The sequence below is a fragment of the Bacillus cereus group sp. MYBK220-1 genome (genome assembly GCF_051916445.1).
Taxonomy (GTDB): domain Bacteria; phylum Bacillota; class Bacilli; order Bacillales; family Bacillaceae_G; genus Bacillus_A; species Bacillus_A cereus.
This window is the reverse complement of record NZ_JBQAGQ010000001.1, coordinates 692,058-807,400: the sequence shown is the minus strand read 5'-3', so window position 1 is coordinate 807,400 and position 115,343 is coordinate 692,058. Positions and strand designations below refer to the sequence as shown.

The window sequence follows — 115,343 nt, the reverse complement described above, 5'->3', positions numbered from 1 at the left end:
ATCGAATCGCTCATGACCTTCATCATATAATTAAATTCCCCGCTAATTCGGTATAAATCAGTTACTTCAGGAGCGGCATTACAATATTGAATAAAATCAGTACATTGGCTCGTTTTAAACATGATGAATGCTTGAATGTTTTTATTAATTTTTGCAGGCTCAAATTTAGTTCGATAAGCCGCTATAACTCCTTGATCTTCAAGCTTGTTAATACGTTCTTTTACAGCAGGCTGCGTCATGGATATAATTCGTCCTATTTCTGAAACAGAAATTCTCGCATTTTCATACAACAAGTTCATAATTTTATGATCGATTTCATCCAGTTTTACGGCTTTTTGCATTGTGTAGCCTCCTTATTTTTGTTTTATAAAGTAAATTACGAATTATAACTATAATATCATAAGCGAATGGACTAAATTACCTATAAATCTATATTTAAAATGATTGGTGTTTACATGAAAATATAAGTATAGGTTTTTATCAAACGGAAATTTAGGAAGGATGGAAAAAATGAAGAATCTTGATGGGAAAGTAGCGTTAGTAACAGGAGCGAGTCGCGGAATTGGCCGTGCGATTGCGATGAGATTGGCGAAAGATGGAGCATTAGTTGCGATTCACTACGGCCGAAATAAAACAGCTGCAGATGAAACAATTAGTGAGATTGAATCTAATGGAGGAAAAGCGTTCTTAATTGAAGCTGAACTCAATTCAATTGATGGTGTCAAAAAGCTAGTAAAACAGTTAAAGAATGAATTACAAATAAAAGTTGGTACATCAGAGATTGATATTTTAGTAAACAATGCAGGGATAGGTACACAAGGAACGATTGAAAATACGACAGAAGAAGTTTTTGATGAAATTATGTCTGTAAATATTAAAGCACCGTTCTTCTTAATTCAGCAAACATTGCCGTTACTACGAGCAGAGGGGCGTATTATTAACATTTCATCAGCTGAAGTACGACTTGGTTTTACAGGCTCAATTGCATACGGCTTAAGCAAAGGTGCATTAAATACGATGACACTTCCTCTAGCTAAACATCTCGGAGAAAGAGGTATAACAGTGAATACAATTATGCCTGGATATACGAAGACAGATATTAATGCAAAATTGCTAGATGATCCGGAAATACGAAGTTTTGCTACGAATTCATCTGTGTTCGGGCGAATAGGGCAAGTTGAAGATATTGCAGATGCAGTAGCATTCCTTGCTTCTTCTGATAGCCGCTGGGTAACTGGGCAGATTTTAGATGTTTCTGGAGGGTTTTGTTTATAGGGGTACTACTCCATACCCATTAAGCTAATCAAGTAAATTACTAGATATGAAACGATCCTCGTTTCATATCTGGTGATGTATAGAAAGGTAGGGATGCTAAAGAAGCCTATTCAAACGTGATTTTTTCGCTAGGCAACTTGAATAAGGGGGCTATTTTTTATTGTTACTGTAATCTAAAATAATCAAATTTTATTTTACAGTAACAATAAAATAAATTATTGACCGCGTGGTACAAAAAAGGGTATTCTATTCATGTTATCTTTAAAATAGGAGGGGGATACGATTGAATAAACGCGGCAGACCTCGAGAGTTTGATTATTCCTCAATTGTAGATGTTGCAATGAAAACATTTTGGTTAAGAGGATATGAAGGATGTTCTACACAAGATTTATGCAGTGATACAGGACTTGGAAAAGGAAGTTTATACAATACTTTCGGTAGTAAACATGAACTGTATGAACAAGTATTAGAACGCTACCATGAAATTGGGATTAGGGAACAAAAGAAATTGTTACATACTCCAATTCCAGTTAAAGAACGATTAAGTAATTTTTTTGAATGGGCATTGAAAGAAGACTTTGAGAATATGGATCAAAAAGGATGTTTATTGATTAATGCCAGTATAGAACGTGCTAAAAACGATTTAATGGTACAAGAAATTTTCTCGAAGCATGTTGAACTTCTTAAACAAGCTATTGAAACAGTGATGGAGGAAGGATTGCAAACAGGTGAAATTTCAAAGAAGCAATCAGCTGAGGAATTAGCTAGTCTGCTTTTAAGCAGTTATTACGGATTCCGTGTTCTTAATGTATCGATGCAAAATCGGATGTTGTCTGAACAAGTTATCAAAGGAACAGTAGAGTCTATTTGTGGCGCTTAGTGCGCTCTTTTTTCGCACTATTTTTGTACCGATCATTACAATAATGAATAAGGAGTGTTTTTATGTCATCGATTATTTATTTATTAGCTTTAGCAATCTTTTGTATGACTACATCAGAATTTATGGTTGCAGGTATGATGAATGAACTTGCTCTTGCATTCCAGGTTCCTGTATCATCTATTGGGTATTTAATTTCAGCTTATGCAGGAGCAATGGTAATAGGAGGCCCCATTTTAACTGCAATCCTCTTACGAATGCGCAGCAAACAAGCATTATTGTTTTTAATGTTCATATTTTTAATTGGTCAATCGCTCGGAGCTATTGCTTGGAACTATGATATTATGATGATTTCACGTATTATAACTGGTATTGCTTCAGCTTCAGCTTTTGGAGTTGCGATTTCCTTTTCTGCGACATTGGTTCACTCTGATTCAAGGGGAAAAGCTGCATCAATTGTACTTGCAGGTTTAATGTTCGCAACTGTATTAGGTTTACCTATAACGACCGTTATTTCGCAATATTTTGGCTGGCGTATTAGTTTTGGGGCTGTTTCTGTTCTTGTGCTAGTATCAGGGATTATGATTCAACGGTTGTTACCATCATCTTCAAATAAAGAGCAATTAAATTGGAAAGATGAACTTCTGCGATTTAAGAATATTCATCTTTGGGCAGCGTACGTAACAAGTATGTTCATTATTGGTGGTACGTTTGCAGCATTTAGTTATTTCACTCCTATCTTTACAAATGTTACAGGGTTTTCAAGTGCAAGTATTCCATATTTACTTGCTCTCTATGGTAGTGCGACGGTAATTGGGAATATAATAATTGGCAAGTTCGCTGATAAATTTACAATGAAAATACTTATGGGTGGATTAATTATATTAATCATAGCGTTGTCTTTATTTGCTTTAAGTGCAGAGAATAAATACATTGCAGTTATTTCTACGATTTTTATTGGTTTAACTGGTGTAGCATTGAATCCAGCTATGGTTGCGAGGGTGATGAAAACAGCTAGTAATGGAATAATGATAAATACCGTTCATAGTTCTTTTATTACGCTAGGTATTGTTATTGGTTCGTCACTAGGTGGTCTTGGGATCAGTAAAGGATATGGTTTTGTATCTCCTCTATGGATTGGAGCTTGTTTAGCTATCCTTGGGGTAATTTCATTATTCCCATATTTACATAAAGGAAAGGCAGATTAAGATGTTTAAAATTTCTTTATTTGAGGTACCGCCATATCACCATCAAGCTAATACTTTCATATATCCCTAAATTAAAAAATTCTTTTTCTACAGATAGCTATTCTGAGAAACCGCTCATTTTTTCGTTTTGGGGGCATTTCTTTTTCTTAAGTTAATGGACATGTATGGTGACCTCTATTAGTCGATAGTGAATGAACAATTTCGGGGGGGCAGTTCAACTTTATTCAAAATAAGATTCTTTTGCAGTAAAATCAATGTTAGTGGAACTTTTTTAATCAAACTTTTTTTAAAATTAACATAAATACTTGCAATGTTTAAATTAGTACTATATAGTTCTAATTATGACAAAGGTAAAATTAATGAATCAAAAACGTGTGATTGAAGTAGCTGCAACATTATTTTTAGAAAAAGGATTTGCTTATACAAGTATGGATGAATTAGTACGTGTAAGCAAAGTTTCAAAGTCTAATGTGTATTATCACTTTTCTAATAAGGAAGTATTATTAGAAGGGGTCGTTGATTATTGGATTGAAATGTATCAATCTGCAATTGATGACGTACTTTCTCAGAACCAATTTTTAGTTGAAGATCGTATCCAACTGTTTTTAAAGCAATTATCACAAGGAGTTCAGTCGAGAGAGTATAAGGGGAGCTGTCCATTTATTACTCTTTATATTCAAAGTCCTACACAGGCCACGCAAATAAAAGAAAAAATAGGTCTTTTTTTTACAGGATTACAAAAGAAAGTTTCTCTATTACTTAAACAAGGGGTAGAGAATGGAGAATTCAGAAATACGATTCATATTGATGAGGTTGCATCACTTTTTATTACAAATCTTGAAGGAGCGTTATTTATTTCAGAAACATTGAAGGATGCAACTGTAATTACGAAAACAGCAGATCATTTTTTAAAATTGCTTCGATAAAAGAAGCATTTTTTTTTACATCGAATTAGTACTGAGTAGTACTAAAAGGGGGATTTTATATGAGAACAGTATTTTTAACAGGTGGAACAGGCTTTATTGGAAAGCAATTAGTGAAAGAATTAGCCAAAGAGGATGTTAAAATTCTTCTTTTAGTGAGGTCGAAAAGTAAAGCAATACGCCTTTTTCAAGAAAGAGGCATCTTAAAAAAGGAAGTTATGCATTTTATTGAAGGTGATTTGACGAAAATAGATTTAGGTCTAAGTGCTGAAGATAAGGAGAGGGTATTGAAAACGGATGTGATTATTCACGCAGGAGGCCCCATGGATATTCAAGCGACAAGTAAAGAGGCAGCTTCCGTATTTTTAAATGGCGCCAAACATATTAGTGAATTAGCTAAAAGCATTCATCAATTGAAGGGCTTGCAACAATTTATTCATGTTGTAGGTTATATGAGTCCCTTTGATGATAAAAATAGCAAGATTGCAATTGATGTGTTTCAAGAAGGAAACAATTATTTGAAAATAAAAAATCCATATGAGAGAACAAAATTTTTAGCAGATCTCTATATCCGTCAGCAGGCATCAGCAGTAGGTTATCCGCTTTCTGTAATTAATCCGCCAACTGTAGTCGGTAGTAGTAAAACAGGGAGTACAGAGCAGATAGCAGGATTAGGTTTGCTTGTGATGAGTATGCGAAGAGGGCTCATGCCAGTGATTCCTGGAGGTAAGGGATATAGGTTACCACTTATTTCAAACGATGAGCTTGCGAAGTTTATTGTGCAGGTTTTCAGATTGGAGCAACCGACTATTCAAACATATACACTTGTTGAAGACAAACAGTACGATCAGAACATTACTGAATTATTAAGTATCATGTCGGAAAGTATGAATATGAGGGCACCCAAAATTTCTGTCCCAATGCCATTTATGCAAGCAATTATGAATAGTGGAGTAAGTAAAATAACAAAAATTCCTTCTGATGGACTGAATTTTATTACAAAACAAAAATTTTCAAATGTTTCAGCGAAAAAAATTATGGGAGGAGATTGGTTTAAGAAGACGAGTGTAATGAAGTTTTTCCCTGCCGTAGTAGCTGATCTGGATTATCGAATGATGTATCAAAATGGCCAGCATAATCATGTATTTAAACGAACATTATGCGATAACAATACCCTTTACCAATTACAAGGAGAGGGTAAACCGTTTATTTTATTACATGGTTTATTGAGTGATGGAGAGGATTTATTTCCTTTAGCACAAGAGCTTCATGAAAAAACTGGTCAACCTGTATGGATCTTGGATCTTCCAGGTTTGGGACGTTCTCCTTTTAAACGAGAGAAAAATCTTCTAGGTATCTATTTGAATGTAGTGAAAAAGTTATTGGAGAAAGCTACGAATGGTGCACATCTAATTGGCCATTCATTCGGTGCGTTTATTCTTCTGGAAGCATTGGCACAAGAGTACATAGATAAGAAGTATGCAATCACTTTACTTCAGCCACCTGTTGCTAAAAAAAATGCTAAATCGCTAAATGTTCCTCAATTTATGAACAAATGGACATTAAAATTAGCAACTACTAATTTGATAGGGCGTTATTTATTAAGTAATGGTTTGTTTGAAAGTACGGAGAGCATCCCTGAACATTATATTGAAAAAATAAGTAACAGTTTTACTTCTCCTAGAATTTTAAATACTACGGTTCAGCTTAACAGTTTACTACTGAAAAACGATCAAGGTGATTTCAATGAAGTAACAAAGTATAATCTTCACATTATTTGGGGGAATTATGACAGAGCCTATTCTGCTCCATCGCATCTTGGTAAGGTTGATTTTGTTCCATATGGCCATCATTTTCCTCTTAGCCATCCGAGTGAAACGGCAACATTAGTAATAAAAAATAGTAATACTAGCAGATGAGAGTGTGGGATAAATAAAAAGTGTGTAGTAAGATCGTTGTGTCTTTGAAATAAAATCGTACTGTTTGGGGTCCCGCCCCATCGCTATCAACTTAAGAATTAATTGTTCCCCAAAACGAAAAAAAGAAACATAGAAGCGAAAAAAACCTGTTTTTCTTTTTGATAAATATATTTATTGGAAAATACTTTGAACTTTCGGGTACAGATGCTCCTTCTATCCTATTATAGAAGCTATTTTGAACGTAAGTAATTTGTAAGGAATAGGTAAGAAAAAAGAGATTTTCATTGTGTAGGATAAAAATATAAGGCGGTGTGAAAGGCGGAACAGATATGACTTATATATGAAAAAACAAACCAGTAATAAGAGTGTTTCAAAGAAAAGAAGTAATTTCTGGGGTTAACATACATGTGGAAGAAAAGGGATTTACCGTTTGTTAAGACAGAATAGCCTTTGTAAAAATAATAATTATGAATATAATTACGAATTTAATTCTGACTTTTTTGTCATTGTTGGAGATGATAGCTGTGTGATTAATACGAAACAGCAAGCAACTAACTTTACAATTTAAATAAAGGAGAGGATGCTTTATGAAAACATGCAGTAAAATTACATGTGCAAGTCTATCACTTTTAATAGCTGGAAGTTCCCTGTTATACATAACACCAGCCTCAATTGTAAAAGCAGAACCCACGCAAAATGTATCTAGTTCGTTACAAACAAGTAATCAAAGCGATCGTACTTCCGTTAAGAAAGCAATACGGGATTCACTCCAACTTGGATACCCTGGAATACTCGCTCAAATTTCTAAGGGTGGCAAAAATTGGAGCTATGCCGCCGGGATAGCGGATCTGAGAACCAAGAAGCCGATGAAAACAGATTTTCGCTTTCGCATTGGCAGTACGACGAAGACATTCATTGCAACAGTTCTACTTCAATTGGCTGGAGAGAACCGCTTGAATCTAGATGACTCCATCGAAAAATGGTTGCCTGGCGTCATTCAAGGAAACGGATATGATGCTAACCAGATTACGATTCGGCAGATATTGAATCATACAAGTGGGATTGCTGAATACTTAAAGTCAAAAGACTATGATATTATGGATACAAAAAAATTGTATACGGCTGAAGAATTAGTAAAGATGGGAATTTCTCTTCCACCAGACTTTGCTCCAGGTAAGGGCTGGTCTTATTCAAACACAGGATACGTAATACTGGGTATCCTTATTGAAAAAGTAACTGGAAACAGCTATGCGGAAGAGGTTGAAAATCGGATTGTTGAACCGCTCGAATTGTCGAATACATTCCTACCTGGTAATTCAACTGTTATTCCAGGTACCAATCATGCCCGTGGATATGAAAGATATGACGGAGAAAGTGAGCTAAAAGACGTTACTTATTCATACCCAGGTAGCTCGGATGGAGATATGATTTCTACTGCTGACGATTTAAACAAATTCTTCTCTTACTTACTCAGTGGCAAATTAATGAAGGAACAGCAACTAAAACAAATGCTTACTACAGTTCCTACAGGAATTGCTGAAATCGGCAGATATGGTCTTGGAATCTATGAAACTAAACTTCCAAACGGTGTCTCGATATGGGGACACGCAGGTGCCTCTCCAGGGTTTTCTACTTTTGCTGGAGGCACACTTGGAGGCAAGCATACATTGGCCATCAATTTGAATGGCCATAAAACTAGTTATAGTCCTTCTGATCCTTTTAAAAATATTTTACTTGCTGAATTTAGCAAGTAGGTAAAAAGGAAAAACAGATAAACCTTCCCATAGTTTTTATAGTTAGAAATATATATTTCTGGTTCGAAAAACTTATTCTAAAAAATTTTTGGGGATTTTGGAATTACGGGGGCAAGCCAATGTTATTAAGCTAATAAAACAAAATAGTCCCTAAAATAAAAAATACGCTATTCTTTCTGTAGAATCAGAGAAAAGGATGGCGTATTTTTAAACTTGGGGTTAAAGAAAGTTCTTAACTTGATGGACATGTGGCGGTACCCCATCACCATCAAGTTAAAATTTTATAATGCTCTAAAACGAAAAATTTGAGTCTTTTATAGCAATGAAGTTCATTTTATCGTTTTGGGGCAACCTGATCTGGTGGTACGCCTTATAGATATTTTTACGTTTTTAATTTTTGTATTGACCTTAAAGTTACTTTAAGGTTTATGCTAAAGACAATTACATAAAAAAGCTTTTTTTATGTCTATATATAATTAATCATAAGGTGAGGAAAGTCATATGGGTATATACAATAGGAGAAATTTGGCTTTAGTTTTAGCATTATTTAATGTATTTATTGTATTTTTAGGAATTGGTCTTGTAGTTCCTGTAATGCCATCTTATATGAGGGTATTACATTTAGGCACTGACACTATGGGATATTTAATTGCTATGTTTGCATTTTTTCAACTATTAACATCTCCTATTTCCGGAATATGGGTAGATATATTTGGTCGAAAAAAAATGATTATAGCAGGGTTAATTCTATTTTCCTTTTCTGAATTTTTATTTGGAGTTGGAAATCAAATATGGGTATTATTTCTTTCTAGAGCACTAGGAGGCGTTAGTGCTGCATGTATGATGCCGGCAGTCACTGCTTTTATAGCTGATACAACATCATTAGAAAACAGAGCAAAAGCATTAGGGTATTTATCGGCAGCTATTAGTACAGGATTCATTATTGGACCTGGTATTGGTGGTTTTATATCTGATTTTGGCATACGTGCACCGTTCTTTTTTGCAGCAGTAATTTCTGGTATCGCTGCGTGTTTTTCAGTATTCATTTTGAAAGAACCTGTATCTAAAGAACAACGAATTAAAATGCAAGATAACAAAATACAAGTTAGTTTTTTAAAAGAAATGAAACAATCTTTTCACCCTTTATATTTTATCCCACTATTACTTGTTTTTATTTTAGGATGTGGTTTATCAGCTTATGAACATATGTTTAGCTTTGTTGTTGATAAAAAGTTTGGTTTTACACCTAAAGATATATCAATAATTATTTCAGTAAGTGCCATATTAGGAGTAATAGCACAAATCATGTTTTTTGAAAAATTAGTAAAAAAATTTGGTGAAAAAGGAATCATTAAATATAGCTTATTCATAGCCGCTATAATTATAGTTGTATCTACATTTGTCGGTAATTATTGGATGGTCGCGATTTTAACGTTTATCATCTTTTTGGCATTTGATTTACTTCGACCAGCAATTACAACATTACTTTCTAAAATAGCTGGAGAAAATCAAGGATTTATCGGAGGGATGAATTCTACTTATACAAGTCTCGGGAATATAATAGGGCCAGCAACGGGAGGCATTTTACTTAATGTAAATGTAAATCTACCATATATCTTTGCAGGATTAATTCTTGCTATTGGATTTGGCATAACTGTATACTGGTCCAAATATATAACAAAAAACAACAGAGATACATTTCCAATGCAATCCTAATCTTATTGACAGGTTTCTATTTAAACCCAAACCAGAAAGCTTACGTTTTTATTTAATAAATCCCTTAAGTTGATGGGCATGGGGTACCGCAAACGAGAAGCGAATTTTGCACGCTAAGCAAAAAAACAATAAGCTGTACACATGGACAGCTTATTTACATTATTCTCGTTATTGGAAGTTATTTTTAACTTTTCCTGATCCGAAAGAGTCAATCTTTGTTTTGTTCTTCTAATAGTTGAATAACCGTATCTAATTTTTGTTCAACTGAATCTTGCTTTTTGCGATTGTTAGTATGCCGAATTATACGTATAATTCCCCCGAACACTGCACCGATGATTACTAAAATAATAGCAACTCCCATGTAATAAATAGAGTTTTCTAAAGGCATTATTTAGAATCTCCTTTTTCCCTATTTTACCCTTTAAAAGGATTGATATATTGTTTGATTTTGGTTAATATAATACCCTGATTTTTATAAATTAATATATGTATTATCTTATAAAAAAACTCAGCAGGATTTATTCTGATGAGTTTTTTTGTTTATATAATTTATCAATAATTATTCTTTTTTCTCCGGCTGATAGGAAAGAATAACGACACCTGAACTGGTCGTTCTTGTTTCGATCAGTTTTAAAGCCTTTGTATCGTTTCCGGTTTTAAAGAGATGCTTTCCGCTTCCCACGATAACAGGATTGACCATAAAATGATATTCATCAATGAGGTCGTGTTGCATCAATGTCTGTATAAGCTCACCACTACCATAAATTAAAAGGTTCTGACCGGGCTGTTCCTTCAGTTTCGATATTTCTTCTACAATATTCCCCTTGATAAGGTTTGCATTCCATTCGGTTTCTTCCAAAGTTGTTGAAGCAACAAATTTAGGCATGCTGTTCATCTTATCAGCAAAACCTTCTTCATCAGTCATAGAAGGCCAGGCAGCTGCAAAACCTTGATAGGTTACTCGCCCTAGTAGAAGAGCTTCACTTTCAAACAGTAAATCGGATTGAAACTTTGCTACTTCTTCATTGAAATATGGAGCAGTCCAAGCTGGTTCCTCCATGACACCATCTAGTGAGAGGTACATCGATACAATTATTTGTCCCATTTTGTTCTCCTTTAGTTTTAAATTGAGATTTTTACATATTGGTAACACAATTATTAATTCTTCAGTTAGCGAAATTCTCCTTTTTTAATAATTTCGATAAAATGTATTTATGTATGTTTCGGAATAACTCAATATATATTAATAACTTCGAAATATTGTATGACAGATAATTTTTACGCATTATTGATTAGCATTGCTTATTGTGCAAACGAATCAGGATAGTGTGGCGACCGACCAACTAAATAGTTGCTTATCCTCAATTATTAGAAGGAAAGTTCTATCATTTCACGAATTGATTAGACATAGACGAGTGCTATAATTTTCTATATATACATAAAGAGGTGACTACGCATGAATCAAAGACCGTCAGAAGAAGAATACGCTGGGAGCTCCGGCGAATATATCCGTTTGGTGCCAGACGGTAACATCATCGACATTCTGCTCGCTCAGGAAAAGCAAATGACCGAGCTCCTGGCATCGTTGACCGAAAGCCAGGCCGCATATCGGTATGCGGAAGGAAAATGGACGCTGAAAGAAGTCGTGGGCCACATTGCAGACGCGGAACGCGTCATGACCTACCGCCTGCTCCGGTTTGCAAGAGGGGACCGGACGCCTCTGACCGGTTTCGATCAGGAATTGTTCATACCTCCTTTCGGAAGCTGGACAACCGCGCAATTGGCCGAAGACTACCGGGCCGTACGGCAATCAACGATCACATTGCTGCGCGGGCTACCGGCGGAGGCATGGCCCCGCAAGGGCACAGCCAACAACCTAAGCATTACGGTGCGCGCCCTCGCGTACGGCATCGCAGGACACGAAATTCATCATATGGGGGTCATCCGAAATCGGTATTTGAGTTAATCGCCGGCTGAGGCCATTGGAATGGAACTAACACCTCACATACAATCTTAGATACCGTTCTTATTGGGGCCCGTCCCACAACCATCAACTTAAGGATTTAAACTATTTTTGTAATTAAAAGCACGTTACTATTCTCTTATGTTAATGAGAATAGTAACGTGCTTTTTATGAATATGCACCAAAAACAGGAGTTATATCGATTTTTCTCATTTTGGGGTATTTGATTTTCTTAGATTGAGGGTGATGGGGCACTACTCTATAATGGTCAAATTAAAATTTAAAACAGTTATAGAGACTCCATTTCTCGGAAATATTGTAACTATTAAGTTGTAAAAAGAACCGTAGTTTTTCATTTTTGAAAAGGCAATGGTCCTTTTTAGTTGTAGCAAAGTTATGATGCGAGGAAGCTTTTTAATTAATCAAAAAAACTCGATTAATAAGTTGCATAATGAACTCACTAGCGTATATACTATCAATATCAAAAAAAGTTGATGAAGGGAAGTGAACTACAGTGACACAAGATTTTCAGTTATATGAGAAAAAATTCAAAGCGTTGGCGGATCAAAAGCGTTTAGAAATTATGTATGAACTTTGCCAGCGGGGCCAGACGTGTGTATGTGATTTAACAGAAGTTTTTGAAATGACGCAATCTAAGTTGTCCTATCATTTAAAGATTTTATTAGATGCGGGTTTAATTGTAAAAGAAACAAAAGGTACGTGGAGTTATTATGATTTAAATGATGCGGAAGTGAATAATTTATTATCAGAAGAATTGTGCTGTATCTTTAGAAAAACAGGGAAAGGTAGTTGCTGTTAAAATTTTGAACTATTAATCAAAAAAAATTGATTAATGATATATAAAGAGGAGGAATAAGGATGAGATATGTTCACGTTGGTATAAACGTTACGAATTTAGAGAAGTCTATTGAATTTTATGAAAAGGTATTTGGTGTATCACCAGTTAAAGTGAAAACAGATTATGCACAATTTTTATTAGAGACGCCAGGACTTAATTTCACGCTGAACGTGCGAGATGAAGTGAAGGGAAATCAGGTAAATCATTTTGGTTTCCAAGTGGATACAGCTGAAGAAATTACATTGCATAAAGAACGATTAGAAAAAGAAGGTTTCTTCGCGCGTGATGAGATGGATACGACTTGTTGCTATGCAGTACAAGATAAGTTTTGGGTAACGGATCCCGATGGTAATGAGTGGGAGTTCTTTTATACAAAAGCAGATAGTAATGTTCATAAAATAGAAGACCCATCTTGTTGTACGACTTCTATCGTAGTAGAAAAAAATTCTTGTTGTTAATAGGAGATGGAAAATAAAATGAAACGTTTATCCTTTCTAGACCGCTATTTAACACTATGGATTTTTCTAGCGATGGCTGTTGGGATTGGTTTAGGGTTTGTGTTCCCTAGTGTAGTAGACGGATTGAATACATTACAGGTTGGAACGACGTCTATTCCACTTGCTGTTGGTTTAATTGTAATGATGTATCCACCATTAGCGAAAGTTCGCTATGAGGAAATGGGACGAGTATTTAAAGATGTAAAAGTGTTAGTTCTATCTTTAGTACAAAACTGGATTATTGGCCCGGTACTTATGTTTGTGTTAGCAATTATTTTTCTTCCTGATAAACCAGAATACATGGTGGGTCTCATTATGATTGGATTAGCACGTTGCATTGCAATGGTCATTGTTTGGAACGATCTTGCTGATGGTGATAAAGAGTATGCGGCAGGTTTAGTGGCTTTTAATTCGGTATTTCAAATGTTATTCTTCTCGGTTTATGCATACGTGTTTGTAACGGTAATTCCAGAATGGTTAGGAATTGAAGGGGCTATTGTCGATATTACAATGATAGAAGTAGCAAAATCAGTATGTATCTATTTAGGAATTCCTTTTATAGCAGGTATGTTGACGCGCTTTGTACTCGTTAAGTTAAAAGGAAGACAGTGGTACGAAAAGGTGTTTATACCTAAAATTAGTCCACTTACATTACTTGCATTACTATTTACAATCATCATTATGTTCTCCTTAAAAGGGGAGATGATTGTTAGCATGCCACTAGATGTGGTAAGAATAGCGATGCCGTTATTAATCTATTTTATTGTAATGTTTTTTGTATCTTTCTTTATGGGAAGAAAAATTGGTGCCAACTACCCGATAACAACAACGTTAGCATTTACAGCTGGTAGTAATAACTTTGAGTTAGCAATTGCTGTAGCAGTTGGTGTGTTTGGTATTCATTCGGGCGCAGCATTCGCAGCTGTTATCGGACCGTTAGTGGAAGTGCCTGTAATGATTGCACTTGTAAACGTTGCTTTTTGGTTTAAACGTAAATATTTTAATGACCAACCAGTATAATTTAAAAACAAAGGCGGAAAACAACATGGAAAATAAAAAGACAATCTATTTCTTATGTACAGGAAATTCATGCAGAAGCCAAATGGCAGAAGCATGGGGCAAACAATATTTAGGAGATAAGTGGAATGTATATTCTGCAGGAATCGAAGCACACGGAGTGAATCCAAACGCAATTAAAGCAATGAACGAAGTAAATATCGACATAACAAATCAAACATCAGATATAATTGATGCAAACATTTTAAATAGTGCTGATTTAGTCGTTACGCTTTGTAGTCATGCGGATGCTGTATGCCCATCTACTCCGCCGCATGTGAATCGTGTTCACTGGGGATTTGATGATCCAGCAGGAAAAGAATGGTCTGAATTTCAACGTGTTCGCGATGAAATTGGTGAACGTATAAAGCGATTTTCTGAAACAGGGGAATAAATAAAGGAAAGAGTCAATCTTCTATTGTGTTGGAGATTGGCTCTTTTTTATTATGTATTTCATTTACTTATCGCATCGCTTTAAAACTACTCTTAGTAAAAATACAGAATATTATGTAAAAATGGTAAAGTTAGAATAGAACAGTTTAAAAAAGGGGGTGTAACGTATGATCTGTGAACTAAGCAAGGATGATTTTTATAGGTGTAATCGTTTAGTGAATGAACAAGGTCAATTAGAGGTACGTGCTGTAATTGCAGGAGTGAATCCTGGTCGTATATTTGTAGATAACGTGACTTCTCCTAATTCGGGACTCATTTGGTTAGGTAATAATGATGGCTTCTTCTTTATTGGAGATGCTGAAAATGAAGAGTTTAATAAAGAAGTGAATCGTTTTATTAATCATGTAATAGTACCTGAGGCGAGGAAAGTAGGACTAGATTGCTTTGAAGGAATCGGGAATCATTCGAAGTGGAATAAAACAATCGAAAGAATATTTCAGCATCGTAAATTAAAGAGTTGGAATCAAAGAGTGTATATGCTAGGAAAAGAGGATTATGAAAATCATCATGAGCCTAAATTTGAACAGAGATATACTGTACTGAAAATGAGTAAAGCTCTCTATGAAAATAATAATAATACATTTAAGAACATTGATTTTTTACAATCAAAAATTTTAGAGTTTTGGTCTTCACCGGATTCTTTTTTCAATGAGGGGATTGGCTATTGCATTGTTTATGATGATTTAATTGTGAGTGTTTGTTTTTCAGGGTTCGTCTTTGAAAATATACACTGTATAGATATTGAAACGATAGAAGGTCACCAAGGGAGAAAATTAGCTCAAAAGATAGCGCATAGTTTTGTGAAAGATTGTTTGGAGAATGATATTATTCCATATTGGGACTGTATGGAATTGAACAAGCCTTCTGTTGCAGTTGTAGAAAATGTAGGGTTTACAAATGTATTTAACTATGTGGGATATTATTTTTTATTTGAATAATCTAGGTATACTTTACAATTTACACTTTGAGATTGTCCAATCATTATATATATCTACAATTTAAAAAAGAAAGCATATGAGGTGTGCGAAAATGAAAATACAAATAGTATTGTTTGATGGTTTCGGAGAACTTGTCTCTTTCGCACCGTTTGAGGTACTGAAAAGAGCGATAGAAGAAGGGGCTCAATTTATAGTTGAATTCGTTTCGAGTGAACAAAAGCAGGAAGTTACTACCTCGTTTGGAGTTACAGTTAAACTACATGATTTTTTACGAATGGAGAATCGTCCAGATTTGTTAATTGTACCTGGTGGTGGCTGGAATCATAAAGCAGAGCATGGGGCACGAAAGCAAGCAGAGCTTGGAACTTTGACTAAAATGATTAGCGAGATGCACAATGCAGGAACAATCGTTGCTGGTGTGTGTACAGGGGGGATGCTATTAGCTGCCTCTGGTATATTGAACGGTCGAAAGGCAACGATGCACTATTTGGCACAGGATGAAATGAGTGAATACGGGGCAGAGCTTCTTCATTACCGAATTGTAGATCAAGGCGATATTATCACTGCAAGAGGGGTCACTTCAGGAGTTGATTTGGGACTTTGGATCACGGAAAGATTCGCAAGTCCTAAAATTGCGGCTGCTGTTGAATACAGAATGGAATATGAGAGGCGAGGTGTTGTTTGGAAGTAATTTGACTTCTTTTTTATCCCGCATTAACGGACAGTAAGACTCCCACCACAAAATTCAGCGAATGGGAGGGAGGGCTGCCCGGAAAAAAACAATGGATATGTACTAATAATCAGTGGGGATGACAAAACTCCTACTGATGAAAGTTTCATTTTATAATTTTTCATCTTATTAAAAGTTGATTTGTTAGAAAGGACAATCATTTATTGATATAATGAATGGATGCGTGGCAGGAAATAGATAGAAAGATACTGCTAGTAATTTATACTTAAAATGTAGGGAGATTGAACAGAGTTATGGGGACAGAAAAAGAAATTAGTTCCGCTAAATTAATATGGAAGATGACGCGCCCGCATACGTTAACGGCGACGTTTTCTCCTGTAATTTTAGGAACAGTGGCATCACTTTATGTTGCCAAAATTGATTGGCTGTTATTTATTGCGATGATGGCTGCATGTTTAGCATTGCAAATAGCAACGAACTTATTTAATGAGTACTATGATTTTAAACGTGGATTAGACACTGCTGAATCCGTTGGCATCGGTGGCGGAATTGTCCGTCATGGATTGAAGCCAAAAAATGTGTTAACAGTTGCGCTTTTATTATATGTCGTAGCAGCAATTATTGGAGTTTATATTTGTATGAATAGCAGCTGGTGGTTAGTCGTCATCGGTTTAATTGGAATGGCGGTTGGCTATTTATATACAGGCGGTCCATTACCAATTGCGTACACCCCGTTTGGAGAATTAGTTTCTGGATTGTTAATGGGAACATGTTTTGTACTCATTGCTTTCTTTATTCAAACGAATACTGTAACGATTGAAAGTGTATTAATTTCCATTCCAATTGGAATTTTAGTAGGTGCAATCAATATGTCGAATAACATCCGAGATATCGAAGAAGATATTAAAGGTGGAAGAAAGACATTAGTAATCCTCCTTGGGAGAGAAAAAGCTGTGGTAACACTAGCGATAGCCTTTTTCATTGCGTATTTATGGATTGCCGTAATTGTATTAATGGGTTATATAAGCCCTTGGGCATTAGTTATGTTCCTAGGTTTGAGAAAGCCAATTTCTGCGATTCAAAGTTTCCAAAAAGGGGCAAAGGATCCTGGATATATGCGCATCGCAATGAAATCAACAGCGATGACAAATACGATTTTCGGCTTCTTGTTGTCAGCAGGATTATTAATTAGTTACTTGTTTTAAATGAAAAATATTGTTAAGTAACTTAACCCCAGTTTCTCAATTTTATTATAGAGAGATTGGGGTTTTTATTTTGACGTTGTTTCATGTTAAAAACAGTTTCATTTGAAATGCAAATACCAATAAATTGCAACTTCATCATTTTCAATATCCAAACCTTTATAAACAAGAAAATCAAACCCACCAATTACAAATCCGCATTTTTCATAGAACTTACATGCTGCGACATTATTATTTTGCGTTTCAAGCATGATACCTGGCATATTGCCTTTTTTTGCCCACTGCTTTGCTTGATGAACTAATCTTTTACCAACTCCGAGTGTACGATATTTTTTATCTACCGTTATATCTTCTATGTAAGCATAGCGGTTCCAATTCTTTTTTAATACCATTAATCCAATGATTTGGTTATGTAACAGAGCTATGTAAATGACTTGATTAGGTTTATTTATATATTCATTGTAAGCCAGTTCTTCATTATCATCTTGATTTTGTAAATAACTTTTTTCATAACTCGGAACGTCTTCTACTGTATATTTTATACGTCTATTTCCTTTGGAAAGAGAAAGAATTAACCGAGCATTCACTATAAAACTGTCATCAATCTCCGGGAGATTATCTAAATCATTTGTTTCTAACTCTCTAATTACAAGGTTCATCGGGGCACCTCCACATAATAATATTTCTTCTAGTTCTTCATTTGGTTCAAATAAATTCCAATTACAAAATTATAATAGAATTTCAATAGTACGGCTATCTTTGTATTTTATCTTTATATCAGTATGCTGTTATCTTGATATGAAAATATTGTTTAGAAAGAGTAGTATTTTTTATTTTGGATGTATATCCAGTTTTCAAATTTAACTATGTTAGAAAAATAAATATTCTTCTAAAGAGTAGATGCAATACGCTATTCTTTAACTAATTTCGACATTATCTGCATTTTATCTTCACCTTCCTCTATTAATCTATTTATTGTAAATATCAACTGAAGTTAATGTTTAGCTGCATAAATAATGAAGATGAAAATGAGTAGGGAAAGGATCGAAACATAATGAAAGAATCACAAAATAAGAAAAAAACAAGTGTAGTAACGAAGGCAATACTATCTCTAGGAGTTGTTTTAGCAACGACCTTATTCACGTTCTTTTTAATAGGAAAATGGAACGCTATCCCAGCGAAAGGGGTAGCGAATGAAAGTAGTAACCCAGTTAATACACAACAACAAGAAAAGAAAAAAGAAACACCACCGGCAAAACAGAAAAAACCTGATGGAAAACCAGTAGGAAAGGTTGTTTATTTAACATTTGATGACGGCCCTAGCGAATTAACTGGAAAATTTTTAGATGTACTAAAAGAGCAACATGTTTCTTCGACATTTTTTATGCAAGGTAGCAATTTACAGAATACTGGTTTTCAGGAAAATGTAAAACGAGCAGTAAAAGAAGGACATTATATTGGTGCACATAGTATGACACATAATAGTGATAAGCTATACAAAAAAGGACAATTTGTAACGGAGATGAAAGAAACGTTAGCTCTTATTCATAATATTACAGGTACAACTCCTAAACTAGTCCGTCCCCCATATGGATCTGCACCAGGATTAAGGGGGCAGGACATTCGTAACAAAATTGTAGAAGCAGGAATAAAAGTTTGGGATTGGACGATAGATTCAAATGATTGGAAATTAAAAGGTAACCCACAGCAAATTATAGAAAATGTAAAGCGTACAACAACAGAAGATGTGGAAGTAGTTCTAATGCATGAAAAACTACAGACATTACAAGCGCTTCCGGAAATTATTAAATTTTATAAGGAAAAAGGATATGAATTCGGGGTATACAATGAAGCGGATCATTTTCAACTAAACTTCCAGAAAGATCAACGTCTATAGTATAAACATAATTATTTTAAAAAGGTGTTTTCCATTACTAAATCAATAACTAAGCCAAAAGTCGATTTCTTATTTTATAAAGAAATCGGCTCTTTCGTTTATGTATTACGTTACAAGAGTTTTCTTATTTTCTCCGGAATGTCCTTTTTTGAAATCTATGCAACAGAGTCTTTATAGTAAGAGTATTTTGTCGGGGAATAATCAAAAAAACGTATATTACAATATAAAAAATTCATCTTAATACTAAAGGATACATGACAACGATTCCTATAAATTCTTCTCAATAATTGAAAATAAAATCAATCCAGATTATTATATTGTTATTGTAATTATAAATGTAATTACATTTTATTGAAGGAGGATACAAAGATGAAAAACTCAAAAGGCTCTATTGAATCAGAGATAAGCAAAGCAATTACTCACTGGGAAAAGGACTACCTAGGACGCGGGTCTATATCCGTTAAGACAGATATATTACGGGATATGATTATCGTAAATTTACAAGGTATTTTAACGCCAGCTGAATATACGGTTTGCGAAACAAAAGACGGTATGCTAACGATAAAGAAAAATCGTTCGGAGCTAGTTGAATCTGGAATTGAAGATTTGAAAGAGATTATACTAGAATTAACTGGAGAAAAAGTGAAAAGTTTTCATACGGATATAAGCTCCCGTACTGGTGAACGAGTAATGATTTTTAAATTGTTTCATAATCTTGAGGAAAAATTTTAAAAATTAAAACCATCGTAGGGTTAGTGGGAGATAATTAAGAAACCTAAAAGTTTTGCGCTTTATTTAAATTTATTAACATGATAATAATTAATAACTTGAAATTATTTACGTATACTGAATTTTAATTGGAATAACGCTCAAAAAAACTGATAAATAAATTGACAAACTGCTTAATATAGTTTATCTTATAATTGTTTTAAAAAATTAATAGATGCTTATTTTAACTGTTTGCTATAATTAAGGCTTTAGCATTTTTTTAATATGTAATATTGACTAAATGAAAAAGTTTCTTAATTGAAAGATAGCGCATAACATAAATTGATATATTGATTGCATAATCTAGGAGATCAGAGATATACTGTTATTTTTAATAGGAGTAATACATACATTACTATCCTCTATAAAATGGGAGCTCTTCAAAAAACTTTATTGAAGTTAGTTGAAGTGAAACCGACAATCTCCATAATTCAATGATGATATAAAATCATTGAATTATGGAAGTTGTCGGTTTTTTTTATGGGAAAAAACGATGTACTAAAAGAGTGAATGAAAATTGAAATTAAAAAAACTATCGTAATGAAAAGGAATTTTTATAGGCTATTTTCGCTTAGAAGGGAGTATTTAACATGTTAATTTCGCTGAGTTCATCAACACTGTTAACTTTATTTTTTATGGCGCTTAGTGCTTCTTGGCTAAGTGGATTATTGTTTTTAAATGCAAGGATACCTTTACGTTTTGTTCATATCCATATTGGTATTGCTGCTTTACCTTCATTGGTTTCTTTACTCGCACTTGTTAATAACAATGGAGATAGAGTTGTGGGGCCTTGGCATCTAGATACTTTAGCTTGGTTAATGGCTTTCTTTGTTCTTACAATTGGTTTAATCATTCAGCGTTTCTCTGTACGTTATTTAATGGGGGATCACTCATATCGAAAATACTTTGCACTTTTTACATGTACTACAGGTGTATCTTCGGTTGCATGGTTAAGTGATGATCTTCGCTTAATGCTCATTTGTTGGGGAGCAACGCTTATAGGATTGGTTCTACTTATAGGGCTAAATAAAGGGTGGAAAGTAGTTAGTGAAGCAACTAAAATCTCTGGCTACCTATTTACAATAAGTTGGATTGCCTTACTATCAGCTATCATTTGGCTTTTTCAAGTAACAGGACAGTGGCAGTTAACATCAGTTTTAACGAATGAAAATGTAGCTCAATTTGGAACATTGGAGAAAACAGGAATTAACTTATTGATTATAGTAGCTGTGATGATTCCAGCAGCACAATGGCCTTTTCACAGATGGTTAATTGAATCAGCTGTTGCTCCAACTCCTGTTTCTGCTATTATGCATGCGGGTTTAGTAAATGCTGGAGGTATCATATTAACTAGATTTTCGCCACTTTTTCATGATGATATTGCACAAATCATTTTACTAATTTTCTCTAGTATTTCTGTCTTAATCGGAACAGGAATTAGTTTAGTTCAAGTTGATTATAAACGTCAGCTAGTAGGTTCAACTATTGCACAAATGGGATTTATGCTTATTCAATGTGCATTAGGCGCCTATTTAGCAGCTATTATTCATTTAATTTTACATGGTTTGTTTAAAGCTACACTATTTTTACAAGCTGGTTCTTCCGTGCAACGTTTTGGGGTAGTGAATCAGTCTAATGAAAAGATGTCTAATTTATGGATGATAGTTGGGCGTGTTTTAGGATTATTTATAGCAATTACTTTCTGGTTTATGACTTCTGGAGAGGGGTATCAACTAGTTAGTGCGTTAATCTTAGGCTGGTCACTATACTTTTCATGGAAACAGCTTGTTGTTTTTGGAGAGGGAAGAATGGGACGAATTGCTGGCGTAATTGTTTTGATTGGATTTTCTCTCATTTACTTTACCGTTCATAATTCTCTTTATAAATGGTTGCATACTGATATTTATCAAAGTGTTCAACCTTCAGCTCCAGCCGTTATCTTTGTTATATGTATTTTACTATTTAGTAGTGTTATTAGTACTTTCGTTACTCGTCATCAATCTTCTACTTTATTCGCTGTACTTTATCTTTGGTTAGTTCGAATAGGTGAGGCGAGACGAAAGTCAGTAGAAAGTCACCCAAGCTATCTGAAACATTATGTATCAAAGGGAGGTAATTCGTGATGAGCATATCGTCAATATTAAAGAAAGATACAAACATTGATATGCAAGAAAATAATATAAATGATTTAGTTGCATCTGCTAGCCGAGTTATTGCGCCACTTTGGCCTATCTCTACGTTTGCAGCTCACCACCCTTGGATGGGACTTGAAAAGCAATCATTTGAACAAGTCGCAAATTGGTTAAAAGAAGCTCGTAATGTGGATATTTATCCTAGTGCCTCCATGATTCATTCGGCAAAAGCGAAAGGTGAGATTGAGGAATCATTTTTACAAATGAGTTTGTCTCGTTGGCTGGATTCACAATCTTTTCATATTCCGCGAGAGAAAGCAGAGCGATTTTGCCAAGCGGCTTTAAAGTTAGAAAAATTACCTTCTAGTCTATTATCATCGCCAGAAGTAAATAAATTGGCAGAAGAAATGAATTATATAAATACAGCAAGTATGCAAGCCTCTGTTATGCAGCCAATAAGTTCGCTTATAGAGAGTCAAAATAGTGAAAACCTATCTGATGTTCTTAATTATCATATCATTAAATGGTGTAAATTATATCTTGATGAATCCGGATCAAATTGGACGATGCCAAATCGAGAGAAAGGTTTTTATCGTGCATGGCAACACCTTATTACATTTGATCCAGCGCTCAGTAAAAATGAGCGTAAAGTTTTAAAAGATTGGCCACAAGATGCCGAAGTAGCTTTAGCGAGAGCATTATGTGAACTAGGAATTTCTGAATCTAACATACAATCTTACCTTGAAGGGCACTTACTTTCTTTGCCTGGGTGGGCAGGAATGATACGATGGCGCTCACAACAATCAATTCAGGAACAGGAACTTCTCATAGAATATTTAGCAGTTCGAATTTCTATGGAGCTGGCTATTGTAAAACCTTATTTACCTTTAAAAAATCAAAAGGTTGAGAAAAAAGTTTCGATCGTCCCACTTATAGCTTCTTGGATCTATTGGGGGAATATTTCAACACGGGAATGGTTACAAATGCCTGCTGCTGAACAAAGTGAATTATTAGCATTCGCTTATCGTTTTGATGAAAATATTCGCAGGAAACTTTGGCTGGAAGCTTGGGAACAAACGCATGCAGAGCAATTAAGGGAGAAGATTGCTTCTACACAACGTGCAACCAATGATAAAAAGCGTGTATTAGCTCAATTAGCATTCTGTATTGATGTACGTTCAGAACCGTTTCGTCGCCACCTTGAAAAATTAGGTCCGTTTGAAACATTTGGAATAGCTGGTTTCTTTGGGTTACCAATTGCAACTAGTGAACTAGGTAGTAATAACAACCATCCTTCTTTGCCAGTTATACTCAAACCGAAACATCAAATAAAAGAGCTCACAAATGAAAATGAACTTAAATCTTATGAGCAGCGTAAGAGGGTAGGCAGTTCGGTACGTTATACTTTTAAAACGATGAAACAGAACGTAATGACAAGTATGGCGCTACCTGAGTTAAGTGGTCCTTTACTTGGTCTACAGATGGTGACAAGAAGCTTTGTCCCAAGAGGAGTTGGTGGTTTCATTCGTAAACTTCGTAAAACTATGTTACAAAAACCTGATACAACATTCTCGCTTAATCATGTTCATAACACAAAGGGTGAGATACCTATCGGTTTTACAAAAGAAGAAAAAGTGAACTATGTGCGTCAAGCTTTAAAAATGGTGGGACTGACAGAAAAATTTGCTCCTTTAGTTGTAATGTGCGGACATAGTAGTCAAAGTACGAACAACCCTTATGCTGCAGCACTTGAGTGTGGTGCTTGTGGCGGAGCAGCAGGAGGATTCAATGCAAGAGTTTTTGCTACTTTATGTAATCTTCCAGAAGTGAGAGAGGCGTTGTTTGCTGAAGGTATTAAAATTCCTGAGGATACCATTTTTGCAGCAGCTGAACATAAAACAACAGTGGACGAATTGGAATGGATTTACGTCCCAGAACTTTCGGAAACTGCGCAAGAAGCATTTGATTGTATCGAATCGATTATGCCAAATGTGAGCCAACATGCAAATAGAGAGCGTTTAACGCAATTACCAAATTTTAAAACGAAAATAAAAAATGCGAGTAAAGAGGCACATCGATTTGCAGAAGATTGGAGTGAAATACGTCCAGAATGGGGATTAGCTCGTAATGCATCTTTTATTATCGGGCAACGAGAATTAACTCAGGATTGTGACTTAGAAGGTAGGGCTTTCCTTCATAATTATGATTGGAAACAGGATGAAAGTGGCGATATATTAGCTAACATTATTGCAGGACCAGGAACAGTAGCTCAGTGGATAAATCTACAATATTACGCTTCAACTGTAGCTCCTCATTATTATGGTAGTGGAAACAAAACAACCCAAACTGTAACCGCGGGTCTAGGTGTTATGCAGGGAAATGCAAGTGATTTGTTGCCAGGCTTACCTTGGCAATCCGTTATGCAGTCAGATAGTGAGACGTATCATTCACCACTTCGTTTACTAATTGTAATTCAAGCGCCTAGTCAATATATAGAACGTTTGTTAAATAATGATTTCACATTTCGAGAAAAAGTTCAAAATGGATGGGTTAGACTTGCAAGTGTTGATCCAAAGGGACGCTGGAAAAACTGGTAACAATCATGTAATGAATTATCAACTATTGTTACTAGCTTAAAAGTTTCATAAATACAATAATGAAGAAGGAGTGCTCCATATGAATTCAAAGAATAAAAAAGTTTTATTGTTAACAGACATTAAACATGAAATAGAGCCTATTATCCAACAAGTAACTAACATTCAACAAGAAAACATGTTGACTATACACAGCTACGATTCTGTAATTGTACATCCTTATGGAGATATAATGAGATCTATTATTATTGCTATTTATCAAGAAAATGTTGAAGAAATTTTTGTTGTAGGAATAGAGGATAAAGAAACGGATGTAGTTAATCTACAAATTCAACGTAATTCCATAAAAAATAACAGGGAACTAGACTATCTCTTTGAAAATTGCATGCCTGAATTTTCAAGTGGTAGCCTTGATGAATGGCTAAGTGGAAAAGAAAATGTTAGTGAAAATATTGAGAAGAGTATAGATATGATTTGTCATCATCCACTAGTACCGTCTGATGTTAAAGTTTATGGTTTCAAGATTGATAGAACAGGGGAAAAAGAAACGGTTGTTAAAGTTTCTGTTAATAAAGTAGTGAAACAAATGCATTCTTATGTGTAAGTTATCGATAGATAAGCAACTTTTATTTGGTAGATACTATAATATGTTAAATATTTGGAGTTGTTTCCTTTAAAAAGAGTAAAAGAAATCTTCTATAAATGGAGATCTTTTGCTCTTTTTATAATAAAAATAAAAAATTATTTGACGTTTTTTCGAAAAAAATTTTTAAGACAAGGCTTTTAGGTTTATGAAAACCTTTATTCATGATAGCAAGATAATTTTGATAAGAAGTATATAGTAAGAATGATTTGGAGATACCGATGGGGATATAACTATTTTATTTAGGACGGTGCAATTAAAATGGATTTACAGAAAGGGAAATTATATTGGAACACGACTTTTTCTAATACACCTTCTTATCCTCGTTTGGACGAAGATATAAAATGTGACGTACTAATAATAGGAGCAGGAAGTTCGGGTGCTCAATCAGCATACTATTTGAGTGAATCAGATTTAAATATTGTTATCGTTGATAAAAGAAAGGTAGGACATGGAAGTAACCTTACAAATACAGCACTTATTCAATATTTAGGTGATAAGATGTTTTTTGAACTTGTAAATACATTTGGGGAAGAGTATGCAGTTAAGCATATGAAATTATGTGAACAAGCTATTAATGATATTGAATATGCTGATCAAAACTTGCCTTATTGCTCTGACTTTAAACGACGTGACAGCTTATATTATGCAAGTTATGAAGAGGATATAAAGAAATTAGAAAAGGAACTGTATTATTTACATAAGCATGATTTTAAAGCGGCTTGGTTATCAGAACAACAAATTGGACAGAGATATCCATTTAAAAAACGTGCAGCTATTTATACGTATAATGATGGTGAAATAAATCCTTATAAATTTACACATAGTTTATTAGAACAAGCCTCTAATAAAGGAGTTCACATTTATGAAGATACAGAGATTGTTGGCAAAAAGTTAGAGAAAGAATGTGCTATCTTTTATACAAAGGAGGGCAATTCTATTACTGCCAATAAAGTAATTGTGGCTGCAGGATATGAAGGATTGGAATTTAAAAAGGAAAAGAACGCTACACTGATTAGCTCATATGCAATTGTTACTAATCCTGTGGAAGATTTATCTTCTTGGTATAAACGCACTCTCATTTGGGAAACTGCGAGACCATATATTTATATGAGAACTACTGCAGATAATAGGATTATTATAGGTGGATTAGATGAAGATACAAACATTGCTCAAGAAAGAGATTCAAAATTAATCCATAAAAAAGAGAAATTAGTGAATGAATTTAATAAGCTCTTTCCCAATATAACAGTTGAACCTGAATTTTATTTAAGTGCTTTTTATGGTGGTACTCATGATGGTTTACCTATAATTGGAATGTATGAAGAGTTTCCAAATTGTCACTTTATCTATGCGTATGGAGATAATGGATTAGTTTATAGTATGGTACTTTCTAAAATTGTTCGAGATATAATTATTAACGGTTCAAGTCCAGATTTGCATTTATATTTACAAACTAGACCAAAACTAAATGAGTAAACTGCATGTATACAAAATCATAGTAGTAAGGAGCTTATTTAGGGTTCCATTATAAAAAAACGCTATTTTAAATGTATTAGTTTCATGTGACTATTTGTTATGTTTATGAATGCTTAAATAAAGCATTCATAAACAATATTATTTGTTAAATCCATTCATTTTACTAAGTTCAGTTATTTGTATAATCCATTCTTTTTTTAGGTAGGGTAGAGTTGCTTGGATATGATGATATTCCCATTCTTCCTCAATGGTAGGGTAAAGATTAAATAAGTATTTTTCTTCATTATTTGTTACACTTGCTTTAGGATTGCCAGTAAGTTTAAAATAAATGTCGCACCATCCGCTATAGTTTGTTAACATGAATAAAAAATTAGGACATGTGAATTCGATGAGGTATATTTCTTTTTCTAATTGAATATCTGATAGTAATTCTCTTGCAGTCTCATAAGTAGGCTTCTTTTGGTAACCATTGCATGAATGCCATGCCCAAATGGGGAAATCTATAATAAAGTCAATACCTTTCTGTTTCATGTGTCTTACAATGTATTTATATGCTGTGCAATCTTCTTTACTAACAAAAATAGGATCGGTTATAAGCTTACCTTCATTCAAAAGTGTATTTATGGCATTTTGGTTTTGAAAAGTCCATAGGATTGTTGAATCTATAGATGTATTTAAGTTTGATTGTTTATAAAATTGTTTTTTCATCTTTCTCTCCATTTTCTTTTTTATTTTATAAGAGTTTAAGATAAGTACAAAGTGCATTATATTTTTATCTTTATTAAGAGTTGGAAAAATCTATTAAAGATAGAAGAGTTTGTTTGCAATTACAAAAAATGATTCTTATAATCATTTAAAAATAACAGAAGTATTTGTTCTAATAAAGAATGAATTTTGCTTTAAGAATGGGAAAGGATAGCCATGCAAAATAAAATTATTGTTATGTTTCAAAAAGATTTTCGTTTATATGATAACCCAGCTCTATTTGAGGCTGTTCAGTCTGGTGAGGTTCTTCCTGTATATATACAAGAGGAAACTTTTTCAATAGGAAGTGCGTCAAAGTGGTGGTTGCACCATGCTGTAATAGATGTAAAGAAGCAACTTGAGGCATTGGGCTCTACTTTAATAATTCGTAAAGGACGTACGGAGGAAGAAATACTTTCTCTCATAGAGCAATTAGATATAACGGCTGTATATTGGAATATTTGTTATGATCCGGACAGATTACAATCTAATCAAAAAATGAAAATGATGTTAGAGGATAAAGGTATTATCTGTAAAGAATTTAATTCGCATTTATTATTAGAACCGTGGATTATTAAAAAGAAAGATAACACTGAATATAAGGTGTTTACGCCTTTTTACAATGCATTTCAAAAGCAGGTAATACTTAAACCTATTAGCAGAGTGCAGAGTATAAAGTGGGGAAACTCTTTACCAGCAAGCTTATCTGTTTCAGAATTACAATTGTTGCCGACTATACCGTGGACATCTCATATAGAAGTAATATGGGATCCGACAGAAGAAGGGGCATATAAAACATTCAAGAAATTTTTCTCTAGCAAATTAGCCTCTTATAGTGAAGGAAGAGATTTTCCAGATCAAAATGTCCATTCGATGTTGGCACCACATCTTTCATTTGGTCAAATATCAGTAAAGCTAATGTTTCATTACTTAATAAATAAAAGTACCGAAAGACAATGTAGTCTTTTTGAAAAACAAGTTAATAGTTTTATACGTCAATTAATTTGGCGAGAGTTTTCTTATTATTTACTATACCATTATCCATTTACAGTATATAAACCTCTTAATAAGAGCTTTGAACATTTTCCGTGGAATAAGGAAGAGGAGTTATTAAGAGTATGGCAAAAGGGGAAAACGGGTTATCCGTTTATTGATGCGGGAATGCGAGAACTATGGCAAACAGGTTTTATGCATAACCGGGCAAGAATGGCTGTAGCCTCTTTTCTTGTAAAGCATTTGTTAATTCCGTGGCAAAAAGGAGCAAAATGGTTTATGGATACACTACTAGATGCTGATATTGCAAATAATACAATGGGATGGCAATGGGTTGCTGGAAGTGGAGCAGATGCATCACCGTACTTTCGTATTTTTAACCCAATCACACAAGGAGAAAAGTTTGATAAAAATGGAGAGTATATAAGAAGATGGGTACCAGAATTAAGAGGTATACCGAATAAGTATATACATAAACCTTGGGAAGCACCTGAGCATATTTTACAAAAATCCAATATAAAACTTGGGGATACATATCCTTATCCGATTGTTGATCATAAGGCAGCACGGGAGAGAGCCCTTTGTGCATATAAAAGTATGAAAGAATTTGTATGAAATAGGTTAAACAATATGTATTTTGAATTTTAATATTAGAATTTTATCCAGTACAAGGACATACTAATCATATAAAGTTTCTATAATCTTCTAGTAAAAAGGAGAATGTTTATGAAAAAATCTAGTATTATAGTATTTTTACTAACATATGGTTTGTTTTATGTTTCTAGTGTTTTATTCCCTATTGATCGTACTTGGTATGATGCGTTAGAAAAGCCGTCTTGGACACCTCCTGGTATGACAATCGGAATGATATGGGCTGTATTATTTGGACTTATCGCATTATCAGTTGCAATTATTTACAACAACTATGGATTCAAGCCAAAAACATTTTGGTTTTTATTCCTTTTAAATTATATATGTAATCAAGCGTTCAGCTATTTTCAATTTAGCCAAAAGAATTTGTTTTTAGCAACAGTAGATTGTTTACTAGTCGCTATTACTACGTTACTTCTCATTATGTTTTCTTCCAATTTATCTAAAGTATCGGCATGGTTGCTAATACCATATTTTTTATGGTCTGCATTTGCTACATATTTATCTTGGACAATTTATAGTATAAATTAAAGACGGAACTAAAAACTTGAGCATAATAAAAGTGCTCGAGTTTTTATGTTTATTAATGATAATCTGAAATATAGAATATATACATCTTAGGGAGGTCATCTTTTTGAAAAAATGGATAAAAATTGTTCTGTACTCTTTACTAGCTATTTTAATCGTCGGAAGTATTACTTTTTTAACTTGGTCTCAGTTTACTTATAAACCAACGAAAGAGGCTTTGTCTTTAGTAGATGATAAAAAAGATGAAGATTATATAGTTTTTGGAGAGAAAGATGCAAAAATAGGAGTTATTTTTTATCAAGGAGCTAAAGTAGAAGCCGAGGCTTATAGTTACTTAGGAGAAGCTCTTGCAAAAGATGGGCATTTTGTAGTAATGCCTAAGTTACCATTAAACTTAGCGATACTTGGAATAAATGAGGTAGATAGTGTAATTGAACAGTATCCTGAAGTTCAAAAATGGTATGTTGCTGGGCATTCAATGGGCGGAGCTATGATTTCTAGGTATGCCTTTCAACATGAAGAAAAGGTAGACGGGATTATTTTCTTAGGTTCGTATCCTGCAGATGACTTCTCTACGAAATCGATTCCAATGTTATCAATTTACGGGGAAGTAGATGCTTTAGCAACTGTTGAAAAAATAGAGAACAATAAAAAGTTCATGTCAAAGAATACTACTATGCACATGATAAAAGGGGGAAACCATGCTCATTTTGGCATGTATGGTGAGCAAAAAGGTGATAATGCGAGTTTAATTACGGCAAAAGCACAACGAGATGAAACAGTAAAAGTAATTGAACAATGGTTATTGGAACAATGATAACGAATTTAATAAATCTACCGAAAGAATTTTCCCAACGGTAGATGGGAGAGAGAATAAAGAGCCAAATCGTACGAAGTGGCTCTTTTATTTATTGGCTATCTCCAATTGTCCCCTTATTTTCTTCGGAATATCCTCTTTAGAAATGATATCGTAAGAATACACATACTTTCCTTTCACATGAAGTTTTAAGTAAGTTTTTCTTATAAAATCATTAGGCGTGTTCGTTCCAACATTATATTCTTTTTCATTGCTTAATTCATCAACAGCTTTTAGTGAGTACATAGCTTTTCCTTTTTGATGATAATCCGGAACACCATATCCTTTCGCAACGGCGTATACATTTTTTTCTTCAGCAATCGGATTAAATCTGTCTAAATCCCCGCGTAATATGAAAGGTAGTAAGTATATAGGAAGGCCTATTCCTAGTATGCAAAGTACAAATTTTTTCATGGTCGTTTCTCCTCTTGTTCATTTACAGGATTCAGTATAGAAAAAAATTCTTATGAATATAGAGGGAAATTTCTTAAGGTTTTCTTAATAAAGTTTAACCGTGTGAAAAAAACTAACTTGAGCATTAAGCTTACGGAATGAATAACCAAATAACTTGTTTTCCTTATTTTTTGATATTTCTTAAGAACCTATCAAGAAATAAGTGAGTTTTAGGATTTAGAATAAATGTATCTTACAGTAATAAGAGAATTATCTAAAAAATTAGAGTGAGAACAATTAAAGAAAGCATCTAGTGGATTGCTTTTTTCTTTTGGAATAGAGAATCACATGTGTCAGTTACATGTAATACGGCACTGTGCTTCTATGTCACTGAAAAATCCAATGATAAAAAAAGAGGGGGAAGGCATTTTTTATTGAAGTTTGTTAATGATAGATTTTTAACTAGTTAGGGGGGGATCGTAAAATAGATTATTAATCTCTTTCATAATTTTTATTTTCCTTATAGTTGGCATATTGTATTAGAAATTTTTAATTTTGAAAGGAGAATCAATAATTATGGGTAAGAAAAGAAGAATAAGTAATAAGTTATTACTTGTCAGTGCAATTTTTACAATAGCAATTCCCTCAGTCTCATATGCGGAGGAAGTAATTTCACCTGAAAATTTTACGAGTTCTTCAAGTTTGTATGAGGGACGGAATACGGAAGTATTGAAAACAAGCTTATATCCTGATACATATAACTATCCGTTTAACTACCAATTTAGTTCGAAATTAAAGGAAGCAAACACAACTATAAAAAAAGTAGACAATAGTGATGATGAAAATCCTATTATATCTACTACTCTTTCATTTATTCGCCATATGAATAGTGAAGATTATAAATCTGCATTTGATTTAACCTCAAGGTCATTACAGAAAATAATATCCGAAGAATGGCTGAAGAACTATTGGGAGGGACTCCCAGTGCAATTACAAGCAGGTTCTTTTATAGAAATTGGGGAGGTTACACAAAAAGAGATAAATCCTGTTCATACAAATGTGGAGATTCAATTAGTTTTTGAAAAAATGACTGTACCTTTACTAATTAAACTAGATCCATCTGGAAAAATAGACGATTTTCAACTCAGCATGTCGTTTAGTCCTGTTGCAGAGCGTCCATCATATAGTAAGCCTGAGTCATTTGTTGATAAAGAAGTAGTAGTTGGAAGTGGTGCATTTCCATTACCAGGAACATTGTCGGTTCCAAAAGGAAAGGGTCCTTTTCCAGCGGTTATTCTTGTTCAAGGATCAGGAGCAACTGATCAGGATGAAACAGCGTTTGCTTTAAAACCATTTCGCGATTTAGCTGAAGGTCTTGCATCGAAGGGAATTGCTGTCCTTCGCTATAATAAAAGAACTTATGAACATGGGTTGAAAACACAATTCAGTCCCTTTTATACAGTCGATAAAGAGACAACAGATGATGCTCTTCTTGTAACTCAATTTCTTAAAAATGAGCCTCTAATAAATAAAAATCAAATTTATATTTTGGGTCATAGTCAAGGTGGAATGATGCTTCCGAAAATGATTGAAAAAGACCAAAATAAAAATATTGCTGGAGCAATTGTAATGGGAGGGCCAGCTCGTACGATCCAAGACGTTGTTTTAGATCAATTTGAGTACCTTTTCTCTATTGGAGCAATGAACCTGGATCAATATAAATTCTACAAATCGCAATTTGAATTATTAAATGATCCTAATTTCTCTGGTCAGAATCCCCCAAAAGATTTTTACTTAGGATCAGCAGTATTTTGGGATTCTATACGGAAAATTAAAGCGGCAGAAATGTCAAAAGAACAAAAGACACCGCTTCTTATTATTCAAGGAGAAAGAGACTATCAAGTTCAATCAAAAATTGAAATTCCTCTTTGGAAAGAACAATTAAAAGAACGAGATAACGTAGATTATCGACTATATCCAAAGTTAAATCATTTCTTTACAGAGGGTGAAGGGGAAATAAGTAAGCCAAATGAATATTATAGTCCTGCTAATATCCCTGAGTATGTTATAAATGATATTGCTGCTTGGGTGCAAGACAGATCGCAATTAAATTAGCAACCATATGTTTTAATAAAGACTTTCTTTCCGTAATCAAAATAGAAATATTTTGATTAGGTTGTATGTTTTTTTAAAGCACTCTTTGAAAAGGAGTGCTTTTTTATTTTGCTATGATTTCTATAAAACAATGGGCTTACCTTCCAAACAAATCGTTATTTGGAGCGCTTTTATCAAAGCAAAGTTCTTGTGACATTTCTTTGATATTAAAAACATGAATAACCTATTGTGTAAAATTTTTTGAAAATTTAGGTTTAACATCTTTAAAATAGGTGTATTACATATTACATAACAACTAAATAAAAAAATAAAAAATCTAAAGGAGGAAAGATACGATGCATACGAATGAAAGAAAAACGGTAGTTTATGAATATCAAAATGAACAGGAAGTAGTTATGAAAGTAAAAGAGCTAGAATTGCAAGGGGTTCGCCACGATGACATTTATGTTTTAGCACATGAAAAACATATAACAAAAAGGATTGCGGATGATACAAACACAAATACGATTGGAGTAAAAGAACAAGGATTGGGAACAAGTATTATCAACTTTTTCTCCAAAAAAGGGGACGAACTTCGAAATCAAATGGAAGAAATGGGGTTGTCGAAGGAGGAAGCTAACTTATATGAAGAAAAACTAGATCAAGGGAAGATTTTACTCCTAGTAACAGCTGAAGTACCAATGGCGAATGCTAGGCAGCCGCAAAACTATCATTCTCTGTAATAGATTGCAACATCTGATAAATAGGTAAGGTAATTATTTTAGGTTGTAGCATGGAAGAAAATAAAAATAGAAAAGGATGAGAAAAATGAAACATACAATATTTAAATATGCTGTGATTGGAATTACGACCGGAGTCATCGTCTCCCTATTAAAAAAAGAAAATCGGAAAGCTATACAAACAAAAGGAAAAAGCGTAAAAGAAAAACTACAAGAAGGAAACATAAAGGAAACATTGGAGAAGGTAACTGAGACAAGTAAACAATTTTCTGTAACTGCAGCTAATGTTGCAAAACAAACATTACCACAACTGCTTACAGCTACACCAGTTGTGATTTCTACCATTAAAGACTTAACAGAAAACGAAAATAACAAAAAGAAAACAGATGAAAAGGATTACGAAATAAATGAAAATAGTAAGAACTTAGACGGGGAAAAAACGAAAAATGAAAAGAAATATGTGAAAGAAGGGAAAGAAGAGAGTGCCTAGATGTAACTCTAAAAATAGAAAGTGAGGAAAAAAGTATGAAATCTCTGTATGCAATTGATGTAGGAATTGGCTTTACCAAAAGGGCATATCGCCAGGATGTAGATTCTGAGATGACGGTTAAGAGTGAAGCTTCCACACTAGCCCCTGTACCTAATCATGCTGAAAGTGAAGATTTAACAAAGGTAAGTTTTATAGACTTAGACTTTGCATACTACATGGGAAATGAAGCACATCAATCTGACGCTTCATTTCTTCCTCCATTTGACGAAGAAATAGAAAATTATTATGAAAGCGAACGATTTAAACAACAAATATTTGGTTGCATTGCAAAGGATTATAAAGAAAATGTCGTGTTACCTTTAGTTGTTACCGGGCTTCCCATCAGTTGTTTTGGTAGTCAGCATGAGCAATTACAACGTGCACTAAAAAAAGAAACTTCCGTGCAAATTGATGGGAAATTTATTCATATTACGGTGGAAAATGCTTTGATTCTTCAGCAACCGGTCGCTTTACATGCCTATTTCTTAAAAGAGGGAATCATTCAGGAACGAGATCGCATCTTAATTATTGATGGTGGATTTCGCACATTAGAAATGACAGATATGAAACAGAATCTCATTTTAAATCATTATGAGACGGAACTAGGATGTAGCAAGCCTTTGAAAAATATTAAGAATATCGTGCAGAATCATGAGGGTGAAAGTAATCAATTGCATATTAACGACATGCCAAACATATTAGAAAAAGGATATGAATGTCGAGAAGAAAATCATGAGACAAATCAGGTTCATACTTTGATTCAAAAAGAGTTGGATGCACACTTCCAAGACGTCATGCGTGTATTACAAGAACAATTTAAGTTAGAACAGTATAACACTATTATTTGGACAGGAGGAATAGTAGATCTCCACAAAAAACGAATTGAAAAAATGCAAAGTGAAATTTCTTCTTTCCGTATGGTAGACGCTTCGAAAGAGGCTGCACTCCATGGATACTATATTATTGGGAGTCAAGTATTTGACGACATCACCAATCAATCTGCATATGAATCCAAATTATAATAACGACTGAAATGGAGTTCGTTGAATAGACGTGCCAAATTATGTAGCTTCTTTTCCATATATAATAAATTCTTTATAAGAAAAGATAAAAAGTGCTTGTATAGAGGAAATGTTTAAAATTGAGAATGAAAATAACTAATATATAGGGGGTCTTTCTTTTAAAAGAATAAGGCCTCCTATGTCATTTATTTTGTAATTTAGATGATCTAAAAACTTTTCCTCCAAGACATGAATACCTACATACAAATGTCATATTACGGTTATGATTCGATTAAACATAAAACAATTTAGAAAGGAAGAATAATATGGAATGCATAAAAATGACGAAATGGAGTTGGTATCATGTGAAAACTAGTGAGCTTGAAAAACTTTCTTCTATAATCCCTCGTGATGTAACAACTTATTTCTCTCAATTTGTAAAGAAAATAAGTTCTCCTTGTGAAAATGGATTATATGTTTATACGTTATCACCAAGTCAAACTTGTGTATATGGTTCGTTTTTATATGATCAAGATAAAAAGGACGCCAAAATTCAAAAATTTCTTCATTATTTCGTAGCTCATGGAATACTGATAACAGTTCAGGAAAAAGAGGAAGAGGATTTCAAAAAATTAATACATAATTTCCCTATGGGTACAAAAAATTGTAATAGTTCCGCTGAAGGATTATGTGCTATCTTATCAATGTTTATATCTCATTATTTGCGAAAGGTTGACTACTTTGAAAACAATTTCAGAAATGTATTATGGGATTTTTATCATCATAATAACATAGCAGTTTTAGAAAGGATTTATCATATTCGTCATGAATTATTTATGAACACACACGTGTTTCGCTTAATACAAGAAGTGTTACAAGGCCTAAAAGAAGCTTGGTTAGAAAAACTAACAAACACCCTTTGTTATAAACAAACAAGCGTAAAATTAGAGCGTGGATTACAACTCGTTAAAGAGTACCAAGAAGAATTAGACACGATGATTCATTTGCAAGAAGTTGTTTCTTCTCATCGTGGGAATGAAATTATGAAAGCTCTTACTGTATTAACTGCTGTGAGTACGCCTTTGACAGCCTTAGGAGCATTATGGGGTATGAATTTTAAATACATGCCTGAACTAGAATGGAAATATAGCTATTTAATCGCTCTCTTATTTATTATTTTCACAACAGGGGGGATGTATATGTATATGCGATTCAAAGGATGGACAGGTGACTTATTACGAGTAAAGAAAAAGAAATCTTTTTTTAAATCTAATTAATCCTGTTTATAAAAAATATGATAGATATATGATTTGTAATATTTATTAATCGAGATAGCACCATATCCCCATCAAGTTAAAGTTTTGATGTCCCCGTAATGATAAAAATGGTGAATATTTATATGAAAGATTAGAGCTCTCCTTCTTGTAGGAGAGCTCTAATCTTTGTTTAAAAACTATATCATATACTCTGAAATTTGTCCGGATTCAATTTAGAATATGGCAAAAGAGAACTTGCCATTAAAAACAAGCTCTCTTTAAAAGAAATAACGTAATTGAGATACTTATATAGTAACAATTGTTTTCTTCTAATTCCATATGTCATATGTTGAGAAATAAATTATGATTGGATTGATAAAGCTAAAATGAATGATTGACATAATATTTTGACGATAATATAATGAATCTCGAATTCAAGATAACTTGTAAAGGATTGGTAATTATGAGCGTGATTAACGATGAGAGCTTATCTTTAAAGTTATTTGTTATATTATCAAGGGCAGTACAGTCAATTACTAAGCGTATTGAAGAGGATATAAAAAGTTATGGACTTAATCCAACTGAATTTGCAGTGCTTGAGCTACTGTATAGTAAAGGCGATCAGCCTATACAAAAAATTGGAGACAAAATATTACTTGCAAGTAGTAGTATCACGTATGTAGTGGATAAGTTGGAAAAGAAGCGGTTCTTAATACGAAAACCATGTCCTAAAGACCGCCGTGTCACGTATGCGTCAATTACTTCAGAAGGTATTGAATTGATGGATATTATTTTTCCTCAGCATAAAGAGGCGATTCGGCAAATATTTGGTGGTTTGGACTATATTGAGAAAAAAATGATAATCGAAAAGTTGAAAAAATTAGGGTATTATGCACTCGAACTATAAATTTTTAGAAATATATCTCGAATTAGTAATGTCCTAATTAAATATAAATTAAATAAATAGGAGGAAAAATTAATAAATGGTAGTAAATTTATTATAATACAAAATGAATAAAACGTGTAATTTCAATTGGTATAGTATGAAATAAAGTTGTTATGTTAACGTATACATATCGTCCTTTAAATTATAAATCTTTCATAAAGCGGAGAGTGGGTATCAAGAATGGAATTACGTCATTTAGAGTATTTTATTCAAGTTTGTAATAATAATAGTTTCACTAAAGCTGCGGAAGTTCTAGGTATTTCACAGCCGACTTTAAGTCAACAAATACGAGTTTTAGAAGGTGAACTTGATACACCCTTGTTTCATCGAGTTGGAAGAGGTATCAAAATGACAGAAGCGGGTAAGCTGCTATTTGATAAAGGAAAATTTATCATGCAACAATTTGATGACGTTTATAATGAAATTTTTGAATTAAAGGGTGTAAAAAGAGGTGTGATTACTATAGGAGGTTTATTAGAGGATCTCACTTATTTAACACCTTATATTATGAAGTTTCAACAACATTATCCCAACATTGTAGTAAAGATTATAGAATCCGAAGTTGCTGTAAATCAAATCGTTGACAAAAATATTGATTTCGGGATTACACGTAGTGCTCAAATTCCAGATACATTAACAAACACCCTTTTGTATAGTGAAGAGCTCGTCCTTGTCATTCCAAAAAATCATCCTTTGAATGAAAAATCATTTGTTTCTTTTCGAGAATTAGTAGGGCTCAGTAGAGTAATGGTTTCATGTAGTTGTCGTGAATCTATTAAGATATATTGTGAGAGTTTAGGGTTATCTTTATCTGAAGCAAATATAGAAACAAAATCTTCTATTTCTCTATTGAGCCTTGTATACAATGGACATGGGGTTGCTATAATACCTCTTTCACTGGTTAACTTTGTTAATAATGATACTTTGAGCATAGTTCGTATTACTGATCCAACACCAAGTCAAGATATTAATCTTATACACTTTGATGATAAATTTTTAAGTTTTGCAGCACGCATCTTTATGCAGAAGTTAAATGATTCTCAAAAAGTATCAGTGTAATAGAAATAATAATGATTTTAGTGTAACAATTGAAAAATTAAGATCTATATTAAAGTCAAAGGGCAGTGGATTTATATGTGTGGTGTAGTCGATCAAAAAGGGGGATACCATTGACTTTTAATTAAGGAAAAAAGGAAAGACTTTGCAAGGAGAGAAGGCTATCAAAAACAAGTTAAGTTAATCAATCAATTCTTCGGTCTTATCGTATAGTAACAGATTCCATGTAGGGATATACACTGCTATTTTGAATTTATATATCCTTATTGTAGAAAGAAAACCACCGGCATTATACCGGTGGTTTTGATTTAGAAAGCAAAGCAAGTACAACCAATACCCCATTTAGTTCCATCTTTTCCTATTACGGTATGAGTGTGTTGATGGAGAGGGTTACTACAACTATGTAACTTGTTATCATGGGAATCGTGAGAAAGTATAGTGTTGGCTAGGTTAGCACCACCATACCCATAAACGCCCGTCGGTGACCAATCAGGTGATGCTGGCGGCAATTCAGGTGATAAGTTTTTAAATTCATTATTTCCATAAACAACCTGCCCACCCATAATGGTGAGCAATGATTCAAGGTCTTTGATTTCTTCTTCCGGCACAGTAAAGTAGTCAGCAGACAATACAGCAATATCAGCAAACTGACCGACTGCCAGGGTTCCTTTTTTACCTTCATCACCAGAGAACCACGCACTTCCTTTTGAATATAATTCCAGGGCTACTTTTCTATCAAGTTTATTTTTTTCATCGTATATGGAAAGCCCACCAATGGTTTTTCCAGCAACCATCCAGTAAAGAGCAACCCAAGGGTTATAGCTAGAAACCCTGGTTGCATCACTACCGGCGCCAACAGGTATACCAAGGTCTAACATACGATAAATCGGAGGAGTATGCTTTGCAGCTTCCTTTCCGTATAAGTCAACAAAGTATTCACCTTGAAAAGCCATGCGGTCTTGGATGGCAATACCGCCATTTAAAGCCTTAACACGTTCCATACTACGATCTGAGATTGTTTCTGCATGATCAAACCACCAGCGTAGCCCATTAAAAGGAATTTCTCTGTTAACTTCCTCAAATACATTTAAGAAACGTGTGATTGACTCGTCATAAGTTGCATGTAAACGGAATGGCCAACGGTTTTCCACCAATAGAGAAATTACTTTCTTTAAGTCGGCTTCCATCATCGTAGCTAGTTCGGGCCGTGGCATTTGAAATTTTTCAAAATCAGCTGCAGAGAATACTAACATTTCTCCGGCACCATTCATTTTATACTTATCATTTCCTTGACCTGGAGAAACAATTTTTGTCCATGAAGCAAAGTCTTCATATTCATGATTAGGATTTTGCGTAAATAAATTATAAGCAATACGTAAAGTTAATTGTTCCTTCTCGGCTAAATGTTCAACAACTTTGTAGTCGTCAGGATAATTTTGGAAACCGCCACCTGCATCAATGGCACTTGTAATACCTAATCTATTTAATTCACGCATAAAATGGCGAGTTGAGTTAATCTGGTCGTCAAGATTAAGTACTGGAGCTTTACCCAAACTTGAATAAAGAATAGAAGCGTTAGGGTTAGCAATTAAAAGGCCCGTTGGATTACCTCTTTTATCCCGCTGAATTAAACAGCCTGGAGGATCTGGGGTATCTTTCGTGTATCCCAGTGCACGTAGCCCTGCACGATTTACAAGTGCTCTATCGTAAAGATGTAGCACAAAGACAGGCGTGTCTTCAGAAACAGCATTAATCTCTTCTAATGTTGGCATCCGTCTCTCTTTAAATTGAAATTCAGACCAACCTCCAACTACTCTTACCCACTGAGGAGCAGGTGTACGTCTTGCCTGTTCTTTGAGCATTTCTAGAGCAATAAAAAGTGATGGTACGCCTTCCCAACGTAATTCCATATTATAATGCAGACCACCACGAATAACGTGTATATGAGAGTCATTCAGGCCTGGAATAGCTCTCTTTCTTTTAAGGTCTATTTTTTTTGTTTTTTCCGTGGCACTATTAAGAAGCTCATCTCCACCTACTGCAGTGACTAAACCATCAGTTATGGCGATAGCAGATACCTCAGGCTGAGAAGGGTCAAGGGTAGTAATTTTTCCGTTGTATAAGACCATATCCGGTACATTCATATTCACACCTCGTCTACTTCCTATTATTTTGTAACCATGGATGAAATAATTTACCGAAAATCGGCATGACTACCCATGATAGCAAGGACACGATACATACAGAAACAAAAAAAGCTGACATAATAGGATTCATATGTTTTATAATAGGTCCTATCACTTTAGGAACTAACATGCTAAGAGGCCATACACCCAGAAGGGTAACGATAGACATTTTCCATTTTGGCGGTGGAACTGGCGTTTTCGGAGTAACAAACCAATAAGCCAAACTGCTTTCAGTTTTGTAAGTTGGATTAGCGGCTTGAAATTGCTCCGCCGTTTTTAACAAATCCCGGCGAACATCTGATTCTTGCCAAGTACGTAGATGCTCATACGTATCAAAGCGAAAAATAACAGTATACTCTCTGGATTCGTTACTTGGGACTATTAGATTTACACCTAAATGTCCTGGGAATTTAGTAGCCGCAGCCTCAATTTCATGTCTCCATGTTTCAAACTGTTTTTCTCTACCTTCTTGAATTTCCCATGTAACAATCGTTGTTACTGGATTGCCGGCATCCATCGTGTTCCCTGTATAAGTCTCTTCGACAGCTACTCCTTCTTGGTTCATATTTTCCTGCTTGGAAGCGCGCCATGCACCATAGTATATGCGTATTCTACACCTTGACCATAAGCACCAGTGTGTTCCTTTACAATCTCCATTACAGCATCATAAGTGTCTTTGTGTGCCCAGTCACGTTGGTATTCAAGTAAAACTTGAATTGCTGTTACTGGAATTGCACCAGCTTGTTCTACACGACGCATAGCAGCGTTATGTGCTGTCAAACTAGTACCACCTGAAGCATCATCAACTGCATACACCTCATAGCCAGCTTTAATTGCTTCAAGCACAGGGAACGCAAGGCAAACTTCAGTCCAAAGTGCTGCAAATATTAATTTCTTTCTACCGGTTGCTTTAACTGCCTCAACAAATTTCGGATCTTCCCAAGAGTTCATTGAACTACGTTCTATAATTTCATGGTTTGGGAATATATCAAGAATTTGTGGCCAAAAATAACCAGAAAAGCTGCGTGTTTCAACTGTAGTAAGAATAGTAGGTACGTTAAAAGTTTTTGCTGATTTAGCAAGTAGCATAACGTTATTAATCAATGTTTGTCTATCAATACTTGCAACTCCAAAAGTCATTTGAGGTTGAAAATCAATTAAAATTAAGGCACTGTTCTCCGGATTTAACAATTCTAAATTACTCATAATAAAACGCTCCTTTTTTAATTGTTTATTGAAAGTAATGTATATTCTGTCAATTAAAGCTCTGCTATACTTTTTAATTTAAATTTAGTGCTGATTTAATCAGCACTAAATTTATACTATCTACTTTAAAAAAGGTGATTTAAAGCTATTTCCTTGAGATACATTTATGCATTTTGTTTACTAAGATCTCGCTGAGCTCCCCTATAGCTTCCAATTATATTTTGATAGCCTGGAAGATTGCTAGCAAGCAAATTGCCAAAACCTTCGACATCGTTGCGCCAATCGCGTTGTAATTCGCAAGCTACGCTAAACCAGTTCATAAGTTGCACGCCACTATGTGCCATACGAGTATTGGCAGCATCTGCAACTTGTTTACTGAAAGTTCCTGAAGCATCAGTAACAGCAAATACTTCATATCCAGCTTTTGTAGCGGAAAGTGCAGGGAAAGCAACACAAACGTCCGTAACTACGCCCGCGATGATAAGTTGCTTTTTTCCAGTTTCTTCGATTGCTTTTACAAAATCATCATTATCCCATGCGTTAATTTGTCCAGGTCGAGCTATTTTTGGTGCATGAGGAAAGAGATCAACCAATTCTTGCATTAAAGGTCCGTTAGGCCCGTTTTCAAAACTTGTTGTTAAAATAACTGGTAAATCAAAAAACTTAGCAGTATGAGCAAGAGCTAAAACATTGTTCTTGAATTCATCAACACCATAGTCACGTACTAGTCCGGACATAAGACCAGTTTGATGATCTACTAAAAGCACGACAGCATCGTCTTTGTTAATACGAGAATAGAGATCAGTCATTATGTATTCCTCCTAAAAATTAAGTAATCGAAGAAAGTTTAAATAGTCGAATACTATCATAAGTTTCTTCGTTTATAACTAAGCTGACCAATAATATTGGTTATAGCAGCATTCATAGAACATGAAGTGCTATACAAATTTATAGTATTTGAAAACTGATTCGTTAATCAATTCTAAATTATCTATAATTCGTATAGGTCGTAACTATAGTTGTTTTCACTATAAAATAGATTGGTTTTACCTATACATCCTATAGATAGAACAATATTGATAGTCACCTATTTTTGTTATTACAATTGAATAGGAGTAATGTTCAGTAATTATTTTATGATGAAAAAGGTATTAGAGGGGGGATTGTTCCAAAAGGAGAAAATGAATGCATTGGAACAATAGAGTTTCATACTTAGAGTTCACAACATAAACGTGCATGAATAGGTTATGACATTCATCCAGATTATTGAAGAAAAGGATACATATTAGAATATTTTTTGGAGGTAGAAGCATGGCTAAAATTACTGTAGGAACCGAAAATCAAGCACCAATTGAGATATATTATGAGGATCATGGCACAGGAAAACCAGTTGTACTCATTCATGGTTGGCCGTTAAGTGGTCGATCTTGGGAATACCAAGTTCCCGCTCTTGTTGAGGCTGGATACAGAGTTATAACATATGATCGTCGAGGATTTGGACAATCATCTCAGCCGTGGGAAGGGTATGAATATGATACCTTTACTTCTGATTTACATCAACTATTAGAACATTTAGAGCTTCAAAATGTCACACTTGTTGGTTTTTCTATGGGTGGAGGCGAAGTAGCCCGGTATATTAGTACGTATGGAACAGATCGTATTGAAAAGGCTGTTTTTGCTGGAGCAGTACCTCCATATTTATACAAATCAGAGAATCATCCTGAAGGGGCATTAGATGATGCAACAATTGAAGCATTCAAAAGTGGTGTGATAAATGACCGCCTTGCATTTCTTGATGAATTTACTAAGGGATTTTTCGCGGCTGGTAATCGAACAGATTTAGTTAGTGAGCCATTCCGTTTATATAATTGGGATATTGCAGCCAGTGCATCACCTAAAGGAACACTTGATTGTATTACCGCCTTTAGTAAGACAGATTTTAGAAAAGACTTGGAGAAGTTTAATATACCTACTCTTATTATTCACGGTGATTCTGATGCAACTGTACCATATGAATATAGTGGGAAATTAACACATGAAGCAATTCCTAATTCTAAAGTGGCCTTAATAAAGGGTGGTCCACATGGGCTACATGCAACGCATGCTAAAGAATTTAATGAAGCACTCCTATTATTTTTAAATGACTGATTACAACTATATAATTGTTAATTGATAAATTATAAACAAGTAAAAAATAAAGCTTTATAAAAGATGCTCTTGGATAAATCCAGGAGCATCTTTTTAAATGGTGATATTGAGATGTTAGGTTGATAAATCTCCATTAATTTTGGATTGAATACTCTTCTTAACAGCTAAAATATATTGATTAGAGTTTTTTAGATTTCTTAGAAGTATTGTTATATTACTATCAAGATAATATTTTGAATAATCCTCAAAACAAAGAAATATACATTTTTCTGAGGAAGAAATATCTTATCAGAAAACAATAAAATCTTATTAATTTTTATAATTGGTAGAATTTTTGTGGAAATAATTCTCTTAATATATTAAAATAACATCGTATTATGTCAGATTTTAATTAGGGGAGAGAAATTTTATGTTGAAAAAAATCATTCCAGTTGCTTTAGCATTAAGTACAGTTACTTTTACTAGTGTATTTGCTGCGCCTTCAATCCAAGCAAGTACAGAACAAAACCGCTACATAGATGTACAAATGCTCGGTATTAACGATTTTCATGGGCAACTAGACACTGTAAAAAAAATTAACAATAAAGATGCAGGGGGAATTGAGTACTTAGGGGCTTATTTACGTGATCGTGAAAAACAAAATCCGAATACATTAAAGGTACATGCTGGCGATGTTGTTGGAGCAAGTACTCCTGTTTCAGCATTATTACAAGACGAACCTACGATTGAATTTCTAAATGATTTGAAATTCGATGTTGGAACGATAGGAAATCATGAATTTGATGAAGGTGTTGAAGAAATGAACCGCCTTATTTATGGTGGATACCATGAGAAAACAGGAAATTTTAAAGGAGCAAAATTCCCATATGTTGCTGCAAATTTCTATAATAAATCCACCGGTCGTTTATTTTTACCACCATTCACTATAAAAAAGGTACAAGGAGTTCCTGTTGGCTTTATCGGAGTCGTAACAACGGATGTTCCTAACCTTGTTATGCCTACTATGCTAAAGAATGTAGAAATTACAGATGAAGTTGAAGCTATTAACAAATCCGTAAAGCAATTAAAAAAACTAGGCGTTAAATCTATCGTTGTTCTTGCACATAACGGAGGTATAACAGATGGGAACGGCGTAACAAATGGTGATATCGTCCGATTAGCAAATGAGACTGATCCAGAAGTCGATGTTATTTTTGGTGGCCATAGCCACACCTATGTAAATGGAACTGTTAATAATAAACTTGTCGTACAAGCAAATTCATATGGTATGGCTTTTGCTGATGTTGATGTAAAGATTGATCGTAAAACACAAGATATTGTTGAGAAAAAAGCAGAAATTGTTACAACTTACCATGAAGGCATGGAGCCTGATAAAAAAATCAAGAAGAAGATGGAGAAATATCAAGCAAAAATCGCACCTCTTGTTAATGAAATTGTAGGTAAGTCTATTGCTCCACTAGATCGTAAACTCAATACGGCTGGTGAATCTACTCTCGGAAATTTAGTTGCTGATGCTCAGCGTGCAACAATGCAATCCCAAATTGCACTTATGAATCCTGGTGGTATTCGTAATGACTTAGATGCTGGTGATATTACATGGGGAGAGATATATGGTATTCAACCATTCGGAAATCAATTAATAAAAGTAAATTTAACAGGTCAAGACATTCGTGATATTTTAAATCAACAATGGCAAAAAGACATAACAAGAATGCTTCAAATTTCAGGGATCCAATACACTTGGGATGCGAACAAGCCTAATGGAGAAAAAGTAACAAGTATTCGCTTAACAAATGGAGAAGAAATTATTCCTTCTAAAACTTACAGCGTCGTTGCGAACGCATTTCTAGCTTCAGGTGGAGATGGATTTGTATCCTTTAAAAACGGTAAAGATGCTGAAACAGGACCAACTGATTTTGAAGCATTAGTAGATTATATAAAAAAATCAAAAGAACCAATTCAGTCTATTATTGATGGAAGAATTCAAAAGATAAATTAGTTTTTTATTAATCTCAAAAACAACTAGATTACCTGTGCGCTATACTCTTTAGTGTGCAGGTAATCTATTTTTTTGATTTGAAATAGTCTAACTGTGGCCAATGGGTATACCGTCTAGATGCAGAGTGCCGAAAAAATGAAGTGAACAAAAAATAACCCCTAAATTAACTCTATGATAAAGAGACTACAAACAATCAAAATTTGGAACTTCATATTAACCATATATTAACTACGTTAATAATACATACTGAAATTGAATACTTTAGATAACATCATCTATAACGAATATCTGCACATTATAATGTTATGCAATGAGGAATTTACAATACAATGAATTGAAGCTTATTTAGTTTTATATTCGTATAAGTGAATTAAGAATTTCTTAAGAACCTATTAAGAAATAAGTGAGTTTTAGGAACTAGAATAAATGTATCTTAACAGTAATAAGAAAATGAATGTTTTAAACGGAAATTGGCAGAGTATGTAAAAAAGCTATAAGTAAATATTTCAGGAGGTTTTTTATGAAAAAGAAAATAATTATTGCAATTGTTGCTTCTGCTATAACAATGACTCATTTTGTAGGAAATACTTATGCAGATTCGAAAACAGAGGTTTCTGTTACAGCTCCCTACAATACAAATCAAATAGCGAAATGGTTAGAAGCACATGCAAAGCCTTTAAAAACAACTAATCCAACTGCATCTCTTAATGATTTGAAACCACTTAAGAATATGGTAGGTTCAGCTTCAATTGTAGGTTTAGGTGAAGCTACGCATGGGGCTCATGAAGTTTTTACAATGAAACACCGCATTGTTAAGTATTTAGTATCTGAAAAGGGCTTTACCAATCTAGTTTTAGAAGAGGGATGGGACAGGGCCTTGGAACTTGATCGATATGTTCTTACTGGTAAGGGAAACCCAAGCCAACATCTAACACCTGTATTTAAGACGAAAGAAATGCTAGATTTACTTGATTGGATTCGGCAATATAATGCTAATCCAAAACATAAATCGAAAGTACGTGTCATCGGGATGGACATTCAATCAGTAAACGAAAATGTTTATAATAATATAATAGAATATATTAAAGCAAACAACTCAAAACTGTTGCCTAGAGTAGAAGAGAAGATAAAAGGGCTTATTCCTGTAACAAAGGATATGAATACTTTTGAAAGCCTTACGAAAGAAGAAAAAGAAAAGTATGTTTTAGATGCTAAACAAATTAGTGCTTTATTAGAGGAAAATAAAAGCTATTTAAATGGGAAATCTAAAGAGTTTGCATGGATAAAGCAAAATGCTCGTATTATTGAACAGTTTACTACAATGTTAGCGACACCTCCTGATAAACCATCGGATTTTTATTTGAAACATGATATTGCAATGTATGAAAATGCGAAGTGGACTGAAGAACATTTAGGAAAAACGATTGTATGGGGACATAATGGACACGTTTCGAAAACAAATATGCTTTCTTTTATATACCCTAAAGTAGCAGGGCAGCATTTAGCAGAATATTACGGAAAACGGTACGTATCTATTGGAACGTCAGTTTATGAAGGGCAATATAATGTCAAGAATAGCGATGGTGAATTTGGCCCCTATGGAACATTAAAATCGGATGATCCAAACAGTTATAACTACATTTTTGGACAGGTCAAAAAAGATCAATTTTTTATTGATTTACGTAAGGCGAATGGCGTGACAAAAACTTGGTTAAACGAACAACATCCAATTTTCGCTGGAATAACTACCGAAGGGCCTGATATACCAAAAACTGTTGATATATCATTAGGTAAAGCATTTGATATACTTGTTCAAATTCAAAAAGTGAGTCCATCTCAAGTACATCAATAAATTTAGAATTATGTGCCTTAATGACAAATTTCATAGTGTTTCATATAACACAATGAAATTTGTTCTATATAGCAAGAAGAATAATCGCATTAGAAAAAATTAGCAGTTTAACCTGTTAAGAGTAAAACGAATCTTCAATATGTAAAGCGCAAAAACACTGAAGCGAAAAGCATCGGTATTTTTTGCGCTTTCGGGCACAGATGCTACTTCAATCCTATTGTAGAAGTGATTTTGTATGTAAGGAATTTGTAAGGAATAGGTAAGAAAAAAGAGATTTTCATTGTGTAGGATAAAAATATAAGGAGGCATGAAGGGGGGCAAGTACGGCCTACATATAAAACAAATAATCAGTAACAAGAGTGTTTTAAGGAAAAGAAGTAATTTCTATGGTTAATATGCATATGGAAAAAGAGTGATTTAGAGATTGTTAGGACACAATGGTGTTTGTGAAAATAATGATTAGTACGATAATTGCAAATTCAGTGTTGACTTTTATCATTGGGAGAGTTGATAGCTGTGTGGTTAGTATATGACATAGCTATCAACAATCAATACAATTTAAATAGAAGAGAGGAATTCTTTATGAAAACAAGCAGTAAAATTACATGTGCAAGTCTAGCACTTTTAATAGGTGGAAGTTCCCTGTTATACATAACACCAACATCAATTGTAAAAGCAGAATCTACGCAAAATGTATCTAGTTCGTTACAAACAAGTACGAAAAGCGATCGTACTTCCGTTAAGAAAGCAATGCGAGATGAACTGCAACTTGGATACCCGGGAATACTCGCTCAAATTTCTAAGGGGGGTAAAACTTGGAGTTATAGTGCTGGGATAGCGGATTTGAAAACTAAGAAACCAATGAAAGCAGATTTTCGCTTTCGCATTGGCAGTGTGACGAAAACGTTCATTGCAACAGTTCTACTTCAATTATCTGGAGAGAACCGTTTGAATCTAGACGACTCCATTGAAAAATGGTTACCTGGTGTTATTCAAGGAAACGGATATGATGGTAACCAGATTACGATCCGGCAAATATTGAATCATACAAGTGGTATTGCTGACTATATAAATTCAAAAGACTTTGATATTACGGATATAAAAAAATCATATACGGCTGAAGAATTTGTAAAGATGGGGATTTCACTTCCCCCAGACTTTGCCCCAGGAAAGGGTTGGTCTTATTCAAACACAGGATACGTATTACTGGGGATCCTTATTGAAAAAGTAACTGGCAACAGTTATGCGGAAGAGGTTGAAAATCGGATTATTGAACCGCTTGATTTGTCAAATACATTTCTACCTGGTAATTCAAGCGTGATTCCAGGCACCAAGCATGCCCGTGGCTATTTGCAACTAGACGGAGCGAGTGAGCTAAAAGACGTTACTTATATTAACCCAGGTAGCTCGGATGGAGATATGATTTCTACTGCTGACGACTTAAACAAATTCTTCTCTTACTTACTAGGTGGCAAATTACTGAAGGAACAGCAGTTAAAACAAATGCTTACTACAGTTCCTACAAATAGAGAGGGAACCGGATATGGTCTTGGAATCCTTGAAATTAAGCTTCCGAACGGTGTCTCGGTATGGGGACACAGGGGGGGCGTTCCAGGGTTTTCCACTTTTGCTGGTGGAACACTTGGAGGTAAACATACACTCGCTATCAATTCGAACAGTTTAAACATTAATAACCCGGAAGTTTTTAAAAACATTTTACTTGCTGAATTTAGCAAGTAGGAAAAACGGATAAATTTTGTCATTTGTAATTTCCATCGGAATGGATTACCGCTTGAAAGAGTATAGAGGGATTAAGTATCTATAATTGTGTAGGAGCAGCATTTGCAAAATTAGAAATTGAAATAGATTCAACCATTAAAGATAATATTAGCAGGAAAAAATTGAGGGACATTAAGGATTTTGTGAAGAAGACTTCAAAAATGAACTGAAATCTAATAAACAACGTAAAAGCTAAAAGATTTTCGCTGTGAGAACATCTCAAAATATTAAATTGATGGTAACTTTGTTGTAGCTCTTTAAACATACCTATATTAAAACCCAAATATCTCAGCATTAAATTGAGAAATTTGGGTTTTTCTAAAGGAATCAATTTTTTAAAAAATTTTTAGAAATTTAAACATAAAGTATTGTATACATGTAAGTATGATTAAAAATGAAAAGTTGTAAATGCTAAATTTAATTAAATACGCCTTACTCTCTTTAACATTGGCCTGAATGAATAGTTTATAGGAGATTACACTGGCTAAAGATGCGATAATTGTTCCAAGCCCTCCAATATTTACTCCTAGTAATAAAGCTTTCCAATCAGAAGTAAAGTTTGATAGAAGAATTGAAGTAGGAAAATTGCTAATCAATTGACTCAAAAATATGGAACTAAAGAAGACTGAAGTATCTCCTTTTAAATTAGCGCGAGCAAATGTCTCCAGTGCATCCGAATGTGAAATGTTTCCGATGAAAATAAAAAAACAGACAAAGGTTATTAGAAGAAAGTAATCGATCTTAAATAGTAAGTTTCTATCTAACGTAAATGCTGCCACCAATGTAACTATTAGCGCAATGTAATAATTAATGACACCAAAAATAGATGCAATGATAGTGATAAGTATTAAAATCCAGACGGTAGCTTTTTTTCGATTTTTCACGGTAATAACAGGTAGTTCTATTTTCAAATCTGTTTTTTGAAGTTTTTGAGTACATATAAATAACAAACTAATTCCAAGTACAGCTAAAAGCAGGATTGAACCTAAAAATGGGATGAGCTTAATTCCATAGTAAGAATATAGGTATAAATTTTGTGGGTTTCCCATAGGCATCAAGCTACTACCGATGTTTGCCGCAATTGTTTGCAGGATGATTGTATCCATCATGTTCATTTGTGTTTTTTTACTAATGACAAGTGTTATTGGTACAAAAGTGAGGAGAGCGACATCATTTGTTACAAACATGGAGCAAATAAAGCATAACAAAATTAGAATAATAGATATTGACCTGCTGTTATTGCATTTATTTAAAATCGCAACAGCAAGTTTGTCTAATATCTTTAGCTGTTCCAAGGCCTTAATGGCCACCATTAGATTAAATAAGCTAATTAACACTTCAAAGTTAATATATTCGATCTTTGGCGAATGTATTAAGCAGCTTACAATTGCTAGTATCAGTGAAATGGTAAGCACTAAATCCTTTTTTAAAAATTCGAATTTCATAAGGAGTCTTTTTTTATTTTGAACGAATACTATTTCTTTCACAATACACCACCTGTAATCTATGTTAGTAAATATACGTTTTTTGGGATAACTCGATATTGCTAGAAAAGACGATGTCATAAGGTCCTAAATAAGAGTTTTGTAATGTTTCATCCTTTCAACAAAATCCTTTTTTCTTAGTGTCTTTCATGTTGTAAATATGTGCAATATAGACGAATCCAACTAGGGGGATTAATTGAGAAAACAAATGTTTTTTGTATGATACCATAAATAAATTAAATGTTTTATTTTTTTAATATTCTTATAATATCCTTATAATATTCTATTGATTCTTGATTTCAAATACTTTATATGAACTTCTAAAAGAGAAAAAGTATGCATGTTTTTATGAAGAAAATAGAGGCTTGTCAAAGGATAGGTAGAACAAAATCTGCGACGTTTGGATACTGTATAAAATTCACAAAATCTCACTGTTTTTTTAGATGAAAAATCTTAAAATATTTTTTTGTTTTTATAAAAATCTGTACTTTTTCGTAACATTCTGTACTTTTAATTATAAATTAAAGACAAGCTTCTCTTAGTTAAAGATTGAAAGCGCTTTATAGGTTTTTCGTGAAATTTTTACCTAGCCTATTTTTGAGATTAGTAGTAAGAAAGGAGATATTTCCATGTTCTTAAGAAAATTAACAAAAAACCAGTTAATCACTATTGATTATTATGATTTAAATATAAATCACCGGTAAACGAAACAAACATAATAGTACAACAACATTAGTGGATAAGAATATTAGTTTTGCAGAAGGGGATAGAGCATCGTGTGTATAAACGGAAAGTTTTTAGAAAATTCAGTTTTGAAGTTGCATGTTACGATGTTTGTTTAAACAGGCCAATTCTATTCATATAGAAAATTTTTATCCTTGTTGTATTTGAATATGAATGAGGTATTTATGCCAAGGAATATAGGTGATTTTATATAGATTATGATAGATAAATTTTTGGTATGGAGTGATAATATGGAAAGATTTTTTGTAGAGTTAGTCGGATCAACAAATGATTTTTTATGGTCTAAATTGTTAATTATTATGCTTGTTATTTGCGGAATTTATTTTACATTTAAATTGAATTTTGTACAGTTTCGAATGTTAAAAGAGATGGTCCGTGTATTAATGGAGGGGAAAAGTGGTTCTAAAGATCAAATCTCTCCTTTTCAAGCGTTTTGTATTGGTATGGCAGCCCGCGTTGGAACAGGGAATATCACAGGAATTGCGATTGCAATTGCATTAGGTGGTCCTGGAGCTGTATTTTGGATGTGGATTATTTCTATTATTAGCTCGGCCTCCAGTTTTGTCGAAAGCACATTAGCACAGATATATAAAGTAAAAGATAAAACTGGTTTCCGCGGTGGTCCATCCTATTATATGGAAAAAGGGTTGAATAAACGTTGGATGGGAGTATTATTCTCTATTTTAATCACAATTACTTTTGGTCTTGTATTCAATTCAGTACAATCAAATACAGTTACAATTGCTTTTCAAAACTCATTTGGTACAGATCGTCTAACAGTTGGGATAATCATGGCCATTGCTTTCGCTGCGATTATTTTTGGTGGTGTACAACGTATTGCAAAAATGGCTGAATACAAGGTGGTATTTTTAGCGGTATTATACATTGGAGTTGCATTATTTGTTGTAGTTACCAACATATCAAAAATGCCGGAAGTTCTTTCTCTTATTGTTCAAAACGCATTTGGTTTTAAACAAATAGCAGGCGGTTCAATTGGTGCAGCACTTATGAATGGAGTTAAACGTGGTTTATTTTCAAATGAAGCTGGTATGGGAAGTGCACCAAACGTTGCCGCAACAGCAACAACAAGTCATCCGGTGAAACAAGGACTGATTCAAGCATTTGGTGTATTAACGGATACACTGATCATATGTACTAGCACTGCCTTTATTATTTTGCTGTCTGATGCATATAAACAACCGGGGTTAAATGGTATTGCACTTACACAAGCAGCATTAAGTGAACACATAGGTCCTTGGGCATCGGGTTGTCTTGCTATCTTTGTTTTTTTATTTGGATTTGGTGCGTTAATTGGCAACTATTATTATGGTGAAACAAATATTCGCTTCTTACATACAAGTAAAGTGTGGTTAATGATATACAGAATAAGTGTGTTGGCTATGATTGTATTTGGTTCTGTTGCAAAGATTCAAATTGTATGGGATTTAGCGGACTTATTTATGGGCTTTATGGTTATTATTAATTTAATTGCTATTACCTTACTTTCAAAAGTAGCATTTGCGGCGTTACAAGATTATATAAACCAGAAAAAAGCTGGTAAAGATCCTATTTTTTATAAAGAAAACATTAAAGGGCTTGAAAATATTGAATGTTGGGATAGTTATGAGAAAACTTCAAAAAAGAAAAGTGTGTAATAAGAAGGATATTCAGACTGCAATATGTCTGAATATTTTTCTTGGTTCTAGTGCAAATATTATTGATTATAGTAAAGAAAAAATCATTCTATATAAAGTTAATAGTACGGGGGAATATGATTAAATGATAAAGGATTCTAGCGTTCAAGTTGAGGGTCAAGAAAAAGTTTGCTTAGATCAATGGGTGGCTCATTATCGAACGTATGCAGCTAAGGGACAAAGCGCCAGTTATATTCCTGCTCTGGGGGAAATAAATGTATCGCAGTTAGGTATTTGTATAGTAAAGCCAGATGGAACAATGATAAAATCAGGAGATTGGGAGATACCTTTCACATTACAAAGTATATCAAAAGTAATCGGTTTTATAGCCGCTTGTTTAAGTCGCGGTATTTCTTATGTATTAGAACGAGTTGACGTAGAGCCAACTGGAGATGCCTTTAATTCAATTATTCGTTTAGAGATACATAAACCAGGAAAACCTTTTAATCCTATGATTAATGCTGGAGCAATTACGATAGCTTCACTTTTGCCAGGGACATCGGTGCAAGAAAAATTAGAATCTCTATACGTATTAATTGAAAAAATGATAGAGAAGCGTCCCGCTATTAATGAAATAGTATTTCAATCAGAATGGGAAACGGCTCATCGTAATAGAGCATTAGCATACTATTTAAAGGAGAATGGTTTTCTAGAATCAGATGTGGAGGAGACACTAGAGGTTTACCTAAAACAATGTTCGATTGAAATAAATACAGAAGATATTGCCTTAATAGGGCTTATACTAGCACATGATGGATATCATCCTATTCGCAAAGAACAAGTGCTCCCTAAAGAAGTAGCTAGGTTAACAAAAGCTTTAATGCTAACTTGTGGAATGTACAATGCTTCTGGAAAATTTGCTGCTTTCATTGGATTACCAGCTAAGAGTGGGGTATCGGGCGGAATTATGACACTTGTTCCCTCAAAATCTAGGAAGGATTTATCGTTCCAAGATGGATGTGGTATTGGTATTTACGGACCAGCCATTGATGAATATGGGAATAGTTTACCAGGAATTATGTTGTTAGAACATATTGCAAAAGAATGGGATTTAAGTATATTTTAAAAAGGAGCACAGATATTTTGGTGTTAGAGCGAGTCCAAAAGTGTTCAGACCTTATATTGTGTCTGAACATTTTTGAGTTATAAAGTATCTTTCTAAAGTAGAAGGGTGTAATGAATACTCACAATCTAGAATGCTTTCGTTTATATCTTATTTATCAGTTTTTGAAAAAAATAGAGTAAGTATTGTATTAATGCAAATAGGTTTGTATACTGACTGTTAGGCGAAAGTGAGAAGTGATTATTTTGAATCTTAGTAATTTAGTAAAAAAAGACATCTATATTCTCGTTTTAATGATACTTACAGTACCCTTAGTAGGTGAAATAAAGTCATTTCCTTTAAATGAAACATTTAGAATGAGCTTTGGCGCACCAACATTTTTCTTTTTTTTGTTATTGTTTCGACGAATTCCAGCATTTTTACCGGGTTTTTTAACAGCGATAGTCGTGGTAGTATTTCGTATCTCAATGGATGTCATTATAAAGGGAAATATGGATTGGCTAGCCGCTTTTCATACTCACTATCCTAGTTTTTTCTTTTATTTTACTTATTCGTATCTCTTTCATTTAGCAAAAATCAAACGTTTTTATCATCAACCACTAATGATTGGTTTTATTGGTTGCATGATTGAAATACTGTCAGACTGTGTGGAATTAATGATTCAATATTTCGTATTAAAAACATCAATCACATCCGAGGCAATAAATGAGATCATTGTTATCGCATGTTCCCATAGTTTTATAGTTCTAAGCTTTTTCAATATGATGAAATTGTATGAAGCGCAATCAAGGGAGAGACATATAAAGAAACAAAATGAACATATGCTCATGCTTATCTCTAATTTATATGAAGATGCTGTTCATTTAAAGAAAACATTACAAGATGCTGAGAATATAACAAAAAAATCCTATGATTTATATAAAACCTTAGACTCTTTTGAGCACAAACAGATGGATTTTCAGTTTGAGGATTTAAGGCAACAGGCATTACAAATTGCTGGTGAGGTCCATGATGTTAAAAAGGATAACCAACGTATTTTTGCGGGACTTTCAAAATTAATTTCTGATGAAAGTTTTACAGATTATATGTCTGTGCATGAACTAGTAAATATCATTATACGGGCAAATACGAAATATGCACGGTTGCTAGAGAAAGACATCCAATTTGTGTATAAAATTGATGGTGTGCATCCTCATTATCATATTTACACAATCTTATCTATTATAAATAATATCGTTACAAACGCTGTAGAAGCTATCCAAGGTATGGGAACCATCACAATTGACATTAATAAAGACCACCATTTTGTTGAATTTCAAATAGGCGATAATGGTCCTGGTATTTCTTCAAAATATAAAGATTCAATTTTTGAGCCTGGGTTTACTTCTAAATATGATGATTTAGGCAACCCATCGACAGGTATCGGATTATCGTATGTTAAAGAAATGGTCGAACAACTTGAAGGTGATGTTACGCTTGAGGACAGAACCGAAGGAAAAGGATCAATTTTTATAATTAGATTAGGGATTGATCATATAATTTCGAAAGGGTGATTCTATGTATTTTTATATAGTAGATGATGAAAAAGCGGTTCGCTCAATGTTGGCTCAAATTATCGAGGATGAAGATCTTGGGGAGGTTATAGGAGAAGCTGAGGATGGTTTATCTTTAGAGCAACAAATGGTAATCCTTAAAAATATAGACATTTTATTTATCGATTTGTTAATGCCGAATCAAGATGGAATAAAAACAATTCGTCAAATAAAACCTTCGTTTAAAGGGAAAATCATCATGGTCTCTCAAGTAGAATCAAAAGAATTAATTGCTGAAGCTTATTCGCTTGGTGTTGAATACTATATTATTAAGCCAATTAACCGGATTGAAGTATTAACAGTTGTTCGGAAAGTCATTGAACGAATTCGTTTGGAAAAATCGATAAAAAACATTCAAGAATCGCTTAATATGGTACTAAAATTGGATAGTAATTTAAGTACGCAAGAAAAATACCGTAGTGAAAAACATTTAAATACTTTCAATCATTTTCAAAATTCCATTCATTTTCTTTTGTCTGAATTAGGAATAGCCAGTGAAAGTGGAAGTAAAGATTTAATGGATATGCTAGATTATTTATATAAATATGAACAAGATAACACGTTGGAACAAGGCTTTCCCTCACTAAAAGAGATTTTTATGAATTTAGCTCAAAAAAAACTTGGGGATTCAGCTGAAGATGCCGAATTAAAAAGGTTCATAGAAGCTTCCAAACAACGGATTCGGAGAGCAATTTATCAATCATTAAACCATTTAGCATCCCTTGGACTTACTGATTTTTTAAACCCGAAGTTCGAAAATTATGCTTCTAGATTTTTTGATTTTACTACCGTAAGGAGAAAGATGACAGAATTGAATAATGAACCAACATTACCTGCTCGTATTGATACGAAAAAATTTATTCAAGTTCTTTATTTTGAAGCAAAACGAATACACTTGGAGTTAAGATGATAAACTCTTGCTAAGTATTATTTTCAATTGATAGATTGATAATTATTTTCATGTTATTGGTTTTATATAGTTTTTCTAAGAGAGGATTTTCCTTTATTTCATATTGGCTTTAAAATCAGAAAATTCCGTATCGATTCGGTAGAAGTGTATGAACTTAAAACAAAAGAATATGTATTTTTTACACATTAATATTCATTAAAAAAAACGAGTATTTTAACAATAAAATATAAATACATAGTAAGTTGAATTGAAAAAAAGATGCTATCTTCTGGCATCTTTTTTTCTTTAAGAGGAAATATCATTGATCCTTATATTATTTGAAATTCAAATGCGGGCATATAAATAAGGGAAAAGGAGATAATATTTAACAAATTATAATTGGAAATGGTATTTTAGGTCAGAAATGTTTTTATACTAATTAGGTTATTGGTACTAAATAAGCATAATGTCTCGCTTTTCTGCTCTTTAATCTTATCGTTATTTTTTATTAAGTACATATCGTTTTTTAGAAATCTCAATCCTAACAGAGTATATAAATTGGGTGATAAAAATGTGGAACATAATTACTTCTTATCTTCCAGATTGGAAAGTCTTTGTACAAGCTTTTATCTTGTTTTTAATTCCGTATACTATCTCAAGATTTTTTCATTGGGTTCGTATGTCAGAGAAAGAGTGGGAAGAATGAGTTGGTGGAAGTCAAGAGACAAACAAGTGAAAAAAAATAATATTCAAAGTAAAACGAAACAAGAGCATAAACCATCTCAAAATACAAACGTTCATTTCATAAATGATTTTGCCTCTAACTTAGAACTTATAAAGCAACAAATCGGACATAATTCTGATGTTCGATTTCGGAAGTTTAATATTGGACGCACAGATATTCAGGCTGGGATCGTTTTTGTTGATGGTCTATCAGATAAAGAGATAATTGACAAACATATTATGAAATTACTAATGGATGATTTTTCTGATGAATATAAAAATGAATCTTCTTATGTGGAGGGGACTGTTTCAAAAGAATATATTAAAAATAAAGTTCTTACAATTAGTGAAGTAGCAGAAGTCCATTACATAAAAGATTTAATACCCAAAGTATTGATAGGTTCAACAGCTCTTTTAATTGATGGTTTAGCAGATGTGTTTATTCTTGGTACAACAAAAGCAAATAAACGAAACATTGAAGAACCAGTATCGGAGGCATTAGTCAGAGGGCCACGGGTCGGTTTTACTGAAGTATTAAGTGATAATACCTCACTTTTGCGACGACACTGTGCGGATGAGAGCTTATCATTAGTAAAGCTACCAGTAGGAGAACGTGCAAAGAAAGAGTTAGTCGTCGCATTTATTAAAGATCTTGCTAGTACAGAATTGGTGGATGAAATAAAAAACAGAATTCAGAAAATTGACATAGACAGTGTACTCGAATCTGGTTATATAGAGCAACTTATTGAAGATAATTATCTCAGTCCTTTTCCGCAGATTCAAAATACAGAACGACCTGATCGTGTTATTAGTGCTTTGATGGAAGGTCGAGTAGCTATTTTGTTAGATGGAACACCATTTGTTTTAATTGCTCCAGTTACATTTAGTATGCTGCTGCAATCACCAGAAGATTATTATGAAAGGTGGCTTCCTGGTACGCTTCTCCGCTTATTACGCTTCATGACAGCTTTTGTTTCATTATTTGCTCCAGCACTGTATATTTCTTTTATTTCATTTCATCCAGGATTAATTCCCACTAAGCTCGCTATTTCTATTATCGGATCGCGAGAAGGAGTTCCTTTTCCCGCTTTAATAGAAGCGTTAATTATGGAAGTAGCTATCGAAGTTTTACGAGAAGCAGGTTTACGTCTGCCTAAACCGATTGGACCGGCAATGGGAATTGTGGGCGGTTTAATAATTGGTCAGGCTGCCGTAGAAGCAGGAATTGTTAGCCCAATAATGGTTATCGTTGTTGCGGTAACAGCTATTTCTTCTTTTACTATTCCGCAATATAGTGTGGGAATTACGTTACGCATTCTTCGTTTTGTAGCTATGTTTTGTGCTGCGATATTTGGATTGTATGGAGTTATTCTCTTCTTTCTTTTACTTTGCAGTCATTTAGTGAAACTGAAAAGTTTTGGCGTTCCTTATACCAGCCCTGCTGTTCCATATCGATTCAGTGATTGGAAAGATTTTATGGTTCGCATGCCATTAAAAATAATGAGACGTCGACCGAAAATAATGCATACCAAAAAAACTATCCGCAAAAGGTAGCTGATGACGAAAGGAAGTGGCCTTCAGTGATTACTATACCTAAAGACCGAATAACAACTTCGCAAGCAGTTGTTATTATTGTAAATTACATACTTGGGACAGGAATTCTTACTTTGCCCAGAGCATCTGTGGAAAAAGTGAAAACACCAGATGTATGGTTAAGTGTGATATTAGGTGGGATACTGGCAATGGTTTCAGGAGTAATTATGGTCAAATTAAGTCAGCAGTTTCCAGAAAAAACATTTTACCAATACAGTCAAGATATTGTAGGGAAATGGATAGGGAGATTGCTTAGTTTTCTTATTATAGGGTATTTTCTTACAACTTCAGCATTTCAAATTCGTTCAATGGCAGAAGTAATAAGCTTTTTTTTACTAGAAGGAACCCCCACATGGGCTATTGTTATGCCTTTTATGTGGATAGGTCTCTATTTGATTATGGGTGGTATTAATTCAATTGCACGGATGTTTGAAATAATATTTCCTATTACTGTTTTTATTTTTTTAATCATTTCCTTTATGAGTATCGGAATATTCGAGATAGATAATCTCCGTCCCGTATTAGGTTTGGGAATTAAACCAGTGTTAGATGGGATAAAAACAACGTCTCTCGCATATACAGGTCCTGAAATTATGTTAATTCTTTTGGTATTTATGGAACAACGAAAGAAAGCAGTAAAAGCTATTTTAGTTGGAATTTCTATTCCGTTAATCTTTTATGTAATAACTGTTGTAATGGTCATTGGTGCATTATCAATTGATGGGGTTGTAACAAGAACATGGCCGACAATTGACCTTATGCGCAGTTTTGAAATTTCTGGTTTGATATTTGAACGTTTTGAATCTTTACTGCTTGTAATATGGATTATGCAAATATTTGCTACCTATACGATTAGTTATTATGCAGCTGCATTAGGATTAGCACAACTCTTTAAAAAGAGTATTCATCCATTTATTTTTGCTTTGATTCCAATCATTTACATCATTGCTATGACTTCGAAAAATATAAATGACTTGCTTAAATTGGGGGATATGCTCGGTAATGCTGCTTTATTTTTATTTGGTTTACTGCCACTGCTTCTTCTTATTATTACGCGATTAAAAGGAGGAGTAGTGTGAAACATAAATTTAATTATATGCGGTTCTATTTGGCTTTGTTATGGACGCTTTTGCTTCTATTTTTAACAGGGTGTTGGAGCAGTAAAGAAGTAGAAGAATTGAGTTTAACTGCAGGTATAGCACTAGATAAAGGGAAGGATTCAACAATTGAGAAAGAAGATGAGGAAGGAGGTTATCCTAAAAGAAACCTTATAACAGCTACTTATCAAATTGTTAGTTCGCAAGCACAAAGTAAAGGAAATGGACAACAAAAACGTTATATAAATGTTTCTGAGACCGGTGATTCCATTCATCAAATTGTTCGTGAGTTTTCATTGAAAAGAGAGAGCACAATGTTCAGCCCACATTTAAAAAATATTGTTATTAGCGATAGTCTTGTACGTACATACAGTTTAGAACAATTACTTGAACAGTATCTCCGTGACAATGAAGTTCGGCTTAGCTGTATGCTCTTAATTAGCAAGGGTCTAGCGAAGGAGGTACTGGAATCAAACAAAAAAGGAGAAATCCCAGCATTTCGTTTGTCTGGAATTGCAGATAATAGAAATAGAACAACAAGGATTTTACCTCCTGTATCGCTCGCTAAATTGGAAGGAAAGATGCGGTCAGGGGCCAGTTTTCTTTTGCAAAATGTAATCTCGATAAATGGGGAAACAAAATTTGCAGGAGCTGCTGTAATTAAAGGGAAGACAAAAAAGTTGATGGGCTTTTTAAATGAGCAGGAATTGGAAGGAGTAGTATGGATAAACGGAAAAAGGAATGGTGGTGTGGTAAAAACTTTTGATAAAGAATCAAAGAAACTCATTATATACGAAATAAAGTCAATAAAAAGCAAAATCATACCACATGTTAACGGAAATAATATTTCCTTTGATGTAAACATTGAATCAGAAGGGCGTTTGTCTGAAAATTGGATGCAATCAGGAAAAGATTTTGAAAATGAATTTTTGAAAAGGGAAGAAAAAGCTATTGAAAAAGAAGTAAAGCACTTAGTACATCATGTTACAAAAAAAATACAAAAAGAATACCAAGTCGATATTGCGGGTTTTGGCAACCAATTAAGAATTAAGCACCCGAGAACATGGGAGAAAGTCAAAAAAGATTGGGATCGAACATTTAGTAAGGTACCGATTAAATATCATATAAATGTAACTATACAAGATTATGGAGCGTCAAGTTTAAAACGGTGAGATACCTTAATTGAAATTATATTTGCATCAAAACAAAAAGTTACAAAAATTTTAATTTAAAAATTTTTGTAACTTTTTGTTTTTTTATGTCCTTCTTATTATAGATTAAAGAAATGATTTTACCCTATACATTTCTTTTGCGTTATAAAAGTAAATCACAATAGTTACTATTGGTGTGTTATTTAACGTTAGGAAAGAGGAATCGCTATATGTCTTGAATAGGAGGGAGTTTGAAGTGCAAGCGAAAGCAGTGCAAATAGAAGAAATCTATCAAGAAATATTAGACGGTAAAAGAAGTAGGTTTCCACCGAATACATGGAAAGAAGATAGCAATAGAGAGCTATCTAAAAGGGTCACAAAATATTTAATTCAAACAATTTTAAAATGGAATGAAGAGGATATTAAACAAAAATGGAATACGCCTTTAATTATAAAATATCGATTACTCGGCGCGCTCAAACATAGTTATGATAATAGTCCCTATAAGATGATTGAAAACTTATATCCCAATAGATTTAAAGAGTGGGAGTTTGGTATGGCACCATTAAATTTTTGGACTAAAGAAAAAGCTCTTGAAGCATTAAAATGGACTGTTGAAGAAAAAGAAAAGCTAAGTAAAGTAGAACTATTCAAATTCTATAGTAAAAAATGGTTAGAGAAAAATAAACTCAGTGCACCATTAGTTATGTATTGGAATGGTAGTCCTTATGCAATGATAAATTCTTTATATCCTAATAAATTTAAAGAGTGGGAATTTAGTATGACTCCTAACAATTTTTGGACTAAAGAAAAAGCATTGGTAGCATTAAGGTGGACTATTGAAGAAAAAGAAAAATTAACTTCTTTTCAATTATTACAAGTTTACAGTGTAAAATGGCTTACTATTCATAATTTAATTTCTCCTTGTCAAATATTCTGGAATAACAGTCCGTACGCCATGATCAATGACTTATATCCTGGTCAAAATAAAGAATGGGAATATAAATTCACACCTACCGGATTTTGGACTGAAAAAAAAGCATTAGAGGCGCTGAAGTGGACTATTGAAGAAAAGGAAAAACTAACAGAGGGGCAATTACTATCTATTTACACACAAAGATGGTTAATTAAACATAAGTTATGGACACCATTAAGAAGATATTGGAAGGGAAGTCCATACAATATGTTAAATACTTTATACCCTAATCGTTATGCAAAAGATATGTTAAAAGGTTATAAAAATAAATAATGATTATATTAGAAGTCTTACTTATATCATACAATATCAAGTTTAAGATAGAGTTAATGAACTCTTAACTTAATTATAGGAGCGAAATTATATGTCACCTTTACGAGATGAAGCATTAAAAATGCATAAAGAAAAACAGGGGAAGATTGGTGTTTATTCTAAAGTTAAAGTACAAAATTCAACAGATTTAAGTCTCGCTTACTCACCAGGTGTTGCTGAGCCATGCTTAGAGATTTATAAAGATGAAAGCAAAGTATATGATTATACAATGAAAGGGAACCTAGTTGGAGTTATATCTGATGGAACTGCAGTATTAGGTCTTGGGAATATTGGACCTAAAGCAGCTATGCCAGTGATGGAGGGAAAAGCTTTACTTTTCAAATCATTTGCTGAGATCGATGCTTTTCCTATTTGTTTAAACACTAATAATCCGGATAAGATTGTTGAGGTTGTTAAATTATTAGAACTAAATTTTGGTGGGATAAACTTAGAAGATATTGCAGCACCTCAATGCTTTGAAATTGAGGAGCGCCTAAGAAAATCTTGTGATATTCCTGTTTTCCATGATGATCAACACGGTACAGCTATTGTAACGATTGCTGGCCTAATTAATGCACTTAAGTTAACAAATAAAAAAATTGAAGATGTTCAAATCGTTGTAAATGGCGCTGGTGCTGCTGGGATAGCCATTGTTAAGTTGTTACTCCATATGCATGTGAAAAATGTTATTTTGTGTGACACAAAAGGGATAGTATATGAACAGCGACCTATTGGAATGAATGCGCTTAAAGAAGAAATAGCTCGTATTACAAATATAGAACAGAAGCGGGGAAGATTAGCAGAGGCCCTGATTGATGCTGATGTATTTATTGGCGTATCAGCTGCAGGTGTAGTTGATGAGGATATGGTTCGTTCTATGAATCATAATCCTATTATTTTTGCCTTGGCTAACCCTACACCTGAAATTATGCCTAATAAAGCAAAAATAGCAGGAGCACTAGTAGTTGGTACAGGACGTTCTGACTTTCCTAATCAAGTAAATAATGTATTAGCTTTCCCTGGAGTTTTTCGTGGAGCCTTAGATGTACAAGCAAAAGAAATTAATGAAGAAATGAAGCTAGCAGCTGTTTATGCAATAGCTGATTTAATTTCAGAAGAAGAGCTTCATGTCAACTATGTCATTCCAAATCCGTTTGATCCTAGGGTGGTGCCACATGTAGCATATGCTGTCGCACGTGCTGCAGTAGAAACCGGTGTTTCAAGAAAAAATATCAGCATGTCTGAAATTAAAAACAATCTATTCAGGTTAACAAAAGAGACAAATATATTAAAATAAATATTTTTCTTAAGAAAATATTATGTAGTAAAGGTTATCTACTTAGTTCTTAGCGTATAAAAAATTAAATTATGTATACCTCCCTTTCTGATATTGGTAAAACGCATATATTTATTCCTTGTGAAGTATGAAAATTAACAAAGTCTTAAAAGGAGCGAGTTTAAAAGATGATTGTTCTTCAGGTAGTTTTAGCAATTTTTATTGTAGTAGGGGGATTCATAAAAATTTTCCATATATCTTTTCAGGTAGAACATTGGCAACAATATCAATATTCATTATGGTTTATGTCTATAATTGGTTTGGTTGAAATTGTTGGAGCAATAGGTATAATCGGTGGTATTTGGAATCAATACTTAGCGCTAGGAGCAAATACATTAATAGCAGTTCTCATGGTCGGAGCTATTCATGCTCATATGTTTCGAGCAAAACAATCTATTTTAATGGCAATTCCTGCATTACTTTGTTTCATACTATCTATGGGGATAATTATTTGGAATTTAAATACATTTTCTTAAGCTTAACTATAAATTGTTAAAATAAGTAATTATTAGAGGGATGTGTAAGCTCTATTTAAAATGTTGAATAGTTAAAGATTATTAATTCATAAAAATTATCACCATTTTACTCTCGTTTTTAATAGTTCTATGAATAGAAAGTCTCTTCATTTTTTTTATGCATGCTTGTAAACGAAATACGAAAACATAACTCATTATAGGAAGGAGAATTTTGAAATTCTATTGATAAACCCAGTAATTGTAATAGCCCTTATTTAGAATAATAATTTCAAAATCAATAAAATTTAGAGTAGAAGGAGCAAGAGCAAATTATTATGAATAAACAAATAGGATTCATCGGATGTGGAAACATGGGTATTGCTATGATAGGTGGGATGATAAAAAAAAATATAGTTTCTCCAGATCAAATAATTTGTTCAGATTTAAACGTCATTAATTTAAAAAATGCTAGTAATGAATATGGCATAACTATAACTACTAACAATAATGAAGTCGCTAACAGTGCTGACATTTTAATTTTATCAATCAAACCAGATTTATACTCATCGGTAATTAACCAAATAAAAGATCAAATAAAAAATGATGTAATCGTTGTAACTATTGCTGCAGGAAAAAGTATTAAGAGCACTGAGAATGAATTTGGTAGAAAGTTAAAAGTTGTTAGAGTAATGCCTAATACACCGGCACTTGTTGGAGAAGGAATGTCTGCGTTATGTTTTAATGAAATGGTTACAGAAAAAGATATAAAAGAGGTACTGAACATATTTAATATTTTCGGCCAGACGGAGGTCATAAATGAAAAGCTAATGGATGTTGTTACATCTATTAGTGGTTCTTCTCCAGCATATGTGTATATGTTTATAGAAGCCATGGCAGATGCTGCTGTACTTGGTGGTATGCCGAGAAAACAAGCTTATAAATTTGCGGCTCAGGCTGTATTAGGTTCTGCAAAAATGGTATTGGAAACAGGAATACATCCAGGTGAATTGAAGGATATGGTTTGTTCTCCAGGTGGAACGACGATAGAAGCTGTAGTAACGCTAGAAGAAAAAGGTTTAAGAACAGCTATCATTTCAGCTATGAAACGTTGTACGCAAAAATCTATGGAAATGTCTAGTTTAACTAGTAAGTGAGAAGCGAATTTATATAATATTTCAAATCTATTTAATGTAAAAGAAATATTATGAGGCTAGTTAATAACTAAGTAAATTTATATACAACACTAACGAGAAGAACAAACCTTATTTTAAAGGGGATACAGAAAATATGAGTAATTTACTAAAAAAGAAATCCGTTACACAATTGTTAGAGCATAATCAAAGCAAGACTTTAACGAAAACATTAGGGGCATTTGATTTAATTATGTTAGGGGTAGGCTCGATAGTTGGAACAGGTGTTCTTGTGTTAACTGGATTAGTAGCAGCAAGAAATGCTGGTCCAGCAGTTGTTTTTTCATTTATACTTGCAGCAATTATATGTGGATTTATAGCATTATGTTACGCGGAAATTGCTTCTACACTCCCGGCGTCTGGTAGTGTATATACGTACTCATATGCAACAATTGGTGAGTTTGTTGCTCATCTAGTAGGTTGGTCATTGCTGTTAATATATATCGTGGCAACAGCAGCTGTCGCTGCTGGATGGACAGGCTATTTCCACAATTTAATAAAGGGATTTGGATTAGAGATACCTAAAGCTCTAGTAACGATTCCTTCGCATGGTGGTATTGTGAATCTACCAGCAGTAATTATTACATTGATATTAGCATGGATGTTATCCCGTGGTACGAGGGAAAGCAAACGAATCAATAATACAATGGTATTGATTAAAATTGGAATGATTTTGTTGTTTATTACGGTTGGTATATTCTATGTAAAACCAATGAACTGGATACCAATTGCACCATACGGTTTAAGTGGAGTTTTTACGGGTGGAGCAGCTATTTTATTCGCTTTTACGGGTTTTGATATATTAGCAACTTCAGCAGAAGAAGTAAAAGATCCGAAACGTAATCTTCCAATCGGTATTATTGCATCATTAATCATATGTACAATTATTTATGTTATGGTATGCCTTGTTATGACAGGAATGGTTTCCTATAAAGAATTAAATGTTCCTGAGGCAATGGCGTATGTAATGGAAGTTGTAGGACAAGGAAAAGTCGCTGGTGCAATTGCTGCAGGTGCTGTAATTGGCCTTATGGCTGTTATTTTTTCCAATATGTATGCGGCAACACGAGTATTCTTTGCAATGAGTCGTGATGGATTGTTACCGAAATCATTTGCGAAAGTTAATAAGAAAACTGGAGCACCCACTTTTATAACTGGATTAGCAGGAATAGGGAGCTCTATAATAGCTGGGTTTATTGATTTGAAAGAATTAGTTAATTTAGTTAATATCGGTAGTTTGGTGACATTTGCGTTAGTTTGTCTATCAGTTATTATCCTTCGTAAATCACACCCAAATTTAAAACGTGGATTTATGGTACCTTTTGTACCTGTATTACCATGCGTTGCAATTGTATGTTGTGTGTTTTTAATGCTAAATTTACCGTTAAGGACATGGGTGTACTTTAGTATTTGGATTACTATTGGGGTAGTAGTATATTTCCTTTATTCGATAAAACACAGTAATTTAAATGAGGAAACGATCTCGAAATTACATGATAAAATTGCGAGATAATAACGATCGAAAATTTTATTAATAATCATATTGATAGTTGAGTAACATAGAAGCAGTTTTTTGACATTTAGCAAGAGATAAAATAAGAGATGCTAGGGCAGCTAAGTACTTTTTTAGAAACCTTGCTTGTTTTTTACGATTTAAAACTGCTAAGGAGAGAGAAGTATGAGTGAATTGCATTTTATGAGTATAGAAGAATTGGATAATAAATTGAAAAAATCTGACAGTGGTATTTATTTCATTAAAGACTATAATGACAATATTATTTATGTAGGCAAGGCTTTTAGTATAAAAAGTAGAGTATTAGCTCATTTTAATAGTTATTCCAATATTGAGGAATATGTACATTTATTTAATAAAGTAGCGTATCTCATTGAAGATAGTTTGTTAAAACGCTCATTGTTACAAGTTACTTACATGATTAAATATAAACCCGTATTAAACAAAGAAGTACAAAAAGAATTCCCAGAGTTGTATACTCAATACATTAAGCAGACAAATAAAAAATCTATGTTGTTAGAAATTGATGAAGCTAAAGAAAAAAGGGATGAGTTAAAGAATAAATTAGTAAAATTAGTGGGTGGAAAAACTATGTTTTATGACATAATTTCTCTGTTAAATAATGGATATAACTATCATGTCCTCGCAAAAGTATTGAGCATAGAACTTCAAACTTTAATTATAATAAAAGAACACCGAAATAAATTCCCGATACCACATAATTATAAGAGGACAATAAAACATCAAGATATAATGTATGCTTTATCTGGAAAAAAGAATTTAAGTACTTAAAGGTTAAACACTTAACTTTAAAATAGTAAATTCGTTGCTTTTGTAGCTTTTATTGTTATATTGAAATGCAATGTACATTTGTGTTTCAAATTTAATTGGTGAAATAAGGGGAGGGAAAGGGTTCCTATAAAAATACTGGAATAAATTAGGTTATTCATGCGTAAATAGCATAATTAGGTACATGTTATTTATAAATATTCAAAGATACGAAAGTAATACAAATGAAATTCTTATTTCTGCTACTACAAGTACTATTGAGCAAATGAAGTATGAAATTGCTTTTGAACTAGGAGTCACACTGGGACCTGATACATCACATCATCTGCAAATGGTTCGAATCGGTGGAGAGATTACAAAACGCTTAGTTCGAATGGCTGAAAAACAGTTAACAGGTCAATACAGATTACACTAAGAAAATAATCCGTATATATACGGATTATTTTTCCTTTAATTTACAAAAAAATAAATTTCGAAATCGAAAAGACCTCTCAGATTCCTTTGTAATAAACTTTTTTATTTGCGTTAATGACATAGGTATCAAAAGATAATCAACCCGATACGAACGATGTATGAGCCTTTAAAAGAGTTTTGGTGTTATTTGCAATTTTAATTTCATAATACTTAAGCCGATATAATAAAATGTTTTATGTCTAAATCGATATAAAGGAATAGTTTTTTAGTGATATTTCTTTTTTTATAGAATAAGCAAAACCTGATATTGTAGTAAGAATTGTTTTGAGGTCAATTTACTGTGCATCTTGGTTATTGAAGTTTTTTGTTGATTAACAACTATTGTATTTGGAAATTAATAATAAGTTTATCTCGCTATTTGCCAGGCAGTAAGACCCCCACCTCAAAATTCAGCGGAAGCAAAGAAGTTAGGTGGGGGGCGGGCTGCCCGTAAAAGCCCGATTGGTGTGGGCTAATAATCAGTGGGGATGAACAAAACCCCCACTGATTAAAGTTTCACTTTATGTGATGCGGTAATAAAACTATCTAGTTTGCTATTTTTAGTATTTGTAAAGTCTATATATTTTCCTCTTTTGTGGAAAGTAAAACTAATGTTGCGACCAGTAATATAGTGTCATTTTTTTGAATATTCCATCGTTTCTTCGTGTTTAGTTGAGTACTTGAATTTCCTCCATCTTGTACTTTTCAAAGCATAGTGCTTCAAAAATAGCCGTATCGCTTTCATCTGTTTCCAAATTCACAACTTCTTTATTATCTTTTTCTAAAATTTGGAGGAAAATAGTTTTTCAGTTTCACATGTAAATTAGCAGTATTTATTTTTTGAATTCAATTTGTAGAAAGGATTGAATTGGAACTTTGACTGTTATTTCTTGCGGTGGTACAGTATCTCCTGTTACTTCGCTTTATTTTAAATCTTTTTCCAGCTTGGTCCTCGCATTGACTACCACTGTATTTTGTAGTACTTCACTATTTTCTCAAGTTCAATAATTATATTTTGTAGAATTAAGAAAAGAACTTAGCTTATTTCCTTTACTTTACTTATCTACTCTGATATTTAGATGCTAACTACAATTAAATAATATATGATTTTTATAAAAAAGATATAGTAATATTTTGTTGTGAATTGTACTAATTTGATATTTTATAGTATTATTTGTCGTGAATTATATATAACAGAATATATTTTATGGATCTATAAAGGAGAATGTAATGAATACTTCTATCGATATACAACACTTGTGTGATCTTGCACATAAAGCATTTAATGCCCCTGTACATATTTTATCTGCAGACAAAAAAATTTTATATCATTCTACATCTGATAATGTTTGTAGTCCTTTTTATTCTTCAAAAGAAGAACATCTTACTGATATTTATCAAGAAAACGATCCCTTTAACTTGCCACTTTTCCGAAGTAACAACTATCTTGAAAATTTTGTTCTAATTCATATAGAAAATCATGATGATATTAAAGGGACTATCATAATCGGTCCTACTATACATCCAAAAGATTCAGATGATATGATCATAAAATTTCAGAAAGAATTTAAATCAAATGATAACATTCAAGAAAGACTTGCCTATTATCAGTGTTTATCTGAGATTAAAAAAACTACATTAATTGATATGGGAATTTTATTACATTACATGATTTTCAATGAAAAGTTAGATGTAGATATTGTCTTGGAAAAAAATAAAGTACTAGAGGAAATTCCTAATAAAAATGTGAAACCTGATTTATATATTTTAAAACGCCGACAAAACAAACCTAAAACGCACAATATGGCATTAGTAAATGATTTCTTTTCGACTATTAAAGAAGGGAATAAAAAAAAGTTAATACAGTATATGTATGCGGTTTCGCAAGAAGATGTTGAACTTATGCTAATAGAGGATCCGCTCAGGAATCAAAAAAACCTTGGAATTATTGCGATTACCTTAGCCACTCGATATGCAATAGAAGGAAACCTGCCACCAGATATTGCTTTTGCCCATAGTATTTTATATATACAAACCCTAGAACAATTAGATAATGTAGAATCTGTAAAGCGATTGTCAGGGGACGCTTTACGTACCTTTGCAGATCGTGTGAAAGAATACAATGCAAAAAAGTATTCTTACGCGGTTACTACATGTATAAAACATATTAATAAAAATGTTTACGATGGAATATCTCTGAATGAACTTGCTAATCATTTAGAAATTACGCCTACTTATCTGTCTAAACTATTTAAAAAAGAAATGGGAATTACTTTAAGCGAATATATTCAAAGGGAAAGAGTGGAAGAAGCAAAAAAATTATTAACACTCACTACTTATTCGTTATCAGATATCTGTGCGTGGCTTAACTTTAATGACCAAAGTTATTTTATAAGAGTTTTCAAAAAAATCACTAGTATGACTCCTAGGCAGTACCGTGAAAAATATACAGTAATATAAGCTTGTTATCTGCTGTCTTCAATGTAAAGACTTAAACATGGGTATAAGTATCCCAAAAAATGAAAATACACTAACCATTATTTTGCTAAAGAAAACAAAAAGACAGAAGGCTGCAAAGTGTTTCAAGTAAGCTTTGCAGCTTTTTTGTAATTTAAAACCTATGTTTATAACGATGATAAGTTTATAGACTAATATCTTCATACTGAATATTTGTTAATAATGATATTAGGATGTTTTGTGAAAAAATCAACAATATAACATATATTACTAAATATATCTACATTTTATGCAATTATACATAACTAAATAAAGGTAAAAAAGTATAAAAAGACCTATTATATTATTCTATAAGTATTTTTTCTAAAATAAAATTTCTTGGTTGAGCTAAAATAGTTATTTTTAACCGTATACACATTAATTTGTAATCATTACAATTACAGAAATGAAATTTACGGATAACTATATTTATATAATTTTTTTCGGTTCATATTTTTATTTAACAGTAAATTATCGATCGTAATCGACAAAATTTTTCTATTTACGCATTAAAAATTTAATGTTTTAATGAACAACATAACTGGTATGACCAGACAGAAAGGATAAGGTTACGCTAATAGGAATTATAGTGAAGTTGTAAGTAACATTATGTCGTTAATAATTTTATAAATAGTCAATTTATTTACAAGAGGTCAAGAATCAAATTTGTAATAAACCTGTTCTAAGTTTCTGCATAACAAAAGTGAAGTTATTCCGCAATAAAAGTATAAGCGATGTACAGTATAATTTCACCTTTTGTAGTCTAGTAAGGAGCTTGCTGATAAAACTAAGAGTAATATTATTAAATCTAAATTAAACAATGTTATGACAAGATTAACTGTAAGCATTGGTTTATTGATTCTCGCAGTTCTGTAAGTTAAACCGCAATTCTAGGGAAGAATTACTCATTTACTATTCATAGGGTGCTTGATTCAAATATAGTTAATAAATTTTTGTTATTTATATTTGAAAAAATAAAGTATCGAAGTGAGAAGTAAGTAAAATCCTTACATCCTATTAGAAGTAAAAAATAACGATATTATCCTATCTGAAAGATTTCTCCTTCTTAACCAGTTTACAAAGAGAGAGGTCGTACAAGTTATATGAATTAAGTTATAAAAACAATGGTAAAGGAGTGTACGGAATGAAAACTAAAATAATTACAGGATTATTAGTCACATCCATTGTAACTGGAGGGAATATTCCTATCAATACTCTCGCAACACCAATCGTTCAAGCGGAAACTCAACAGGAAGGCATGGATATTTCCTCTTCATTACGAAAATTAGGTGCGCAATCTAAATTAATCCAAACGTATATTGATCAATCTTTAATGAGTCCTAATGTACAGTTAGAGGAAGTCACAGCTTTAAATACAAATCAATTCCTAATCAAACAAGATATGAAGGAATGGTCATCGGAACTCTATCCACAGTTAATTCTATTAAATTCAAAAAGCAAAGGATTTGTAACAAAATTTAATAGCTATTACCCGACATTAAAATCGTTTGTAGACAATAAAGAAGATAGAGAAGGGTTTTCGGATAGACTTGAAGTACTTCAAGAAATGGCTATGACGAATCAAGAAAATACGCAACGGCAAATCAATGAATTAACAGATCTTAAATTACAGCTTGATAAAAAATTAAAAGATTTTGATACCAATGTGGCAACTGCGCAAGGCATACTAAGTACAGATGGAACAGGAAAAATAGATCAGTTAAAAAATGAAATATTAAATACCAAAAAAGCAATTCAAAATGATTTACAGCAAATTGCATTAATACCAGGGGCTTTAAATGAACAGGGATTTGCTATATTCAAAGAAGTTTATAGTCTTTCAAAAGAAATTATTGAACCGGCTGCTCAAGCAGGGGTGGCAGCGTATAACAAAGGAAAAGAAATTAACAACTCTATTTTAGAAGCGGAGAAAAAAGCGGCGCAAGAAGCGACAGAACAAGGTAAAACTGCTCTAGAGATTGAATCAGCAAAAAAAGCAGCTCGTGAAGCAATTGAGAAAAGCAAACAAGGTGAAATAGCAGCCGCAGCCGCAGCAAAAACACAAGAGTATGACCTGATGAAGGTCATTGATACCGAAAAGATTAAGAAAACATTTGGCGTTTTTGCTGAAGTAAATAAATTAACAGCAGAACAGCGAGCATATTTAGATGATTTAGAGAAACAAAATCAAAAAATATATGATTTAACAACGAAATTATCAATAGCTGATTTACAAAAATCAATGCTTCTTCTTACACAAAATGATTTGCATACGTTTGCAAATCAAGTAGATGTAGAACTTGATCTACTAAAGCGTTATAAAGAAGATTTAAATCTAATAAAAAATAGCATTACAAAATTATCTACTAATGTTGATACAACTAACGAGCAGTCTCAAAAAGATACATTAAGACAATTAAAAAATGTAATAAGTTACCTTGAAGAGCAAGTATATAAATTTTGATATTACGTTTTTGGAAATCTATAAAGAGTATAAGCATTTAGCGAAAGAAGGAGAATAGTCATGAAAAAATTTCCATTCAAAGTACTAACTTTAGCTACATTAGCAACTGTTATAACTGCTACTACCGGTAACACTATTCATGCATTTGCACAAGAAACGACCGCTCAAGAACAAAAAGTAGGCAATTATGCATTAGGCCCCGAAGGACTGAAGAAAGCATTAGCTGAAACAGGGTCTCATATTCTAGTAATGGATTTATACGCAAAAACAATGATTAAGCAACCAAATGTAAATTTATCTAATATCGATTTAGGCTCAGAGGGGGGAGAGTTGCTCAAAAATATTCACCTTAATCAAGAGCTGTCACGAATCAATGCGAATTACTGGTTAGATACAGCGAAGCCACAGATTCAAAAAACTGCTCGTAATATTGTAAATTACGATGAACAATTTCAAAATTATTACGACACATTAGTAGAAACTGTACAAAAGAAAGATAAGGCAGGTCTAAAAGAGGGTATAAATGATTTAATTACTACAATCAATACAAATTCAAAAGAAGTTACAGATGTGATTAAGATGCTACAAGACTTCAAAGGGAAACTATATCAAAATTCTACAGATTTTAAAAATAATGTTGGTGGTCCAGATGGGAAAGGTGGATTAACTGCAATATTAGCAGGTCAACAGGCAACGATTCCACAACTTCAAGCTGAAATTGAGCAACTTCGTTCTACTCAGAAAAAACATTTTGATGATGTATTAGCATGGTCAATTGGTGGTGGATTGGGAGCAGCTATTTTAGTTATTGCAGCTATTGGAGGAGCGGTCGTTATTGTTGTAACTGGCGGTACAGCAACACCGGCTGTTGTTGGTGGACTCTCGGCTCTTGGTGCAGCTGGTATCGGTCTAGGAACTGCGGCTGGTGTCACAGCATCTAAGCATATGGACTCCTATAATGAAATTTCTAACAAAATCGGAGAATTAAGTATGAAAGCAGATCGTGCTAATCAAGCAGTTCTTTCGCTTACTAACGCGAAAGAAACATTGGCATATTTATATCAGACTGTAGATCAAGCGATATTGTCTCTAACAAATATTCAAAAGCAATGGAATACAATGGGCGCAAATTATACAGATTTACTGGATAATATCGATTCTATGCAAGACCACAAATTCTCTTTAATACCAGATGATTTAAAAGCCGCTAAAGAAAGTTGGAATGATATTCATAAAGATGCAGAATTCATTTCAAAAGATATTGCTTTTAAACAGGAGTAGAACTGAAATATAAAACCTAAATTGGAGGAAAATGAAATGATAAAAAAAATCCCTTATAAATTACTCGCTGTATCGACGCTATTAACTATTACAACTGCTAATGTAGTTTCACCAGTAACAACTTTTGCAAGTGAAATTGAACAAACGAATAATGGAGATACGGCTCTTTCTGCAAATGAAGCGAGAATGAAAGAGACCTTGCAAAAGGCTGGATTATTTGCAAAATCTATGAATGCCTATTCTTATATGTTAATTAAGAATCCTGATGTGAATTTTGAGGGAATTACCATTAATGGATATGTAGATTTACCTGGTAGAATCGTACAAGATCAAAAGAATGCAAGGTCACATGCTGTTACTTGGGATACGAAAGTAAAAAAACAGCTTTTAGATACATTGAATGGTATTGTTGAATACGATACAACATTTGACAATTATTATGAAACAATGGTAGAAGCGATTAATACAGGGGATGGAGAAACTTTAAAAGAAGGGATTACAGATTTGCGAGGTGAAATTCAACAAAATCAAAAGTATGCACAACAACTAATAGAAGAATTAACTAAATTAAGAGACTCTATTGGACATGATGTTAGAGCTTTTGGAAGTAATAAAGAGCTCTTGCAGTCAATTTTAAAAAATCAAGGTGCAGATGTTGATGCCGATCAAAAGCGTCTAGAAGAAGTATTAGGATCAGTAAACTATTATAAACAATTAGAATCTGATGGGTTTAATGTAATGAAGGGTGCTATTTTGGGGCTACCAATAATTGGCGGTATCATAGTGGGAGTAGCAAGGGATAATTTAGGTAAGTTAGAGCCTTTATTAGCAGAATTACGTCAGACCGTGGATTATAAAGTAACCTTAAATCGTGTAGTTGGAGTTGCTTACAGTAATATTAATGAAATGCACAAGGCGCTTGATGATGCTATTAACGCTCTTACTTATATGTCCACGCAGTGGCATGATTTAGATTCTCAATATTCGGGCGTTCTAGGGCATATTGAGAATGCAGCTCAAAAAGCCGATCAAAATAAATTTAAATTCTTAAAACCTAATTTAAATGCAGCGAAAGACAGTTGGAAAACATTACGAACAGATGCTGTTACATTAAAAGAAGGAATAAAGGAATTAAAAGTGGAAACTGTTACTCCACAAAAATAGGGAAATATTAATTCTGTTGTAAAGTGAACTAAAACATAGAAAGTCTATGATTACACTGTTAAACAGAAAAGTAATAATTAATAAATCCTTATATAACAGAAAGGCGGAGTCTCATTAAAGACTTCGCCTTTCAATTATATATAAGTATGATTCGAATAAAAAATAACCTTGTAGTTTAATTGCTTTTTTAAAATTTGCAACAGAATCGGTTAATTTGAAGCAGATTATATACATTTTCTTTAATACTTAATGATTTGAAGGCTGCTAAAGAAAGTTCAAACGATACTGATAAAAGATGTAGAACTCATTTTGAAAGACATCGCTTTTTAATAAGATTAGAACTTGAAACCATACCTTATATAGGAGGAATACGAAATGATGAAAAAAATCCCTCATAAACTACTCGCTGTATCAGCGTTTTTAACTATAACAACTACTTATGCAGTCATACCACTAGAAACTTTTGCAATTGAAATTGAACAAACGAACACTGAAAATATGTCTCTTTCAGCAAATGAAGAACAGATGAAAAAAGCTTTGCAAGATGCTGGTTTATTTGCAAAAGCTATGAATGAATATTCTTATTTGCTAATTAATAATCCAGATGTGAGTTTTGAAGGAATAACTATTAATGGAAATGCAGATTTACCTAGTAAAATTGTACAAGATCAAAAGAATGCAAGAGCACATGCTGTTACATGGAATACACAAGTAAAAAAACAGCTTTTTGATACATTGACAGGCATTATAGAATACAATACAAAATTTGAAAATTATTATGAAACATTAGTAGAGGCGATCAATACTGGAAATGGAGATACTTTAAAAAAAGGGATTACAGATTTACAGGGAGGAATTCAACAAAATCAAAAGTCTGCAAAAGCATTAATAGAAGAATTAATTCAATTAAAAAATGCTATTGGAGAAGATGTTAGAACATTTGGAAGTCATAAAGAGACATTGCAATCGATTTTAAAAAACCAAGGTGCTGATGTGGAGGCGGACCAAAAGCGTCTAGAGGACCTTTTAGGACAAGTAAAATATCAGAAAGACATAGAATCTAAGGGGTTAGACATGGTGAAAATCCCCTTTATTCCAACCTTGATTGCTGGTGGCATAATGATAGGTGATGCAAGAGGTAAGTTAGGTTGGCTAGAACCTGAATTAGCAAAATTGCGTCAGACTGTAGATTATAAAATAACATTGAATCGTGTAGTTGGAGTTGCATTTCATAATATTAGTGATATGCATAGTATGCTTGATAGTGCTATCACTGCTCTTACTTATATGTCTACGCAATGGGAGGATTTAGATTCTCAATATTCGGGTGTACTGGGACATATTGATAAAGCTGATCAAAAAGCTGATCAAAATAAATATAAATTCTTAACCCCTAGCTTGAATGCAGCGAAAAACAGTTGGAAAACATTAAAAACAGATGTTGTCACTTTGCAAGAAGGGATAAAAATTGCAGAGAAAAAAGAACAGGATTTTTTGAATCAGCTTCGTCCATCAAACGTTTTCTACTTTTATAAAAAAATTCATAACGCATACACTTTGGAAATAAAGACTGGAACAAATGCGCCAAATGCGTCTTATAAAGTCATGAATTTAACTAAAAACACTGTTCATAATATGTGGAGTGGAGGGGCTAATACTAACATGTGGGCTGATTGGCTTTCATTCAATCCAAATGATGAATTTGCGGTAGTAGCAGTAGTGGATGGTAAAGAATATGTTGTGTATAAAGACAAAGTACAAAATATAATGAACTGAATCTGAAAGTAACGAAGTAATTGGAGCTGGAGAATAAACTAGACACCAAGTTAATCGAAAAATCTCCTTATATCTTAGAATATTTTGCTCAAGAAAAAGAATTTGTTCAGCGAAAAAAGTAAATATTGAATCAAGGAGTTAGTTGTATTATGTGTATGGTTTTACCGAAAGGTTTCAAGTACATTCCCCATACAATTATGTAGTTATCCTGAAGCATCTACAGGTGTTCTTATCGACCTTGAAGAACTACTTAGCTTCCTAAGTGGAGTGATTTTATGCAAAATTAAGTAAACGTTTTTGTACATAGATTAGTTGACATTTATATAGTTTTTTTCCATTTTTAAAGATAGTTTTGTTTTTTTATGTTATTTTTCAAAAATTACTGCTGAAATTTCTATATTCATCACTCAGCATATAATCATTGTTTGATGAAATGACATATCACGTCCCTTAGAGTTTCAGACATATTACGATAAATTAAAGAAAAAAGATAATAGTAGTCAACGGTTACTATTATCTTTTTTGAACTATTTTTCATTAAAATATCTCATCTGCTGTGCCCCTTATTTACTTTTCTAGATTTTATCCTAGTTTAAAATTTATGCATTTGAACTGTTTATACAATTTGTAGGATTTTTAGCTTTTTTGTCGAATACACTTAATGCAAGGAGGGACATTACATGATTATTAAAGATTATTTCATCAACCTTTCTATTTTTTCTTTATTAGTTAGCGCAGCAATATTTATTCAAGTGTTTACAATTAATTCTAGTCGATATTTCGAAAAGCTCTATGGAGGGATTATTGCAGTTACGTTAATGTTCTTTTCTTTTCCATACATGGGATTTTCCTACGATCTTCGAGTTGTTCCTCTTATTCTATCTTTTATTTACTTTGGTCGTATTGCTGGTTGGATTACGTTAATTAGCATAATTGTAATGCGTATCTTTTACACAGGAGGGTACTGGGAACCTCCTGTGATTGCTTATTTAGGTATGGGGATTCTATTTTCTACCTTTAAAACTTATTTTAAAAAACTACATCCTTTTAAAAGTGCATCGTTATATTTTTCTGTTTTTATTGGAATAAAGTGGTTAGTTGGCGTATTATTTAATACTACATTACTTTACACAGGAGGCTTATTATATATAGCGTTAGGACTTTTAATTGGGCTATTTCTTATGGAAGCCTACCAGAGATTGTATTATTTAACACAGGACTTATCTAAAATGAATCGAGAATTAAAAAAATCGAAGCAAGAACTTGCAGATACCGTACATGAGCTTCAAGGAGGAATTTTTAAATTTAAAAAAGTGGGTAAGCACTTTATACACACTTTATGTGATGGACAGTTTTATTATCAAAACGGATTTTATTCTGAACAGGTGGTAGGAAAAAGCTTACGTACTATTGATGCTTCTATTGTTCCTCCACATTTAGTTCCACAATTGATGAAGTACTATCTTCAGGCATGGGAAGGAAAAGAAATTATATTTGAATTACCTTGGCCAAATGATAAAACTATTATTCTTATTGCGCTTAGGCCGATTAAACGAAATGGACAAGTTATTGAAGTTGTTGGTTCTACAGTTGATATAACCGAAAGGAAAAAGGTAGAATCAGAATTAAGCGCTACCAAAGAATTATTGGAATCATTTATAAAGCACAATCTAGATGCTATTACCATTTCTGATCGAGAAGGGCATATTTTACAAGCGAATAAAGCTTATGAAAAGATATTTGGGTGGTCATCACAAGAAATCATAGGTAAGAGATTACCTTGTGTACCAGATTTTTTAATGGAAGAATCGCTTAAAAATATTCAGAAAATTCTAACAGGTGAATCTGTGGTTACTAGATTAGAAACTGTTAGACAAAGGAGCGATGGGAGTCTTCTTGATGTCAGTCTGACAGTTTCTCCTATACTAGATGTAAGAGGAAATGTGATAGCTTTATCAGCAATATGTAGAGACATCTCTGAAAGAAAACAAGCAGAAAGAGAACGACATCGATTACACCAGCAATTAAGAGATAGTGAAATGAAGTACCGTGCACTAATTGAACAAGCAACTGATGCGGTATATGTAGTAGAGCTGAATGAAGATAATGCTCCAAGTCGATTTATTGAGGTAAACCCTGTTGGGTGTAGAAGATTTGGATATAGTAGAGAAGAGTTGCTCTCATTATCATTTTCAAATATAGTACCACAAGATTCTCAAATAATCGTAAGGTTATTAGAAAAAATTAAAAAGGGACAAACTTCCTTCACTTTGCAAGATGAATATGTTTTTCCAACAGGAAAAGTAATAACAACTGAGTTTAGTGTTCGTGTTTTTAACTTAAATGGTAAAAAAGTTTTTCTAAGTATTTCTCGTGATATCACTGAACGGCTAAAAACAGAAGAATTATTACGAAAATCTGAAAAACTTGCTGTTGTAGGACAATTAGCGACTGTAATGGCTCATGAGATTAATAATCCATTAACTGCAATGAAAGGGTTCATGCAATTACTAAAATCAACGGAAAATGAAAATAATCAAGGTTATATAAATATAGTATCATCAGAGATTGAGCGTATAGAGAGTATTACAACTGAATTTATGGCGGTAGCCAAACCACAGGTGGTAAAAATAAAACCTAATGATATTAGTTTGCTAATGGATCAAGTTTTAATGCTACTACAACCTCAAGCAATGATGCATAATATAAAAATTAGAATCGATCTTAACCCTGGTATTCCATTGATTTCATGTGAAGGAAATCAATTAAAGCAAGTATTTGTTAATATATTAAAAAATGCAATTGAATCTATGCCGATGGGAGGAGAAATTCTCATTCAATTAAATATACTTGATAATAATCAAGTAAGTATTCGTTTTATCGATCAAGGGTGTGGGATTCCAAAAGAACGTATACCATACCTCGGAGAACCTTTTTATAGTATTAAAGAAGAGGGGATTGGCTTAGGGTTAATGATCTGTTATAAAATCATTGAAACACATCAGGGAAAGGTATTTATTGAGAGTGAAGTGAATAAGGGGACTACAGTTGAAGTCACTCTCCCTATTTGTACACTTCAAAATTAAGATATTCTCTTACTGAATTTTTTTAAGAAACCATACAGAATGTAATGCCAATGTTACTTAATGAAATAATAAAGAGAAGAACACTGGTAAATATACCCTATAGAATAGACACTTGAAAAAGCCTGTTATAAAAACATCCTTTCTTTAGAACCAAAAGAAAGGATGTTTTTAATATTGTAATTTTTCTTGGGGACATTTCAAATTTTTACTTGTAATACATTTTTTAACTAATTTTGGTTAAGTTAGTTAAAAAGGTATTATTTTTAATGAGCATATTGACATATAAATATCCCTCATTTTTAAAATAGAAATTTCTAAAAACTATATATAGGTTCTTTTTGAAAGGAAGGGTATTATCAATTGAAACCACATGAAAAAGTACCTGTTCACTCTATAAAATCTTTGCAGGAATTAATGCAATTACTAAAAAAATCTAAAGATTTTATAACGTTGGAGATCGCTTCAAACAAATCCTCTATAGTCATTTCATATTTTAGAACCTTAATCGATGTAAATATATTTCATGAAGAGGTTTTAACTTATATAAAAGAGAAGAGCTTCGATTCATTACAAGATATTCGGTCTGTCTTACCCTTTGAAAATTCAAAAATAACAAATCAAATGGAAGATATTCAGGATAGTATTTTAAACGGCTATATACTTATTCAGTTCGATACAGATAAATTAAATGGCTTGTTAATCAATGTGGCAAAGAAAGAAAAAAGAGATATTACAAAAGCTGAAATTGAATACAATATCGTGGGTCCACAAATCGCGTTTGTTGAAGATTTAGATGTAAACTTAAATTTAGTACGTAGAAAGCTTCCAACACCTTATTTACAAATGAAGGAATTGAAAGTAGGTTCTCTATCTAACACAACCGTTGCGATTGTATATATTGAGGGAATTGTAAATGATCAAAATCTACAAGAAATTATAAAAAGGGTGAGTCTAATAAAAACAGACCACGTTTTGGATAGCACGTATTTGATGCAGTTAATTGCAGACAACCCGAATTCTATATTTCCTCAATTTTTGAATACAGAACGACCAGACCGTGTAGCAGCTGTATTGGCAGAAGGGAAAATTGCACTTTTTGTAGATGGCTCACCTTATGCAATCACTCTTCCAACAACATTAATTGACTTTTTTTCTACGACAGAAGATTACACCATGCCTTGGATTATTGCCTCTTTTTTTCGTCTATTAAGGCTTTTTGCTTTTATGTTTTCTGTCTTAACGACTCCATTATATGTTGCAATCTTAACATATCATTACGAGCTTATTCCAAAAGAACTTCTTGAAACGTTAATCATATCGAGAAGTAAAGTACCTTTTCCTCCATTAATTGAAGCGCTTTTTTTAGAAATAACGATTGAATTACTGAGAGAAGCGGGGGCACGTTTACCAACTAAAGTGGGTCTAACTGTCGGTATAGTAGGTGGTATTGTAATTGGACAGGCATCTGTAGAGGCAAGCCTTACAAGTAATGTACTTATTATTATTGTTGCACTTTCAGCGCTTAGCTCATTTACAGCACCAATATATCGAATTGGTAATACAATTCGAGTAATTCGTTTTCCTTTTATAATATCTGCACACCTGTTGGGTTTATTAGGAATTGTTTTAACAAGCTCTTTGCTTTTAGCACGTTTATTACGTACAGAATCATTAAGACGTCCTTATTTGTTTCCTTTTTATCCTACACGCCCTACAGATTGGAAAGACAGCATTATCCGTTTGCCGATCTCAGCGATGTTTCGACGTCCTATTTTTTCAAGATCTAAACAGCGTTTTCGTTTTAAGCCAGAAGAGGTAGAGAAAAATAAAATCAAATCACAAAATGATTTTGATGATTGAAATTAACAGGGAGGAGCATTATGAAACAGATCCCAATTGAGTATCAAGTCTCTCCATATATGGTGTTTTTTTTAATTATTACTATACAGATGGGGGTTGGTATGCTTGGTTTTGAAAGGATTAGTGCAAAATTAGTTGGAAATGATGCGTGGATTAGTACGCTGCTTTTTGGAATATCTGTTAATCTTATGATTTGGATCATATATCAGATTTTAAATCAGGGTAATGGAGATATCATTGCAATCAATCAAGACGTACTTGGAAAATGGATTGGTGGATTGCTTAACTTCATTTTTTTATCCTATATTATATTGTTAGGTGCAACAACACTACATACTTATATCGAAGTAGTACATGTTTGGATGTTTCCTTCTATTTCATCTTGGGTTATAGCAGGGGCTTTTTTAGGCTTATGTTATTACATTGTGACTGGAGGATTTCGTGTAGTTGCCGGAATCGGCTTCTTTGGAGTCGTTATCCCAAGCATTCTAATCTTCACATTTTTTTATCCTTTGCAGTATGCAGATTTCCAAAATTTATTTCCAATTGCACAGCATTCATTCCTAGAAATTATGAAAGGAATGAAAGGAAATATGTTTAGTTTTTTTGGATTTGAAATGTTATTGTTGTACTACCCATTTATTAAAAAGGCAAGAACCTCTCAAAAATATGCGCACTATGCAAATTTAGTAACGACTATTGTCTACACATACCTTATGATTTTAACTCTTGCGTTTTTTAGTGAAAAACAACTAGCGAGCGCGATATGGGCATATTTAAGCATGATTAAAATTATACAATTTCCCTTTATAGAGCGGTTTGAATACATTATTGTTTCTGTTTGGGCTTTTTTTATATTACCTAACGTTTCCTTTACATTATGGGGAGTAAGTCGTGGTATAAAAGAGGCACTGGGAATAAAGCAAAAATATGTTTTGCCAGTTATCATCCTGTTCATCTTTGTTTTATCATTTTTCTTGAATAACCGTAATAAAATTAACTTATTAAATACTTGGACAGGTCAAATTGGCTTTGTATATATATATGTATACCTACCTATATTATGGCTAATTCAAACCGCCAAAATAAAGTTAAGGAGATAAACATGAAGCGATGGATACTTTTCCTTATAGTAAGTGTCTTCTTAATAGGTTGTGCTAAAACGAAAATTGTGGATGACATTGACTTAGTTCAAGTTGCGGCATATGATACCGAAGCAAAAGGTAAGCTAAAAGGAACCTTTGCGATTTCAGCTTATAAAGGAGGCGGGGAAGGTGAAACGAAAATCTATTCAGCATCAGGCCAGACTGGTAGAGAAGTTCTTGCAAGAGCATCCGAAAAGTCTTCTGGACCTCTAGAGTTGGGGCAATTGCGTGTTATTATATTTAATGAAAAAATAATTGAAAAGGGAATGCAGGAAATTTTAGAGACTTTGAATCGAAATCCTAGTGTAGGAAATGCAATTTATTTAGCAATTACAAATGTAAAAGGGGAATCACTATTAAAGGGGAACTATTCTAAAGAAAAAGAAATTGCTTCCTATCTATCCTCTTTACTGGAGCAAAATATGAACAATGGAACGCAACCAAAAACAAACTTTTTTATGTTTTTAAATCAACTTGATGATGATGCGAGAGATTCCTATTTACCGATGATATCTAAAAAAGGGAATGTGTTGGAGTTAAATGGAATAGCACTTTTTAAAAGATGTAAAATGGTTGATAAAGTGAACCCTAAAGATTTATTTGTATTTAAATTGTTGACAGATAATTTTAAACAAGGTACATACCAATTCAAACTACCTGGTTCTTCAAATACTTATGCCACGATAGAGAATATAAAAGCTAGAACAAAATATAAGATGGAGGGGAATAGTAAGCGTCCATTCGTAAATGCTCATATTCAAGTTAAAGCTGAAATTCAAGAATTTACAAAAACAAAAAATCTAGATAATCCTAAAGAAATAAAAAAATTAGAAAAAATTATGGAAAAAGAAATAGAAAAAAAAGCAACTACATTGATAAAGAGATTTATTAAAAAAGACACAGATCCTATAGGACTTAGAAAGCTTGGTAGAACTCACGTAAGAAAATGGAACAGTCAAGAGTGGGAAGAATCCTATAAAGATTTACGTTTTCGTGTAACAGCTGATGTAAAAGTAACCCAATCTGGTGTTACAGAATAAATCAAATAAAATATGGGTAATTTTAACAAAAATATAGTCTCGCAGGAGATTAGGGAGAAGAGAAACGATTAACAAAGAATTTCATAAACATTAAGATGTTTTGTTAATCGTTTTTATACCTGTAGCTTTATCACTTATAGTAATCATAATTATAATAAAAGAACACCGAAACAAATTCCCGATACCACATAATTATAAGAGGACAATAAAGCATCAAGATATAATGTATGCTTTGTCTGGAAAAAAGAATTTAAGTACTTCAAGGTTAAACACTTAACTTTAAAATAGTAAATTCGTTGCTTGTAGCACTTCAACTAGACTGTGCCCCCGAAAGTTAGAAAGGTCGGTTTATTAAGTAGCCTCTAGGGAATGAGCCTAGTACAATACTGGATTCATTTCCTTTTATTTTTCCTTGATTCTTTCATGATTATAGTATTTTATATACTTTGCTAATTCTGGTTTAAATTCTGTTATACTTTCAAATTCTTTTGATACAGAAATAGACATACAAAAACGCCATTCTTTCTTATAAATTTACAGAAAGAATGGCGTATTCTTCAAAAGTGAGTTCCTTTATTGAAAAGTTTTAGTTCTATATGACAGATAAAAGGGCAAGCAACGCTAAAATAGCGAGAAATCCTTGTTTCATGATAATTGATTTATTGGATGTGAAACCTCCGGAAATAGCTGCTATCACTACACAAATGATGAAAAATAATTGAATCATATAACCAATGGGATTGTTTCCAAGTATAAGTCCCCGAATGAGGCCAGTTGCTAAGAATTCATTATATAAACCGTTTGCAAATTAATTGTCTAAGTATTTCTAAGTTTAAAGAGTACAGTGTCTTCGTTTTTTATTGAATCAACTTTTACATGTTGGTTCAATATTTTCTATTCTCTTGGAACTTAGTTCTCGTTTACTTCTCACAAAAGCAATAAAATCTATTATCTCTTCTGTTGACAGTGCTTCTCCATCTATTAAAAGTGTTGGATCTGGATCGTTTAGGAGTCTTGTAATATCAATTACATCTTTGTTTTGATGTGAATGTTCAATTCGACCTAATATATAATCTACAGATGTATCAAATAAATCGGCTATTTTTGATAAAGATTGTAATGAAGGTAATCTATAACCATTTTCATACCCGGCATAGGTGCTTTTCGCAATCCCAAGTCGATCTGCTGTCTCTTGTAAGGACCATTTTTGATTTTTTCTTAATTTAGATAAACGTTCCAGCATTCGTCTCATACCCCATCTAATTTTATTAAATTAATTATAACATAGAAAAAGAATCAAGAATAGAAAAAAAGTACGCGTATTGAATACAAAATCTTGATTAATTCAAATTAAGTTCTATAATGATAAATATAAATACGCATTACGCGAACGATATATCGTTGTTTATTTTATGGAGGGGTTGTGTATGAAGAAAATTTTATTACTTGCAACTGGTGGGACAATTGCATCTGTGGAGGGGAATGAGGGGCTTGTTCCAGGATTGTCCGCTGAGGAATTATTGAATTATTTTTCGAAGTCTTCTCGAAACTTAGAAATAGATTGCAAAATCTTAATGAATATTGATAGTACCAATATGCAACCTGAGCACTGGAAAGAAATAGCTAATGCTGTTTTTAATCACTATGATGACTATGACGGGTTTGTGATTACACATGGAACGGATACGTTAGCTTATACATCTTCTGCGTTATCTTATATGCTGCAAGGTTTAAGAAAACCAGTTGTTTTAACAGGTTCACAAGTACCTATTAGTTTTAAAAAGACAGACGCAAAGAAAAATGTAGCTGATGCTCTTAGGTTTGCCTGTGAGGATGTTGGCGGTGTGTTTATTGTTTTTGATAGTAGGGTGATTATTGGGACGAGAGCAGTTAAAATGCGAACAAAAAGTTATGATGCATTTGAAAGTGTGAATTATCCATATGTTGCTGAGGTAAATGAAGATGAAGTGAAATATCATTGGAAGCCAACTTCCTCACATAGTGAACTTTCAATAAATACTGATTTATGTACGGATGTTTTTCTTATGAAATTGTATCCAGGTACAAAGCCTGAGGTATTTGATTGTTTAAAAGATTTGTATAAAGGGATTATTATTGAAAGTTTTGGAAACGGTGGATTACCTTTTGAAGGAAGGAACTTGCTTTCGAAAATTCAAGAGTTGACTGAAATGGGGATTGCTGTAGTGATTACTACTCAATGCCTGGAAGAAGGAGAAGACATACTTCTCTATGAAGTAGGACGGAAAGTGGCGCAACATCAAGTAATATTGTCTGGAGATATGAATACGGAAGCCATCATAGCAAAATTGATGTGGGCGCTTGGGAAAACTAATAAATTAGAAGAGATTAAAAAAATTATTGAAGAGCCTTTAGCCTACGATTTAACAATAAAATCTGATAAGGATTGGTAATGACTTCATATGATTTATTTAGGTTTTACATTTAATATGGGGGAGAAATTAAAATGGCAATGACAAACAAGAACGTGCGAGTGGAGAATGATTTTTTGGGAGGAAAGGAATTACCTATTGAGGCATATTACGGAATTCAGACTTTACGCGCTGTTGAAAATTTCCCGATTACAGGGTATAAAATTCATGAAAGTTTAATTAGAGCGTTCGCAATTGTAAAAAAAGCAGCAGCGCTTGCGAATACAGATGTAGGAAGATTGGAATTGAACAAGGGCGGCGCGATCGCAGAAGCTGCTCAAGAAATTCTTGATGGAAAATGGCATGATCATTTCATCGTAGATCCAATCCAAGGCGGAGCGGGTACTTCAATGAACATGAATGCAAATGAAGTCATTGCCAATCGTGCTCTTGAATTATTAGGGATGGAAAAGGGAGACTATCATTATATTAGTCCAAATAGTCATGTAAACATGGCGCAATCAACAAACGATGCATTCCCAACGGCGATTCATATCGCAACGTTAAATGCATTAGAAGGCTTATTACAAACGATGGGTTATATGCATGATGTATTTGAATTAAAAGCAGAACAGTTTGATCATGTGATTAAAATGGGTCGTACACATTTACAAGATGCGGTGCCAATCCGTCTTGGACAAGAATTTAAAGCATACTCTCGCGTACTTGAACGTGATATGAAACGAATTCAACAATCGCGTCAACATTTATATGAAGTAAATATGGGGGCAACTGCAGTTGGTACAGGCTTAAATGCAGATCCAGAATATATTGAAGCAGTTGTAAAACATTTAGCTGCAATTAGTGAATTACCGCTTGTTGGTGCAGAAGATTTAGTAGATGCGACGCAAAATACGGATGCTTATACTGAAGTATCTGCAGCACTGAAAGTATGTATGATGAATATGTCTAAAATTGCGAATGACCTTCGCTTAATGGCATCGGGTCCACGTGTTGGTTTAGCAGAAATTATGCTGCCTGCTCGTCAACCAGGTTCATCTATTATGCCAGGGAAAGTAAACCCTGTTATGCCAGAGGTAATTAATCAAATTGCGTTCCAAGTAATTGGTAATGACCATACAATTTGCCTTGCTTCAGAAGCAGGACAATTAGAATTAAACGTGATGGAACCAGTACTTGTTTTCAACTTACTTCAATCGATTAGCATTATGAATAACGGTTTCCGTGCCTTTACAGATAATTGCTTAAAAGGAATTGAAGCGAATGAAGATCGCTTAAAAGAGTATGTTGAGAAAAGTGTAGGAATTATTACAGCCGTGAACCCTCATATCGGTTATGAAGCAGCAGCTCGCGTTGCGAAAGAAGCAATCGCGACAGGGCAATCTGTTCGAGAACTTTGTGTGAAAAATGGTGTATTGTCACAAGAGGACTTAGAGTTAATTCTAGATCCATTCGAAATGACACACCCAGGGATTGCAGGAGCAACTCTTTTAAAGAAAAATTAAAAGAAGAGGGGGACAAGTCCCTCCTCTTTGTTTACAATATAGGGATTTTATACGTGAATAGAGGTAGGGAGATTATAAGTAAGTATACAGTGGCGTTTAATGGTTCATAGAAACCAAATTAAGAGGAGCAGCAATATGGTCAACACCTCTTTTAAGTTAGTTAACATTGTTATCGTGTCCGCTATTTGGTTACTTAATACTTTAATTAATGTTTTTACCAATTAATTATTACCTCAAAATGCAAAGTTTTTGGAAATAACTATTTTAGATGTGAGATGAAAATGGGGGATAGATACTTAGCATTTAATAAAAAAGATAAGATTACGAAAGGTAATCTTATCTTTTCATTAAGAATAACGAATTGTAGCTTCAAGGTTTCAGAATGACTTTTATACAGTCATCTTCACGATTATTAAAAATTTGATAACCGTAGCTCGCTTCTTCAAGGGGGATTTTGTGTGTAATAATCTCTTTTGGATCAAATTCTTTATTTGTTATTTTTTCAAATAGTTCCGGCATAAAATGAATGACAGGTGCTTGTCCCATTTTAAGATTAATATTTCTAACCCAAAATGCCCCGAGTGGAAATGCATTATAATTGCCACCATAAACGCCAGTCATTTGAACCGTTCCATATTTCCTTACGGCTTTCGTAGCGATTTGAATAGGGCCGAGAGTTCCGCCTTGTAGTTTCAATTTTTGTTCCAGAAATTCTAGAGGCGATTTTTTTCCATCCATTCCCACACAATCAATGACTACATCGGCACCGCCATGTGTAATTTCCTTTAAATGTTCTCCCATATCTGGAAATTTTGTAAACTCAAATACCTCAACATTGTTAATCTTTTTTGCATAATTCATTCGATAATCTAAGTAGTCCACTGCAATTACACGTTTAGCACCTTGCATCCAAGCAAATTTTTGTGTCATTAATCCAACAGGCCCACAACCAAGGACGATAACAGTATCACCTGGCTTAACGCCTGCGTTTATTACACTCCAATATGCTGTTGGTAAAACATCTGATAAAAATAGTAGGGATTCATCTTCAAGTTCGCATGATTCCGGTATAACAAATGGAGTGAAATTTCCAAAAGGAACTTTTAAATATTCTGCTTGTCCGCCTGGATGATTACCAAATTTCTCTGTATAACCAAAGTATCCACCAGAATCGTAATGAGGGTTTGAGTTATCACATTGACTTTCCATTTCGTGTTGGCAATAGAAACAATGTCCACAAGAAACGTTGAAGGGGATCACAACACGATCGCCTTTTTTCACTTTAGTGACATCTGGCCCGACTTCTTCAACGATTCCCATTGGTTCATGGCCGATAATGTATCCTTGAGGTAAGGGCATGTTGCCTTGATATAGATGTAAATCAGAACCGCAAATAGCGGTTGAAGTAATTTTTACAATAATATCATCTTTTTTCTCTAATTTTGCATCATCCACTTGTTTAACCTGTACTTGGTTTGGTCCTTGATAGGTTACAGCTTTCATCTCATATCTCCTTTTGAATTATGTCTCAAAACATAATTTTATTTAATCTCTTGGTGAAATAGAAATCTTTCTTTTATTTACTGAAGGGAATTAGAAAGTATACATAGTGTTGTTATGAAAGTATGTTATATCAGTTATTCTTTCTTATATGTTTTGCCCTACTTTAAGAAAAAAATCAATTTTTATTCATAATCTAATTTCCATAAAAAGGATAATTATTATTTCATAATTTGTAGCATATTAAAAACATCGGAGGTGAAACAATATGGGAAAAAATAATAGTGGAAGTCGTAATGAAGTATTAGTTCGAGGCGCTGAACAAGCTCTTGATCAAATGAAATATGAAATTGCACAAGAGTTTGGTGTGCAACTTGGTGCAGATACAACAGCTCGTTCAAACGGATCTGTTGGTGGTGAAATTACAAAACGTTTAGTAGCAATGGCAGAACAACAACTTGGTGGTAGAGCTAACCGCTAAGTAAATTAGCTTAAAATATAGCAAATATGTAAATCAATTTCTTTTGTGTATTCATAAAAATAAAAAACCTTATATTAAACAGATTCTCACTCAAAGATTATTGATAATCTTCTTTCATAATCTTTGAGTATTTAATTTGTAAACTACTTTCCTAAACAATAAACACGCAGTGTTGGAAAGGTGTTTTCCATGCATAGTAGAAAATCTTTTGCAGGAAAAAGCATACTTAAAAATTTGATTTCAATATTGAAATCAATATTTATTATGATATTTTCGAAAGGTAGGAATTTAAAAATGGGTATATTAAGTGGAAATCCTCAAAATGAACCTTTACATTACGGAGAAGTATTTGACATTTGGAGTTATCTTCTTGCTGCACAGGGTGCAATTGCAAGCCATCAAGTGTTTATGAATCACACAGGTGATGAAGATTTGAAGAAGTTTTTAGAAGGCTTAATTGAAAATGATATGAATTCGGAAATAGAAGAATTAAAAGCTCTTTTAAAGATTAATGGGGTCGCTTTACCGCCTGCTCCTCCAGAACGACCAGTTGCATCTATCGAAGACATTCCTCCTGGAGCACGTATTAATGATGTTGAAATTGCTGCAGCTGTTTCTACAGGATTAGCAGCTGGACTTGTGACATGTAGTCAAGTAATGGGAAAATGTCTTCGAGAAGATGTAGGTATGCTATTCGGACAATTTCATATGAAAAAAGCGCAGGCAGGTGTAACTCTGCTACGTTTAAGTAAGAAAAAGGGATGGGTAGTTCCACCTCCATTACATGTAAGAAATTCTGACCAAGCGTAATAAACAAAAATAAAAAAGTGGCGTTGGCCACTTTTTTATTTTTTAGATGTATCCTTAAGCTTGGATTTATTTATTGTGGAAGAATCCATATATTCATCTGATATCTCCATAGCGTATTTATCATGGTGAATATGATTGTGTTCTCTTAATTCATTGTCATTACGCAGTACTAACTTCTGCATATAAATATGGAAGAACACTTCTATTCCGCCAATAATTAAAGCAGCTAAAAATGAAGAGAATCCAATATTATGAGTAGAATCTAAATTAGTAAACAAGGATGTTAATAACCAAATTCCAAAGAAGCTTAAACCGAAATCTGCCATTGTAGCAATCGCATTTCCGTATTTAGGTAAAATGAAGAGATCTCCGATTAAATAGGCAGTTCCCGTAAGGAAAAGAGAAATTAATAATACTCTAGGAATTGAAATGCCTTGAAAGATACTGAGCATGATTAGCAATACTGCAGTTATCGCTGTGTACTTAATTAATAAGGCAACAATATGTTTCATTATTTTCCTCCATTGTTTAAATGTATATGGAATACAATATTTCATTAAAAACGGATTATGCTTTTATGTAGCGTAACCCGTTTTAATCACCCTTTAATGGTAAGAAGTACAACCTGGGTAAGAAGCAGGCTTATACTATGGATAGTATTTGCGGAATATCGAGCTTTATTCATAAAGGGTAGTTCCATTCTTATAATAGAGATGTTGCCTAAGTACAGTGTTTTTTCATATTAAACTTAATATTCTTTGGTGTTTTGATTTTGCATTATATTTTGATTCATTAATGTGAAAATAAACAAAGTATTTCCGCGTTTAATGCATCTTTTTATCTATATATTTTCCGTAATCAGGTACAGCAATTTTATCAAATTCTTGAACGAGTGTTTTGAGGCTTGTTGATAGCAATTCACCTGACATCGGTATGCCATGTCCAGTAACAGTGGTTAAAGGCTTTAACTTCTCTAGCTTAATAACGGACTCTTTAGCGGCTTTCCAGTCTGTTGTTAAATAACGAGGCGGACCGCTTATTTCCTGTTCTTGAGTTATTACTTTATACAGATACTCCTGTTTCACTGTAACAAAAGCGTCCCCAGCGATTAAAGTTCGGTCTTTTTCTCGGAATAATGAAATATGCCCTGGAGTATGTCCTGGTGTATGAGTCCATCTAAACTCTGGCATATGGGGAACAGTTCCATCGGTAGGTAGCGTTTTTACGTTATTTCCTAAGTCAATTGGTTCGTTTGGGAACAGAGGAGACATTTTCGCTACCATACCACCTTCAACTGTAGGGTCTGGTTCTGGATAGCTTTGTTGTCCGGTCAGGAACGGTAGCTCCATTTGATGTGCATAGACGGGAACATCACAATGCTTGATGAGTTCAATTATCCCCCCAACATGATCAAAATGACCGTGAGTTAAAATAATTGCTTTTGGGCGACTATTGGTACCAAATCGATCCTCAGCGATAGAGATAATTTCATTTGCACATTTAGGCATTCCAGCATCAACTAAAACAAAATCATTGGTCTCAGGATTTCCAACAAAGCATATATTGACGATTTGAATCGTGTAACAAAATAAATCAGGCAATACTTCGATGCCGTGACCACTTTCAATTGAAGTTGCTGGAATAAACTTGTAATCACTTCCATAATTCATTTCATTGTCCAATTTTCTCCCCCTTAATATATTTTAATACGACATTATAGTTCCCTAATCTTGAAAATTCATTTTGGCGAATTTGAGAAAAGAATTAATGTGGGATTAAAAACAATAATTTAGTCCTAGAATTAAGAGGGATTCATATCAATTTATATAAAGTGCAAACAAAAAATATTGCTTTTAAAGTCACAGATTCTACTATTTTTGAGGCGAATTTATGGCTTAATAAAAGATTTATAAAGATATTACAATATGGATTTATATAAAAAAGACATAACAAAGGTCGATAGAAATCCATTATGTCTAATGATTGCTTTTCATAATCAAAGAATGTTTAAGTTTGGTGATGTAATTGAAGTGAATTAGAGGGGAAATAGAAGTGATAATCTCTTCCTAACTTAATTATATCATGTAATTTACGTTCGAAATAGACTGTTTCTTCTTATTTACTACTGTTACAATCAAGAACACATGAATAGTAAGGAGAGGTGCCAAATGAGTTCTTTCGTTCTCGATTTTCAGGAAATAGAAAAAACGCAACTTTTTCTCGTTGGTGGAAAAGGATTGAATTTAGGGGAGTTATCCAATATTCAAGGGATACAAGTGCCAGAAGGATTTTGTGTTACAACGGTAGGGTATGAACAGGCCATCGGAAAAAATGGAGCATTTCAAACTTTGTTGAATCAATTAACAATGCTAAAAATTGAGGAACGAGATCGAATTGGTGAAATTAGTAAGCAGATTAGAGAAGTCATTATGGCGGTGGAAATTCCAGTTGATGTAGTGGAATCAGTAGCTCATTATCTCTCGCACTTTGGCGATGAACATGCGTATGCAGTGCGGTCTAGTGCTACTGCTGAAGATTTACCGTATGCCTCGTTTGCTGGTCAACAAGATACGTATTTAAATATTATTGGAAAAGAAAACATTTTGCAGCATATAAAAAAATGCTGGGCTTCTTTATATACAGATCGAGCAGTTATATACCGAATGCAAAACGATTTTGATCATAATCAAGTTTCTATATGTATTGTCGTTCAAAAAATGGTTTTCCCTGAGGCTTCAGGGATTTTATTTACTGCGGATCCAATTACTTCGAATAGGAAGGTGTTATCAATCGATGCCAGCTTTGGACTTGGCGAGGCGCTAGTATCTGGATTGGTTTCTGCCGATAATTATAAGGTAAAAGAAGACGAAATCGTCGAAAAGGTCATCGCAACGAAAAAATTAGCCATCTATGGACGAAAAGAAGGCGGAACAGAGACAAAGAAAATTGCTCCTAATCAGCAAAAAGTTCAAACACTTACTGAACAACAAATTTTACAACTAGCACGCATCGGAAGACAAATCGAAGTTTATTTTGGTTGTCCGCAAGATATTGAATGGTGTTTAGTTGATGATACATTTTATATAGTCCAAAGCAGGCCGATTACGACTTTATATCCAATTCCAGGAGTAAATGATGGGGAAAATCATGTGTATATATCGGTTGGTCACCAACAAATGATGACCGATGCGATGAAACCACTTGGGTTATCTTTTTTCTTGTTAACGACTAGTGCCCCTATGCGTAAAGCAGGAGGCAGGTTATTTGTTGATGCTACGCAACAATTAGCTTTACCTGCTAGCAGAGATTACTTAATAAACACTTTAGGAAAATCGGATCCACTCGTAAGAGATGCATTAATGACTATAATCGAGCGAGATGATTTTATTCAATTGCTACCGGATGATGAAAAAGAAAAGGATCTTAGTAAAAATGTGCCATCTGCAAGTTCGCAACAACAACCTGAAAACGATCCGGAAATCGTTACGAATTTAATAAAGAATAGTCAATCATCAATAGAAGAGTTAAAACGAAACATGCAAACGAAATCAGGGGTGGATGTACTTGATTTTATTTTAGAAGACATTCAGCAATTAAAGAAAGTATTATTTAACTCGCAAAGTATAGCTATCATTATGGCAGGTATGAATGCTTCATCATGGATTAATGAAAAGATGGAGCAATGGCTAGGTGAAAAAAATGCAGCAGATACACTTTCTCAATCCGTACAAAATAATATTACTTCAGAAATGGGTTTAGCATTATTAGATGTTGCAGATGTGATTCGGCCGTATCCAGAAGTCATTGCGTATTTACAGCATGTAGAAGATGACAGCTTTTTAGATGAATTAGTTCAGTTTAAAGGCGGTGAAAAAGTTCGGGATGCAATCGAGGCGTTTCTAAGCAAATATGGAATGAGATGCAGCGGAGAAATCGACATTACGAAAACGCGCTGGAGTGAAAAGCCAACAATCATTATCCCGATGATTTTAAATAATATAAGAGACTTTGAAGTTGGCGCTAGTAAGCGAAAGTTTGAAGAAGGACTGCAGGAAGCTTTGAAAAAAGAAGAAGAGTTAGTAGATCGATTACAAGACTTGCCGGATGGAAAACAAAAAGTAGAAGAAACGAAGCGAATGATTCGTAACATCCGTAATTGTATCGGTTATCGTGAATATCCAAAATACGGCATGATTAATCGTTATTTTATATATAAGCAGGCGTTATTGAAAGAAGCTGAGCAACTTGTGCAGAGGGGGGTCATTCATGAAGTCGATGATATATACTACTTAACTTTTGAAGAACTTCATGACGTCGTCCGCACAAATAAACTAGATTACAAGAATATTCATAAACAAAAAAATGCGTACAAATTATATGAAAAACTAACACCCCCGCGTGTTATCACGTCTGATGGAGAAATCATTACAGGTAAGTACAAACGCGAAAATCTGCCGGCTGAAGCAATTGTAGGTTTGCCTGTTTCTTCTGGAGTGGTTGAGGGGAGAGCGCGCGTTATTTTAAATATGGAAGACGCGAATTTGGAAGATGGAGATATATTAGTTACGGCATTTACTGATCCTGGCTGGACACCGTTGTTTGTGTCTATAAAAGGATTGGTTACCGAAGTTGGCGGGCTTATGACGCACGGAGCAGTTATCGCACGTGAGTATGGATTACCAGCAGTCGTTGGAGTGGAAAATGCTACGAAACGAATAAAAGATGGGCAACGAATTCGGGTACATGGAACAGAAGGGTATATTGAAGTGCTGTAGTTGTATTTTAGATAAATAAAGAAATCGTCCACTAAATATAGTGGACGATTTCTTTATGATTTTAATAGTTTTATCAACTTTCATCAATATTTTCTGAAATATTGATGAATCAGAATGTATGTTCATCTAAAATAAAGGATTTTTTCAAAAATATTACAAATTAAGACAATGAATTGATTGTTGTCTGAATTTTCTGTAATATATAAACGTTGTATCGTATTTAATATTAGGGAGGAATGGGGATGAAGAAAAAGCCTTTTAAAGTGCTGTCTACGTTTGCGGCGGCAGCTGTACTTAGTTGCACATTTGGGTATGGGGGTCAATCTGTTTATGCGGCAACGCCGTCTAATGGAGGAACTTTAAGTCCGATTGATGAAAATTTAATTCAAGAGGAGCGTTTAGCAGATGCGCTCAAGAAACGCGGTGTAATTAATGAATCTACGTCGAAAGAAGACACATTAAAAGCTGTTGAAAAATACGTAGAGAAGAAAAAAGGAGAAAATGCGGGAAAAGAACCAGCAGCGGGGGATAGTGTTACGAGAGAAGCGGCTGACTTTTTGAAAAAAGTTAAAGATGCAAAAGCAGATGAGAAAGAAAAAGCAGATCAACCTGCTAGTGGTCCAGTAGCGGGACAAGAGCCGGTTAAAGGGGGATTAAACGGCCAAGTACCAACTACTTCAGCGAAGCAAAAACAATATAACGGTGATGTTCGTAAAGATAAAGTTCTCGTATTGCTAGTAGAGTTTGCGGACTTTAAGCATAACAATATTGATCAAGTACCAGGTTATATGTATTCAAATGATTTTAATCCAGAACATTATCAAAAAATGTTATTTGGTAATGAGCCATTTACACTCTTTGATGGTTCAAAAGTACCAACATTTAAACAATATTATGAAGAGCAATCTGGTGGTAGTTATACAGTAGATGGCACAGTAACAAAGTGGTTGACAGTTCCTGGTAATGCGGCAGATTATGGCGCAGATGCAGGAGATGGCGGTCATGATAATATGGGACCAAAAGGACCTCGTGATTTTGTAAAAGAGGCATTAAATGCGGCTGTAGAAAGTGGTATTGATTTATCTGAATTTGACGAATACGATCAATATGACAATAATGGTGATGGCAATAAAAATGAACCAGATGGTCTGATTGATCACTTAATGGTCATTCACGCTGGAGTTGGGCAAGATGGGGGCGGTGGTAGACTAGGTGATGATGCAATTTGGTCACATCGTTGGCACCTTGGAACACCATATCCAATTGAAGGAACAAAAGCAAAAGTTGATAACTGGGGCGGTAAGATGGCAGCATACGACTACACAATTGAGCCAGAAGACGGAGCGGTTGGTGTATTCGCACATGAATTTGGTCATGATTTAGGTCTTCCAGATGAGTATGATACGAAGTACACAGGAGCAGGTGAGCCAATTAACTCCTGGTCTGTTATGAGTGGCGGTAGCTGGGCTGGTAAAATTGCAGGAACAACGCCACCGAGTTTCTCTCCGCAAAACAAAGAGTTCTTTCAAAAGAACATGGGTGGAAACTGGGCCAATATTGTAGAGGTTGACTATAATAAATTAAATCGTGGTATTGGCTATGCGACGTATTTAGATCAAAGTGTAACGAAATCAAATCGTCCTGGTCTGATTCGTGTTAACTTACCAGATAAAGAGGTAAAAGGTATTCAGCCTGCATTCGGTAAGAAGTACTACTATAGTACAAAAGGTGATAACCTTCATACAACATTAGAAACGCCAGTGTTTGATTTAACAAATGCAACAAATGCGAGGTTTGATTATAAATCAATGTATGAAATTGAAACGGATTATGACTTCCTTGAAGTACATGCAGTGAAAGAAGATGGTACGAAAACGTTAGTGGATCGAATTGGTGAAAAAAATGTGAAAAATGGTCTAGACACAACAGATGGTAAATGGGTAGATAAGTCTTATGACTTAAGCAAATTCAAAGGTCAAAAAGTAAAATTAGTATTCGAATACATTACAGATGGTGGTTTAGCGCCGACCGGTTTTACTTTTGATAATGCTACATTAACTGTAGATGGAAATGTTGTGTTCTCTGATGATGCAGAAGGCGAAACGAAATTTAAATTAAATGGTTTTGTTGTAGCAGACGGTTTTGATAAGAAGAAGCATAACTACTATTTAGAGTGGAGAAACTATGCTGGTGCTGATCAAGCGTTAAAATATAGCAGTGGTGTACCATATAATACAGGTCTGCTAGTATGGTATGCAGACTCTAGCTTTACAGATAATTGGGTTGGTTTACATCCAGGTGAAGGTTTCTTAGGAGTTGTTGACTCTCACCCAGAGGCAATTGTTGGAACACTAAACGGCAAACCAACTGTTAAAAATAGTACACGATTCCAAATCGCAGATGCTGCGTTCTCCCTTAACCAAACGCCAGCATGGAAAGTGGTATCTCCAACACGCGGAACATATGATTACAAAGGATTACCAGGTGTAACGAAGTTTGATGACTCTAAATTGTATATAAATGATTTAATCCCAGATGCAGGACGTAAATTACCAAAATTCGGATTGAAATTTGAAGTAGTTGGACAAGCAGATGATAATTCTGCAGGTGCAGTTCGTTTATATCGTTAATAATGTAGAAGCTGTTGAAGGGGAGTCCTTTCAACAGCTTTTTTTACAGAAACATAAATTTCAAGTTATTAATAAAATAATAGAAATTACTAAGCAAGCGGGCTTATTTCTTTAAGCCAGCAGCATAAAAAGGTCCATGAACTGCGATTGTTGATAAAAAGCGAGCAATCTCCTCAGGTGTTTCTTTTTGTCCATTATTTAACCATTGTTGGATGACACCTATATGTGCAGATGCCATATAAGAAGTTAAATATTCGCTTGGAACAAGTAAATTCTCCTTATTAATGAGAGGACCATTCGTATCTTCAAATAATGTTTTCCACATAAAGTCTTTCAGTTTTGTTTGGAAAGATAAATCTCCTTTCGGACTTAGTACAGCTCTCATAAAATCACTATTTGCATTTAGAAATTCAAGAATAGAAGTGATAAGTATAAATGGCATTGTTGGAGAAGGATTTGATCCAAGGTCAGCAATAACTTCCGGAAATTTCTGTTTAGCAATGCTAGAAAACTCGTACATAATGTCTTCTTGGCATTTTGTCATTAAATCAAATTTATCTTGATAGTGCGCATAGAAAGTACCGCGATTAATGTTTGCTTTCGTTGTAATATCTTTCACTGTAATGGCGTCAAAACCTTTTTCTTCAATTAGCTCCACCAATGCATTTCGTATGGCAGTTTTCGTACGAACAACACGCAAATCTAAATTATTATCGCGCAAAGCATATCCCTCCTTAATTTTACTCAACACATTTGGAAAATGTGTCTTATAACCAACACATTTGGAAAATGTGTCTTATAACCAACACATTCACGATTTTTGATTATTGTATAAGGTTCAACTCAAACATATAATTCAAAATATAAATAAACAACACGTTGTTGGTTATTATAGATCAAATTAAAGGAGGAGAAAAGAAAATGTTTAAAAATAAACTTTTATTTTTATCACCAGTTATTGCACTACTTGTTGTTTTTATTTTTTCATTAACGTTATTTCCAACTGTTCAACCAAAGCCGAAAAACTTACCAATTGCAATTGTAAATGAGGATCAAGGTGTAGAAATTCCAAATCAACCGAAAATGAATATGGGGCAAACGATCGTTGATAACATGAAAAAAACAGCGAAATCAGAGGAAGAACCCGCAGTGAAGTGGGTAGAATTAAAAAATAAAGAAGCCGTTCAAAAGGGATTAAACAATAAAGAGTATTACGCGGCATTAGTCATTCCGAAAGAATTTAGCGCAAAACAAGCGTCGTTACGAACACCACAGCCATCTTCACCTGAGATAGAAATATATATTAATCAAGGAATGAATACGGCTGCATCAACTATGGCAGGGCAAATATTACAGGCGATTGTTGATAATATGAACAATACTGTTCGTACACAAATATTAGAAGGGTTGAAAGCAAAAGGAGCTACTGTAACAACAGATCAAGCTGCGAAATTAGTAACACCTATTGTAAAGAACGTGAAAAATGTGAATGAGGTCGGCAAAAATAGTGCGAACGGTAATTCACCAATATCATTGTTCCAGCCGTTATGGATTGCAAGTTTAGCTAGTGCAGCGATTATTTTTATTGCGATTAGTAAAATGCCAGTAAGATCAAGAAAAGAAAACTTTCTGTTAAAAGTAAAACAAATCGTAACAGGAGCTATTGCGACACTTGTAATTGGGTTTGGTCTTACATGGATTGCAGATGGGATGGTAGGATTAAATATTTCGAACTTCACGGATACAGCTCTATTCTTATCCATTACTTCTTTTAGTTTCTTCTTAATGATATCTCCAGTACTATCATTAGTTGGGCTAAAAGGAATCGGTTTATTCGCTTTATTACTATTCTTCGGGGCACCGTTATTATCATTAGCACCTGAGATGTTGTCTCCGTTTTATCAAGACTGGGTTTACTCATGGTTACCAATGAAATTTATGGTTGAAGGCCTAAGAGAAATCTTCTTCTTCGGAAAAGGGTTAAGCTGGAATACACCTGTTATTGTACTCGTTTGGATTGGTATAGTAAGTATGGTTACTATATTAGCAACTGCACTCAAACGTAGTGTAGTAAAAGGGCATAAAACAGAATTGAACGCTTAAAAACAAGCCGTTTCACTAATTAGTGAAACGGCTTGTTTTTGATTTTTTCTCAATGTAAATGCCTGATTGTTGAAAAGTGTAGTGTTTAGAATTAAGGCGAAATCTCTAAAGATCGCGTACGTTCCAAACAATCTCACCACGTTCATCATCCCACGTACTGTGATGACGCTTAAATCCTATCTTTTCTAGTACCCGGAGGGAAGCGATATTCCAAGCACCTACAGTCGACCAAAGTCTTTGGCGCCCAGTAGCAATCGCCGCGTCCAGTACAACAGATGCGGCCTCAGTCGCATAACCTTTACCATGAGCGCTGCGGAACAACTCGTATGCAATCTCTGGCTCTTCAAGTGTGGAACGACCGATAATTAAGCCACAGTATCCAATGAAATCGCCTTCGTCTCTCCTTCGAATAGTGAGAAGGGAAATACCATTTTCGTCTGCCTTCTTGCGCATCTCAATAAGCCGGTTACGAACGGAGTCGAGGGTCGGCATGTCCACACCACGTTCGCCAATTAATTTTCTCAGCCAAACTGAATCGGATTCCTCCCACATACTCAGGTCAAGTCGTTCGGTTTTTAGCTGGAACTCCATAGTTTTAAATAAAGATGGCATAGTGGAACCTCCTAGTTATGTCACTGAACTCATAATAGCTTCGCACCGCATCATGTTGAACCAAACGTTGATTCGCGAATTTATTTTCCTAACTCCCGCGAGAGTTTATAGCAACAGTATACAATAGTATTATTTTATGCATAATCAATTCCTTTACAAAATAGACCCTTTTCTCAAACTTTTCTTTCATTCTAAAGCCGTCCCGTTAAATACACAGGCTCCTACTATTTCTAAATGCATAAAATGTTAAGCGAAAGTATGGGGGGATATGATGTATAATTCGAATTATTATGATTGGTATAGGCAGAATGATAAGTTAATTAGTGATATTGAAAAAGCTATAAATGGAGAGTATAGCGCTATAAGCTGCTATGCAAAATTAGCGAATATGGCTCCAAATCAAGTAGAACAAAAACAAATTCTTGAAATTCGTAATGATGAAATAAAGCATTTCCACCACTTTGTACAAATTTATACGAACTTAACTGGTAAGCAGCCAAAACCACAAATTACTGAAGACTGCCCAAATACGTATTTACAAGGATTAGAGTTCGCTATACAAGATGAACAAAAAACAGTAGATTTTTATTTGGAAATTTCAGATGAGACATCGGATGTACATTTGAAAGAGTTGTTACGGAGAATAGCTGCGGATGAACAAAATCATGCAGTATGGTTTTTATATTACTTCGTGAAGTCGAAGTAAACATTAAGAATGAACGACTGATGTGGTGCATATATTAAAAAATATTTTAAAACGTAGTGCAACAATTGAATGGAATATTTAAATGTAAGCAGAAGGAAACCGTTTCGCTAGTAGTGGAGCGGTTTTTTTATGATGTACTTATGTATCGACAAAATATAGTAATTACATTTCATATATAATGTATGAAACGAAAATGAATAAGTTAGGAGCAAGCATATGAAAAGAGGGATTACAGTAGATATTCTAGATGGATATGATAATTTACTTTGGAAAGTATTAAAGCCAATTGATATTACTGTATTTGATTGGCGAGTGAGGGATGAGGAGTCCTACTTAATAGCACGTGGTGAATTGGATGAGGCATTATTTCCAGAAGAACCAAGTGTAGTGGAAGGGTTAGCATTGAAAAAGTTAGTTAAAGACAACATATATTATCTTATTTTTGCAGATTTAAAAGCATATCCTAAAGGAGAAAAAGCGATAGATATTGAAACATATGAAGAGTTTAAGGAAAGTAAGTGTGAGCTAATCGTATTAGCAGTGGATGCTCAATACATACAAATTTATGTGAAAGATCAAAAAGCGATTGAATTAATGTATGAAAACGCACGGAAACAAGGATTTTATGTGAAATATGTTACAGACGAAAACGACGGTAGAACGCGTTTGTCAGTATGGTAGCAATTTGAAAGGGGAAAGGCAATATGGAGAGAAATATAAGTAAAGAATATGCAATTCGAATTGCTACTGAAAATGAAAGTGATAGTATTATCCTTTTATTAAAAGAGGTAGCACAATGGCTACAATATAAAGAAGTGGATCAGTGGCAGTATCTTTTAGGAGAGGAAGCTACGGCTGAAATACTAGAATGTATAAGAGAGAAATATACATATGTTGTTCTGAAAGAAGATGAAATAGTTGGTACGGTTACAGTTTCTCCTAAACAAAATGAATGGGATGAACATATTTTTGGTAAAGAGGAAGTTTCTAATTCATTATATATTCATAGATTTGCGGTGAAACGGAAGTATAAGGGAAATGGAATAGGAGAATGGATTTTACGGTGGGTAGAAGAGAATGTGCAATGTGATAAAGAATATTTGAAGTTAGATTGCGTGGGGCATAATCGTACGTTGAATGATTTTTATAAGAAAAATAGTTTTGAATATGTTGGAAGTACGGATGGGCTTAGTAAGTTTCAAAAGAAAAGGAGAATGTGAATGCATCCAATTAACGTAAGTTTAGTTGAAAAGTTAATACAGGAACAGTTTCCTGAATGGGCCCATTTAGAAGTGAGACCTGTAAAGTTTAGTGGGCATGATAATAGGACGTTTCACTTAGGGGATGAGATGAGTGTAAGATTGCCAAGTGATGTGGCATATGCACCGCAAGTAGAGAAAGAAAATAGTTGGCTTCCTATATTAAGTAAGGGGCTTTCTTTACCGATTTCTACCCCACTTGCGAAAGGAAATCCGTCTGAAGCGTATCCATTGCCTTGGTCTATTAATAAGTGGATAGAGGGAGAAACAGTTACGAAACAAAACGTTCGGGATTTAAATGAATTTGCGGCGGACTTAGGATCTTTTTTAGTAGAATTGCAATCTATTAATGCGAGTAACGGACCTTTAGCTGGAACACATAATTTTTACCGAGGCGGACTTATATCTGTATATGATGAAGAGGCGAGAGTTGCTATTGAAAATAATAAGGATGTTTTTGACGAGGCATTATTAAAGCACCTTTGGAATGTAGCACTTAGTTCGACATGGGATTGTAAGCCAGTTTGGATTCATGGAGATGTAGCGCCAGGGAATTTACTCGTTAAAGATGGAAAGCTTTGTGCTGTAATTGATTTTGGTATTTTAGGTGTAGGAGATCCTGCTTGTGATGCAGCGATGGCTTGGACGTTTTTTGATGAAAATAGTAGAAATGTATTTAAAGAAGTATTACGCATGGATGAAGAAACGTGGAATAGAGCGAGAGGATGGGCACTTTGGAAGGCGTTAATTACATATGATGCGAATAGGGATAGTAATGAAAAAGTAGCAGAAGAATCGTATCGTATCATGAAAGTGATTGTGGATGATTATAAAGGGTAATAGAAAAGCCTATTTTAAAATAGGCTTTTTCATATGATTAAATAGTAGAAATAGAAAGAAGGAATATAACATAATTATACAGAATATTTAGATAATAGGAGGTGTCGAATTTTGAGTGAAATTGAATTAAAGAGTAATGTAATTAAGACAGGGCGAGAGAAGGGGATTATTCTTCGGTTTATACTTGCTAGTCTCGTTGGAGTGTTTATGTTTTTCGTTCCTGTTACGATAAACGGTGCATCGTCTATTATGATTGATCATATCGTATCGTGGATTAGGGCTTCGGTTCCTGGCGTAGTACCTTATTATGCATTATTTGTTATGGCGATTGGTGCGATTTATCCATTTTATACGAAGAAATGGAATGCATCTATCGTAGACATTTGTTTTTCTATTTTAAAAGTAGTTGGCGTTGTTTTCGGCATATTATATTGTTTAAAAGTAGGACCAGCTTGGTTCTTTGCGCCAGATATTGGGCCGTTTTTGTATGAGAAGCTAGTCATATCAGTAAGTTTGCTCGTTCCAATTGGCTCGGCGTTTTTAGCGTTATTAGTCGGATATGGATTGCTTGAATTTATCGGTACATTTTGTCGTCCGATTATGAGGCCATTATGGAATACGCCGGGGAGATCGGCAATCGATGCAGTTGCGTCTTTCGTTGGAAGTTATTCGCTTGCTCTCCTTATTACGAATCGCGTGTATAAAGAAGGAAAGTATACGACAAAAGAAGCGGCGATTATCGCTACAGGATTTTCTACAGTATCCGCTACATTTATGATCATCATCGCAAAAACATTAGATATTATGCATTTATGGAATGTTTATTTTTGGACTACACTTGTTGTAACATTCATCGTGACTGCTATCACCGTAAGAATCCCACCCCTTAGTAGAAAACCAGATACATATGTAACAGAAGAAGGGTTCCCAGAGCCTGTTTATAAAGAGAAAATGTTAGAACGTGCTTGGGAAGATGCGTTAGAAGTATCAAAGTCTGCACCGAGCATTATGAAAAATATTGCAATGAATTTAAAAGACGGATTTATTATGACAATGGGAATTTTACCATCCATTATGTCAGTAGGATTAATTGGTATCGTCTTAGCGAAGTTTACGCCAATATTTGATTGGATCAGTTATATTTTCTATCCGTTTACATGGCTATTACAATTACCAGAAGCAGACTTAGCTGCTAAAGCCGCATCAGTTGGCATTGCAGAAATGTTTTTACCGTCATTATTAGTAGTAAGTGCACCACTCGTGACAAAGTTTGTTATTGCAGTTGTTTCCGTATCATCTATTTTGTTTTTCTCCGCTTCCATTCCTTGTATATTATCAACAGATATTCCGTTAAAAGTATCTGAACTCATTATTTTATATGTGCAGAGAACGATTTTAACGTTGCTTATTATTACGCCGATTGCTTATTTGTTGCTTTGAAGTTTTAATAAGATAAAGTTAAACAAAAGAAGCCGTCTGTAAAAAGGGGGCTTCTTTTGTTTAAAAGCGGGATATTCTTATTTATTTTTCGTATATGACGTAACGCTTCTTAAGAAGATTCCTAGTCCCGCAAAAAAGAATCCTAAGCATAATAAGCTGCCTGGCGTTCCCCAAGTAATTTGATCTAGCATTTTTTATCCCCTCCCGTTTATCATTATATAGAATTTATTGGAAATTATCAAAAAATTCTTTTTTTAATGGTTACTGATGAGTCTTCCTACCTTATACGAGAAGAATATATTTGAAAAGAATTCTTTTCTTTATATTTTTTTATTCTTATAATACGTTTTTGATTCTTATGATATAGTAACAACAAAGGGGGCTTAAAAATGGAAATTATTCACGAAAGAGCAAAGTTGCGGTTAATGGATAATACTGATGTCGAAACTTTGTTTTCGATTGTAGAAGGAAATCGGGATATTTGGGCGTATTTAATCTCTAAAATGGATAGTGTGCAAGATATGCAACAATACGTTCAAAAAGCGATAAAGGGTTACGGAAGAGGTACTCAAATACCTTTCATAGTCGTAGATCAACAGTCGAATAAGATTGTAGGAAGTACACGTTTATATAATATTTCAGTAGAAGATAAGACAGTTGAGTTAGGGCAAACGTGGTATCATCCGAGTGTGCAACGTACGAGTATAAATACAGAGTGTAAGTATATGCTTCTTCAGTATGCTTTTGAAAAGTTGCATATGCTGAGAGTGCAAATTAAGACGGATGCAAGAAATGAAAAAGCACAACGAGCAATTGAACGGTTAGGCGCAGTAAAAGAGGGTGTGCTTCGAAATGAAAGAAAATTACCGAATGGTTATGTGAGAGATGCGGTGGTGTACAGTATTATCTCGAGTGAATGGCCAGGCGTAAAAGAACAATTGTTAGAAAAATTAGAGTTGTATAAAGAAAAGTTATAATTCGTGTTTTGAAAGGTATATTGTTCGTGAGATATGAAAAATATACCTTTTTTCTTACAAAATGCTACTTTATTTTAATTCCTTTTGTTTCATCGTTCCCTTCTGAGAAAAAATTCGTTACAATGTAGTTGTATGGTAATAAACTTATGAATTTAAAAAATGTAATGAAAACCGCAAATGAAAATGAATTGATAATCCTCAATTTTAAATGAAAACCCTTTTATACATAAATAACAAGTAAAGTTCCTTCTTTTAAATAAACTCAAACAAAACGATTTGATATAAATGTTTTTTATAGAAGTATGGATGATGTACGGAGGCAATTACAAATGAAAGAAAATAAGAAGAGTAAGAAAAGACGAATCTTTCAAGTATTTTTACTAATGATTTGTTCTGCTATTTTATATGTAAGTTATGCAGCTTACGATATTTGGAGTTATCGTTTTAAAGCAAATGATGACGTGAAAACGGATGCTGGTATCGTACTAGGAGCAGCTTCATGGAACGGAAAACCATCTCCTGTATTTAAAGAAAGAATTAATCATGCGATTTCTTTATATAAGAACGGAAATATTAAAAAGATTATTTTTACAGGTGGTACAAAGTTCGAGGCAGAACTTGAGGAAGCACGTACTGCAAGAGTATATGCAATGAAACAAGGTGTAAAAGAGGAAGATATTTTAATTGAAACTAAATCCCTTTTCACTGAAGAAAATTTAAAAAATGCGAAGCAAGTTGGAATAGAGAACGGCATACAAACATACACGATTGTAAGTGATCCACTTCATATGAAACGCGCAATGAGAATCGCAAAACATATTAATATTGAAGCGTATGCTTCACCAACGCCGACATCAGCATATAAAACGTTAGATACAGAAATACCATTCTTCTTTAAAGAATTATTCTCGTATATTGGATATGTAACCTCTTTGCCGTTAAAAGCATTGAAGGGGGACTAATAAGAAAAGAACCTATCTTTAAATAGGAACTTTTCTTATTAGTCAAAACCATTGTATTTTTATCGGAATAGTGAAACAATAGAGGGGTAGCTTCATATAATCATAATGACAAAATGAACGGTTTATGAATCGAGCATAAAGGAGATTATAGTATGGCACTCTCATTTGTTGAAACAGAAGAACAGTCTTTAATTATTGAGAAAATAAATAAATTGATTCCGAAGTTCATGGAAAGGGAGCATCAGTTAAGTGAATTAGGATCATTTCCGTATGAAAATATAAATGATTTGAAAGATATCGGATATACGAAATTAACGTTACCGAAGGAATTTGGTGGTAGTGCCATTTCTTTATATGACTTCGTTTTATTTCAAGAGAAAATCGCGGAAGGCTGTGGAGCTACTGCATTATCGATTGGCTGGCATCTTGGCATTGTGAAGGAGCTAGCGGAAAATCGCTCTTGGAATGATGAGATGTTCAAATGGTTTTGCGAAGAAGTACGTAATGGTGCGCTCTTTAACAGGGCAGCAACAGAACCGAAAACAGGGAGTCCGACGCGTGGCGGCAAACCAGAAACAATAGCGGTTCAACAAGGCGAGAAGTGGGTTATAAATGGAAGAAAAACTTTTACAACGATGGCGCCAGTACTTGATTATTTTATTATTTCAGCAAGTATGGAAGGCCGTGAAGAAGTTGGTGAGTTTGTTATTCCGAGAAATACACTCGGTGTATCTATTGAAGAAACGTGGGATAGCGTTGCAATGCGAGGGACTGCTAGCCACGACCTTGTCTTACAAAATGTAGAGATAGACAACCGCTTTTTTACGGATGTAAAAGGCGGGAAAGTGAAACAAAAGGGTATTGGCTGGTTGCTACATATACCAGCATGTTATTTAGGAATTGCACAATCAGCAAGAAATTATGCAGTTCAGTTTGCGGGATCATACAAACCAAATAGTTTAAACCATTCTATTAGTTTATTACCGAATGTTAGAAGATTAGTTGGAGAATTAGAACTCGAGCTTATGCAAGCTCGCGTCTTTTTATATCAAATTGCGAAAAAATACGATGAGGCAGAAGATAAACTGTCACTGCAAGTAGAATTAGCGGCAGTGAAATACGCCGTAACAAATGCGGCGATATCCATAGTGGATAAATCAATGCGCATCGTAGGAGCAAAAAGTCTATCAGAAAAAAATCCGCTCCATCGTTACTATTTAAATGTCAGAGCAGGACTGCATAATCCGCCGATGGATGATGCAACACTATCTATGCTTGCGGATGCGGCGTTTCGGTCATAGTTTTTAAAGCATGGGTTTGATTACTAATCAAACCCATGCTTTTTATATGTATGAAGCACTTGGTTGAGATGTAGGTTTTTAATATAAATGATTATCATGTTTTTTTGATTGTGTCTTGTTGAAAAATTCTTATTGTAATGCCAGTTTGGAGGCTGTATAAACATTTTTCGTATTTAATCCCAAATTAATGGCCTTTCTAAGTTTACCATTCGTAAATATTGTAAAAATTGACCTGCATGGACCGCATCATGATAGGCAATTCGTAATAGCATATCGCCTAAATATCGTTGATAGCCAACATCGCTTCGATCAATAAGTCTTGTATCTAGCTCTGCTATGCTTATTGATTGAACATATTCTATGAAATCGGCAAAACATGATTGTGCTAATTCAATTTCTTTTTTTACACAAGTAATTGGCTCGTCATCATACGGGGTACGTATGTCGTTTATTGAGCCGTTGTTTTTTATAATCATATGATAGTAAAAAGTTGAGCTCCATACGTGACGAATCATTTCACCAAAGGACATAGCCTCAGGATCAGGCTTCCAATTAAGAAAATTATCGGGAAGAGAATTCCATAATTTTTCTGAGCGCCTTCTCGTTTCTTTTAAATTTAATATACTAAGATCAATTGCATTCATAATACATTCTCCTTTACTATTAAACTTAAAATAATTGTATCAATTTAATAGTTAGGGTATCATCGAAATATGAATGTATATCCGAATATCTCATATATAGCTAAACTAATTGCTGAACCTACAAGAGCAATCATCTTAGATTGTCTAATGAATAATCAGGCACTACCTGCTAGTGAATTGGCTTATATGGCAAAAGTGTCACATCCAACAATTAGTTCGCATCTTTCTAAATTAGTAGAAGGGAATTTACTTACAGTTGAACAACATGGTAGACATCGTTACTATCGACTTGCTAATCAAGAAGTTGCCGAAGTGCTTGAAAAGTTAGGGACAATTGCACCAACAGTTCAAGTTCGCTCTTTAAAACAATCAACCCAACTAAAACAAATTCGTTATGCTCGAACTTGTTATGATCATCTTGCAGGCAAACTCGGTGTAGAGATAACTGAAAAATTACTAGATAGGCAATTTATAATTTTAGAGGGTGGAGAATACATTGTAACGGAACAAGGTAAGAAATGGTTTCTGAATTTTGGAATAAATGTTGATGAGGCAGATACAAAAAGGAGGGTATTTGCAAAACCTTGCCTTGATTGGAGTGAACGGTGTTACCATATTTCTGGTTGGTTAGGGTCTGCAATTGCAAAACTGTTTTTTGAACAGGGATGGATTACGAAAACGGATAAGAACCGAGCTGTCCATCTTACAAAGAAAGGTTTAAAGTTATTGGAAGATCAATTAGGCATTGATATGAAAACTGAGGAAAGAAAAGTTTGAAATTAGAAAAGTCCGTCAAAATGACGGTTTTTTTCATTATGGTAGGAGTGTACATGAATAATAGGATGTCCCAAATAATTATTGCCAATAAAAAAATCTTTCTTTTCATTCTTCTTTTTTAAGTTTTAAAGGAGAAAGCTAGGCTTCTTATTTTTACTAATGTTATAATAAGAAAAAAGCACGAAAAGAGGTCATCTCATGCTAGAGGTTATTGCAACATGTTTAGAAGATGTAAAACGAATTGAAAGTGCTGGCGGGAAGCGGATTGAATTAATTTCATCTTATACAGAAGGTGGTTTAACACCGAGTTATGCTTTTATAAAAAAAGCGGTAGAAGTGGTAAGTATACCAATTCATGTTATGATTCGTCCGCATGCGAAGTCTTTTACATATACGGAAGAAGAAATTGAAATGATGAAAGAAGATATTATAGTTGCACAGAAGTTAGGAGCAGCTGGGGTAGTATTAGGCGTATTAAACGAACGAAATGAAGTGGATGAAGAGAAATTAGCGGATTTACTATCTGTTGTAGATGGAATAAATGTAACGTACCACCGTGCGATAGATGATATAAAAAATCCAGTAGAAGCGATGAGCACTTTAAAGAAGTTTCATAAAGTGACTCACGTTTTAACTTCAGGTGGACAAGGAAATATAGTAGAGAATATTCCGGTGCTTACAGAAATGCAAAAGGTAAGTGATGGTCAAATTCAGCTTGTAGCTGGAGCTGGCGTGACGAAAGAAAATATAAAGCGATTGCTAGATGAAACTGGAATCACGCAGGCGCATGTCGGTACAGCGGTAAGAGAAGGAAAATCATGTTTTTCTGAAATAGATCCTAATTTAGTACAAGAATTAGTTGAAATAATAAAATAAGTGCTTAAGAAAGAGGAGAAACGATGAAGGAAAATACGAAGAAAGAATTATTCTCTTGGGCTAAAACGATAGGTTTTACCCTTGTATTAATTGCTATTATTCGCGGTGTTTTATTTACACCTTCTTTAGTACAAGGTGAATCAATGATGCCCACTTTAAAAAACAACGAAAGAGTTCTCGTGAATAAGATTGGTTATAGTATAAGTGGATTAGATCGCTTTGATATTATCGTCTTCCACGGGAAAGAAGGATACGATTTAGTAAAACGAGTAATTGGTTTGCCAGGCGATACAGTTGAGTATAAAAATGATGTTTTATATGTAAACGGAAAAGCGATGGAAGAACCATATTTAAAACAGTTTAAAGAAAAAGCAGTAGGCCGTGTATTAACTCCAGACTTTACGTTAGAACAAATCACTGGGAAAACGAAAGTGCCAGAAGGCCAAGTATTTGTTTTAGGGGATAATCGTGAAGTTTCTAAGGATGGTCGCATGTTTGGCTTTATTTCAGAAGATGAAATTGTCGGAAAAGGACAAGCTGTTTTCTGGCCGTTGGAACAAGTAAGAGCGTTATAAAGTGTGGTGAAGTATGGGAGAGATATTCTTCCATACTTTTTTATTTGCTTAAAATCTATTGATTGAATTGAAAGAATATTTTATAATTTTAAATTATATGTTTGTTTCGAAAAACGGAATTTAAGTTCCGTAATTCGGAACGAAAGGGAGATAGAATGAGTATAAATAAAACGGCAGTTAAGACAATGGATATTTTAGAGTTGTTTTATGAGCATGAAGAGCTAAGTTTAACTGAGATGGTTCAGCTTACAAATATGCCGAAAACATCTGTTTATCGTTTAATTGGTTCGTTGGAAGAGATGGAGTTTTTACAAAAAAACGAAAAGGGGAAATATCGTTTAGGGGTCGTATTTTTACGGTTCGGTCAACTTGTTTCACACCGATTATCAGTAAGAAATATAGCAATTCCTTATATGAAAGAACTTAGTGATAGTTTAGGACAGGCAGTTAATTTAATAATTCAGGATGGAAATGACGCAATTTATGTTGAAAAAATGGAAGGTGTTCAGCCGGTACGCGTGTATACGGCGGTTGGAAGAAGAGCACCGCTTTATGCTGGCGCATGTCCAAGAATTTTACTATCGTATTTCTCTGAGGAAGAGAAACGGAGATACATAGAGGAAGTGGATTTAAAACAGTTTGCAGATGGAACAATCGTGGATAAGAAACAATTGTTAGAAGTGTTGCAAATGGCGAAAAAGGAAGGCTACACCATTAGTTATTCTGAGTTAGAAAATCATACAGCCGCGATAGCAGCACCCATTTTCGCGAGCGATGGAACGGTTGTAGCAGGCATTAGTATTTCGGGATTAGCAATTGAGTACAACGAAAGTAACATTTCATATTTTATTGCGAAGGTGAAAGAAACAGCGCATCGCATTTCGAAAGAACTCGGCTTTTTGGCATAGAAAGAGGGAGTAGGATGAAATTTTCTGCGTTAGGGGATCAAGCAATTATTGTTACATTTGGTGAAGAAATTAAGAGGGATATATATGAGAAAGTACAGCGGTTATTTCAAGGACTGCAGCAACATCCGTTTGCAGGAATGATAGAGTGCGTTCCGTCGTTTACTTCATTAGCTGTTTACTACAATGTATACGAAGTATGGAAGGGAAATGAGAGAAGTGAAAGGTCACATGATTACGTTCGCCAGTATATAAAGGAGCTGTGTGATTCTTATAAAGAAGAAGTAAAACAGGATGTGAAACATATCTCTATACCCGTTTGTTACGGGGGAGAATATGGACCAGATTTAGAAGAAGTCGCGCATTATCACGGTTTACAAGTAGAAGATGTGATTCGAATACATAGTAAAACTACATATTTTGTATATATGCTAGGTTTTACACCAGGGTTCCCGTATTTAGGAGGACTTTCAAAAGAATTAGAAACACCTAGAAAAGAAACACCACGGTTACAAATCTCTCCTGGTTCGGTAGGTATTGGCGGAAATCAAACAGGTATATATCCGCTTGAAACACCAGGAGGATGGAATATTATCGGCCGAACTCCTATTTCATTATTTAATCCGGAAGAAGAAATACCAACATATATTCAAAGTGGTATGTATTTACGATTTATTCCAATAACGAAGGAAGAGTACGTATCGCTTGAGGGGGCTAAAAAATGGATGTAGAGGTTTTGCATGCGGGAATGTTTACAACAGTCCAAGATTTAGGGCGATCTCATTATCAACAATACGGTGTGCCAGTTGGCGGGGGGATGGATCAAAGTGCACTTCGGATGATCAATATGTTAGTTGGTAATGAAGAGAATGAAGCGGGACTCGAAATGACGATTATGGGACCTAAATTGTTAATAAAGAAAACGACTTTACTTGCAATTGGCGGAGCAGATATGGAACCGTTATTGAATGGAGAACGTATCCCCTTATGGCGTCCAATTTTAGCGGAAGAAGGTAGTATGCTTTGTTTTGGAAAAGTGAAAAGTGGTTGCAGAGCGTATGTGACCTTTGCGGGTGGAATACATATTGAGCGTACAATGGGAAGTAAAAGTACGTACATACGTGCTGCGATTGGTGGTATAGAAGGAAGAATGCTGAAAAAGGGTGACTACTTCCAAATTGGTGCACAACCAGAAATGGCGAATCGTTTCATTCAAGACTTACAAAAAGGTGAGAGAATAAAAATGAAATGGGCAATTAGCAACAGCGTACTACCAAAGTATAAGAAACATCCTAAGCTTCGTGTCATAGCTGACTTTGAATACGATCAATTTACAGAAAAAAGTAGAAAGGCATTTTTTACGAAAGAGTATAAGGTATCTAATTATGCTGATCGTATGGGCTATAGGGTTGAGGGAGAAGTATTAAATAGGATGGAAGAAAAAGAGATTTTATCGAGTCCAGTTACATATGGGACCATTCAAGTTCCTAATGGTGGACAGCCGATTATATTAATGGCAGATAGGCAAACGACAGGTGGCTATCCGAGAATGGGAAATATCATTTCAGTAGATTTACCTCTTCTTGCCCAGCTAAAGCCGGGGGACTATGTTTCTTTTGAGAAAATTACGCTTGAAGAAGCGGAACAATTGTACATAGAACAAGAAGTAAATATGAATCTATTAAAGAAATTCATTGCTTTACGAAGCTGAAATTAGGAGGGAAATAATGTGAAGACAATCGATTTAAACTGTGATTTAGGAGAAAGTTTTGGCGCTTATAAAATGGGGAATGATGATGAAATTCTTCCATTCGTATCCTCTATAAATGTTGCTTGTGGTTTTCATGCAGGTGATCCGTCTGTTATGCGGCAAACGATTGAAAAGGCAATGCAACATAACGTAGCAATAGGGGCACACCCCGGATTTCCAGATTTAATTGGATTTGGTAGAAGGAACATGAATGTTTCAGCAAGTGAAGTATACGATTATGTTTTATATCAAATTGGTGCATTAGACGGTTTTGTAAAAGTGGCTGGCGGGAAGATGCATCATGTGAAACCGCACGGTGCTCTATATAATATGGCGG

At 33.9% G+C, this 115,343-nt stretch carries 99 protein-coding genes and 4 pseudogenes (2 of these 103 cut by a window edge); 82 read left to right on the top strand and 21 right to left on the bottom strand.

What is annotated here, in order from left to right; genetic code table 11:
* Positions 1–341, bottom strand: the 5' portion of a protein-coding gene (locus tag ACTFRU_RS04095; protein ID WP_440037487.1) for an Lrp/AsnC family transcriptional regulator. It extends 100 nt beyond the left edge of the window; 341 of the gene's 441 nt are visible here — the first part of the coding sequence; the start codon lies at positions 339–341; the stop codon falls past the left edge of the window.
* A 169-nt stretch (positions 342–510) separates the two neighbouring features.
* On the opposite strand from ACTFRU_RS04095, the gene ACTFRU_RS04090 reads away from it, so the two are divergent.
* From ACTFRU_RS04090 to ACTFRU_RS04060, 7 genes are all read left to right on the top strand, one after another.
* Positions 511–1,275: an SDR family oxidoreductase gene (locus ACTFRU_RS04090; protein ID WP_135277768.1), complete on the top strand. Its 765-nt coding sequence runs from the start codon at positions 511–513 to the stop codon at positions 1,273–1,275.
* 283 nt (positions 1,276–1,558) lie between these two features.
* Positions 1,559–2,155 (top strand): TetR/AcrR family transcriptional regulator, encoded by a 597-nt coding sequence (locus tag ACTFRU_RS04085; RefSeq protein WP_086412476.1) that lies wholly within the window; start codon positions 1,559–1,561, stop codon positions 2,153–2,155.
* 62 nt (positions 2,156–2,217) lie between these two features.
* Positions 2,218–3,360 (top strand): MFS transporter, encoded by a 1,143-nt coding sequence (locus ACTFRU_RS04080; RefSeq protein WP_006918182.1) that lies wholly within the window; start codon positions 2,218–2,220, stop codon positions 3,358–3,360.
* Between the two features lie 359 nt (positions 3,361–3,719).
* Entirely contained in the window at positions 3,720–4,286 is a 567-nt protein-coding gene (locus ACTFRU_RS04075; RefSeq protein ID WP_001072322.1) for a TetR/AcrR family transcriptional regulator, read from the top strand.
* A gap of 59 nt (positions 4,287–4,345) precedes the next feature.
* Positions 4,346–6,202 (top strand): alpha/beta fold hydrolase, encoded by a 1,857-nt coding sequence (locus ACTFRU_RS04070; RefSeq protein WP_006918179.1) that lies wholly within the window; start codon positions 4,346–4,348, stop codon positions 6,200–6,202.
* Positions 6,203–6,789: 587 nt separating this feature from the next.
* Positions 6,790–7,956: a serine hydrolase domain-containing protein gene (locus tag ACTFRU_RS04065; RefSeq protein WP_049108415.1), complete on the top strand. Its 1,167-nt coding sequence runs from the start codon at positions 6,790–6,792 to the stop codon at positions 7,954–7,956.
* A 501-nt stretch (positions 7,957–8,457) separates the two neighbouring features.
* Positions 8,458–9,672 carry an MFS transporter gene (locus ACTFRU_RS04060; protein ID WP_197323893.1) on the top strand — a complete coding sequence of 405 codons (1,215 nt, stop codon included), beginning with the start codon at positions 8,458–8,460 and terminating at the stop codon, positions 9,670–9,672.
* Between the two features lie 208 nt (positions 9,673–9,880).
* Here the strand turns inward: ACTFRU_RS04060 and ACTFRU_RS04055 are convergent, their stop codons facing one another.
* Both ACTFRU_RS04055 and ACTFRU_RS04050 read right to left on the bottom strand, forming a co-directional pair.
* Positions 9,881–10,060: a DUF4083 family protein gene (locus ACTFRU_RS04055; RefSeq protein WP_001127750.1), complete on the bottom strand. Its 180-nt coding sequence runs from the start codon at positions 10,058–10,060 to the stop codon at positions 9,881–9,883.
* Between the two features lie 171 nt (positions 10,061–10,231).
* Complete coding sequence (locus ACTFRU_RS04050) at positions 10,232–10,777, bottom strand: dihydrofolate reductase family protein (RefSeq protein WP_000529754.1); 546 nt, start codon at positions 10,775–10,777, stop codon at positions 10,232–10,234.
* Positions 10,778–11,128: 351 nt separating this feature from the next.
* Between ACTFRU_RS04050 and ACTFRU_RS04045 the strand changes: the two genes are divergently transcribed.
* From ACTFRU_RS04045 to menA, 8 genes are all read left to right on the top strand, one after another.
* Positions 11,129–11,638, top strand: a complete 510-nt coding sequence (locus ACTFRU_RS04045) for a DinB family protein (protein ID WP_088363640.1) — start codon at positions 11,129–11,131, stop codon at positions 11,636–11,638.
* Positions 11,639–12,149: 511 nt separating this feature from the next.
* A complete protein-coding gene (arsR, locus tag ACTFRU_RS04040; RefSeq protein ID WP_002024507.1) occupies positions 12,150–12,455 on the top strand; it encodes an arsenical resistance operon transcriptional regulator ArsR in 306 nt (101 codons plus the stop codon).
* 59 nt (positions 12,456–12,514) lie between these two features.
* Positions 12,515–12,952, top strand: a complete 438-nt coding sequence (locus tag ACTFRU_RS04035; RefSeq protein ID WP_102956906.1) for an ArsI/CadI family heavy metal resistance metalloenzyme — start codon at positions 12,515–12,517, stop codon at positions 12,950–12,952.
* Positions 12,953–12,970: 18 nt separating this feature from the next.
* Positions 12,971–14,011, top strand: coding sequence for an ACR3 family arsenite efflux transporter (gene arsB, locus ACTFRU_RS04030; RefSeq protein WP_086389129.1), 1,041 nt, complete (start codon positions 12,971–12,973; stop codon positions 14,009–14,011).
* Between the two features lie 25 nt (positions 14,012–14,036).
* Positions 14,037–14,441, top strand: a complete 405-nt coding sequence (gene arsC, locus ACTFRU_RS04025) for an arsenate reductase (thioredoxin) (protein WP_000428353.1) — start codon at positions 14,037–14,039, stop codon at positions 14,439–14,441.
* A 166-nt stretch (positions 14,442–14,607) separates the two neighbouring features.
* The gene (locus ACTFRU_RS04020; RefSeq protein WP_000562830.1) at positions 14,608–15,438 is read left to right on the top strand and encodes a GNAT family N-acetyltransferase; all 831 of its coding nucleotides are present in this window, start codon (positions 14,608–14,610) and stop codon (positions 15,436–15,438) included.
* Between the two features lie 91 nt (positions 15,439–15,529).
* Positions 15,530–16,129 (top strand): DJ-1/PfpI family protein, encoded by a 600-nt coding sequence (locus ACTFRU_RS04015; RefSeq protein ID WP_088363641.1) that lies wholly within the window; start codon positions 15,530–15,532, stop codon positions 16,127–16,129.
* Positions 16,130–16,422: 293 nt separating this feature from the next.
* The gene (gene menA / locus ACTFRU_RS04010) at positions 16,423–17,334 is read left to right on the top strand and encodes a 1,4-dihydroxy-2-naphthoate polyprenyltransferase (protein ID WP_006918166.1); all 912 of its coding nucleotides are present in this window, start codon (positions 16,423–16,425) and stop codon (positions 17,332–17,334) included.
* 98 nt (positions 17,335–17,432) lie between these two features.
* On the opposite strand, the gene satA is transcribed toward menA, so the two are convergent.
* Positions 17,433–17,990: a streptothricin N-acetyltransferase SatA gene (satA, locus tag ACTFRU_RS04005; RefSeq protein WP_088363642.1), complete on the bottom strand. Its 558-nt coding sequence runs from the start codon at positions 17,988–17,990 to the stop codon at positions 17,433–17,435.
* 395 nt (positions 17,991–18,385) lie between these two features.
* Between satA and ACTFRU_RS04000 the strand changes: the two genes are divergently transcribed.
* From ACTFRU_RS04000 to ACTFRU_RS03975, 6 genes are all read left to right on the top strand, one after another.
* Positions 18,386–19,228: a polysaccharide deacetylase family protein gene (locus ACTFRU_RS04000; RefSeq protein WP_006918160.1), complete on the top strand. Its 843-nt coding sequence runs from the start codon at positions 18,386–18,388 to the stop codon at positions 19,226–19,228.
* A gap of 369 nt (positions 19,229–19,597) precedes the next feature.
* On the top strand, positions 19,598–19,960 hold the full coding sequence (locus ACTFRU_RS03995; protein WP_000798162.1) for a DUF2294 domain-containing protein: 363 nt from the start codon (positions 19,598–19,600) through the stop codon (positions 19,958–19,960).
* A gap of 626 nt (positions 19,961–20,586) precedes the next feature.
* The gene (locus tag ACTFRU_RS03990; protein ID WP_290101170.1) at positions 20,587–22,119 is read left to right on the top strand and encodes an NADH dehydrogenase subunit 5; all 1,533 of its coding nucleotides are present in this window, start codon (positions 20,587–20,589) and stop codon (positions 22,117–22,119) included.
* Positions 22,119–24,725 carry a DUF2309 domain-containing protein gene (locus ACTFRU_RS03985; protein ID WP_440037486.1) on the top strand — a complete coding sequence of 869 codons (2,607 nt, stop codon included), beginning with the start codon at positions 22,119–22,121 and terminating at the stop codon, positions 24,723–24,725. Before ACTFRU_RS03990 ends, ACTFRU_RS03985 begins: the two co-directional genes overlap by 1 nt.
* Positions 24,726–24,804: 79 nt before the next feature.
* Positions 24,805–25,326, top strand: a complete 522-nt coding sequence (locus ACTFRU_RS03980; protein WP_290101165.1) for a carbonic anhydrase — start codon at positions 24,805–24,807, stop codon at positions 25,324–25,326.
* A gap of 300 nt (positions 25,327–25,626) precedes the next feature.
* Positions 25,627–26,844 (top strand): NAD(P)/FAD-dependent oxidoreductase, encoded by a 1,218-nt coding sequence (locus tag ACTFRU_RS03975; protein ID WP_336457681.1) that lies wholly within the window; start codon positions 25,627–25,629, stop codon positions 26,842–26,844.
* Between the two features lie 138 nt (positions 26,845–26,982).
* Here ACTFRU_RS03975 and ACTFRU_RS03970 read toward each other — a convergent pair whose 3' ends face one another.
* Positions 26,983–27,552 (bottom strand): DUF3841 domain-containing protein, encoded by a 570-nt coding sequence (locus ACTFRU_RS03970; RefSeq protein ID WP_290101159.1) that lies wholly within the window; start codon positions 27,550–27,552, stop codon positions 26,983–26,985.
* A 213-nt stretch (positions 27,553–27,765) separates the two neighbouring features.
* Here ACTFRU_RS03970 and ACTFRU_RS03965 point away from each other — a divergent pair, with 213 nt between their 5' ends.
* The 3 genes from ACTFRU_RS03965 to ACTFRU_RS03955 all read left to right on the top strand — a co-directional run bounded on the left by ACTFRU_RS03965 (position 27,766) and on the right by ACTFRU_RS03955 (position 30,577).
* Positions 27,766–29,196 (top strand): cryptochrome/photolyase family protein, encoded by a 1,431-nt coding sequence (locus ACTFRU_RS03965; RefSeq protein WP_440037485.1) that lies wholly within the window; start codon positions 27,766–27,768, stop codon positions 29,194–29,196.
* A gap of 111 nt (positions 29,197–29,307) precedes the next feature.
* Positions 29,308–29,763, top strand: a complete 456-nt coding sequence (locus tag ACTFRU_RS03960) for a TspO/MBR family protein (RefSeq protein ID WP_141402297.1) — start codon at positions 29,308–29,310, stop codon at positions 29,761–29,763.
* A gap of 103 nt (positions 29,764–29,866) precedes the next feature.
* Complete coding sequence (locus tag ACTFRU_RS03955) at positions 29,867–30,577, top strand: alpha/beta hydrolase (RefSeq protein ID WP_016122797.1); 711 nt, start codon at positions 29,867–29,869, stop codon at positions 30,575–30,577.
* 87 nt (positions 30,578–30,664) lie between these two features.
* On the opposite strand, the gene ACTFRU_RS03950 is transcribed toward ACTFRU_RS03955, so the two are convergent.
* Positions 30,665–31,030 carry a YxeA family protein gene (locus ACTFRU_RS03950; protein WP_006918137.1) on the bottom strand — a complete coding sequence of 122 codons (366 nt, stop codon included), beginning with the start codon at positions 31,028–31,030 and terminating at the stop codon, positions 30,665–30,667.
* A 555-nt stretch (positions 31,031–31,585) separates the two neighbouring features.
* Between ACTFRU_RS03950 and ACTFRU_RS03945 the strand changes: the two genes are divergently transcribed.
* From ACTFRU_RS03945 to ACTFRU_RS03915, 7 genes are all read left to right on the top strand, one after another.
* Complete coding sequence (locus ACTFRU_RS03945; RefSeq protein ID WP_440037484.1) at positions 31,586–33,124, top strand: alpha/beta hydrolase; 1,539 nt, start codon at positions 31,586–31,588, stop codon at positions 33,122–33,124.
* 335 nt (positions 33,125–33,459) lie between these two features.
* Positions 33,460–33,846, top strand: a complete 387-nt coding sequence (locus tag ACTFRU_RS03940; RefSeq protein WP_000557320.1) for a general stress protein — start codon at positions 33,460–33,462, stop codon at positions 33,844–33,846.
* Positions 33,847–33,931: 85 nt separating this feature from the next.
* The gene (locus tag ACTFRU_RS03935; protein WP_000683215.1) at positions 33,932–34,333 is read left to right on the top strand and encodes a hypothetical protein; all 402 of its coding nucleotides are present in this window, start codon (positions 33,932–33,934) and stop codon (positions 34,331–34,333) included.
* Between the two features lie 35 nt (positions 34,334–34,368).
* The gene (locus ACTFRU_RS03930) at positions 34,369–35,394 is read left to right on the top strand and encodes a ParM/StbA family protein (RefSeq protein WP_086389137.1); all 1,026 of its coding nucleotides are present in this window, start codon (positions 34,369–34,371) and stop codon (positions 35,392–35,394) included.
* A 305-nt stretch (positions 35,395–35,699) separates the two neighbouring features.
* The gene (locus ACTFRU_RS03925; protein WP_368936004.1) at positions 35,700–36,650 is read left to right on the top strand and encodes a magnesium transporter CorA family protein; all 951 of its coding nucleotides are present in this window, start codon (positions 35,700–35,702) and stop codon (positions 36,648–36,650) included.
* A 442-nt stretch (positions 36,651–37,092) separates the two neighbouring features.
* The gene (locus tag ACTFRU_RS03920) at positions 37,093–37,536 is read left to right on the top strand and encodes a MarR family winged helix-turn-helix transcriptional regulator (protein ID WP_000111426.1); all 444 of its coding nucleotides are present in this window, start codon (positions 37,093–37,095) and stop codon (positions 37,534–37,536) included.
* Between the two features lie 219 nt (positions 37,537–37,755).
* Complete coding sequence (locus ACTFRU_RS03915; protein ID WP_000423188.1) at positions 37,756–38,634, top strand: LysR family transcriptional regulator; 879 nt, start codon at positions 37,756–37,758, stop codon at positions 38,632–38,634.
* 305 nt (positions 38,635–38,939) lie between these two features.
* On the opposite strand, the gene ACTFRU_RS03910 is transcribed toward ACTFRU_RS03915, so the two are convergent.
* The 4 genes from ACTFRU_RS03910 to ycaC all read right to left on the bottom strand — a co-directional run bounded on the left by ACTFRU_RS03910 (position 38,940) and on the right by ycaC (position 42,832).
* Positions 38,940–40,775, bottom strand: coding sequence for an amidohydrolase (locus tag ACTFRU_RS03910; RefSeq protein WP_049108392.1), 1,836 nt, complete (start codon positions 40,773–40,775; stop codon positions 38,940–38,942).
* Between the two features lie 13 nt (positions 40,776–40,788).
* Positions 40,789–41,382 (bottom strand): antibiotic biosynthesis monooxygenase, encoded by a 594-nt coding sequence (locus ACTFRU_RS03905; RefSeq protein WP_242321210.1) that lies wholly within the window; start codon positions 41,380–41,382, stop codon positions 40,789–40,791.
* Positions 41,379–42,023, bottom strand: a complete 645-nt coding sequence (locus tag ACTFRU_RS03900) for a hydrolase (RefSeq protein WP_000067162.1) — start codon at positions 42,021–42,023, stop codon at positions 41,379–41,381. Before ACTFRU_RS03900 ends, ACTFRU_RS03905 begins: the two co-directional genes overlap by 4 nt.
* 164 nt (positions 42,024–42,187) lie before the next feature.
* On the bottom strand, positions 42,188–42,832 hold the full coding sequence (gene ycaC, locus ACTFRU_RS03895) for an isochorismate family cysteine hydrolase YcaC (protein ID WP_086389140.1): 645 nt from the start codon (positions 42,830–42,832) through the stop codon (positions 42,188–42,190).
* 502 nt (positions 42,833–43,334) lie between these two features.
* Here ycaC and ACTFRU_RS03890 point away from each other — a divergent pair.
* The 5 genes and pseudogenes from ACTFRU_RS03890 to ACTFRU_RS03870 form a co-directional block, all read left to right on the top strand.
* Entirely contained in the window at positions 43,335–44,171 is an 837-nt protein-coding gene (locus ACTFRU_RS03890; protein ID WP_139848957.1) for a bromoperoxidase, read from the top strand.
* Between the two features lie 409 nt (positions 44,172–44,580).
* Positions 44,581–46,170 carry a bifunctional metallophosphatase/5'-nucleotidase gene (locus tag ACTFRU_RS03885; protein ID WP_016122791.1) on the top strand — a complete coding sequence of 530 codons (1,590 nt, stop codon included), beginning with the start codon at positions 44,581–44,583 and terminating at the stop codon, positions 46,168–46,170.
* 520 nt (positions 46,171–46,690) lie between these two features.
* The gene (locus ACTFRU_RS03880) at positions 46,691–48,022 is read left to right on the top strand and encodes an erythromycin esterase family protein (protein WP_440037483.1); all 1,332 of its coding nucleotides are present in this window, start codon (positions 46,691–46,693) and stop codon (positions 48,020–48,022) included.
* Between the two features lie 582 nt (positions 48,023–48,604).
* Complete coding sequence (locus ACTFRU_RS03875) at positions 48,605–49,762, top strand: serine hydrolase domain-containing protein (RefSeq protein ID WP_088363636.1); 1,158 nt, start codon at positions 48,605–48,607, stop codon at positions 49,760–49,762.
* Between the two features lie 110 nt (positions 49,763–49,872).
* A pseudogene (locus ACTFRU_RS03870) lies at positions 49,873–49,971 on the top strand (cytochrome P450); the annotation flags it as partial.
* Between the two features lie 165 nt (positions 49,972–50,136).
* On the opposite strand, the gene ACTFRU_RS03865 reads toward ACTFRU_RS03870, so the two are convergent.
* Entirely contained in the window at positions 50,137–51,288 is a 1,152-nt protein-coding gene (locus ACTFRU_RS03865; protein ID WP_016122788.1) for an anion transporter, read from the bottom strand.
* Positions 51,289–52,259: 971 nt separating this feature from the next.
* Here ACTFRU_RS03865 and ACTFRU_RS03860 point away from each other — a divergent pair.
* The 14 genes from ACTFRU_RS03860 (at position 52,260) to ACTFRU_RS03795 (ending at position 68,817) form a co-directional block, all read left to right on the top strand.
* Positions 52,260–53,684: an alanine/glycine:cation symporter family protein gene (locus tag ACTFRU_RS03860; RefSeq protein WP_000439283.1), complete on the top strand. Its 1,425-nt coding sequence runs from the start codon at positions 52,260–52,262 to the stop codon at positions 53,682–53,684.
* A 124-nt stretch (positions 53,685–53,808) separates the two neighbouring features.
* Positions 53,809–54,789: a glutaminase GlsA gene (gene glsA, locus ACTFRU_RS03855; protein WP_440037482.1), complete on the top strand. Its 981-nt coding sequence runs from the start codon at positions 53,809–53,811 to the stop codon at positions 54,787–54,789.
* A 233-nt stretch (positions 54,790–55,022) separates the two neighbouring features.
* A complete protein-coding gene (locus ACTFRU_RS03850) occupies positions 55,023–56,339 on the top strand; it encodes a sensor histidine kinase (protein WP_000584790.1) in 1,317 nt (438 codons plus the stop codon).
* 4 nt (positions 56,340–56,343) lie between these two features.
* Complete coding sequence (locus ACTFRU_RS03845) at positions 56,344–57,288, top strand: response regulator (RefSeq protein ID WP_000274085.1); 945 nt, start codon at positions 56,344–56,346, stop codon at positions 57,286–57,288.
* A gap of 681 nt (positions 57,289–57,969) precedes the next feature.
* Entirely contained in the window at positions 57,970–59,544 is a 1,575-nt protein-coding gene (locus tag ACTFRU_RS03840) for a spore germination protein (RefSeq protein WP_103597474.1), read from the top strand.
* Between the two features lie 26 nt (positions 59,545–59,570).
* Complete coding sequence (locus tag ACTFRU_RS03835; RefSeq protein WP_000628606.1) at positions 59,571–60,662, top strand: spore germination protein; 1,092 nt, start codon at positions 59,571–59,573, stop codon at positions 60,660–60,662.
* On the top strand, positions 60,659–61,852 hold the full coding sequence (locus ACTFRU_RS03830) for a Ger(x)C family spore germination protein (protein WP_000680793.1): 1,194 nt from the start codon (positions 60,659–60,661) through the stop codon (positions 61,850–61,852). Before ACTFRU_RS03835 ends, ACTFRU_RS03830 begins: the two co-directional genes overlap by 4 nt.
* 235 nt (positions 61,853–62,087) lie before the next feature.
* Positions 62,088–63,080, top strand: coding sequence for a DUF4046 domain-containing protein (locus ACTFRU_RS03825; protein ID WP_440037481.1), 993 nt, complete (start codon positions 62,088–62,090; stop codon positions 63,078–63,080).
* A 91-nt stretch (positions 63,081–63,171) separates the two neighbouring features.
* Positions 63,172–64,416 carry an NAD(P)-dependent malic enzyme gene (locus tag ACTFRU_RS03820; protein ID WP_000074777.1) on the top strand — a complete coding sequence of 415 codons (1,245 nt, stop codon included), beginning with the start codon at positions 63,172–63,174 and terminating at the stop codon, positions 64,414–64,416.
* A gap of 167 nt (positions 64,417–64,583) precedes the next feature.
* Complete coding sequence (locus ACTFRU_RS03815; protein WP_000636506.1) at positions 64,584–64,931, top strand: DoxX family protein; 348 nt, start codon at positions 64,584–64,586, stop codon at positions 64,929–64,931.
* A 314-nt stretch (positions 64,932–65,245) separates the two neighbouring features.
* Positions 65,246–66,064 carry a pyrroline-5-carboxylate reductase gene (gene proC, locus ACTFRU_RS03810; RefSeq protein ID WP_001041290.1) on the top strand — a complete coding sequence of 273 codons (819 nt, stop codon included), beginning with the start codon at positions 65,246–65,248 and terminating at the stop codon, positions 66,062–66,064.
* Between the two features lie 133 nt (positions 66,065–66,197).
* On the top strand, positions 66,198–67,613 hold the full coding sequence (locus ACTFRU_RS03805) for an amino acid permease (protein WP_025686875.1): 1,416 nt from the start codon (positions 66,198–66,200) through the stop codon (positions 67,611–67,613).
* 165 nt (positions 67,614–67,778) lie between these two features.
* Positions 67,779–68,405 (top strand): excinuclease ABC subunit C, encoded by a 627-nt coding sequence (locus ACTFRU_RS03800; RefSeq protein ID WP_001292161.1) that lies wholly within the window; start codon positions 67,779–67,781, stop codon positions 68,403–68,405.
* A 181-nt stretch (positions 68,406–68,586) separates the two neighbouring features.
* A complete protein-coding gene (locus ACTFRU_RS03795) occupies positions 68,587–68,817 on the top strand; it encodes an alpha/beta-type small acid-soluble spore protein (protein ID WP_000897403.1) in 231 nt (76 codons plus the stop codon).
* Positions 68,818–69,523: 706 nt separating this feature from the next.
* Here ACTFRU_RS03795 and ACTFRU_RS03790 read toward each other — a convergent pair.
* Positions 69,524–69,655, bottom strand: a complete 132-nt coding sequence (locus ACTFRU_RS03790; RefSeq protein WP_076876078.1) for a peptidase — start codon at positions 69,653–69,655, stop codon at positions 69,524–69,526.
* 430 nt (positions 69,656–70,085) lie between these two features.
* Between ACTFRU_RS03790 and ACTFRU_RS03785 the strand changes: the two genes are divergently transcribed.
* From ACTFRU_RS03785 to ACTFRU_RS03740, 10 genes and pseudogenes are all read left to right on the top strand, one after another.
* On the top strand, positions 70,086–71,315 hold the full coding sequence (locus tag ACTFRU_RS03785; protein WP_001097903.1) for a helix-turn-helix domain-containing protein: 1,230 nt from the start codon (positions 70,086–70,088) through the stop codon (positions 71,313–71,315).
* A 1,180-nt stretch (positions 71,316–72,495) separates the two neighbouring features.
* Positions 72,496–73,815 (top strand): hemolytic enterotoxin HBL lytic component L2, encoded by a 1,320-nt coding sequence (hblC, locus tag ACTFRU_RS03780; RefSeq protein WP_016122781.1) that lies wholly within the window; start codon positions 72,496–72,498, stop codon positions 73,813–73,815.
* A 60-nt stretch (positions 73,816–73,875) separates the two neighbouring features.
* Positions 73,876–75,096, top strand: coding sequence for a hemolytic enterotoxin HBL lytic component L1 (gene hblD / locus ACTFRU_RS03775; protein WP_000714435.1), 1,221 nt, complete (start codon positions 73,876–73,878; stop codon positions 75,094–75,096).
* A 36-nt stretch (positions 75,097–75,132) separates the two neighbouring features.
* The gene (gene hblA / locus ACTFRU_RS03770) at positions 75,133–76,260 is read left to right on the top strand and encodes a hemolysin BL binding component B (RefSeq protein ID WP_000591975.1); all 1,128 of its coding nucleotides are present in this window, start codon (positions 75,133–75,135) and stop codon (positions 76,258–76,260) included.
* 375 nt (positions 76,261–76,635) lie between these two features.
* Complete coding sequence (gene hblB, locus ACTFRU_RS03765; RefSeq protein ID WP_440037480.1) at positions 76,636–78,036, top strand: hemolysin BL regulatory component HblB; 1,401 nt, start codon at positions 76,636–76,638, stop codon at positions 78,034–78,036.
* Positions 78,037–78,056: 20 nt separating this feature from the next.
* Positions 78,057–78,285 (top strand): annotated as a pseudogene (locus ACTFRU_RS03760) (hypothetical protein); the annotation flags it as partial.
* Between the two features lie 431 nt (positions 78,286–78,716).
* Positions 78,717–81,122, top strand: a complete 2,406-nt coding sequence (locus ACTFRU_RS03755; protein ID WP_440037479.1) for a PAS domain S-box protein — start codon at positions 78,717–78,719, stop codon at positions 81,120–81,122.
* 360 nt (positions 81,123–81,482) lie between these two features.
* On the top strand, positions 81,483–82,982 hold the full coding sequence (locus ACTFRU_RS03750) for a spore germination protein (protein WP_440037478.1): 1,500 nt from the start codon (positions 81,483–81,485) through the stop codon (positions 82,980–82,982).
* A gap of 20 nt (positions 82,983–83,002) precedes the next feature.
* Positions 83,003–84,085, top strand: coding sequence for a GerAB/ArcD/ProY family transporter (locus ACTFRU_RS03745; protein ID WP_440037477.1), 1,083 nt, complete (start codon positions 83,003–83,005; stop codon positions 84,083–84,085).
* Positions 84,086–84,087: 2 nt separating this feature from the next.
* Entirely contained in the window at positions 84,088–85,167 is a 1,080-nt protein-coding gene (locus tag ACTFRU_RS03740; RefSeq protein WP_440037547.1) for a Ger(x)C family spore germination protein, read from the top strand.
* 402 nt (positions 85,168–85,569) lie between these two features.
* On the opposite strand, the pseudogene ACTFRU_RS03735 reads toward ACTFRU_RS03740, so the two are convergent.
* The 3 genes and pseudogenes from ACTFRU_RS03735 to ansR form a co-directional block, all read right to left on the bottom strand.
* Positions 85,570–85,656, bottom strand: a pseudogene (locus ACTFRU_RS03735) (IS3 family transposase); the annotation flags it as partial.
* A gap of 103 nt (positions 85,657–85,759) precedes the next feature.
* Positions 85,760–85,975, bottom strand: a pseudogene (locus ACTFRU_RS03730) (DUF1304 domain-containing protein); the annotation flags it as partial.
* Between the two features lie 57 nt (positions 85,976–86,032).
* Entirely contained in the window at positions 86,033–86,410 is a 378-nt protein-coding gene (ansR, locus tag ACTFRU_RS03725) for an HTH-type transcriptional regulator AnsR (RefSeq protein WP_000893569.1), read from the bottom strand.
* A 184-nt stretch (positions 86,411–86,594) separates the two neighbouring features.
* On the opposite strand from ansR, the gene ansA reads away from it, so the two are divergent.
* Positions 86,595–87,599, top strand: a complete 1,005-nt coding sequence (gene ansA, locus ACTFRU_RS03720) for an asparaginase (protein ID WP_000722300.1) — start codon at positions 86,595–86,597, stop codon at positions 87,597–87,599.
* A 53-nt stretch (positions 87,600–87,652) separates the two neighbouring features.
* Positions 87,653–89,083: an aspartate ammonia-lyase gene (aspA, locus tag ACTFRU_RS03715; protein WP_001251924.1), complete on the top strand. Its 1,431-nt coding sequence runs from the start codon at positions 87,653–87,655 to the stop codon at positions 89,081–89,083.
* Positions 89,084–89,452: 369 nt separating this feature from the next.
* On the opposite strand, the gene ACTFRU_RS03710 is transcribed toward aspA, so the two are convergent.
* The gene (locus ACTFRU_RS03710; protein ID WP_000649085.1) at positions 89,453–90,586 is read right to left on the bottom strand and encodes a zinc-dependent alcohol dehydrogenase; all 1,134 of its coding nucleotides are present in this window, start codon (positions 90,584–90,586) and stop codon (positions 89,453–89,455) included.
* Positions 90,587–90,851: 265 nt separating this feature from the next.
* On the opposite strand from ACTFRU_RS03710, the gene sasP reads away from it, so the two are divergent.
* Complete coding sequence (sasP, locus tag ACTFRU_RS03705; RefSeq protein WP_000517671.1) at positions 90,852–91,064, top strand: small acid-soluble spore protein, SasP family; 213 nt, start codon at positions 90,852–90,854, stop codon at positions 91,062–91,064.
* Between the two features lie 294 nt (positions 91,065–91,358).
* Positions 91,359–91,874, top strand: a complete 516-nt coding sequence (locus ACTFRU_RS03700; RefSeq protein ID WP_001986359.1) for a DUF3231 family protein — start codon at positions 91,359–91,361, stop codon at positions 91,872–91,874.
* Between the two features lie 35 nt (positions 91,875–91,909).
* Here the strand turns inward: ACTFRU_RS03700 and ACTFRU_RS03695 are convergent, their stop codons facing one another.
* Both ACTFRU_RS03695 and ACTFRU_RS03690 read right to left on the bottom strand, forming a co-directional pair.
* Positions 91,910–92,386: a YndM family protein gene (locus ACTFRU_RS03695; protein ID WP_440037476.1), complete on the bottom strand. Its 477-nt coding sequence runs from the start codon at positions 92,384–92,386 to the stop codon at positions 91,910–91,912.
* 312 nt (positions 92,387–92,698) lie between these two features.
* Entirely contained in the window at positions 92,699–93,556 is an 858-nt protein-coding gene (locus ACTFRU_RS03690) for an MBL fold metallo-hydrolase (RefSeq protein WP_440037475.1), read from the bottom strand.
* Between the two features lie 486 nt (positions 93,557–94,042).
* On the opposite strand from ACTFRU_RS03690, the gene ppsA reads away from it, so the two are divergent.
* Together ppsA and ACTFRU_RS03680 are read left to right on the top strand one after the other, a co-directional pair.
* A complete protein-coding gene (gene ppsA, locus ACTFRU_RS03685) occupies positions 94,043–96,649 on the top strand; it encodes a phosphoenolpyruvate synthase (protein ID WP_440037474.1) in 2,607 nt (868 codons plus the stop codon).
* Positions 96,650–96,891: 242 nt separating this feature from the next.
* Positions 96,892–99,279, top strand: a complete 2,388-nt coding sequence (locus ACTFRU_RS03680; protein WP_440037473.1) for an immune inhibitor A domain-containing protein — start codon at positions 96,892–96,894, stop codon at positions 99,277–99,279.
* A gap of 103 nt (positions 99,280–99,382) precedes the next feature.
* Here the strand turns inward: ACTFRU_RS03680 and ACTFRU_RS03675 are convergent, their stop codons facing one another.
* A complete protein-coding gene (locus tag ACTFRU_RS03675; RefSeq protein WP_440037472.1) occupies positions 99,383–100,000 on the bottom strand; it encodes a TetR/AcrR family transcriptional regulator in 618 nt (205 codons plus the stop codon).
* 200 nt (positions 100,001–100,200) lie between these two features.
* Here ACTFRU_RS03675 and ACTFRU_RS03670 point away from each other — a divergent pair, with 200 nt between their 5' ends.
* Positions 100,201–101,382, top strand: coding sequence for a YhgE/Pip domain-containing protein (locus ACTFRU_RS03670; RefSeq protein WP_440037471.1), 1,182 nt, complete (start codon positions 100,201–100,203; stop codon positions 101,380–101,382).
* A 105-nt stretch (positions 101,383–101,487) separates the two neighbouring features.
* Here ACTFRU_RS03670 and ACTFRU_RS03665 read toward each other — a convergent pair whose 3' ends face one another.
* Positions 101,488–101,994: a GNAT family N-acetyltransferase gene (locus ACTFRU_RS03665; protein WP_440037470.1), complete on the bottom strand. Its 507-nt coding sequence runs from the start codon at positions 101,992–101,994 to the stop codon at positions 101,488–101,490.
* 271 nt (positions 101,995–102,265) lie between these two features.
* On the opposite strand from ACTFRU_RS03665, the gene ACTFRU_RS03660 reads away from it, so the two are divergent.
* From ACTFRU_RS03660 to ACTFRU_RS03625, 8 genes are all read left to right on the top strand, one after another.
* Positions 102,266–102,700, top strand: coding sequence for a ferritin-like domain-containing protein (locus tag ACTFRU_RS03660; protein ID WP_000282826.1), 435 nt, complete (start codon positions 102,266–102,268; stop codon positions 102,698–102,700).
* 216 nt (positions 102,701–102,916) lie between these two features.
* Positions 102,917–103,381: a DUF2691 family protein gene (locus tag ACTFRU_RS03655; RefSeq protein ID WP_006916820.1), complete on the top strand. Its 465-nt coding sequence runs from the start codon at positions 102,917–102,919 to the stop codon at positions 103,379–103,381.
* Between the two features lie 23 nt (positions 103,382–103,404).
* Positions 103,405–103,920, top strand: coding sequence for a GNAT family N-acetyltransferase (locus ACTFRU_RS03650; protein ID WP_063536752.1), 516 nt, complete (start codon positions 103,405–103,407; stop codon positions 103,918–103,920).
* A complete protein-coding gene (locus ACTFRU_RS03645) occupies positions 103,921–104,799 on the top strand; it encodes an aminoglycoside phosphotransferase family protein (protein WP_152122683.1) in 879 nt (292 codons plus the stop codon).
* Positions 104,800–104,910: 111 nt separating this feature from the next.
* Complete coding sequence (locus ACTFRU_RS03640) at positions 104,911–106,239, top strand: YjiH family protein (protein WP_144560843.1); 1,329 nt, start codon at positions 104,911–104,913, stop codon at positions 106,237–106,239.
* A 389-nt stretch (positions 106,240–106,628) separates the two neighbouring features.
* Positions 106,629–107,216 (top strand): GNAT family N-acetyltransferase, encoded by a 588-nt coding sequence (locus tag ACTFRU_RS03635; protein ID WP_000402585.1) that lies wholly within the window; start codon positions 106,629–106,631, stop codon positions 107,214–107,216.
* A gap of 329 nt (positions 107,217–107,545) precedes the next feature.
* Positions 107,546–108,178, top strand: coding sequence for a YdcF family protein (locus ACTFRU_RS03630; RefSeq protein WP_000662215.1), 633 nt, complete (start codon positions 107,546–107,548; stop codon positions 108,176–108,178).
* 152 nt (positions 108,179–108,330) lie between these two features.
* Positions 108,331–109,479 (top strand): acyl-CoA dehydrogenase family protein, encoded by a 1,149-nt coding sequence (locus ACTFRU_RS03625; protein ID WP_440037469.1) that lies wholly within the window; start codon positions 108,331–108,333, stop codon positions 109,477–109,479.
* A 173-nt stretch (positions 109,480–109,652) separates the two neighbouring features.
* On the opposite strand, the gene ACTFRU_RS03620 is transcribed toward ACTFRU_RS03625, so the two are convergent.
* Positions 109,653–110,123 carry a DinB family protein gene (locus ACTFRU_RS03620; RefSeq protein WP_016122766.1) on the bottom strand — a complete coding sequence of 157 codons (471 nt, stop codon included), beginning with the start codon at positions 110,121–110,123 and terminating at the stop codon, positions 109,653–109,655.
* A gap of 69 nt (positions 110,124–110,192) precedes the next feature.
* On the opposite strand from ACTFRU_RS03620, the gene ACTFRU_RS03615 reads away from it, so the two are divergent.
* From ACTFRU_RS03615 to pxpA, 7 genes are all read left to right on the top strand, one after another.
* On the top strand, positions 110,193–110,900 hold the full coding sequence (locus tag ACTFRU_RS03615) for an ArsR/SmtB family transcription factor (protein ID WP_166695464.1): 708 nt from the start codon (positions 110,193–110,195) through the stop codon (positions 110,898–110,900).
* A gap of 198 nt (positions 110,901–111,098) precedes the next feature.
* Complete coding sequence (locus ACTFRU_RS03610; RefSeq protein ID WP_000895119.1) at positions 111,099–111,776, top strand: copper homeostasis protein CutC; 678 nt, start codon at positions 111,099–111,101, stop codon at positions 111,774–111,776.
* Between the two features lie 23 nt (positions 111,777–111,799).
* Positions 111,800–112,351 carry a signal peptidase I gene (gene lepB / locus ACTFRU_RS03605; RefSeq protein WP_000662501.1) on the top strand — a complete coding sequence of 184 codons (552 nt, stop codon included), beginning with the start codon at positions 111,800–111,802 and terminating at the stop codon, positions 112,349–112,351.
* Positions 112,352–112,506: 155 nt separating this feature from the next.
* Positions 112,507–113,259: an IclR family transcriptional regulator gene (locus ACTFRU_RS03600; RefSeq protein WP_000026363.1), complete on the top strand. Its 753-nt coding sequence runs from the start codon at positions 112,507–112,509 to the stop codon at positions 113,257–113,259.
* A 14-nt stretch (positions 113,260–113,273) separates the two neighbouring features.
* Positions 113,274–113,987, top strand: coding sequence for a 5-oxoprolinase subunit PxpB (gene pxpB, locus ACTFRU_RS03595; RefSeq protein ID WP_166695462.1), 714 nt, complete (start codon positions 113,274–113,276; stop codon positions 113,985–113,987).
* Positions 113,978–114,967 carry a biotin-dependent carboxyltransferase family protein gene (locus ACTFRU_RS03590; RefSeq protein ID WP_166695461.1) on the top strand — a complete coding sequence of 330 codons (990 nt, stop codon included), beginning with the start codon at positions 113,978–113,980 and terminating at the stop codon, positions 114,965–114,967. The genes pxpB and ACTFRU_RS03590 overlap by 10 nt, the downstream gene beginning before the upstream one ends.
* A gap of 18 nt (positions 114,968–114,985) precedes the next feature.
* On the top strand, positions 114,986–115,343 hold the start of the coding sequence (gene pxpA / locus ACTFRU_RS03585) for a 5-oxoprolinase subunit PxpA (RefSeq protein ID WP_440037468.1). It continues 404 nt past the right edge of the window; the window shows 358 of its 762 coding nt (coding positions 1–358); its start codon is at positions 114,986–114,988; its stop codon lies off the right edge, out of view.

Excerpts from the sequence above, each read along its gene's own strand:
- ACTFRU_RS04090 (WP_135277768.1), top strand. The coding sequence starts at position 511 with ATGAAGAATCTTGATGGGAAAGTAGCGTTAGTAACAGGAGCGAGTCGC.
- ACTFRU_RS04080 (WP_006918182.1), top strand. The coding sequence starts at position 2,218 with ATGTCATCGATTATTTATTTATTAGCTTTAGCAATCTTTTGTATGACT.
- ACTFRU_RS04075 (WP_001072322.1), top strand. The coding sequence starts at position 3,720 with ATGAATCAAAAACGTGTGATTGAAGTAGCTGCAACATTATTTTTAGAA.
- ACTFRU_RS04070 (WP_006918179.1), top strand. The coding sequence starts at position 4,346 with ATGAGAACAGTATTTTTAACAGGTGGAACAGGCTTTATTGGAAAGCAA.
- ACTFRU_RS04065 (WP_049108415.1), top strand. The coding sequence starts at position 6,790 with ATGAAAACATGCAGTAAAATTACATGTGCAAGTCTATCACTTTTAATA.
- ACTFRU_RS04060 (WP_197323893.1), top strand. The coding sequence starts at position 8,458 with ATGGGTATATACAATAGGAGAAATTTGGCTTTAGTTTTAGCATTATTT.
- ACTFRU_RS04055 (WP_001127750.1), bottom strand. The coding sequence starts at position 10,060 with ATGCCTTTAGAAAACTCTATTTATTACATGGGAGTTGCTATTATTTTA.
- ACTFRU_RS04050 (WP_000529754.1), bottom strand. The coding sequence starts at position 10,777 with ATGGGACAAATAATTGTATCGATGTACCTCTCACTAGATGGTGTCATG.
- ACTFRU_RS04045 (WP_088363640.1), top strand. The coding sequence starts at position 11,129 with ATGAATCAAAGACCGTCAGAAGAAGAATACGCTGGGAGCTCCGGCGAA.
- ACTFRU_RS04035 (WP_102956906.1), top strand. The coding sequence starts at position 12,515 with ATGAGATATGTTCACGTTGGTATAAACGTTACGAATTTAGAGAAGTCT.
- arsB (WP_086389129.1), top strand. The coding sequence starts at position 12,971 with ATGAAACGTTTATCCTTTCTAGACCGCTATTTAACACTATGGATTTTT.
- arsC (WP_000428353.1), top strand. The coding sequence starts at position 14,037 with ATGGAAAATAAAAAGACAATCTATTTCTTATGTACAGGAAATTCATGC.
- ACTFRU_RS04020 (WP_000562830.1), top strand. The coding sequence starts at position 14,608 with ATGATCTGTGAACTAAGCAAGGATGATTTTTATAGGTGTAATCGTTTA.
- ACTFRU_RS04015 (WP_088363641.1), top strand. The coding sequence starts at position 15,530 with ATGAAAATACAAATAGTATTGTTTGATGGTTTCGGAGAACTTGTCTCT.
- menA (WP_006918166.1), top strand. The coding sequence starts at position 16,423 with ATGGGGACAGAAAAAGAAATTAGTTCCGCTAAATTAATATGGAAGATG.
- satA (WP_088363642.1), bottom strand. The coding sequence starts at position 17,990 with ATGAACCTTGTAATTAGAGAGTTAGAAACAAATGATTTAGATAATCTC.
- ACTFRU_RS04000 (WP_006918160.1), top strand. The coding sequence starts at position 18,386 with ATGAAAGAATCACAAAATAAGAAAAAAACAAGTGTAGTAACGAAGGCA.
- ACTFRU_RS03995 (WP_000798162.1), top strand. The coding sequence starts at position 19,598 with ATGAAAAACTCAAAAGGCTCTATTGAATCAGAGATAAGCAAAGCAATT.
- ACTFRU_RS03990 (WP_290101170.1), top strand. The coding sequence starts at position 20,587 with ATGTTAATTTCGCTGAGTTCATCAACACTGTTAACTTTATTTTTTATG.
- ACTFRU_RS03985 (WP_440037486.1), top strand. The coding sequence starts at position 22,119 with ATGAGCATATCGTCAATATTAAAGAAAGATACAAACATTGATATGCAA.
- ACTFRU_RS03980 (WP_290101165.1), top strand. The coding sequence starts at position 24,805 with ATGAATTCAAAGAATAAAAAAGTTTTATTGTTAACAGACATTAAACAT.
- ACTFRU_RS03975 (WP_336457681.1), top strand. The coding sequence starts at position 25,627 with ATGGATTTACAGAAAGGGAAATTATATTGGAACACGACTTTTTCTAAT.
- ACTFRU_RS03970 (WP_290101159.1), bottom strand. The coding sequence starts at position 27,552 with ATGAAAAAACAATTTTATAAACAATCAAACTTAAATACATCTATAGAT.
- ACTFRU_RS03965 (WP_440037485.1), top strand. The coding sequence starts at position 27,766 with ATGCAAAATAAAATTATTGTTATGTTTCAAAAAGATTTTCGTTTATAT.
- ACTFRU_RS03960 (WP_141402297.1), top strand. The coding sequence starts at position 29,308 with ATGAAAAAATCTAGTATTATAGTATTTTTACTAACATATGGTTTGTTT.
- ACTFRU_RS03950 (WP_006918137.1), bottom strand. The coding sequence starts at position 31,030 with ATGAAAAAATTTGTACTTTGCATACTAGGAATAGGCCTTCCTATATAC.
- ACTFRU_RS03945 (WP_440037484.1), top strand. The coding sequence starts at position 31,586 with ATGGGTAAGAAAAGAAGAATAAGTAATAAGTTATTACTTGTCAGTGCA.
- ACTFRU_RS03940 (WP_000557320.1), top strand. The coding sequence starts at position 33,460 with ATGCATACGAATGAAAGAAAAACGGTAGTTTATGAATATCAAAATGAA.
- ACTFRU_RS03935 (WP_000683215.1), top strand. The coding sequence starts at position 33,932 with ATGAAACATACAATATTTAAATATGCTGTGATTGGAATTACGACCGGA.
- ACTFRU_RS03930 (WP_086389137.1), top strand. The coding sequence starts at position 34,369 with ATGAAATCTCTGTATGCAATTGATGTAGGAATTGGCTTTACCAAAAGG.
- ACTFRU_RS03925 (WP_368936004.1), top strand. The coding sequence starts at position 35,700 with ATGGAATGCATAAAAATGACGAAATGGAGTTGGTATCATGTGAAAACT.
- ACTFRU_RS03920 (WP_000111426.1), top strand. The coding sequence starts at position 37,093 with ATGAGCGTGATTAACGATGAGAGCTTATCTTTAAAGTTATTTGTTATA.
- ACTFRU_RS03915 (WP_000423188.1), top strand. The coding sequence starts at position 37,756 with ATGGAATTACGTCATTTAGAGTATTTTATTCAAGTTTGTAATAATAAT.
- ACTFRU_RS03910 (WP_049108392.1), bottom strand. The coding sequence starts at position 40,775 with ATGAATGTACCGGATATGGTCTTATACAACGGAAAAATTACTACCCTT.
- ACTFRU_RS03905 (WP_242321210.1), bottom strand. The coding sequence starts at position 41,382 with ATGAACCAAGAAGGAGTAGCTGTCGAAGAGACTTATACAGGGAACACG.
- ACTFRU_RS03900 (WP_000067162.1), bottom strand. The coding sequence starts at position 42,023 with ATGAGTAATTTAGAATTGTTAAATCCGGAGAACAGTGCCTTAATTTTA.
- ycaC (WP_086389140.1), bottom strand. The coding sequence starts at position 42,832 with ATGACTGATCTCTATTCTCGTATTAACAAAGACGATGCTGTCGTGCTT.
- ACTFRU_RS03890 (WP_139848957.1), top strand. The coding sequence starts at position 43,335 with ATGGCTAAAATTACTGTAGGAACCGAAAATCAAGCACCAATTGAGATA.
- ACTFRU_RS03885 (WP_016122791.1), top strand. The coding sequence starts at position 44,581 with ATGTTGAAAAAAATCATTCCAGTTGCTTTAGCATTAAGTACAGTTACT.
- ACTFRU_RS03880 (WP_440037483.1), top strand. The coding sequence starts at position 46,691 with ATGAAAAAGAAAATAATTATTGCAATTGTTGCTTCTGCTATAACAATG.
- ACTFRU_RS03875 (WP_088363636.1), top strand. The coding sequence starts at position 48,605 with ATGAAAACAAGCAGTAAAATTACATGTGCAAGTCTAGCACTTTTAATA.
- ACTFRU_RS03860 (WP_000439283.1), top strand. The coding sequence starts at position 52,260 with ATGGAAAGATTTTTTGTAGAGTTAGTCGGATCAACAAATGATTTTTTA.
- glsA (WP_440037482.1), top strand. The coding sequence starts at position 53,809 with ATGATAAAGGATTCTAGCGTTCAAGTTGAGGGTCAAGAAAAAGTTTGC.
- ACTFRU_RS03845 (WP_000274085.1), top strand. The coding sequence starts at position 56,344 with ATGTATTTTTATATAGTAGATGATGAAAAAGCGGTTCGCTCAATGTTG.
- ACTFRU_RS03840 (WP_103597474.1), top strand. The coding sequence starts at position 57,970 with ATGAGTTGGTGGAAGTCAAGAGACAAACAAGTGAAAAAAAATAATATT.
- ACTFRU_RS03820 (WP_000074777.1), top strand. The coding sequence starts at position 63,172 with ATGTCACCTTTACGAGATGAAGCATTAAAAATGCATAAAGAAAAACAG.
- ACTFRU_RS03815 (WP_000636506.1), top strand. The coding sequence starts at position 64,584 with ATGATTGTTCTTCAGGTAGTTTTAGCAATTTTTATTGTAGTAGGGGGA.
- proC (WP_001041290.1), top strand. The coding sequence starts at position 65,246 with ATGAATAAACAAATAGGATTCATCGGATGTGGAAACATGGGTATTGCT.
- ACTFRU_RS03805 (WP_025686875.1), top strand. The coding sequence starts at position 66,198 with ATGAGTAATTTACTAAAAAAGAAATCCGTTACACAATTGTTAGAGCAT.
- ACTFRU_RS03800 (WP_001292161.1), top strand. The coding sequence starts at position 67,779 with ATGAGTGAATTGCATTTTATGAGTATAGAAGAATTGGATAATAAATTG.
- ACTFRU_RS03795 (WP_000897403.1), top strand. The coding sequence starts at position 68,587 with ATGTTATTTATAAATATTCAAAGATACGAAAGTAATACAAATGAAATT.
- ACTFRU_RS03785 (WP_001097903.1), top strand. The coding sequence starts at position 70,086 with ATGAATACTTCTATCGATATACAACACTTGTGTGATCTTGCACATAAA.
- hblC (WP_016122781.1), top strand. The coding sequence starts at position 72,496 with ATGAAAACTAAAATAATTACAGGATTATTAGTCACATCCATTGTAACT.
- hblD (WP_000714435.1), top strand. The coding sequence starts at position 73,876 with ATGAAAAAATTTCCATTCAAAGTACTAACTTTAGCTACATTAGCAACT.
- hblA (WP_000591975.1), top strand. The coding sequence starts at position 75,133 with ATGATAAAAAAAATCCCTTATAAATTACTCGCTGTATCGACGCTATTA.
- hblB (WP_440037480.1), top strand. The coding sequence starts at position 76,636 with ATGATGAAAAAAATCCCTCATAAACTACTCGCTGTATCAGCGTTTTTA.
- ACTFRU_RS03755 (WP_440037479.1), top strand. The coding sequence starts at position 78,717 with ATGATTATTAAAGATTATTTCATCAACCTTTCTATTTTTTCTTTATTA.
- ACTFRU_RS03745 (WP_440037477.1), top strand. The coding sequence starts at position 83,003 with ATGAAACAGATCCCAATTGAGTATCAAGTCTCTCCATATATGGTGTTT.
- ACTFRU_RS03740 (WP_440037547.1), top strand. The coding sequence starts at position 84,088 with ATGAAGCGATGGATACTTTTCCTTATAGTAAGTGTCTTCTTAATAGGT.
- ansR (WP_000893569.1), bottom strand. The coding sequence starts at position 86,410 with ATGCTGGAACGTTTATCTAAATTAAGAAAAAATCAAAAATGGTCCTTA.
- ansA (WP_000722300.1), top strand. The coding sequence starts at position 86,595 with ATGAAGAAAATTTTATTACTTGCAACTGGTGGGACAATTGCATCTGTG.
- aspA (WP_001251924.1), top strand. The coding sequence starts at position 87,653 with ATGGCAATGACAAACAAGAACGTGCGAGTGGAGAATGATTTTTTGGGA.
- ACTFRU_RS03710 (WP_000649085.1), bottom strand. The coding sequence starts at position 90,586 with ATGAAAGCTGTAACCTATCAAGGACCAAACCAAGTACAGGTTAAACAA.
- sasP (WP_000517671.1), top strand. The coding sequence starts at position 90,852 with ATGGGAAAAAATAATAGTGGAAGTCGTAATGAAGTATTAGTTCGAGGC.
- ACTFRU_RS03700 (WP_001986359.1), top strand. The coding sequence starts at position 91,359 with ATGGGTATATTAAGTGGAAATCCTCAAAATGAACCTTTACATTACGGA.
- ACTFRU_RS03695 (WP_440037476.1), bottom strand. The coding sequence starts at position 92,386 with ATGAAACATATTGTTGCCTTATTAATTAAGTACACAGCGATAACTGCA.
- ppsA (WP_440037474.1), top strand. The coding sequence starts at position 94,043 with ATGAGTTCTTTCGTTCTCGATTTTCAGGAAATAGAAAAAACGCAACTT.
- ACTFRU_RS03680 (WP_440037473.1), top strand. The coding sequence starts at position 96,892 with ATGAAGAAAAAGCCTTTTAAAGTGCTGTCTACGTTTGCGGCGGCAGCT.
- ACTFRU_RS03670 (WP_440037471.1), top strand. The coding sequence starts at position 100,201 with ATGTTTAAAAATAAACTTTTATTTTTATCACCAGTTATTGCACTACTT.
- ACTFRU_RS03665 (WP_440037470.1), bottom strand. The coding sequence starts at position 101,994 with ATGCCATCTTTATTTAAAACTATGGAGTTCCAGCTAAAAACCGAACGA.
- ACTFRU_RS03660 (WP_000282826.1), top strand. The coding sequence starts at position 102,266 with ATGTATAATTCGAATTATTATGATTGGTATAGGCAGAATGATAAGTTA.
- ACTFRU_RS03655 (WP_006916820.1), top strand. The coding sequence starts at position 102,917 with ATGAAAAGAGGGATTACAGTAGATATTCTAGATGGATATGATAATTTA.
- ACTFRU_RS03650 (WP_063536752.1), top strand. The coding sequence starts at position 103,405 with ATGGAGAGAAATATAAGTAAAGAATATGCAATTCGAATTGCTACTGAA.
- ACTFRU_RS03645 (WP_152122683.1), top strand. The coding sequence starts at position 103,921 with ATGCATCCAATTAACGTAAGTTTAGTTGAAAAGTTAATACAGGAACAG.
- ACTFRU_RS03635 (WP_000402585.1), top strand. The coding sequence starts at position 106,629 with ATGGAAATTATTCACGAAAGAGCAAAGTTGCGGTTAATGGATAATACT.
- ACTFRU_RS03630 (WP_000662215.1), top strand. The coding sequence starts at position 107,546 with ATGAAAGAAAATAAGAAGAGTAAGAAAAGACGAATCTTTCAAGTATTT.
- ACTFRU_RS03625 (WP_440037469.1), top strand. The coding sequence starts at position 108,331 with ATGGCACTCTCATTTGTTGAAACAGAAGAACAGTCTTTAATTATTGAG.
- ACTFRU_RS03620 (WP_016122766.1), bottom strand. The coding sequence starts at position 110,123 with ATGAATGCAATTGATCTTAGTATATTAAATTTAAAAGAAACGAGAAGG.
- ACTFRU_RS03615 (WP_166695464.1), top strand. The coding sequence starts at position 110,193 with ATGAATGTATATCCGAATATCTCATATATAGCTAAACTAATTGCTGAA.
- ACTFRU_RS03610 (WP_000895119.1), top strand. The coding sequence starts at position 111,099 with ATGCTAGAGGTTATTGCAACATGTTTAGAAGATGTAAAACGAATTGAA.
- lepB (WP_000662501.1), top strand. The coding sequence starts at position 111,800 with ATGAAGGAAAATACGAAGAAAGAATTATTCTCTTGGGCTAAAACGATA.
- ACTFRU_RS03600 (WP_000026363.1), top strand. The coding sequence starts at position 112,507 with ATGAGTATAAATAAAACGGCAGTTAAGACAATGGATATTTTAGAGTTG.
- pxpB (WP_166695462.1), top strand. The coding sequence starts at position 113,274 with ATGAAATTTTCTGCGTTAGGGGATCAAGCAATTATTGTTACATTTGGT.
- ACTFRU_RS03590 (WP_166695461.1), top strand. The coding sequence starts at position 113,978 with ATGGATGTAGAGGTTTTGCATGCGGGAATGTTTACAACAGTCCAAGAT.